The organism is Pseudomonas sp. Mb7 (genome assembly GCF_054790525.1).
On sequence record NZ_CP186501.1, the window covers coordinates 2,515,845 to 2,631,187 of the forward strand.

Below are 115,343 nucleotides of genomic sequence, written 5' to 3' on the forward strand. Positions count from 1 at the left end.
CATCGGAGCCATCCAGCGCGATGGTTTCGCTCAGATCGTTGGCGGCGATGCATTCCGCCACCCTCAGCGAGCCTGCAATCGGCACCGTCAGGCTGCGCGTGTACAACACCGCCAGGGCCAAGGAAGCACCGATGGCAATGATAATGAACACACTGACGATCCACAGCGTGTGTTCGTAGACATTGTCGGCCTGCTTGCCCGCTTCATAAGCTTCGATCTCATTGAGAGCAATCAGCTTCTTGAGCGCGACCTGCACGCCGTCCGAGGCGGCACGCATCTGATTCTTTGACAGCGCAATGGCCGCTTCAAGCTGCCCGTTCGCCACGGTTTCAAGGTATTGGTCCTGCGCCTGATCATTGACCTGTTGTGCTTTGGCGAACGCCTCGAAGGCCTCACGTCCGGCGTCAGTTGCCAGCAGATCAATGAGTGCGCGCTGATGATTTTTGATGAGCTGACGCGATTGCTGAATGTCCATCAGGGCCTGAGCCTTGCGCTCAGGGGTTTCAATAGGGTTGCGCAGGCGGGCGTTATTGCCCTTGATTTCGATGAGTTCACGATCCAGTTGTCCGAGCAGCTTGATACTCGGCACGATGGTCGTCTCGACATAGGTCTCCGCCTTATTGAGCAAGTCGACTTGCTGCAAGGCGATCAATCCGATCGCGATAATCATGAGACAGAACAAGCCAAAACACAGCGCCGAACGCGGCGCGAGATTGAGTTTACGAAGCAGCATGATGCCTTACCTTAGAGTGTATTCAAGACAATGGGGCAAACGAGCGGGCAGCAAAGCAGGCGCTGAGCAATAGCACCTCAAAGCACAAGTGGATTACCGCGCGAAGGCGCAACAGCTAGCGGTTTGCACCTGAAGGAAGCGTGGATTCGGATGAGGCCGGCTCCGCCAGTTCCTTGAGCGTCGGGTCGGCCAGCATCAGAAAGTCCGCCAATCGCGGCAGATTGATTTTCGAGACCAGACGCATCCAGCGTTGCGGATGCGGGTTGAAGACGGTCTTCGACCACTGATGATCATCACTGGGGTTGAAAATCAGCAGGTGACGAATCAGCGGGTTTTCCCCAAAAAAATCGAGCGGATCCATCGCCATCTCGTTGAGCAACTCAGCATTGACGACGACCAGGCTGAGCCGTTGGGGGCAGTAATACGTCAGTACTCTCAGGTCACGATAAGTACAGACGTTCACTACGCTGAGACAGCCCAGCTTGTTGAACTGTTGTTCAATCGACAGACCTCTACGCACGTCGTTATCGGCGATCAGGATCCGCAAGGATCGACTTCGGTTATTTTCAAGAAACATCGGACACCTTTGGCAGCTCCATTCTTCCTTTCAAGAAAATAACCAAGGGGCCAACCTGGCCGATATGAGACTTGTCTCAAAATGACCACAGGGATCGCTGAGCGAAAACCACACCTTGATGACAAGCCCGCGCTAGCGAGGCCCGGCCTGGTTCAAAGTCTTTGGAGGGAGGGATTTTGCAACGGTGGCGAGCGGCGCAATGCCAGAAGCGCGGGACGGTCGTATACGAACCAGACAATTCTCATTATTAACGCCCCTTGTTGTCAGTAACCTTGAAACAAGGGGCGCAAACTCATTCTTCTCAGTCCATCAAGGCAGCGTCAGCGTCACGACGTAATTGCCAGTCGTTATCTGATGGCCCTTGTTGTCCGTGAGCAGCAAACGCTGGTCGTAATATTTTTCCTGCTCGTGGGTATCGGCAATCATCTTCACGAACACTTGCTGGCGCGGCTCACCCCGCCCTGCCGCACTGACGTTGGTCACCGAGAACATCTGACCAGTGCTCGCCTGCGGACAATCAAGCAGCTCGACAGAAGCAGAAGCACGGCTGGCGCCACTCGCCATGCAACTTGTCTCGACGATCTGTCCGCTGAAGCGAATCACTCCGCTGACAGGCGCAGACTGGGCCGCGCTGACGGTGTCAAAACTCAGCAGGCAGAGACAGGCAATCAATAAAGGACGTCGAATGATCATCGCGAAACTCCATGGTTATTAACCAAGGTATCGCCCGTTGCAAAATGATCTTTAACGTCCCCCTTCAATGCAAGGCCAGTCAGCAGAGCCCTGCGCCAATACGGTTACAGCTCGACCCGTTTGATTTTCTTGATCAGATCAGCCTGTGCATGCTCCAGCTTCAACGCGCTGCGATTGATATCCAGTGGATCGATGACCGGCGCTTCGCACTCGGCCTCAAGGTCGTTACACGCCTCGATGACCTGATGCTCGGCGACAATGCGCGCCGCGCCCTTGATCCGATGTGCCAGGTCAGCCAACAACCCGGGATCGCTTTCGGGTATCAGCGAATGCAGCTCCTCCAGATCCTTCTCACAACTCGACAGCGCCTCGCGCAGCAGTTCTTTCATCATGTCGAGATCGCCTCCGGTGAGCTCGGTCAGACGCTCGCGAATCGACCCCAGCTCCTTGATACCCGCCGCAGGCGGGCTTTCAACTGGCTCGGTTTCGACGTCCTTTTCCCAGCCGGCAAGCAGGGTCGACAAGGTGCTGAGGCTGATCGGTTTGAACAGACAGTCGTCCATCCCCGCCTCTCGGCATTTCACTTTTTCTTCCGGCTGCGCGTTGGCTGTGAAGCCCAGCACGATACACCGCGCTCCACCACTGTCGCGTTCGTCCTGGCGAATAGTGCGGGCCAGTTCGTAGCCGTTCATGACCGGCATGTTGCAGTCCGTGATCACAATGTCGAACGGCTCCGAACGCCACAATGCCAATGCCTGCGCTCCATCGGCAGCATCACGCACCGCCTGGCCAAGAAAGCTGAGCTGCTGCGTCAGCAGCAGACGGTTGGCGCTCTGGTCATCCACTACCAGAATCCGCAGCGTCGGCACTGGCTTGTCCTGGACAACCGAAACAGGCAGCACCTTGCCGCCGAGCGGACTGAGGATATTGAAGAACAGCGACACTTCCAGGCAGGTGCCTTTGCCCAGCGTACTGGTGATGTTCAGTCGCCCGCCCATCAACTCGCACAACGAACGTGAAATCGCCAATCCCAGACCGGTGCCGCCCCGGTTCGAGGGGCCGTGATTGGCTTGCGAAAACGGCTGGAACAGGTTCTGCAGATCAGCGCTGGAAATGCCGATGCCGGTATCCTCGACTTTGAGGTCGACCTGCAAACGTTCGTCAGCAAGGCGTTGGCCGCGAATCGAGACGCTGACATGCCCGGTATCGGTAAACTTGATGGCATTGCCGACCAGATTCGAGAGCACCTGCTGGAAGCGCATCGGATCAACCAGTACGTCACAGCCGACTGTGGCGTCGATATCGAGCTTCAATACCAGACTCTTCTGCCTGGCCAAGCCGTCGAACACCCGCGCCACGGACTCCACAAGTTCGCGCAGGTTGGCACGTTTGGGCGAAAGACTGACATGCCCAGACTCGATGCGAACCACATCGAGGATATCGCCGATCAGCTCCAGCAGGCCTTTCGCCGAGTCGTAGGCGACTTCAATCGCCGGTCGATCGAAGTGGCCCTGCTCGGCGCGCTTGAGGGTGAGTTCGAGCATGCCGATCACGGCACTCATCGGCGTACGGATCTCGTGGCTCATGGTCGCGAGGAACGTGGTTTTGGCGCGGCTTGACTCATCGGCCAGCTCTTTCGCCGAACGCAACTCCTCGATCAGTTCGCGGCGTTCGCTGATGTCGATCCAGCCGCAGATCACGCCTCTGACTTCCCCCGTCGTGTCGTGATAAGGCTGGATCCAGTGATAAATGATCAGCCGCGTTTCACCAACATGCAGCGTGCGATCCACCTCGTAAGGTTCGTCCCGCTCGATGACGCGCAGATAGTCATCGTGAAATTGCAACGCTTCCTGGCGATTGCGCTTGCCGCTTTCGAGCACGGTCTTGCCGATCACGTCTTTTTCCAACAGGCCAAACGTCTGCAGATAATTGTTATTGCAGGTGACAAGCCGACCTTCCCGATCGCGTACGTAAATGGGATGCGGCGTGCCGTTGATCAGCGCCCCCATGAACTTCAGCTGATCGCCGAGCAAGCGCTCTGCCCTACTGCGCTCGCGGATCTGCCGGCGAATATAGAAATTCCACGCCAGCGATCCGAGGATAATCAAGAAGGCACCAGCGCTGATTTGATAGATCAACACCTTGTAATCGCGCCACGACAGTCCCGAGAACGCGGCAATGGGACGCCAACGGTTGAGAATCACGTCCAGCTCATCGGGTGGAATGCTCAGCAGAGCCTTGTTCAGAATGCTGACCAGTTCGGTATCGGCGCGCCGGGCGGCGAAGGCGAGGAAACCCTTGTTCATGCCGACGATGTTGGAGATGCGCAAACTGTCACTGTAGATGTGAGCGATGTAGTAGCGCGCACCGTGCAACGTGGTAATCATCGCATCCGCTCGCCCATCCTTCACGTCAGCCAGCGCACCCAGCACTGTCTCGCTGTCGACAATTTCAATGTCGGGATAATCCTTGAGCAACTCACGCTCCGCGGAGCTTTCGGGGACGGCGACGCGCTTGCCGCGTAGCTCCTGCAGGCTTGAAGGCGCGCCTGCATCCTTGGCGGTGACGATCACAAAGGGACTGGCGAGGAATGGGTGAGTGAAACGCATACCGACTTCACGGGAGACGGTTGGCGTCAGCAACGAGATATCAGCGCTGCCATCAAGCAGGCGCGTGCTCAAGCTGGAAAAACTGTCGGTGCGCTCTACATCGATCTGCAAACCAGTGCGCCGCTGAATCAGTTCCAGCAGATCGGCGCCGATTCCGCCAAAGTTGCCATCGCCATCAAAGAACGCAAATGGCGCTTGGTCGTCATTGATCACGAACCGCGCGACCGGGTGCAGCTCAAGCCAGCGTGCTTCGCCGGGTGTCAGATCGATACGTTTGGGTGTCAGTGCCCCGCCGCCACCGGACCAGCGCTTGGTGATTTCGGCTATCTTGCCCTCACCAATCGACTCAATGACCGAGTCGATCAGACGCAACAATTGATCATTCCCTCGGCGCAGGGCAAAGCTGAAACCGTTGGTTTGCGTTTTGACGAAAGAGTGCAGGCGCACATAGTTGAAGTAGTTGAGGTTGATCAGATAGTTGCTGGACACCGTGTCGCCCAGAAACAGATCGACTTTGCCAAAGGCCAGCGCAGCCAGTGCCAACTCGTTCGATGGGAAAAGTACGAACTCGGCGTTGGGATACAACCCATGCAACTGACTGGATGGCAGGTAATCGTCGGCAACCGCAATACGCAAACCGGCCAGATTGGCCGGCATCGGTCGACGATCATCGCCGCGCATGAACATTGCCGGCACGTCTTCGACATAAGGGTTACTGAGCGTGACGAGGCCGTCGATCAACTCGAAACTGTTGGAGCTGCCCAACATATCGATGTCGCCGCGTTCAAGCGCCGCCATGGCGTCGCGACGGTCGGGATATGCCTTGACGGTAACTTCGACATGCAGGGCCTGACCGATAATGCAGGCAATGTCGGCGGCAATCCCCTCATAACGCGTACCGCTGGCGGTCATGACATAAGGCGGAAAATCCGGAAGCGCCGATCCCAATACGAGGCTGCGTTTCTGCCGTAGCCAACTCCAGTCTTCATTGCCCAGATCGACCTGCACTTCCTTGCAGTCTGATCGACCGAACACCTGCAGAGTGCGCGGCTCTGCTGCCCACAACGACCCGCTACCGACTACGAAAAGCACACTGACGAGCAAAACACCGCGCAACAGATGAAACATAAGCGTGTTATCCCTGGTTATCGGCTGTCAGGCTGTGCTGCAACTTGAACAGCTCTGCATCACCACGAATGCCAAGCTTTTTGAAAGCGGCCTGTTTTTGCCCACTGATGGTTTTGCGACTGCGCGAGAACTTCAAAGCGATCTGCGTCACCCCCATACCCTCGAGGCAGCAGCGCAAGACTTCTTTCTCTTTCGGCGAGAGCAAAGGATTGCTCAGGAAATCGTCGCTGTGCGCCACACCGTCATCATTGGCACCAGCAGGCTCATCGACCGACACAGGCAGCACATCAAGTTCGAAGGCCATTGCCGGCGACAGGTACAACTGGCCGGACGCTGCGCAGCGGATGCCAGTGATCAGGTCATCGACTGGCTGGGACTTGCCGAAGAATCCGCTGACACCCGCTCCGATCGCCATGTTCACTACCGCCGGGCGCTCTTCGGAGGATGAGACGAGGATGCGCATGCCCGGATATTGCTTGCGCAGCAGGCGAATCAGATTAAGCCCGTCCAGCTCGCCATCGTGCAGCTTGTAGTCGAGTATCAGCAGGTCGATTTCGGTCTCGCGCAATCCAGCGAGCAACTGCGCACTGCTCGCGTACACGCCCACGACACTGAATTCGGCTTCGCGCGTCAGCCGCGATTTCATCGCCAGACGTATGAGCGAGTGATCATCAAGGATGGCAACGCGTAACGGATTCACGACTGACCAATGCATGAGCAACTCCATGATGAGGAGGGTTGAAGGATCATCAGCACTTGGCAACCGCAGCAGATCCCGGGCATCACCGAAGCATTCAGGTGCATCTGATTGATTTCTCGGCACATGATGATTGTTTTGAGGACGTGAAGAAATAGGGCTTTGTCCCAAAAGTCAGACCGCGCGCACTCATCAAAGGTCGGACGTGCCTATTGCGCGGCGCCAGGACGACTTTTGACCCTCGAAACGCCAATCGACCAGGTGCGCCCAATTCATGGGTCGGGCATAGAAGAAACCCTGCCCCCACTGGCAACCGAGTCGAGCCAGGTGATGGACCTGATCTGCGGTTTCAATGCCTTCTGCGACCACTCGCATGTCCAGCTCGCGCGCCAAGGCCAGTGCACCGTGGATAACCGCACTGTAGCGAGCCTGCTGGAAATTCTGCACGAAGCCGGCGTCGAGTTTGATTTCGTTGAACGGCATCTGACACAGTCGCTCCAGCGAAGAATAGCCGACACCGAAATCATCAATCGCCAAGCTAAAGCCGAGCATGCGCAGACGCACCATGTTTTCCATGCTGATCTCGGGCATCTGCAGCAGACCGGTTTCCGTCAGCTCGAATATCAGCCCGGCTGGCGAGGCGCCGTGAATGCGCAACAGCGCCTTGATCCGGTCGACAAGATTCGGGTTGGCCATCTGCGTGACGTCGAGATTGAAGGCGAGCTTGAACGGCTTGCCGTGGGACTGCACGAAACGCTGCAGACTCAGTCCTTGCGTGAGCAGGCTGAAAAACATTTCGTCGAGCAGCCCGCAACGCTCGATCGTGGGCAAGAACATGCCCGGTGAAAGTAACCCGCGACTGGGGCTTTGCCAGCGCACCAGCACCTCGGCGCCATCCACTTCACCACTGCGCAGATGAAACTTGGGCTGGAAGTACGCGCGAAATTCCTGCCGACGTATCGCTTCAAGCACTTCGTTCTCCGAAGGCTGATCGAGATGACTTTCCGCCACTTTGACATCGACCTGGCTGTGCGGCCGATAGCGCGCCAGCAATGGCGCCAGCACATCGACCATCAACGGCTTTGCAACACTGCCGAGCAATTCCAGGCCCTGCAACGTGACAATTCGATCAACCGTGCGCAACAAGTCTTCAGGCAACGAACTGCAGATGATCACTGCGCGAATCAATCCGGCCTCTCTCGCCAGGCGCAAAAAGGTCAAACCATCCATCCCGGCCATGCTCAGGTCACACAACGCAACGTCCACACCCCCTGCCTGGGAGATCACAGCCAGCGCATCTTTGCCATCAGCCGCCTGAAAGATATTTTTGTAACCCAGACTATTAAGCGCGCTGACCGCAGCCGTGCGCTGGAAGGCGTGATCTTCCAATACCAATATTCGAAGCGTGCTCACAAACCGGGAACCTCTTTCTATCAGCCATTAATAGCAAAACATCTGAATTATCTTTCAAGCAGAAAGACCGCTCACAAACTTTGCACTGACTAAGAATTTCTGCATCCGCAAACAGTAACCGAACAGAACCCGTGCGACTTTGAGAATTGTCTCATTTAGCCTGCCGTAAAATTGACTGAAGATATAAATACTCACTTCCGATATTGCCGCCTTGTTCGCACTTGTCACGCTTTAAGACAAATCTCAAAGACCCATCGCTATCACCGACCTAACATGGCCTGGCATTTCAATGCAGCACTTCACAATAACTTCGGATATAAACATGAAAAAGTTCGCTTTCGCAGTACTCACTCTTTCCGTACTGGCTGCCTCCACTGGTGCACTGGCTGAAGAAGAAGCCGCTAAAGCCGTCAAGGGCGGCAGCGGTCAAATCAGCTTCACCGGCGTCATCAACAACGATGCGTGCTCGGTAGATGGCGCTTCGGGTAACGACAAGATGATTGCCGTGGACATGGGCAGCGTATCGATCAAAGACATGGGCACCGATTCTGCCCCGGGTGCTGGTCGCGTGGCTGCCAACGATTTCAACCTGAAAGTGAACTGCAACGCCGGCACCAAGGTGTCGATGCTGTTCAAACCAACCGTCAACGGCGGTTCGGGCCTGGTTGATGGCAAGAAAGTTCTCAAGCTGCAAGGTACTGATGCGGCCAAAGGCGTAGGTATCGCGCTGCTGGACAGCAACGGCCAGTTGATCGACCTGAGTTCCGAAGCCACAGCCAAAGTTCAGACCAGCCTGACTGGCGACGGCACCACTGGCGGCGACGGCACCCTGTCGTTCGCAGCCGCTTACGTCACCACCGGCGACAAGGCCACCGCTACTGCAGGTACCGGTAACGCCACTCTGCCGTTCGTTCTCGAATACGAATAAGCAGCGCGCAATACCTGGACGGGGCCGCTGTGCCTCGTCCTTCCCGACCAGATCAATCGGTGAAAACTATGTTAAGTCGCTATTTTCCGCTGTGTCTGGGGCTTGCCGGGGTGTTGATGACGCACTCGGCATTCGCCAGCATCTCCTTGAGTTCCACCCGGGTCATCTTCGATGGCGCGCACAAAGAGGCAAACGTCACCGTGCGCAACGGCGGGCAAACCATCCTGGCGCAATCGTGGCTGGATGCCGGCGACACCGCTGGCAGCGCGCCGCCATTTGCGGTGACTCCACCGCTGGCCCGACTCGAACCCAATCAACAGCAACTGTTGAGGATTCTCTATGAGGGCCGGGGCATGCCTGCAGACAAAGAGTCGGTGGTGTGGCTGAACGTGCAGGAAATCCCTCAGGCCAGTGCTGCCGATGTCAACACCCTGCAACTGGCGGTGCGTCAGCGCATCAAGGTTTTTTTTCGCCCGAACGGACTGACCGGTGACGCCGCGCAAGCGCCGGTGCAACTTGTATGGCAATTGGTCACGCAAGCTGGCAAGTCGGTACTGAAAGTAAAAAACCAGAGTAATTACCATGTGTCGCTGGCCGACCTGAAAGTCGCTGCAGGAAAAAAAGCAGAGTTGGTGATTGATTCGACAATGATCGTTCCGGGCGAAGTTCGTTCATTCAACTTGAAAGAGTTGCCACCTGGATCTCCGCGCCTGACGTTTTCAGCCATTAACGATTACGGCGCACAACAACGATTCGATGCACCACTCAGCGCTACCGAAAGTCATGCCGAGCGCGTGAAAGATGCATCCGCCCAGTAACTTCCCCGCCCCACCCCGCCAATTCACAAGCTATTTACGAGTTCCGGACTCCGGTTGAAGCAATACGGACTGATAAGGCAAATTGCATGTTTTCCTCCCAACACCACACATCTTCAAGTTGTGTAAAGCATCACGTTGCGCGCCATAAAAACAAAACGGCGTTGGGCTGCCTGCATCCATTGTGCTTTGCCATCAATATGGCCATCTGTGGATTCGCCATGGGTGCCGAAGCCCCCGCCGCGGTAGCGGGTGAAGCGTTCAATACCTTGTTTCTGGAAGGTTCATCGGCGGTCGATCTGCAACCCTTGTTGAATGCCAACAGCGTTCTGCCGGGCCGATATCGCGTTGACGTGTTCAGCAACGGCACGCTGGTCGGTCGTCGCGACGTTGATTTCGCGGCCAACCCGCTCAACGGCAAAGTCGAGCCACGTATCACCCTGGAATTGTTACAGCAGCTGGGCGTAGACATGCGCAAACTGCGTGAGCAAGGCCTGGTTGACGAGCAACGGCCGGCCGATCACTACGATCTTGCGTCGATGATCGAGCAAGCCAGTATCAGTTTTGACGCCAACCGCCTGCGCCTCAATATCAGCGTGCCGCAGGTCGCGATGGCACGTGGCATGCGCGGCTATGTGGACCCAGAGCTTTGGGACGATGGCGTGGCCGCCGGGTTCATCAACTATCAGTTGAGCAGCACCCGCAGCAAAACCGATTACTCGACGCAAATCTCCAATAATCTGGGGCTGCGCAACGGCATCAACTTCGGTGCCTGGCGTTTGCGCAACGAGTCCAATCTGAGCAGTGCCACCGGCCGGCCCAATCGGTTTGTCAGCAACCGCACGTTCATCCAGCGCGACCTCACGGCGATCAAGGGGCAACTGAGTGCGGGGGAAATATTCTCCGATTCGGATCTGTTCGACAGCGTGCGCTATCAAGGCGTCAAGGTGGCCTCTGATGAGGGCATGCGCGCAGACAGCGAGCGCGGCTATGCGCCAATCATTCGTGGCGTGGCTGAAACCAATGCGAAGATCGAGGTCCGCCAGGATAACTACATTCTTTACACCACCAACGTACCGCCGGGGCCGTTCGAGATCAGTGATATCTATCCATCGGGCTCCAATGGTGATCTGGAGATCACCGTTGTCGAAGCGGATGGTCGGCGCAAGGTCACCCGGCAGGCGTTCTCCGCCTTGCCGACGATGGTGCGTGAGGGTCAATTGAAGTACAGCCTGTCGAGCGGCAAATTCAACAACAACAGCGAAGGCTACGACAAGCCAGCCTTCCTGGGCGGTACTTTCGCCTACGGCTTGACCAGCAACCTGACGGGCATTGCCGGCATTCAGGCCAGCAACGGTTTCAAAGCGCTTTCAGTCGGTGCGGCGAAGAACACGTCGATTGGCGCTATGTCGCTGGACCTCACGCAATCGTCCAGCAAGGCATTCGGTAAAACGACCCAGGGCAGCAGCGTACGCGCGCTCTATGCAAAGACCTTCACCGGCACCGATACCAGCTTCACCCTCGCCGCCTATCGTTATTCGACCGAGGGTTACCGCACGCTGACCGACCACGTTCAGGACACCAGCACCGGCGCTACGCGGCGCGCAGGTAACGCCAAAACCCGTACCGACCTCACGATCAACCAGACCCTGGGTGAAGCGCGCCAGTACGGCTCGCTGTACTTGAATGCCAGTGATCAGCGCTATTGGGATCGCGGTGGTTCGCGCAGCTTTTCTGCCGGTTACAACAATAATTGGCGCGACCTGAACTACAACATCAGTTTGAGTAAAACCGAAGAGTTCGGCGCACGCGGTGACACCACTCACGACACCCAACTGAGCGTTTCGATCTCATTCCCGCTCGGATCGACACCTCGCGCGCCTCGCGCCTATATTTCCAGCAATCATCAGAATACCGGCACCAGTACGCAAGCCGGGATCAATGGTTATCTGACTGAAGACAGTGACACCTACTATTCCGTACAGACCGGCCGCAGTGTGCAAGGTGATCGCTCCGGCTCACTCAGCCTGAGTACCCGGACAGCGATGGGCGATCTGGGATTGGGCTACAGCCGAGGTAGCGGTTATGAATCACAAAACCTGAGCGCGGCCGGATCGATCGTGGCTCACGCGGGGGGAATCAACATGGGCCAGACCGTCGGCGAAACATTCGCAATGGTGGAAGTGCCTGGCATGTCAGGGGTAGAAGTCAGCAGCTACTCCGGCGTGAAAACCGGCCTCAACGGCTATGCCGTCCTTCCAAACGCACAGCCCTATCGCGTGAATTGGGTGACGCTGGACACACGAAATCTCGGCGGTGACATAGAGCTGGACAACGCCACCCAACAACTCGTACCGAGACGAGGTTCAGTAGTGCTTGCGCGCTTCGAAGGCAGCAAAGGGAGACGGATCCAGTTCGAACTCTACGATGCCGAGGGCAAACCCCTCCCATTCGGAGCCGTATTGATGGACGCCGAAGGTAAACAACTGGCACTTTCCGACCCCACCGGCAAGGCGTTAGCGCTTGTTACCAAAGATCAAGGCATCATCACAATCAAGTGGCAGGGCAAGAGTTGCCCCGCCCCCTACAAGCTTCCAGAAAGGCTAAAGGATTTGAACTATGAGCATTACCGGCTTTCTTGCTCTACCAGCGTAGACACATCGAAATAACACGTTCAATTCTTCAATCTTCAACATCAAGGCTCTGATTTATTCAGAGCCTTGTCGTTTCTGCGCGTCTAGCCATGGCGCATAAAAACAAGACAATTCCTATATCCACACGCAGAAGACTCATTACCATAAAAGGCGTAGTGAGCACTCACGCGCAACCGTGTGAGATCAATAGCCCCACCGCCCTATAGGCGAGAAAGCCAAGAGAATTAGCCATGCCAAAAATCAGTGCAATGAGCGTAACCATCTATAAGAAAAAACCAGAGAACAACCAACACATAAAATCAGATTCGCAAAATCATCTAGCACTTACGAAGAAAACCACAAGCGACGACAAGATTAGAATTGAGTCCAGCGAAGAAGGTGTTAATACGGTCAAACAGCCTATTAGTGCAGTCGAGCTCATAAAAAAACAAATTGCCGAGATACAGCAACAACTTGCAACTCGCAGAGCAGAGCTGGCTAAAACCGAAAGAATGAATATGCCAGAAGAAGAGAAGGCTCAAAGAACAATCGAGATTCAAAATCAGATTTCTGTATGCGCTGGCAACCTCCACGCGCTGCAGGCAACATTGATCCAAATGACACTCAGCGTTGACACACACGCTTGAAATCCCCGCCGATGGCCGCACAGGCACGGGCCAACGCCTCATGGCGCGTCGCAAAGCGACGCGCCGAAGGTATGTGTCCCGAGCCTACCGATCAGCAACTGCCGGGCGGGATGCCTTCCTTGTTAAAATCTTTAAGGCGCTTTTGCTCTTCCTCTGTGGAATGCGCCGGCGTCGATTGATCCGGTACTTCTTCCTCTGGAAATTGTGCTGTTTCTTCAGTCATTGCTTTGCCCTCGTTCTGGTTACTCATTCGGCATCGGCCGAGGGCTGGCAGTTCCAAAACTTCGCACCTTCTCCCTCTCGGCGAGCAAGTGCTCTTAAGTCTCTGGATAGCGCAACCTCACCCCATTCGAGCTTCGTTGCAAAGCTGGTTACGACCAAAAACCCTTGTGCGGCTCAGCCGCCTCCCCCTCCAGCATCGGCCCCAACACACTGACCTTGCGCTGCCCCTTGGCGAACACCTCGCGGCATGGCAGCGAGAACGTCGGGTTCTCCGGATGGTCACCGGTCAATCCCAGTAACGCATGCTCCGACAAGGCATAAACCACCCGCCCGATCCCGGTCCAATACACCGCGCCGGCGCACATGCAGCAAGGTTCGGCGCTGGTGTACAGCGTGCACAGTTCCAGCTCTTGCGGCGACAGCAGTTTTGCCGCTGCGGCGGCCGCCACCAACTCGGCATGCTGAGTCGGATCGCCTTGCGGCGGCATCGAGTTGTTCCCCGCTTCGACAATCACCTTGCCGTTGCGATCCGCCACCAATGCCGCGAACGGATGGCGACCGCGTTGTTTCGATGCCTCGGACAAGGCGATGGTCTGGCGCAGCAAGGTCAGATCAAGCTCGCTGACGCCGGCCGGAATGAGCTGAGTGAATTGATTCATGGGTAACTCCTGGGCAGTGGAAAACAAAAGTCAGTCGGCCAGTTCAGCGCCGATGGTTTCGGTCGATTTTTTATCGTTGTTGAGCAGGATGTTGAGGACAATGGCGGTGATCGCGCCGAGGAAAATCCCGCTGTCGAGTACCAGTTTCAGCGTTGGCCCAACGTGTTCGAACAGCACCGGAAAGGACATTGGCAGCACTCCGACACTTACCGATACGGCGACGATGATGCCGTTGCGAGTGCCCTCGAATTGCACCCGTGACAGTTCCTGAATCCCCGCCACCGTGGTCATGCCGAACATCACGATCGCGCAGCCACCGAGCACTGGCGTCGGCACTGCGGCGATCAACGCGCCGAGTTTCGGGAACAAACCCATCAGCACCATGATTGACCCGGCGGCGGCCACGACGAAGCGGCTTTTCACATTCGAAAGCGCGATCAAACCGGTGTTTTGAGTGAAAGCGTTGTAGGGAAAACTGTTGAACAAGCCACCCAGCATGGTCGACAAACCGTCGGCGCGAAACGCGTTGCCGAGGGTCTGTTGCGTGGTCGGTTTGCCGGTCAATTTGCCGATCGCCAGGCAGTTGCCGGTGGTCTCGGCCATGATCACCAGCATCGCCAGGGTCATGATCAGAATCGGCACCGGCGCGAATTCCGGGGCGCCGAAGGCCATCGGCGCACTCAGCTCAAACCACGCCGCTTCGCTGACCCGACCGAAGTGAGTCATGCCGCAAGCCGCTGCGATCAGGCTGCCGACGAACAGACCAATCAGCACGCTGAGGTTGCCAATGAAACCCTTGAATTTGGCGTAGATCAGCAACGTCACGCTGACTGTGACCAGGCCCAGCAACAAGTTCGCGGAATTACCAAAATCCGCCGAGTCGGGATTGCCGCCGCCCAGCCAGATCGCCGCCGCCGGCATCAGCGAGATGCCGATGATGGTGATCAGACTGCCAATCACTACCGGCGGAAAAAACCGCAGCAAGCGGCTGAACACCGGTGCCAACGCAATGGTGATAAAGCCCGCCGCGATCACCGCACCGAAAATCTGACTGAGGCCGAATTCCTTGCCGATCATGATCATCGGCGCCAGGGCTATGAACGAGCAGCCCTGAATCAGCGGCAGCCGCGCGCCGAACTTCCAGAAGCCAAGGGTTTGAATCAACGTCGCCACCCCCGAGGTCAACAGGTTGGCGTTAATCAGTAAAACGATCTGCGCCGAGGTCAGCCCCATCGCACTGCCGAGAATCAGCGGCACTGCCACCGCTCCCGCGTACATCACCAGCACATGCTGCAAGCCAAACGTGAACAACTGTCGCAGTGGCAAAACCTCGTCCACCGGATGAATGCGTTGTGTAGTCATTTCACACGCTCCTGAAGGTGCGGCATCTGTTGAGATCGCGGGCATGCTCAGGGGCGCTTGAAAGTCAGATCCGCCCCGGAGATCGTTTGACGCGGGGCCATAGTTGAACGTTTATTACGATGAAACAAATTAGCAACCATCGTTTTTTTCGATGGCACAATCACGCATTCGTTAGCCGCTCCAAACCTTTATTTTCGACCCGGAAGTTCACCGCTTGCGCTTCTCACTCGATCAACTGTTGATGTTCGTCCAAGTGGTCAAAAGCGGATCGTTCTCCGCAGCCGGGCGCCAACTGGGCAAGACCCAATCGACCATCAGCGCGGCTATTGCCAACCTCGAAACCGACCTTGGCGTCGACCTGTTCGACCGCAGCAACCGCAGCCCTGCCCTCACCGCCAGCGGCCATAAATTGCTGGTGCAGGCCGAAGCCGTGCTCGAACGCTGCATGACCTTCGAAGCCCACGCCGATTGCCTGTCGGACAACGTCGAAACCAGCCTGACGCTCGCCATTGAAACGCCGTACGGCCCGATCATGCCGGTGCTCAAAGCCTTCGAAGCCGCGTTCCCCTTCGTCGACCTGATCATCCGCCATCCGGTGTATGGCGACGTCAGCGAACTGGTCAGCAGCGGCGAAGCGGTACTCGGCGTGGCGTTTTCGCAGCCCGGCTACCCTAAGGAACTGGCGTTCCAGCAACTGGGCAAACTGATCATGCTGCACGTCTGCCATCCCGATCATCCACTGGCGCAACTCGATGACGTCACCTTCGACGACCTGCACGTCCATCGCCGCCTGGCCTTCAGCGCCCACGCAAGCAAACTGCCGAGCAGCGAATACCTGCGCTCGACCCAGTTGTGGCAAGCGGAAAGCTATCTGGCGTTATTGGAAATGGTCCGCGCCGGGCTCGGCTGGGCCACCCTGCCCCGTCAGCTTGTTCAGCGCGAACTGGCCAATGGTGAGCTGGTGGAACTGCAGCTCTCGGCGTATCCGCATACGGACTGGCAGATCGGTGTGGATTTGTTGTGGGCGCGGCAGCGACCGCTGGGCAAGGCCGAGCGGTGGCTGAAGGAGAAATTGCAGGGCAACAAGGTGTATGAACTGGACCGCAACGGACAGATCACCACACTTTGATGGGGGGACAAAGAGGCCCGCCAGAGCGGGCCTCGATTGCAGGCTTTTTAACTACGCCAGTTGGATTGCTTCAGTCTGAGCCTTTTGCTCAGGGCGGATCTTGAACCAGATGGAATACATCGCCGGCAGGAACACCAGCGTCATGATGGTACCGACGAATGTGCCGCCGATCAGGGTGTAGGCCAGCGTGCCCCAGAACACCGAGTGTGTCAGGGGAATAAACGCCAGGATGGCCGCCAGCGCCGTCAGCAGTACCGGCCGCGCACGTTGCACCGTGGCTTCGACCACGGCATGGAACGGGTCCAGTCCTTCCAGCGTGTTGTGATGGATCTGCCCGATCAGAATCAGCGTATTGCGCATCAGGATTCCCGACAGCGCAATCAACCCGACCAGCGCATTGATGCCAAACGGCTGATTGAAGATCAGCAGCGTCGGCACCACGCCAATCAAGCCTAATGGCGAGGTGAGGAAGACCATGATCATCGCCGCGATCGAACGCACCTGCACCATGATGATCAGCAACGTCATGGCGATCATGATCGGCAGCAGGGGCAAGATTGCCTTGCCCGCTTTGCCGGACTCCTCGATGGCACCCGCCTGCTCGATCCGGTAACCGGAAGGCAGTGTTTCGATGATCGGCTGCAACTGCTTGAGGATCGCACTCGAAACATCCGGTGGCTGCAAGCCTTCGGCAATGTCGCCACGCACAGTGATCGTCGGTGTGCGATCACGGCGGCGCAGAATCGGGTCCTCCATGCGCACATCGACCTCGCCAATCTGCGATAACGGGATGCGTTGTCCCGACACGCCGACCAAAGTGAAACCCTTGATCTGCGCCGGGTCGAGCCTGATATTGCCCGCCGCACGCCCGACGACCTGCACAGAACGAATATCCTCGCGCACCGCCGTGATCGGCACTCCGCTCAGCAGAAACTGCAGTTGCTGGGCGACCGCATTGGAGGTCAGCCCCACTGCCTGCAGACGGTCCTGATCGAGACTGAAATGCAAGGTCGGGGTCAGCGGTCCCCAGTCGGTGTTCACCGTTCTCATCATCGGGCTGTCTTGCAGCACGCTCCGGACCTGCTCGGCGATATCGCGCAGCTTCGCCGGATCAGGGCCCATCACCCGGTAGGCAACCGGAAACGGAGAATAAGGACCGAACACAATTTGCGTGGCCCTGACACGGGCTTCCGGCGCGAGCCCCTCGGCAACCGCTTCGCGCAGCCGGAACTTGAGGGTTTCGCGTGCTTCCTGACTGTCCGTCAGCACCACGATTTTCGCAAACGAAGGGTCGGGTAATTCTGGCGCCATCGCCAGGAAGAAACGCGGCGCACCCTGGCCGATATAGGCCGTGACGATTTTGGCCTCATCCTGCTTTTGCAACCAGGCTTCGACCTTGGCGGCCGTGGTGCTGGTCTGCTCGATCGAAGTGCCGTAGGGCATTTGCACCTCGATCATCACCTCGGGGCGGTCAGAGGTCGGGAAGAACTGTTTCTTCACCAGCCCCATGCCTGGCACGGCGACAAAAAACAGCGTGACCACCGTGCCTGCTACTAACCATTTGCGGGCGATCACCGCGGTCAGCAGCCGGCGGAAGCGGTTGTAATTCGGCGTGTTATAGATCGCCGCGTGGCCACCTTCGACCTTCTTGATGTCCGGCAACAATTTCACGCCCAGATACGGGGTGAACGCCACCGCGACGACCCAGGAAGCGATCAATGCGATGCCGACGATCCAGAACATGTTGCTGGTGTACTCGCCGGCAGTGGACTGGGCAAAACCGTTCGGCAAAAAGCCGATTGCCGTCACCAGCGTACCGGACAGCATCGGCGCTGCCGTATGGCTCCAGGCATAGGCGGATGCCTTGATGCGGTCGTAGCCCTCCTCCATTTTCACCACCATCATTTCAATGGCGATGATCGCGTCATCGACCAACAGCCCGAGCGCAAGGATCAATGAGCCGAGGGTGATGCGATCGAAATTCTTGCCGGTGGCGGCCATCACCACGAACACGATCGCCAGGGTCAACGGCACAGCCGCGGCGACCACCACCCCTACTCGCCAGCCCATACTCAGAAAACAAACGAGCATGACCACCAGCAGCGCGACAAAAAACTTCACCATGAACTCGCCGACCGCCGAGTCGATATTGACTGCCTGGTCGGTGACTTTGGCGAGTGTCATGCCCAATGGCATTTCCGCATTGATCCGCGCGGTCTCCGCATCCAGCGCCTTGCCCAGATCCAGACCGTTCCAGCCCTCGCGCATCACCACGCCCAGCAGCAGCGCGTCTTCACCGTTATTGCGTACAACAAAGGTCGCCGGATCTTCGTAACCGCGTTCAACCGTCGCCACATCAGAGAGCTTGAGTGTGCGCCCCTGCACGAAGACCGGTGTGTCGCGAATTTTCTGCACCTTGTCGAAGGCACCGTCGAGACGCAGAAAAACCTGCGGACCATTGGTTTCGATGGAGCCGGCGGGCGTCAGCACGTTCTGACTGTTCAGCGCGGCGAAGATGTCCTGCGGCGACAAGCCGAGAGTCGCCAAGCGGTCATGGGAAAACGAAACGTAGATGCGCTCGGCTTGCTCACCGATGATATTGACCTTCTTCACCCCCGGCACATGCAGCAGACGCTGGCGCATGGCTTCGGCATCACGCACCAGCAAGCGCTGTGGCTCGCCTTTGGCTTTCAAGGCGAACAGTGCGAAGGTCACGTCGGAAAACTCATCGTTGACCATCGGCCCGATCACACCGGCCGGCAACCTGATGGCTTCATCGTCGAGTTTCTTGCGCGCTTGATAGAACTCTTCCTGCACTTGCGACGGCGGCGTGCTATCGAGCAACGACACCATCGTGAACGCCAGTCCAGGGCGAGTGTAGGTTTCCGAGCGGTCGTACCACTTGAGTTCTTGCAGGCGTTTCTCAAGAGGTTCGGCGACCTGATCCTGCATCTCCTGCGCCGTCGCGCCGGGCCACGCGGTGATGACGGTCAACTGTTTGACCGTAAACGGTGGATCTTCCGCACGTCCCAACTTAAAGAACGACAACGTCCCCGCAACGGCAATCAGAAAAATCAGGCACACCGTGATCGCCCGCTCGCGCACGGCGATGGCCGAAAGGTTGAATCGCCCCTGGCTCATGGACGGCTCCCGGCAACGCTGGCTGCGCTCTGCTGCGGCAATCGCACCTCTTCGCCATCGCGCAGCAGATGGGCGCCCAACGCTACAACCTTGTCACCGGCAGTAAGGTCGCCAGCGATGCGCGCCGAATCATCGCTCACCCCCAGCACCTGAACCGCTCGCCAGGTCACAGTTGCCGGTGTTCCGGCAATCACCCACACACCGGGGCCTTTGCCCGGGTCGTAAACGGCGGCGATGGGGACTTGTAACGCTTGAGTCTGGGTGGCGCCCTCGGCAATGCTGAGGGTCACGGTCGCACCGATTGGCGCATTGGCCAGCGGCCCCTCAAGCACATAGCGCGCTTCGAACGTGCGCGTTGTACGGTCTGCCGAGTCCGAAAGCAGCCGCAGTTTTGCCGTGACAGCCGCTGAATTCATGCCGTAGAGGCTGGCTTGCGCGGTGGAGCCGGCGGCCGGACGCAGGGTTTCGGGCAGATGCACGATGGCTTCGCGCTGACCTGCACGGGCCAGTCGAACCACCGGTTGTCCCGGACTGACGACTTGTCCCGGTTCAGCGAGTGTTTCCACCACCACGCCGTCCGCATCAGCGACCAGCAGCGCATAACCCGAGGTATTGCGCGCTACATCGGCTTGCGCTTGCGCGGCGTTGAGCTGCGCTTTTGCCGTCTCTGCGGCGGCTCTGAACTGATCGTAGGCTGATGCCGAAATAGCGCCAACGCCGACCAGTTTGCGATAGCGAGCCTCATCGTCGGCTGTCTGTTTGGCGCTGGCGCGAGCAGCTATGACCGCCGCCTGCTGCGCCCGCGCTTGCAGCCCGAGGTCGACCGGGTCGAGACGCATCAGCGGCTGCCCTCGCTTAACGGCCTGCCCTGTATCAACCAGGCGTTCCAGCACTTTGCCCGATACGCGAAAACCCAGGTCGCCCTGAACGCGCGCCGCGACCACTCCGGTGAAAGAACGAGCGACTTCGGGTGACGCCTGAACAGCAGCGGATCTGACCAGCGGCGCCTGTGTGCGAGGATCCGCAACGCTGAAAGACTCGCCACAGGCGCTCAGGGCAAGAGGCAACAAGCATGCGGCAATGGGGAAAGGTCGGAGCCGGCGCATAGGTTCCCTTACTGAGGAATAGGATGATCATCATATTCTCAGCCTTGTGACCAATAACGTCAATGGTCACAACCTGCATCCTGACCACCTGCAGTATCGAACTACGAATCGGCTGACGGGCCTGACTAAAAACGGTAGCTCACCGAAGTCCCCAGCCCGCTCGCACTGTTCTTGTATCTGGCACTGTAGGCACCTCTCGATGCCGAGGTGTCGTTGACCTCGACGCTCTCCTCCCAAAGGTAGGAATAAGCCAGGTCGATCGTGACATTTTCCACGGGCGTCCAGCCGGCCCCGAAGCTGAGCACCTTGCGGTCGCCCGTCGGAATGCGCGGCCCCCGATTGGTGTTGTTAGCCGGTGACTGATCAACCGAGAAACCGGCGCGCAGCACCCACTGGTTATTCAATTGATAGGCTGCACCGATCGCGTGAGCCCAAGTGTCATGCCAGTTCTGCTCTTCGCTGATCTTGCCCAATTGGCCGCTCAGCAATGGCGGCAAACCACTGTTCTCGATCGTCAGCTCCTTGAAGCGGCTCCAGCGCGTCCAGGTACTGCCCACATAAAGCGTCCAGTCGTTATTGATTTGATGCGTGACCGAAAAGTCCACCGACTCCGGCGTGTCCACGTCCAGCGACGCGTCATAGTTGCGACCGCTGACGCCCAGCACGCTGAAGATGCCATCGGTGACCTTGGTTTTCGCATCCAGGTGGTAACTGACCTTGGAATGGTAGGTCAGGCCCAGGCGGGTCTGGTCTGTCGCCTGCACCAGCACACCGGCGTTGAAGCCCAGCGCGGTGTCATCGCCGGTGCTTTTGAGCTTGCCGTCATTACGCCCCGGGCTCAGTGGATTGGGAACCATGCCCGATATCTCGCCGCTGATACGGTTAATGGTCGGACCGAAGCCGATCGAAACTTTTTCGTTAAAGGCGTAGCTGATGGTCGGCTGGAAAGTCAGCGTGGTGACTTCACTCTTGTTGGCGTAATAGCGTCCGGCAAAACCACTGCCGTAGTCGGTGATCAACCCGAACGGTACATAAAATCCGACGCCGAATGCCCAGTGGTCATCAATGGGTTTGACGTAATACCCCATCGGCACGGTGGTCGTGGGCACCATGTCGCCGTCTTCCTTGCCACCGAACGTACTGCGCGTCCGGCTGATATCCGACTTGGCGAACAGTGTCGCCGCGCCCACGCTGACCTGCTCCCGTTTAAGCCGCGCCATGCCCGCCGGGTTGCCATAAATCGTACTGGCGTCTTCGGCTGATGAAGAGCGCCCGGCAAAACCGGATCCCATCCCGCTGATGCTTTGTTCGTTGAGTGCAAAGCCACCGGCTAGCACATTGGAAGACGCAAGCACGACGGCCAGGCCCACGGGACTCTTGAGCATTGTTTTTTTCATTATCGGGACTCTATGGAGATCACTGGAATAGAACATTGAGCACTACAGCGACGCCATATTATCCATGTGACCATTTCAGTCAATGGTCACGTTGAGCTAAATTCAATGCCCTCCCGGTACTCAGTACCGGGAACAGGAAACTTGATAAGGGGGGATGTCGCCTTGACTCGAATCGCCTGAAAACTTTGCTCAGCGATGGGTCAAGGCATGAGGCTGCGCAGGATGAGGTTGGTGGTCAGCGTGGGCGCTTGTTCGATCAGATCCAGATTGTGTTGCAACAGCAGCGGGTTGACGAAAGGTCGCAGCGCCAGATTGATCGCCTCGACGGTCTCGTCCAGCGGGGTCTTGCGCTCGAACTCCCCCGCTTCTCGCCCCTGACGCACGATGGCGAGGATAAAGCCCTTGATCTGCGCTTCGTACACCTGGGCGCTGTTCCAGCGCTCCGAAGCGGAAAACGCCGCGATGTCGTAGAGCTTGCGATCGTTGAAGAACAGATCCACACCTGTGGCGATCACGGTTTTCACCAACCTGCGCAAGCGCTCGGTGGCTGAAACCGCTTCGGTATTCACCGCTTGTTCGACGGCTGCAGCGATTTGGCCCAGACAGTTGGAGCAAATGGCCTCGCCAATCGCTTGCTTGGAATCAAAGAATTTATAGATGTAGGCCTTGGAAAAACCGATGGCCTTGGCCAGGTCGGAAACCGTGGTTTTACCGTAGCCGTATTGGCTGAAGTGCTCGTTGGCCGCGGCGACAATCTGGTCGCGAATGTCGTGTTCGGCGGGGCCGCGAGTGCTCGGCGAGGAGGCAGTTAGGGATGGCTGATTCATGGGGGCAGCTTACTCACCCTATGAATGACTGACAACTCGCCGAGCATTGTTGAACGTGTTACACCACGGCGGCTTCAATCGTCCTGGAACGCCACGCAAACCCCAACACCATCAGCAACCCCAGGCCCGCCATTGCCGCGCCGGCCAGGGAGATCGCCGGATAACCCAGGCCGCTGCTGATCACCGCGCCGCCCAGCGCCGCGCCAATCGCGTTGCCGAAGTTGAAGGCGCCGATGTTCACCGCCGAGGCCAGATTGGGCGCGTCCTTCGCCGCTTCCATGACGCGCATCTGCAGCGGCGGCACCAGGGCGAAGCTGGCAATACCCCAGATCAGAATGGCCACGGCGGCCGGCAGCGGCCAACGCATCAGTACGGTGAACGCCAACAAGACCAGAATCAGCACGCTCAGCGAGACGATCAGGGTGCGATCGATCGAACGGTCAGCGGCCTTGCCGCCCCACATGTTACCCAGCGTCAAACCGACACCGTAAAGCATCAGCATGGCGGTGATGTAAGCGGTCGACGCATGGGTTTCGCTGCTGAGGATCGGCGCGATGTAGGTGAAGACGGTGAACATCGCGCTCGAGCCGACGACGGTCAGGGCCAGCGCGGCCAGCACCGGGCCGCGCCCCAACACTCGAATTTCTGCCATGACACCGACGCTTTGCGGCGCCCGCACGTTGGGCAAGGCGAACCACAACGCGGCCATGGTCACCACGCCCAGGCCGGTAATACCCCAGAAAGCCGTGCGCCAGCCGAACAGTTCACCAAACCAGGCAGCCAGCGGCACACCGCCGATGGTCGCCAGTGTCAGGCCCATGAACATCGCCGCAACCGCCCCGGCACGTTTTTCCGGGGCGACCAGGGTGGCGGCGACGACGGAGCCAACGCCAAAAAAGGCACCGTGGTTCAGTGAGGTCACGACCCTGGCAACCATGAGGCTGTAGTAATCGGTGGCCAGAGCTGACATCAGATTACCCAAGGTGAAAATCGCCATGAGCCCAATCAGCAGATAGCGCCGGGGAATCTTGCCGGTGGTCAGGGTCATCAGCGGTGCGCCGAGCAATACGCCCAGCGCATAAGCACTGACCAGCAAACCGGCAGCGGGAATGGAAACGCCCAGATCCGCAGCGATACCCGGCAACATGCCCATGGGGGCGAATTCTGTGACGCCGATGCCGAAGGCACCGATGGCGAGTGCAACAAGTGGTGGATTGATACGCATGGAAAGCTCCTCATCTATGCTGCCAATGCTACGATCGCGCCCTTTCAGGCGGTAGATAGCGTTTTTGGCAATCACCTTTGCGTAGGAGGCACAAGTGGATTTCAACGGCAGGTCAGGTGAAATGAGCGTATTCACCACCGTCGCGCAGGAAGGCAGCCTGTCGGCCGCCGCGCGTGCACTGGGCCTGACACCCTCGGCCGTCAGCCGGATCATTGCGCGCACCGAGCAACGGCTTGGCACTCGCCTGCTGTTGCGCACCACCCGAGCGATCACCTTCACCGCCGAGGGCGAAGCGTTCCTGCGCGGCGCCCGGCGGATCCTCGCCGACATGGACGAAGTCGAGGAAGCCATCGCCGATCAGGGCGTGCCCAAGGGGCGACTGCGGGTCAGTGCCGCCCTTGGCCATGGACGGCTGGCCATCGTTCCCTTGGTCGCAGCCTTCAGCGCCCGTTACCCGAACATCGTCGTTGACCTCAACCTCGGCGACGAAGTGGTCGACATTCTTGGCGGGCAAGCCGACGTCGCGGTGCGCTTCGGCCATCTGCCCGACAGCCCGCTGACCGCACGCAGGATCGGCACCACCGGCCAGGTCGTGGTGGCATCGCCGGAGTATCTGCAGCGCCACGGCATCCCGCAGGAACCGGAAGACCTGCTCCAGCACAACTGCCTGCGCTTCAATTTCAAGCGTGCCGAACCCAACTGGCCATTTATCCGCGATGGCAAAGCGTTCTCCCTGAAGGTCAGCGGCAACATCGAATGCAGCAGTGGTGAAGCGCTGGCACAATTCGCGCGAGTGGGTGCCGGCATTGCCCGTATCGGAGAGTTCAGCGTGAGCGAGGATCTGCAGCGCGGCGACCTGATTGCGCTGTTGCAAGACTGGAACCCGGGGGATCAGGAGCCGATTCATGCGGTGTTCGTCGGTGGCGCGGCGATGCCGGCACGGGTGCGATTGTTCGTCGACTTTTTGCGGGAACATCACCGGATGTCAGCGCAGGTATAAGCTGATATTTGCGCAGCCGCATTGCGGATAATTCGGCGCGTGCGAATGACATTCCAAACAACAAGGTGCGGAGCAAGGAAGTCACCCCTTGAGTACATTTCGAAAGTATCTTTGCCTGGACTTGTTACTTTGGATCTACCTCGGCTGCTGGAATACCACGCTACCGCTGATCATCGTGCAGCGAGGAAGCCTGCTGGAGCTGGCCGCCTACGAAACAGCGCTCGCACTCGCGGCGATCATTTCGATGTTGTGTCTGGCGCCGCGTGTTGAATCAATGCGCCGCAGCACGGCGCTCAAGGCAGGCTGTTTTGCGATCTTGATGGCCAGCGTATTGCGCTACTTTTTTGCCGCAAACTGGTATTCGCTTGATGCGCTGATAGTGATCGATGTAATCGCTGCATCAGCATTTGGAATGATCCAGCCTCTGTTGGGTATCTATCCTGCGGAAACCGTTGATAAACATCGGACGGACGCTGCATTTCGCGTCCGACGCATCGTTGTTACTGTTGGCCGGGTTGCTGGGCCTTTGTTGGCGGGTATGGTAATTACGGTTTCCTCACTGGAAGTCTCGCTGCTATTTGTGTCGATAGTAGGATTCGTCATTGTGGTTTTAGGCATGGTGTTACCCGTCAGCGAATCCCCTGCCCTGCAACCCCGAAAATCATCAACCGATCTTGTTAATGACATGCTTTTGGGGCTTAAACTCAAATGCGTTCTACCGCCAGAACAATTTTTGACCTTTTCCGGATTACTGCTTGGTCTGGCCGTTACCGCGACCATACCGATGCTGGTGCCAGCGCTCATACACACTCGCGGTCTAGCTGAAGGTAGCGTTGGCCTGTTCAATGCGATATTCGCGGGCGGAGCCGTTGCAGGTTTGTTCTTTTTAAGCCCGCTGATTAGCAAAAAGGAAAATCAGCGCAACAAGTATCTTGGATGTTGGGCCCTATTAACGTTTGCACTCTGTGCAGCGACACAAGCCGACGAGATCTGGCAGTTGAGTACTTGCCTGTTTTTCGTCGGGGCAGCGAGTGCTTGCATTGCTATGGTCGGAATGGACAAGAGGCTCATGTCGATCCCCTCCGGCGTACGCGTGCGACTGATGGCATCCACATTAGTGATCAGTCAGCTAGGGGGCTCGGTGTCATTCATGATGACGGGCGCCATCGTGTCCAGATCCGGCGCAACCAGTTTGATGTGGCTTTATCTCGGGGTATTTCTGGTTATCGCCATATATTCCATGCGATCAAAAAAGATATGGCACTTCCTCGAAGATGACGCTGAGTCAGAGCTGTATTACGCAAAAAACCATCCGAAACTGGCGGCAGTCATGAGTCGATGAAATGTCTCCTGAGAATGTGCCCGACATGCCGGGACGACGCGATCACCCATATTGGAGAGGTACATTCATGGATCAGAAAAATGGCCAACGTGCCAACGCCGACTGGGTCATCCGCAGTGTTCAACCTGGAGGCATCGAGCGTATCGAAGCGTGGTTCGGCAGCCACGGCTACGATCCTCATCGACACGACACCTACTCGATCGGCCGTACGTTGGCGGGCGTCCAGAGCTTTCACTACGCAGGCTCGATGCGCCACAGTCTCCCCGGCAATACGCTGGTGCTTCACCCCGACGAACTCCACGATGGCATGGCCGGTACGGACGCAGGCTTTCGTTATCGGATGGCCTACGTTGATCCGGCATTAATCCAGAACGTTTTGGGCGGAGAACCCCTGCCTTTTATCGCAGGGGGACTTTCGAGCGATCCGCGTCTGTTCCGTGCCAGCGAAGCATTCGTGCAAGCGGTGGATCATCCACTGGAAACACTGGAGGAACAGGACGCGCTGTATGACCTGGCGATGGCGTTGCGTGCGGTCGGCGGCAAGCCGCGCGGGCGCAAGCGTCTGGATTATCGCGCAGCCGAGCGCGCCAGAGCATTCATCCTGGAACATCTGCACACATGCATTTCGCTGGAGATGCTGGAACATGCCAGTGGGCGCGAACGCTGGAGCCTGTCACGCGACTTCAGAACACTTTACGGTACGAGCCCTTACCGATTTGTCACCCTGCGCCGTCTGGATCGGTTCCGCGCATTGGTGCTTGAAGGTTTCGCCCTGGTGGATGCGTCCCTCATCGCGGGTTTCCACGATCAAAGTCATATGACGCGACACTTCACCCGCTGCTACGGAGTTCCGCCCATGCGCTGGCTGGAACGATTGCGGGCCGCACGCTGACTTGCAGGATCGTACAAGAGCGCCCTGCTCCATGCTCTATAGGATGACGACTTCGACCACAGAGGATCTGTCATGTCAAAGCTCCGTCATCAACAATCATCAGTTCCTGTAAACCTGGCACGTAAAGCTTCGCTCATCGAACAGCAATGGAGCCCCAGGGTTGTTGCAGAGATGAATGACTACCAGTTCAAGGTTGTGCGAATCGAAGGCGAATTCATCTGGCACTCACATCCTGAGACCGACGAAGCATTTCTTGTCCTGGAAGGCACCTTGCGCATCGACCTGCCGGATAGCTGCGTCTATGTGAATCCGGGTGAACTGTATGTAGTTCCCCGTGGTGTTGAACATCGGACGGCTGCTGAAGGTGAAACAAAACTGATGATGATCGAGCCACGAGGTATTTTGAATACCGGGCATGAAGATGGCGAAAGAACGGCTTTGAACGACGTCTGGATATAATCCAGCGTCATCCTGTGTAATGTCTGAGCTGAGTTGGAAATAGTTGACCTTGACCGGTAGCTATCGGCCAATAGCAGACGTTCGTGAACGACCGGTTTCGACCCAAAACGGACATTCATTGCAGGCAACTATCGGCCGATGCTTGTCTATCGCGAAGTATTTACTCTGGCGTCATGAGCCAACTAAGGTTTAGCTTTAACAGTTGCATTTTAAACTTATTGAGGTGCGACAACCTCACATCCCCGTAGAGAACTCAGGAGGATGTTTGATTGCAGTTCGCATCGTACGCAAGGCGTCATTGTATTGGCAAAGAACATGCAAAACCCAATCGGCACGTGCGCGGATGCGCATATCATTTTCATCTGAAGGGCACTCACTATTAAACATTGATTCAACGTTTCTTATAATTAGTTGCTCAGGCAAATACAGGATCCGGCTATTTTTATAGCTTGAAGCACGTAACTCTGTAATTGGGTAGGCTCCCCCAAGTCCAGCCGAAACGCCAACTAGAAGCGCGGGCTTATGTCCTAGTTCGCTGGACCCTGCGTACAAAAAGAAGTTCTTCAGGGCCGGGCAAGCCATGCCATTCCATTCCGGGCTGATCACGATCAATGCTGTTGCTTTTTTGAGGGTAGATTGCTGGACACTCCAGGCTTTCTGAGTGTCTTCTTCTGGCCACAGCGGTAGCGGACTCGACGCCAGATCTATTAGTTCGCTTGAGTCACAAAGCTCAAGTGCTTCTAACCGCTCGCGCAGATAATGCGCAACTTTGATTGATTGACTGTTGAATCTATTCGATCCAGACAGCAGAACGATATGGCGACTCATTGTGCGACCTTCTGTTCAGCTTCACTTACCTTGGGTGCCGTGCGATGGGAGCGAACGATTGGCCAGAACAATTCTTCTTTCCAGGTTATCGGTGACAAGTGTTCGATACCGTATGCTGGCGGACGCCTACGGGTAATTTTGGCTGTTCCGAACAACACATCCCATAAAAATAACAGGTTACCGAAATTACCTTTGTAGTGAGTCACGCCATCCTCTGCAGTCAAACCGTGATGCGCAGAATGAGTGGATGGAGTGGAAATGGTTCGCTCAAGAACCCAGATGATCGGCCGTAAAGCGCGAATGCGATAGAGTTTGTCGTCCCACGCAACATTGCTGTGTGCGGCGAAGATCACAGTCATTTTTATAATCAAATAAACATAATAAACGGGTGCGAGCCCCAGATAAATCAACACGCCAGATAGCCAGATGCCCGGCATCAAGAGATAGTAGAAACTATTGTTGCGGTAGACGATGCGAATGCTCATATAGGGCGCGGAATGATGTGCGCGATGCAATGCATAAAGAGCAGGAATACGATGCGTCAGGCGATGCCACCAATATTGGGTCATGTCATCCAGCAGTAGAAACAACGCAAATCCTGCGATCCATGGAATAGAGGTCAGTGCGCCCTTCATTTCCGGGATGGCGTGATTTAATATCAGACCACTTAGCCACATGACTAAAGGAAATGTGACCATCACTAATATACCGGAGCCGACGACTTCAATGAGTACGTCACGTTTACTACCTGACGACTGACGAAGCGAGGAACAGGCAAGTTCCAGTAAAATGAAGGAGAGGAAAATCCCGGCTACTATCACTGCGGGGTTATTGACGAGCATTGTTGTATTCATGGCACTCTCGATTTAGGCCCTTGCGGGCAATGCCCTTTCATTAGAAACCTGCGAGCAAGTCCTCCCAATGCGCGAAATGGACAAAATTGAGCTAGAACCGGCCAACCGCGCCCCCCAACGCTTTCATCGCGGCAGGCTGGGCCAGGTATTGGAGCGCTTCCTTGATAGCCAGGTTGCCCGGAAGAGTACGGATTACAACCTGATCGAACTGGATCAACTGTGGCGCGAAGCGGCACGTATCGATCCGGCGATCGGATTAAAATTGTTCGCGCTATTCACACCCCAGGACTGGCATGTCTTGGCTTATCTTTGCCTGTACAGTCCAGATATTTTGTCAGCCATGCACCTTTGGGCCCGGTACGCACCTCTTGCCTCGGACACAGACAATGTCAGGTTGGTTAATGACGAAAACGGCGTCGGAGTCGAATTGAACGTTGATGCGCCAGGAGAGTTGGCGCGGTATGTCGTCGAACACTACGGGGTGATGTCCATAGCGCAGTTACGACGAGGTACAGGACACAATGTGCAGCCGATTTTGGCAAAGTTCACTCATTCGCGTCCGTCGTATTACAAGCAATACACCGAATGGTTTGGTGATCGTGTTGAGTTTGATTGCTCGATCAACTGCTTCTATTTTCATGCTCGAAGCTTAAGCCTGCCAATGCAAACCCGTCATCACGCGATGTTGGAATTATTAACGCAGGAGCTGGATCGACGGATTGCCGCGCATCGGAATTTCAGCGGTTGGTCAGCCAAGGTTGCTGAAGGAGCGCGACGATCTCTAGCGAGACGTGAAACTCCCAATCTGGACAATCTGGCGAAGTCGCTGCACCAGACGCCAAGGACCTTGCGCAGACGGCTGGAGGAGCAAGGTACAACCTTCAGACAATTGCTCGATCAGATTCGCGCAGAATTGGAAATGCATCTTGAATTGCAGGGAGAGTCATTAACGGAGATTGCAGCTCAACTAGGTTACAGCGATTTGACGGCGTATCTACACGCCCGAAGCCGATGGCGTGACATGAAATAAGGTGGCAGCCCGAATTTTTCGTAACGGCAGTGCGACCTCAAAAATTCGCCTCATCACGCGCGAGTGATTTTCGTGCAGTTTCAACCCTGCGCCAAGCGGGCATCAAACTTCGTATTGTTCACCCCCTCCACCTCTCAACATCGGCATGATTCAAGCCAGAGATTCCAACTTGTCGTCACAGACGGCAGAGCGCCTGAGCTCCAGGATCGTGCGTTCATGCACTGCGCCCCACTCTCGCATCGCACTCACCAATGGCGCGAGTGAGTCACCTAACGCTGTAAGCGAATACTCAACTTTGGGTGGCACCTCGCGATAGATTTCGCGATGAATCACCCCGTCAGTCTCCAGTTCTCTGAGCTGAAGTGTGAGCATCCTCTGCGTGATATCTGGAATTAGCCGACGCAGCTCGTTGAAGCGCTTCGTGCCCGACATCAGGTGAAAAAGTATGAGCGATTTCCATTTTCCACCAATGACATCAACAGTGAAGGCGACGGGACACGCGAAAGCCTCAATCTCATCCTGAGGGTTACATTTTTTCACTGTTATCACCTTGGTATAAAAAGTGTGCCTACCGCACAAAATTGTGCGTACTTACGTCGATGTGCTGCAAAAGTTAGCATGATTCCATGTTCACCACGATGGAATCTGCCAGATGAGTTTGTTGTTATCACCCTATGAAATTAAGGGCCTCACCCTGAAAAACCGGGTCGTCATGTCCCCTATGTGCATGCACATGGCGGCGGATGATGGCTTCGTGACCGACTGGCACCGCGTTCATTACGGCGCTCGTGCCCTGGGTCAGGCAGCACTGATTTTTCCCGAAACGCTGGCCATTCAGGCTGACGGTCGTATTGGAGCCGGTGACCTTGGCATCTGGAGCGATGAGCACGTTGTTGGCTTGAAGGCGCTAACAGAATTGCTTCACGGTTTTGGTGCAAAAGCCGGCGCTCAGATCGGCCATGCGGGGCGCAATGCTGACCTGCCCGGTCTGATTCACATCGCGCCATCGGCGATTCCATTTACGCAAACCAGCCCTGTTCCTCGCGAACTCGCGGCTGATGAGATTCCGGCTCTGGTAAAGCTTTACGGCGATGCCGCACGTCGCGCCAGCGAAGCGGGCTTCGATGTGCTTGAGATCCATGCCGCGCACGGCTACTTGTTAAGTGAGTTTCTCTCGCCGCTGGCTAACACCCGCGACGACGAGTATGGCGGTGATGCCAAGCGTCGTTATCGCTTCCTGCGCGAGGTACTGGAAGAGGTTAAAACTCATTGGGGGGATCGCCCTCTATTCGTTCGCATCTCCAGCTCTGATTACGCCGAAGGCGGAAACACGCCCGAATCGTTTCTCGAATATGGTCGCTGGATGAAAGCGCAGGGCGTTGACTTGATCGACTGCAGCTCCGGCGGGATCAAGATGGTCAAGGTCGAGACCTACCCGGGTTACCAGGTGCCGGCCGCTGAATTACTGCGTAAGGAATTGCATATTGCGACAGGCGCTGTGGGGGTGATCCAGAGTGGGCGTCAGGCGGAAGAAATCTTGCAGAACGGCCGAGCTGATCTGGTGTTTGTCGGGCGGCAAATGCTCCGAGATCCATTCTGGGTTCGCACCGCTGCAGATGATCTTAAGGAAATCATCGAGATTCCTACCGCCTACACACGTTATGGATCTGTCTGGCTTGATACCAAAGCCTGATGCTTTCTTGCACTAATCAGATCAGCTAATAACAGCAATGCGATGAAGCAGGAGCAAAACCATGAGCAAGCCTACTTACGTGGAAGAATACCAAGCCATCACCGAGGTGCTTAACAAATACATTGAGGGCTGCAAGCAGGCCAAAAGCAGCATCATGAAGCCCGCTTTCAGTGAGCAAGCAACCATGTTCAGTGTCGATGGTGACGGTAAGCTGGCGGGCGGCGCAATTTCAATCCTGTTCAACGGGATCGACAAGGGTTTCCGCCCTTCTCCTGACGCACCAGCAGCTATCGTCCGCGTCGAAGTCGTCGGTACGGCGGCTAGTGCTCGCATCGACGCCAACGACATGTCAGGCATCTCTTTCACCGACTTTTTTCATCTGCTGAAAGTTGATGGCAAGTGGACTGTGATTAGCAAGATTTTTCAAACTCATGTAGGGCCTTGATGGAATGGTCGTCCGACGGCCCCTGCTTATCGTTGACATCGGAATCTGAGCCTAGCCCGGCTCAGACTCTGGTGGCGAATAAGCTGCGATGAGCGAGAAAAAAGGCGCCAAATTGGCGCCTCAACGTTATCAAGCGACTTTGATCACAACCTTCCCAAACGCTCCCCTCGCGAGATGTTCGTAAGCTTCTCGTGCTTTCTCGAACGGATAAACCTGATCGATCACGGGACGGATTTCGTGCTCGTTGAGGAACGCGTTCATCCGGTCGAATGATGAACGCGGCGCCACGGCGATTCCGCGAATGGTCGTCTGGCGGAAAATAAGTGGCATCAGATTGAGCTCAACGGTTTGTCCAGTGAGAAAGCCGATCTGTGCAATGCGCCCCGATGCTTTGGTTGCTGCGACCGATTGATTGATGCCGCTGCCACCGGCCACATCGAGTAGCAGATCCACGCCCTTGCCGTCGGTTAATTTCAGCACTTCGTCCGCCCACTTCGGGGTGGTTCTGTAGTTGATGCCAGCCACGGCTCCCAGTCCCGTCACAGTTTGCAGATTCTGGTCGCTGCTCGACGTTGCAATGACCTTCGCACCAAGTGCACTAGCAATCTGCACGGCAAATATCGATACACCTCCAGTGCCCTGAACCAATACGGTTTGGCCCGGCTGGATTTGTCCAAAGTCCACCAGCGAATACCAGGCTGTGAGCGCAGCAATGGGCAGTGTTGCCGCCTCTTCGTCGCTCATGTTGTCGGGGGCACCGACGGCACTGTCTTCATGGATGATCATGTATTCGGCCAGACCGCCGGGCAACGGCGAACCGAAGCAGTAATCGGGTTCGTTCGGCCCTGGCTCGCCATCCAGCCAACGGGAGTAAAGGTGGGAGTTGACGCGATCACCGACTTTAAAGCGCGTGACGTTGTCACCAATCGCAACTACCGTGCCGGCAGCATCGCTCACTGGAATCAGCGGCTTGGGCACCATGTGCGGTTCATAAATGCCGTCGACGATAGCCTTGTCGCGAAAGTTGAGCGAGACAGCGCCGACCTTCACCAGTAACTCGCCAGCCTTGGGTTGCGGGGTCGCAACCTCTCCCAATTGCAGGTTGTCGAGTCCGAAATCTTTCAATAACCAAGCTTTCATTGCCAGTCTCCAATTACACATCAATGGCCACGAACCAGAGCCGGTTCCGCCTTGGGTGCATTTTTCGCTGCTGAAGGCGCGCAATAAATGCGTGGAAAAAGACATGATTGTTCTATTCTTGGATAACAATCATGTTCAACCTTTGATTCATTCGGGTTCATAGGAAAGCGTCATGGAATTGCTTCAATCGATGCGCCTGTTCGCCAGGCTTGCCGAACTTGGCAGCTTTACCAAAGCTGCCGAATCGCTAGACATCGGGCGACCTCAGGTCACTCGATATATCCAGGAGCTGGAAACGTCATTGGGCGTGCGCTTGTTCCAGCGCACCACGAGAAAGGTCGCACTCACCGCCGAGGGCGAGAGATTCTATGAACGGGTACAGGAAATTCTGGCGGGTATTGCTGCTGCGACCTCAATGTTCGATCGATCAGGAGCAACGCTCACAGGCCGGCTGCGCGTCGATATCCCGAGCGCCTTCGCGCAGATGAAATTCATCAATAGCCTTAAAGAATTCACCGTCTGCTACCCCAGTATCAACATGGTTCTGGGCGTGACTGATCGGGCCGTCGACTTGATCGGCGAAGGCGTCGACTGTGCGTTGCGTATCGGCGATCTACCTGATTCGACGTTGATCGCTCGCCCTGTCGCGATGGCGACGATGGTGACGTGTGCCGCGCCCGGGTATTTGAACGAACATGGCGAACCCAAGACACTTGACGATCTGGCCTCCCATCGAGGCGTCAACTTCTTGTCCGGTCAGAGCAACAGAACATTGCCCTGGCATTTTTCGGTAAAAGGTCGGGATCGATCCTTTGTGCCTGACGCCGGCATCACCGTCACCGAGTCGAATGCGTACGTTCAGTGTGGCGTGTCTGGCTTCGGAATAATTCAGGCGCCCGGGATCGCCGTGGCCGAGCATTTGGAAAGTCGCGGTTTGGTGGAGATTCTAAAACCCTATCGGCCAGCCCCTCGCCCGGTGTCGTTGCTATACCCGAGCCGGACTCATCTGGCGCCCCAGGTTCAAGCTTTTATTGAGTGGCTGCAAGAGCGCTTTCCGTACCTTCATTCTGACTGGCTGGAACTCTAGCGATCAAGCTGTGTAAACGGTGGTTACAGGGCGGAACCGGTCCTTTGCAAACGTCCGTTCCTGCCCAATTCACATAACCCCCTTATGTAACCCGAAAACACGCCGATACCGTGCTGCAGCACGGAAGCACCGCAGCAGCACTTACTTCATGGACGGCAGGAACCCGAACAATGTTGGAATACCTCTGGCGCAGCATCCATTCCCCGGACTACTTGCCCAACGTACTGGACTGGATGCTCCATATTCTCCTCAGCCCGTTCATGGTGATCATGTGCCTGATGGTCGGCGCGCTGGCCGGTAAATGGTGGAGAGCACTGCCCTACGGCAGTCTGACTTGCTATGTGGTCTTTCTGAGCCGGTCTTCTTTCTATCGGTGGGAAAGCATTTTCCCCATAGCCGGCCTGCCTGCGCTCGCCATAGATGGCGCACTGCTTGCGCTCCTCGGCTTCTATTTGAAAGGCGTACTAGGAACCCGCTCTGAAGCAAAACCCGAAGGTCATTGGCTGCGCAGGCTTTATCAAGGCCTTAAGGCCGTCATGCTGACAATCATGGTGATGTTCTGGGGAGTCGTCGTGCTGTTTGTCGTGGTCTTCACTGTCTCAGTCGCGACCCAACCGTCATTGATGCACTGAGCAGCCTTCCGCTGGCCAGGGTCTGTACGAAAAAGTGCCCGGTGGTTAGCGTTCAAATCGTCCAGACGCTGGATGCATTCTTTTACTCGCAGCCCCTACAGAGTGATGCCATTCGCGCCAATGCGAACGCTGAACGCCTCGTATTTGCCTAAGGCCTGTCGCCTGAGTAGAATGCGATTAATTATCAATCATGTACTTTCCGGGGATTCGATGCGCAGCGATGAAACGCTAGGTACTGCAGATCTAGGGCTGCTCTATCGCACCCACCACTCGTGGTTACACGGCTGGCTGATCCGACGCATTGGATGTCGCGATAACGCAGCAGATTTGGCGCAGGACACCTTCGTACGCCTGCTTAAATCCCGTCAGACCAGCCCCTTGCGCGAACCCCGTGCCTATTTGAGCAGTATCGCCCGTGGACTGATGATTGATCAGTATCGTCGTCGCGAACTCGAGCGTGCCTACCTGGAAAGCGTCACGTTGCTGCCTCAACACGAGGTTCCCTCGGAAGAAAGCCGGCTGCTGATTCTTGATGCGCTGGAGCGCATAGACCGCATGCTCAGCATGCTTAAACCAAGGGTTCGTCAGGCGTTTTTATTTGCCCGACTCGACGGTCTGACATGCGCGCAAATAGCCGAAAAGCTCGGTGTTTCCCGGGCGACGATTGAGCGCGACCTGGCCACGGCCCTGCAACACTGCTATCACTTGCGTTATGTCGAGGCCTGAGCCGCAGGCGCTGGATCCGGCCATTGTTGAACAGGCGATCCAATGGCTGGTGCGCCTGCGCTTCAATCAAGCCGATGAACAAACACAGCACTCTTTTGAGCACTGGCTGCAGCAGCGCCCAGAGCATGTGTTGGCGTGGCAGCGTGTGGAAACGCTTGGGGATGAATTTACCGGCGTACCCGCTCAACTGGCGCGACAAACCCTTGATGGCAGCCATCAGGGAATGCGGCGGCGGCACAGCCTGAAGCTACTGGGTATATTGGCCACCGTTGGCACGGCAGCCTGGCTCGGCCGGGACTACACACCCGTACCCGCCATGCTTGCACAGCAGCGCAGCAGCACCGGCGAGCAACGACGCTTCCAACTCGATGATGGCAGCCTTATCCAGCTCAATAGCGATAGCGCCGTCGACAGCGATTTCGACGCCAAGCGACGCCTGATCATCCTGCGACGGGGTGAAATCATCGTGAATGTCGGCGCCGATCAACACTCGCCGCAAGCGCGACCGTTCTGGGTGCAATCACGTGACGGGATCATGCGCGCCCAGAGTTCCCGCTTTCTGGCACGCGAGCTTGACGAAGGCACTCTGGTCGCAGCTCAGGAAGGATCAGTCACAGTGTTCCCCGGCGCCAGTCAAAGTCCTGCAAGCCGCAGCGTTCAGGCAGGCAATCAACTGCTGTTTACCTCAAGCAGCGCCCGAACGTTCAGCGACAACGGCCTCGATTTGTGGAGCTGGGGTGACGGAGTGATCAGTGCGCGCCATATGCGCCTCAAGGATTTCATCGTGGAGTTGTCGCGTTATCGCCCCGGGGTATTGCGCTGCGCCGAAGAGGTCGCGGATCGCCGCGTTTCCGGCACCTTCCAGCTCGGCGACAACGATCAGGTTCTGGCACTGATCGCGCAGTCACTGCGCTTGCACATTGATTACCGAACCCGTTACTGGGTAACCGTGACCGCTGCTACCTGAGTCCATCAATTTTTTGTGCCGCGTGAAAAATAATGAGGTGGTTTCTCATTATCGTTCGACCTCTAAGGAAGGCCGGAATACAGGCCAGTCTGTCGATGTCCTTTCTTGGAGCGAGAAAATGAGTTCGTCCCCGGTTTCACAGCGCCATCCATTAAATCGTGCCTTGCAGGGTGCGATGCTGGGTTTGATCGTCAGCAGCTACGCATTGCCATCACTGGCGCAAACGTCGAGCGCTGACCACAGCAATCAAGTCAAGCAGTGGAATATCGCGGCGGGCCCACTGGCGCCGGCGCTTGATCGCTTTGCGCGCGAGGCCGGCATCAGTCTTTCCTTCGACGCGTCGAGTGTTGCGAACCGCACCACCGCTGGCGTGAATGGCTCGCTCGATACGTCGGCAGCGCTGTCATCGTTGCTGCAGGGGAGCCAATTGCAGATCGAACAGCAAGGCCCGAATGCTTACTTGCTGATCCCTCAAGCCAAAACCGCCGGCCCGCTGGAACTCGACGCAACGGATGTAGAGGACTACCGCCTTGCCCCCCTCATCATCAATGCCAAGGTCAGGGTCAGTGCCGACGACGACGCCAACTCGGTGGTCGCCAAGGAACTCTGGGTTGGCGGAAAAGTGGCAACCAGCATTCTCAACACACCGGCATCGGTATCAGTTGTTACCAACAAGGAAATGGAGCAACGCAGCGTCAGCACCACGGAAGAGGCGCTGCAATACACGCCCGGCGTGATCACTGACTTCTACGGTACGGATGACCGCAATGACTATTTCCAGATCCGCGGCTTCCAGGCCACCACTTACCGTGACGGCTTGACCCTGAGTTCGATGCGCGGCGTACGCGAAGATCCATTCGCTTATGAGCGCATCGAGATTCTGCGCGGCGCCAACTCCACCCTGTTTGGCCCGGCGGACCCTGGGGGCTCGGTAAACTTCGTGAGCAAACAGCCGCGCTTCGAGCAGTTTGGCCAAGGCTATGTGACCTACGGATCGTTTGATCATGTCGAGACAGGTATCGACGTGGGGGATGCGCTGAACGACGAGAAAACCCTGGCTGGCCGCTTTACTGCCAAGGGCCAAAACAGCGACCGCGAGTACGATCACTCGCAGGACGATAACCAGTTGTTTATGGGTGGCCTGACCTGGGCACCGACGGATTACACGTCGGCGACGATGATTCTGGACTACCTGAAAACCGAAAGTTCGCCCAACAGTGGCGGTTATCCGCTGGACAAGGAATACGACCGCAGCAAGTTTTATGGCGAGCCCAGCTACAACTTTCACGATGTCGAGCGCACCAGTCTCAGCGGTAACGTCACCCATGACTTCGACAACGGCTTCGTGCTGCGCAGCAATCTGCGTTACAGCAAGCTGACCGATGATTTTGGCTACGTTTACCTCAGCGACAGCGCCGCACGTGTCGGTACCACCGTTGACCGCTATCAGTTTGGAACGGACACCGAAGCCGACCAGTTCAACGGCAATCTGATGCTGCAATACGATGCCCGCTTCGAGAACATCGACAGCAGCAGCCTGGTGGGTGTGGAGTACCTTGATTCGACCACCAAGGAAAGCTCGGTCTACGCCCCGACGACCTCGATTGACATTGCCAACCCCGTGTTTACTGGCGTCTCACGCTCAATCGCGCCATATGCCGTCAACAAGCGAGACGCGACCACCAAGGCCGTATTCCTTCAGCAGAACCTGTCGTTCTACGAGCGTTTCATCGTCACCGGCGGTGTGCGCAACGACTCGATGGACCTGACCAGCAAAGGTTTGCAATCCACAGAGAAAGACACTTTCTCCGAAACCTCCTACCGAGGTGCGTTGACCTATATCGTCAACGACGAGGTGTCCACTTATATCAGCATGGTGGAATCGGTCTCGCCGCCGCAGGTTGGCGTCACCCCGCAGACGGGCCGGCAGTACGAAGTGGGCGTGAAGTATGCGCCGATGGGGATGGACGCACTGTTCTCCGCAGCCGTTTATGACCTGACCCAGGAAAACGTCACCATCGCTGTGGTGCTGCCGAGCGGCATCATTGAGCAACAGACCGTGGGCGAGTCGCGGGCGCGTGGCCTCGACCTGGAGGCGAAAGCGCAGGTGACGCAGAACCTCAGCCTGATCGGTGGTTATTCCTATATGGAGTCCGAAGTACTGCGCGGTTCGTTATACGACGGCAGTTCGCTGAAGGGTAATGAGTTCTCCACGGCACCCAAGCATTCCGCTTCGCTCTGGAGCTATTACGACGTGCCCGCGACTGATGTCAGCGTTGGCTTGGGGGCGCGCTACGTCGGTTCTTATTACTTCGATGCCGCCAACTCCGACAAAAGCGATGGCACCACGCTGTTCGACGCCGCCTTCAACTACAAGATCGCCAAAGGCACCGACCTTGCGGTGAACCTCAGCAACCTGTTCGATGAGCAGCACGTGGTCGGTTCCGGCACGGCGAACTTCTACAACCCGGGTCGCGAGATTACCGCCAAAGTGAGTTACAAGTGGTAAGCAGGCGTGTAGGCCTTTTTCCCATATAGAAAGCAGTGCCCGCTTAACCGCGGGCACTGTCAATTCTAGCGATCGAAGATTCGGTCAAGTCTGGCTTTATTGGGTCAACGAACTGCGCCAGTACAGATGCTGAAAACTGACGTTCCACACTCGCCCAATTTCAGATGGGCATCAAGCTCCCGCCGGCGCATTCGCCTCGACAAGATGAACCTCCGTGGCATTGCGCCCCGCCACCCAGGCCAGCACTGACGCGACAACCAACACCGCAGCACTGAGCTCGAATGTGGCTTTGTATCCGCTCAGGTCAAAAGCCAGACCACCAATGATCGCGCCTCCGGCGATCGCCAGTTGCACAATGGCCACGAGCAAGCCGCCTCCGGCTTCCGCATCATCCGGCAGCGTCTGCGCCAGCCATGTCCACCAGCCGACCGGCGCGGCGGTAGCAACCAGTCCCCAGAGTCCGAGCAATACGGCGGTGAGTACCGGTGATTTGCCGAAGCTGACCAACGCCAGCGCGATGGCCGCCATGATCAGCGGGATGATGGTCAGCGTGCGATAGAGGCCGCGCCCCATGAACCGTTCGATCAAAAAAGTGCCGATAAAACCGGCCAGTCCCAACCCCAGTAGCATCAAGGACAACGTTGAAACACTGACGCCCGTTACGCCTTCAAGAAAGGGACGCAGGTAGGTGAACAGCATGAACTGGCCCATGAAAAAGACGCTGACGGCGACCATGCCCAAGGCCACTGGCAATTGCTTCATCAGCCGCAAGACGTTGCCGCTACCGGCCTGGCGTTCGGCCTTAAAGGACGGCAGGCTGATCAGCAGCCACACGGCGGCCAGCACTGCTACCGGAACCACACAGAAGAATGCGCCACGCCAGCCAATCAGCGAGCCAAGAAAGCTGCCCGCCGGAGCGGCGATTACGGTGGCCAGCGCGTTACCGCCATTGACGATGGCCAGCGCTCGCGAAACCTGTTCAGGCTTCACCAGACGCATTGCAGTCGCCGCCGATAGTGACCAGAAACCCCCAATCGCTATCCCGATCAACGCACGCCCAACCATGAATGACGGATAACCCGGCGCGACCGCGACGACCGTACCGGAGACGATCATCAGCAAGGTCAGGCCCAGCAGCAATTTCTTGCGTTCGATGCGCGCGGCGACCGAGGCAATCAGCAGGCTGGTGATCAGGGCAAAGGCACCGGACACGGAAATGCCCTGCCCGGCCTGGCCTTCGGTGATATGCAGGTCGGCTGCAATCGGCGTCAGCAGGCTGACCGGCATGAATTCTGAAGCGACCAAAGCGAATGCGGCCAGCGACATGGCCAGCACAGCGCTCCAGCCGCCGGTTCTTTTAGAAGGATCTGTAGAAGGAAACGTCATGGGAACTACCTGTGGTGCGAAAAACCTGTGGATGTGATGCGCAGGGACAAGCAGCTTGAAACCCATTCGGGCACTGCCCCTGTAACAGATAGACACATTCTCCCGGTCAATCCGGCCCTTCCCTAGCGCATTCCTCTTGAATGCTTGCCTGATCCTCTGGCGATGCAGGGTGATGGATAGGAAACGTCTCGCGCGCGGATTAGAGTTCGGTCAACAGGAGTGACCCGACATGATCCCTACCCCTCTGCCCCAGGAATCGCCTTTGGCGTTGAACATTGACCCGCGTGTGAGCGCGCCGGGTGACTTCGCCACGGCCATACCCGGCTTGTCGCTGTTTCGTCGCGACCAGCCGGCGCCCCCCGTTGTGTGCATGATCGAACCGAGTCTGATTCTCGTCGGTCGCGGCGAAAAGCGCTTGTGGGTCGGTGGCGAGGGTTACAGCTACGACCCTTCGCGGTTTCTGGTGACCTCACTGGACCTGCCCGCCAACTCCGAAGTGATGCTCGCCAGTCCAGCACAGCCCTGTGTCGGCCTGGTGCTGAAACTGGATGTCAGCATGCTCGCCGAGGTCATCACCAAGAGCGGCTTGCCGGCCAAGCGGCAGCCAGCAACGGGCACGGGCGCCGCGATTGGCAGCCTGTCGTCTGCGCTGGAGGGCGCTCTCGATCGGCTGCTGGCATTACTGGATGAACCCGAGGCGATCCCGGTGCTGGCGCCGCTGATTCTGCGCGAAATCCACTATCGGCTGCTGCACACCGACCAAGGCGCACGGCTGCGGCAGATCACGGCCGTCGATGGTCAGGGTTATCGCATCGCCAAAGCGATTGACTGGCTCAAGGTCAACTACACCGATGCCCTGCGCATCGACGATCTCGCCGCGCGGGTGCAGATGAGCGCGCCGACCTTTCACCATCATTTCCGTCAGCTCACTGGAATGAGCCCGCTGCAGTACCAGAAATGGCTGCGGCTCAACGAAGCGCGGCGGCTGATGCTGGTCGAGCGCCTCGACGTTTCGCGGGCGGCGTTTGCGGTTGGCTATGAAAGTCCTTCGCAGTTCAGCCGCGAATATGGCCGGCTGTTCGGCACCGCGCCGAGTCGAGACATCGCCCTGTTGCGCGGGCAGCCATTCGAGGCGGAAGCCCTCGGCTCAGTAGCGAATTGAACGAAAAACGCTGATGCGCCTCGCTGCGTGTCACCGCTCATAACAATGCACGTCAACCGATGATCAGCGGGTGAATCATGGAACTACGAATCAACCAGAAGACCTATCAGGTCGATGCCGACGCCGATACACCCTTGCTGTGGGTGATTCGCGATGATCTGGGCATGACCGGGACCAAGTACGGCTGCGGACTGGCGCAATGCGGCGCCTGTTCGGTGCTGGTGGATGGCAATGTGGTGCGCTCGTGCGTCACGCCGGTGGCCGGTGTGGTCGGCCGCGAGGTCACCACCATTGAGGCGATCGAAAGCGATGACGTGGGCAAACGGGTGGTGTCGACTTGGGTCGATCTGCAGGTCGCGCAGTGCGGCTACTGCCAGTCCGGGCAAGTGATGGCCGCCACCGCGCTGCTCAAACAGAACCCCAAGCCGAGTGATGCGCAGATCGAGGCGGCGATGGTCAATCTGTGCCGCTGTGGCACTTACAACGCGATTCATGCCGCCATGCATGAGCTGGCCGGCAAGGGAGACGCGTGATGAACGTTCGAATCGACCCTTCACTGCAAGCCTCAGCACTGGATCTGCACGAACCGATCAATGTTTCGCGCAGGCGTTTTCTCACCGGTACGGCCGTCGGCGCGCTGGTCCTCGGTTTCGGTCTGCCGCTCGGTACAACACGCGTGCAAGCTGCCGTTGCAGCGGCGACTGCCGAACGCGGCACGCAGGTGCCGGCGTTTCTCGAAATCCGCCCGGACAACCGCGTGCGTCTGCTCTGCCCGTTCATGGAAGGCGGACAAGGCACTTTCACGGCAATGGCGCAGATTGTCGGTGAAGAACTGGATGCCGACCCGGCGACCTTCCTGGTCGAAGCGGCGCCGCCCGGCGAAGCCTATGTGGTGTTGGAAAACGGCATGCGCATCACCGGCGGCAGCATGTCGGTGCGCATGAGTTACCCGGTGATGCGCCGCCTCGGCGCCCTTGCCCGCGCCATGTTATTGCAGGCGGGTGCGCAGCAACTTGGCGTGCCGGTGAGTGAATTGACCACCGAGCCTGGCAAAGTCGTGCATGCCAAGTCGGGCCGCTCGCTGGCCTACGGTGAACTGGCTGAGCGGGCGATGGATCTGCCGGTTCCCGATCCGGCTTCGGTGCAACTGCGTGATCCGAGCCAGTTCCGCTGGATCGGCAAACCGGTGAAGCGCCTCGATGCGTATGACAAGTCCACCGGCAAGGCGCTGTACAGCATCGATCTGAAAGTCGACAACATGCTCCACGCTGCCGTGCAACACGCCCCGCGTCTGGGCATGACCGTGGGCAACCTGCGCAACGAAGAGCAGGTCAAGGCAATGAAAGGCGTGCATTCCGTGCATCGTCTGCCGGGTGCCGTGGCGGTAGTCGCCGAGCGCTGGTGGCACGCCAAACGTGCGGTCGAGGCGATCCAGGTCGACTGGCAAGAGCCAACGGCCGACAGCAAAGTGCGGCCGATGCCCGCCGACTTTTCCAGCGATGCCTGGTTCAAGCGCCTCGCTGAAGATAAAGGCCCGGGCAAAGATGATGAAAACGAAGGCGACGTGGCTGCGATTCTCAAGGAAACCAAGACCCGGATCGACGCCACTTACCACAACCAATACCTGAACCACGGACAGTTGGAGCCGCCGTCGGCACTGGCGCGATTCAACCCGGACGGTTCGCTGGAAGTCTGGTTGCCGAATCAGGCGCCGGACATGTTCCGTGCGGACATCGCCAAACGCACGGGCCTCGATATTTCGCGCATCACCTTGCATTCGCCGCTGCTGGGCGGGTTCTTTGGCCGGCATTTCCTCTACGATTCGGCCAGTCCCTATCCGCAGGCGATCGCGCTGTCCAAGGCAGTTGGCCGTCCGGTCAAACTGATCTGGAGTCGCGAAGAAGAGTTCCTGCGTGACGTGCTTCGTCCCGTTGCCGCAGTGAATTTCCGTGCCGCACTGGACAGCGACGGCTGGCCGCTGGCAATCGAAGCGATCAGTGCCACCGAAGGCCCGACCGAAGCCCTCGCCGGCAAGCAGGGTGAGAAGCTCGATCCGACGGCACTTGAAGGCTTGTCGGGCAAGTCCTACGCGATCCCCAACAAGCGCATCGCGCAGATCTACGTCAAAGGCCCGGCCATGCTCGGTTACTGGCGTTCGGTGGGCAATTCGCTCAACGACTTCTTCTATGAATCGTTCCTCGACGAACTGGCCGACAAGGGCGGCAAAGACCCGTTCGATTTGCGCCTGCATCTGTTACGCGACAACAAACGCCTGACCACTCTGCTGCAAGCAGTGGGTGAACTGTCCGGTGGCTGGAAGCGCGGGCCGTTTACCGCCGAGGACGGCAGCAAACGTGCGCGCGGCGTGGCCATGGCTTCGCCGTTCGGTACGGAGACGGCGGTGATCGCCGAGGTGTCCATCGAGAACGGCCAAGTCAAGGTGCACGATATCTGGCAAGCGATTGACCCGGGCAGCATCGTCAACCCGGCGATTGTCGAAGCGCAGGTCAATGGCGCCGTGGCGCTGGGGCTGTCGCAAACCCTGGTGGAAGAAGCCGTGTGGATTGATGGCAAACCCCGAGCGCGCAATTACGACTTGTACCCGATCCTGCCGCCTGCGCGGATGGCCCGGGTCCACGTGCGTGTGGTCGAGAGTGGAGAAAAAATGGGTGGCATCGGTGAACCGCCGCTGCCTGCGGTCGCGCCCGCCGTCGCTAACGCGGTGGCGACCCTAACCGGTCAGCGGGTGCGTAGCCTGCCCTTGAGCCGACACACCTTCACTTGATCAGCGCCGGAGCGTCCATGAATAACAGCCGATTCGCAAGAACCGCTGGCTGGCTGGCAGTGCCGTGCCTGGTCGCGGCAGGCCTGCTGGCCTGGTATGTCACCCGCGAGCCTGTCTCGCGCCTGGAAACCCATCAGATCGCCGTGGCCGACATCGATCCGGCACTGGTCGCCCATGGCGAATACGTCGCCCGGCTCAGCGATTGCGTGGCCTGCCACAGCGTGCCAGGGGGCGCGCCATTCGCTGGCGGCCTGGAAATGGCCACACCGCTGGGCTCAATCCATGCGACCAATATCACTCCGGACACGGAAACCGGCATCGGCCACTACAGCCTGGCGGACTTCGACCGAGCGGTGCGCCACGGCGTGGCGCCCGACAGTCGCCGTCTGTACCCGGCGATGCCCTACCCGTCCTACGCCAAGCTCAGTGATGACGATGTGCGTGCGCTGTATGCGTTCTTCATGAAAGGCGTGGCGCCGGTGAAACAGGCGAACATCCCCAGTGCGATTCCGTTTCCACTGAACCTGCGCTGGCCGATTGCGCTGTGGAATGGCGTGTTTGTCGACGCCGAGCCTTATGCGGCGAAACCTTCGCAGGATGAACAGTGGAACCGTGGCGCTTACCTCGTTCAAGGCGCCGGGCATTGCGGTAGTTGCCACACGCCGCGCGGTTTGGCGTTCAACGAAAAGGCACTGGATGAGGCCGGTAAGCCATACCTCGCTGGCGCTTTGCTCGATGGCTGGTACGCACCGAGCCTGCGTGATGATCACAACACCGGGCTGGGCCGCTGGAGCGAACCGGAGATCGTCCAGTTCCTCAAGACCGGTCGCAACAAACATGCGGTGGTCTACGGCTCGATGACCGAAGCATTCAACAACTCCACGCAGTTCATGACCGATGACGATCTGACCGCGATTGCCCACTACCTGAAGTCCTTGCCTGGCGACCGCCAGCGCGATGGCGAGCCTTGGCAGTATCAAGCGGTTTCGGCGGCGGAGCGTCTGGACTCGCCCGGTGCTCATACCTACGTGACGCGCTGTGCTTCCTGCCATGGTCTGGACGGCAAGGGCCAGTCCGAATGGATGCCGCCGCTGGCCGGCGCGACTTCTGCACTGGCCAAGGAAAGCGCCTCGGCGATCAACATCACCCTCAATGGCTCGCAGCGTGTCGTCGCGGCTGGCGTGCCGGATGCCTATCGCATGCCGGCCTTCCGTGAACAGCTGTCGGATCAGCAGATCGCCGAAGTGCTGACCTTCATGCGCAGCACCTGGGGCAATCAAAGCACTGCGGTTGATGCGCAGACGGTGGGCAAACTGCGTGAACACACCGATCCGGCCAGCAGCAGCCCGATCATTCTGCAGATGCGCTAAGAGGAGACACTGATGGAAAGCATCGACTTGCTGGTCCTGCGCACAGCGCGGGACTGGCTTGCCGCTGGCGAGCGTGTATTGCTCGCCACGGTGGCGCGCACCTGGGGTTCTTCACCGCGTCCGACCGGTTCGATGATGGCTTTGCGTGACGATGGTCGCGTGGTGGGCAGTGTGTCCGGCGGCTGCATCGAGGACGATCTGATCCATCGCTATACCACGGCCCATGGCGGCAGCGCTTTTAGCGACAGCGCGCCGCAAGTGGTGCGCTATGGCGTCAGCGCCGATGAAGCGCATCGCTTTGGCTTGCCGTGCGGTGGCACGCTTGAACTGATCCTTGAGTTCAACCCGGCGTGGCAGTCTCTTGATCAGTTGATGAGGCAACTGGACGCCGGGCAACTGGTTCGCCGTCGTCTGGCGTTGGAGTCTGGTCAGGTCACACTTGAATCTACCGCAACGCCGGAACAGTTCAGCTTCGATGGCGTGCAGATGCTCAACACCTTGGGGCCGGGCTATCGAATGCTGATGATCGGTGCCGGCGCGCTGGCCGAGTATCTGGCGACCATGGCCTTGTTCAACGGTTTCAAGGTGGCGGTGTGCGATCCGCGTCCCGAGTACATCGAGACTTGGGCGGTAGACGGTGTGGAGCGCATTGTCGGCATGCCGGACGACGTGGTCCGCGACTTCGCGGTCGATCTGCGCACCTGCATCGTCGCCTTGAGTCATGACCCCAAACTCGACGATCTGGCCTTGCTCGAAGCGCTGCACGGCCCGGCGTTCTATATCGGCGCCATCGGCTCGCGGCGCAACAGCCAGCTGCGTCGCGAACGCCTGATCGAGCATTTTGGCGAGACCGAGGCGTCGCTTGCGCGTCTACACGGGCCGATCGGCCTCTACATCGGCAGCAAGACGCCTGCGGAAATCGCCGTCAGCGTGATGGCCGAGATTCTTGCGGCGAAGAATGGCGCCCAGCTGCCGCAAGCGTTCTCCATCGTCAGGGCCAAAGCGCTCGCTGAATGAGCCGCGCTGCTACTCTGCGACGGCGTTATCGGCAGGCAACGAAGCGAGCATTTCTGCGCGGCATACCTCAAGAATCTCGTCTGCCAGCGCGGAATCATCCGGGCAGGCACGCGACAGGATAATCGCGCCGACGGCCCGCGACAGCAGGTCAATCATCTTCTTGCGCCCCTCACCCGCCTCGGCATCCGGCCCGCTCGGGTATTTCTCGCCCAGGGTTTGCAGGGTGTGCTCAATGCCCTCGGCAAACGTCGCTTTCACCTCATCCGACTGACGCGCCGCGTCGCCGCCCAACGCGGCCATGGTGCAACCGTCGCCGCGTCCGTCGCGATGTTCTCTGTTCACATAGACGTTGATGAAACCCGGAACATCCAGCGCTTGGGCGGCTGTCAGCGATTTGGCCAGACTGCACGCCGAGGCTTCGGCCATCAGGTCGGCCTTCGACCCGAAATGTTTATAGAAACCACCATGGGTAAAACCGGCGGCCGCCATGAGGTCCGCCACGCCGACGCCGTCAAAGCCGCGCTCACGGAACAGCTCTGAGGCGGTTTCAACGATGTGTTCTCGATTGGCCTGCGCCTGGGCCTTGGTCACTCTCACGTGCAATACCTCGTGTTTCCGGGGAAATCCTGCGTCCGATGATACATAGATGTTGGCCATAATCAAAACCGTTGACAGTTTAGATTTAGATCATCATCCTAATTGCTCGCACCATCGATCTTCATCAACGGGCACGGAACAACCTCAATCGCCGCTGGCTGAATCGAGCATCAGCGCAAGCTGAGCGCGTTCTGCTTCTCACACCCTCAAAGAGAGATAAACCATGAGCACTCGCCCTACTGTTCTGATCACTGGCGCCTCCACCGGCATCGGCGCGGTCTACGCCGAACGCTTTGCGCAACGCGGCCACGATCTGGTGCTGGTCGCCCGCGATCAGGCGCGCCTGGATGCACTGGCTGCGCGCTTGCGCAGCGAGCATGACGTCGCCGTCGATGTGATCCCGGCGGACCTGATCCAACCCGGCGATCTGACCACTGTTGAAAACCGCCTGCGCGACGATGCCCGTATCGGCGTCCTCGTCAATAACGCCGGCGCGGCGCTGTCCGGCCATTTCGTCGAGCAAAGCACCGACAAAGTGGCGCAACTGGTCGCCCTCAACACCACCGCACTGGTGCGGCTTGCCAGCGCCATCGCTCCACGCCTGGCCAAGGCCGGTGACGGTGCGATCATCAACATCGGTTCGGTAGTTGGCCTCGCACCGGAGTTCGGCATGACGGTCTACGGCGCGACCAAGGCGTTTGTATTGTTCCTGTCCCAAGGACTGAGCCTGGAACTGTCGCCTCAGGGTGTCTACGTGCAGGCCGTGTTGCCGGCCGCCACACGCACGGAAATCTGGGATCGCTCCGGCGTCGACATCAACACCTTGAGCGAAATCATGGAGGTGGGTGATCTGGTGGATGCTGCGCTCGTCGGCTTCGATCGTCGCGAACCGGTGACCATTCCGCCGCTGCACGAAGCAGAGCGCTGGGATGCCTTGCAGGGCGCACGGCTGGGCCTGATCGGGCAAATCCGCCAATCTGAGGTTGCCCAGCGCTACCAGACGCCAGAGTGATCCTCAGCTAGCGAGCATGCGCGGCAGATTAGATGCAGTCACAAGGCGCTGCATCGAATCCGCAACGCACCGACTACCCTCCGTACACCGACAAGAGCCGCACCTCGATGAAAGCTTTTTTGATTGATCGCTATGGCAAACACCCCGGGCGCATCGGCGAAGCGCCGTTCCCGGCAGTGGGTTCTCACGACGTCTTGATCGAGGTCCATGCCAGCAGCGTCAACGTGCTGGACTCGAAGATCAGCACCGGCGAATTCAAGTTGATCCTCCCCTACGCGTTTCCATTGATTCTGGGCAACGATCTGGCAGGCGTGGTGACTGAAGTCGGCACGCAAGTGACACGCTTCAAACCGGGAGACGAGGTGTACGCTCGCCCACCCGAAGCACGAATCGGCACCTTCGCTGAGTTGATCGCCGTGAACGAAAATGCGATTGCCCTCAAACCGGCCAATACCGACATGGCACAGGCTGCTTCCCTGCCCTTGGTGGCACTGACCGCCTGGCAAGTGCTGGTCGAAACCGCCCAGCTGGAAAAAGGCCAGAAAGTACTGATTCACGCCGGCTCCGGCGGCGTCGGCACCGTTGCCATTCAGCTTGCCAAACACCTCGGTGCCTTTGTCGCCACAACCACTAGCACCGCGAATGTCGAATGGGTCAAGGCGCTAGGGGCTGACGTGGTGATCGATTACAAACAGCAGAACTTCGAAAGTGTCTTGCACGGCTACGACGTGGTGTTGAACAGCCTCGGTTCTGATGTCCTGGAGAAGTCAATCAAGGTGCTCAAGCCCGGTGGCCAGCTGATTTCCATCTCTGGGCCACCCACCGCGCAATTCGCACAGGAGCAAGGTTTGTCCTGGCCCTTGCAGCAGGTCATGCGCCTGTTGAGCCTCGGCATTCGGCGCAAGGCACGCAAGCAGGACGTCAATTACGCATTCGTGTTCATGCGCGCCAACGGCGCCCAACTGCAGCAGATCAGCGCACTGGTCGAGGCCGGCATCATCAAACCGGTGATTGATCGAACGTTCCCCTTTGAATCTACAGCAGAGGCGTTGAAATACGTCGAGCAGGGACGCGCCAAGGGCAAGGTCGTTGTTTCGATCAAATGACGATTCCGGCTATTGCTGAGTCATCTATGGAAATCCGCTCACGGCGTTCTTCGACAGGTCATAGAACCCCTCCCGGCAAGAAGGGTCTGCTCTCTTATAACCTCTCAGGAATACCCCCATGTCCGCGCAACGCAACCTCGTCCTCCTCGCTCGGGGAGGCTATGCCGCCCGAGGAATGCTTTATCTGATCATCGGTATCTTTGCGTTGCTGGCAGCCCAGGATTCGACTAAACCGAAGGACAGCCACAAGAGTCTGGAAGCCTTGTTAGGCCAGCCATTCGGCTATTTTCTGGTTGGACTTGTCGTGGCGGGACTGCTCGCATTTGCCGCCTGGCGTGTCCTGCAGGCAACGCGTGATGTCGATCATCACGGCACAAAACTCAAAGGTCTGGTGATCCGCACAGGGTTGTTTGTGGGAGGTCTGGTCAACGGTGCTCTGGCGTTCTTTGCATTGGGCCTGCTCATCAGCGGGATTAAAAGCTCGGGCAATTCCGCAGGACAAACCAAAGACTGGCTGGCGAATCTTCTGTCCTGGGAACATTCGAACTGGCTGGTGTACCTGATCGCCCTCGTGCCGCTCGGTGTAGGCATTGCTCACATCATCAAGGGCTGGAAAGCGTCGTTCGAGAAGTATTTCGAGGCCGACGAAGAGGTCATGCGCTACGTCCGCCCGGTCTCGCGGTTTGGCCTGATCGCGCGCGGCGTCGTGTTTATCGAGATCGCATTGCTCCTGGCAATCAGCGGCTCTACCTATCGGGCCATGGATCCCCCGGGTATGAAGGAAGCGCTCGATGCGCTGCAGAATCTACCCGCTGGCTGGCTGATCTTGATGGTAATAGCCCTGGGGCTGATGGCGTTCTCGGTCTACAGTCTGTCGGAAGCTTGCTGGCGCAAGATCAATATGGATGTGCCAGGCGTATCGAGCACATAGCGTGTAACGTCTTTGCCGGTGATCACTCGGGCGCTGCATCGATGAGCGAACCTTTCCCCCGAAAACAGCGTCCGAGCTAAAGCGTTAACGCTTACCGCTCGCCACGAGGTTTCCGTTTGAAAGCTGCCATCGTCAGAAAATACCGATTGATCATCAAAACGCTGGGCTACGTCGGCTGGGCCTTGTTCTGGCTGTTGCTCTGGGACATCGCTGTCACTGTCGACTTCATGTTGTTTCTCAACACCAAGCTGAATTTACCCCTCATGCCCCTGACTTTATTGGGTTCGGCGTTGATTGTGTTGATCAGTTTCCGCAACAGCAGCGCCTACAACCGCTGGTGGGAAGCACGGACGCTGTGGGGTTCGATGATCAACAATTCGCGCAGTTTCGCCCGGCAGGTGCTGACGTTGCTGGATGACGCTGACAACGAGGTCAATCCGGTCAAGTCGACTCTATTACGCCGCCACGTCGCCTATGTGAATTGCCTCGCAGCGCATTTGCAAGGCCAGCCTTGCCCTGAGGAAGTCCGCGCGTTCATTCCCGCCGAGGAGTTCGCCCGCAGCGGCACCACCAATAACTTTGCCAACGACATCCTCACTGGCTCGGCGACTTTGCTCGCTCGGGAATACAAGGCCGGGCGCCTCGACAGCATTCGCCTGGCGCGGCTGGAATCGACGCTGGTGGACTTGTCCAACAGCCAGGGTGGCATGGAGCGGATTGCGAATACGCCGCTGCCCTACCCTTATGTGTATTTTCCGCGGCTGTTTATTTCGCTGTTCTGCCTGATCGTACCGATCGGACTAGTGGAATCCCTGGGCTGGTTCACGCCGCTGGCGTCGACCGTGGTGGGCTTTATGCTGCTGGCCATCGAGCGCATCGGCACCGATCTGCAAAGTCCGTTTCGCCACAGCGAGCATCAGATTCAGATGGAAGCGCTGTGCGAAACCATCGAAAAGAACCTGCAGTCGATGCAGCGTGACTCCCTGGGTGACGTGCGCAGGCTTGCAGAGAACGCTTGAGGTGCAGCAATCGGGAACCGTCAGGATGTCTGACGGTTTCCAAATCAATCAGAACGCCGCACAACATCGCTTGGTTGTGCCCCGCGCTCCTGCTTCTGCCGTAGCGCTCACTGTCATCCCCCCCTTCCCGCTCCTCGCGCCACCTCACATTTTGCGATGTGAGGTTTTCGCATCTGCATAAAAAAGATTGCCGATTCATTGTCAGGTGATTTTTTTCAGCCTATCTTCAATAAAACCTATACAAAGCACTTCATTGCGTACAACTCTTTCGCTAGGGATTGGCCTCACGCACAGCACTGCCGCGAGCACCTTGAATGAACCCACTATTAGCCAGCCATTACCGTGAAATTCTCGTCGGCGTCGGTGAGAACCCCGAGCGCGAAGGTCTGTTGGACACACCCCAGCGCGCCGCCAAAGCGATGCAGTATCTGTGCAATGGCTACACGATGAGCCTGGAAGACGTCACCAACGGTGCCCTGTTCGAGTCGCAGAGCGATGAAATGGTGATCGTCAGCGACATCGAGCTGTATTCCTTGTGCGAGCACCACATGCTGCCCTTTATCGGCAAGGCACATGTCGCGTACATCCCCACCGGCCGGGTCCTGGGGCTGTCGAAGGTCGCGCGGGTGGTAGACATGTTCGCGCGGCGCCTGCAGATCCAGGAAAACCTCACGCGGCAGATTGCCGACGCCATTCAGCAGATCACCGATGCCGCCGGTGTGGCGGTGGTCATTGAAGCGCGGCACATGTGCATGATGATGCGCGGCGTTGAGAAGCAGAATTCGGTCATGACCTCCTCCGTGATGCTGGGGGCTTTCCGGGATAGTTCGACGACACGGCAGGAATTTCTGCAACTGATCGGGCGGCGATAAAGCTATACAGAGGACAGTCACTGTACAAGCCGACAGTTCGAATCTCACCCTCTTCACTCGTGCGTTTCAGGGAGTTAGGCAATGACCCGATTTCTGCTGTTACTGACACTGACACTGACACTGGCACTCAGCGTCGCAAGCTGCGGCAGCGTGGATGTTGCCCGTTATGCCGACCAACAACCGGCCTTGGACCTGCAGCGCTTTTTCAGCCAGCCCGTCAAAGCCTGGGGGATGTTTCAGAAGCGCAGCGGTGAGGTGGCCAAGCGTTTTGAGGTCAACATCGTCAGCCGGCGTGAGGGCAACAACCTGATTCTCGACGAGCGCTTCCTGTACAGCGACGGCACCCGCCAACGCCGCGTCTGGACCCTCACGCCTGAAGGCCAGGGGCGTTGGAGCGGTCGCGCGGCTGACGTGGTGGGTGTCGCCGAGGGCCAGGTCGCGGGCAACACGTTGCACTGGCGTTATCGCCTGAACCTGCCGGTCGATGACTCGACCTACGAAATGAGCATGGACGACTGGATGTACTTGATGGACGAGGACACGTTGATTAACCGCACCAGCATGTCCAAATTCGGCGTAGAGGTCGGACAGGTGACATTGTTCTTCCGTCGCCAGGGTGCCGGAGTCAGCGAATGAACCGCGCATTGACCCTGGCCTCGCTCGGCGACGGTTATCGCGCGCTGGTGATCGGCGCCAGTGGCGCCCTCGGCACAGCCTTTTGCCAACGGCTGAAACAGGATCCGCGCTGTGCCGACGTTCGTGCGCTGGGGCGCCGTACGCTCCCCGCGCTCGACCTTGAACGGCCCGAAACGATTGCCAGTGCCGCCACCGAACTGGCAGGCGAAGCGCCGTATCAACTGATCATCCACGCGGCCGGTCTGCTCCATCGCGAAGGGATCAAACCGGAAAAAAGCTTCAGCGCAATCGATCCGGATGCGCTGCAAACCGTGTTTCAAGTGAACACGCTGGGACCGGCATTGGTGTTGCGCCATTTCCTGCCACTGCTCGATCCTCGGGGAGCGATGGCGATGCTTTCGGCCAAGGTCGGGAGCATTGGCGACAACCGATTGGGCGGCTGGTACGCCTACCGCGCCTCCAAGGCTGCGCTGAACATGCTGATCAAGACCGCCGCCATCGAACTGGCACGCACGCGCCCGCAGAGTCGCTTGCTCAGTCTGCACCCGGGCACGGTGGTGTCGGGGTTGTCGCAACCTTTTCGCGGCGCCTCCAGCGCCCGTCCGGCAGACGTTGCCGCTGAACAGTTACTGACTTTGATTGACCAGTTGACGCCGGCCGACAGCGGCCATTTCTTTGCCTACGATGGAGAACGCCTACCCTGGTAGGCAAGGAGTGAAGCATGAACCTGCAAGCCCTCACCGAACGTGCGGCCAACAGTGAAATACGTGAACTGGAGCTGCTGTCGCTCGAAGGTGGTTTTTATCTGGCGCGGATCCGCCTGGATCACGGCCAGTTCACCCTGCTGGATGACGCGGCCAAGCCGATGCACCTGCGTTCGATCACCCACCTGCGGGACTTGCTACAGACCGTGCCGGCCTTTCCCTGCGTACTGGTGCAGCAATGCGTGCACGACGAAATGTGCGGGCGCGATTCAGGGCCTGTCGAAGAGCTGCGCATTCCGTTTTCGCTCACTACGCCCGTATGAGTCGAACCACGCACATCAACTGGTAACGAGCGGGGCCGCCCCATTTGTCGCGTACCCGCTAAGCTGGTTTTAGGGCCGTGCGTCAGTTGAACGTTGTTGGCTGACTGAAAACAGCAAAATAGAAATGCTGTCATAACCATGATTTTTTCTGACAAAACGGCGTCTTTTGCAGGTTTTCAAAAGCTCTGCTGAAGCCTGTTAGAGCGCCATTTGCGGCCCAAGCGGGTTATCAAAAATCCAACAACGCTTTATTACTGAATTAGTGATTTAACTAGGTAGTTACCTAACTATATAATGCCCTCCTCATTTCAACGGGACATTCAACGTGAAGCAGAGTCAACGCCTCTCGGGCATATCAAAATTCATTCTGGTCGGGCTGGGCGTCGTCATCGCCCTGCTCGGCTTGGCGCTGGCTGCGGGCGGCGTGAAGTTGGTCAGCCTGGGAGGCTCGTGGTACTTCCTGGTGGGTGGCTTGGTCATGGCCGTTTCCGGTCTGCTGATCGCGCGCTACAAGCCAGCCGGTGCCTGGTTGTTTGCCGCGTTTCTGGTTGGAACAGCGATTTGGGCAGTGAGCGATGCCGGGCTGGTGTTCTGGCCGGTGTTCTCGCGCCTGTTCATGTTCAGCGTGATCGGCCTGGTCGTGACGCTGGTTTATCCTCTGCTCAAGCGTGCCAACGGCAGTGTTGCAGGTCGCGGCGCTTACGCCGTGGCTGCGGTGCTGGCGGTCGGCGTGGCCGTGGCGGCTGGCAACATGTTCGTCGCGCACCCGACCGTTGCCGCCACCGGCACTGGCCCGGGCCTGACCCCGGTCGAGCCGGACAAGGCGCAAAAGGACTGGGCGCACTACGGTAATACCGAAGGTGGCAGCCGCTTCGCCGCGCTGGATCAGATCAATCGCGCCAACGTCGACAAACTGAAAGTCGCGTGGACCTACCACACCGGTGACGTCGCCGAGAGCGATGGCAATGGCGCTGAAGACCAGCTCACTCCGCTGCAGGTTGGCAACAAGGTGTTCATTTGCACCCCGCACAACAACCTGATCGCCCTTGATGCCGACACCGGTAAAGAGCTGTGGAAGAACGCGATCAACGCCCAGTCGAAAGTTTGGCAGCGTTGCCGTGGCATGGCCTACTTCGACGCCAGCGCTGCCATTGCTCAGCCAGCCAATTCGAAAATCATCGAAGCCAAACCAGCGCCGGCCGCCAACTGCCAGCGCCGTCTGCTGACCAACACCATCGATGCCCGTTTGATCGCGGTTGATGCTGACACTGGCGAGTTCTGCCAGGGTTTCGGCAACAATGGCCAGGTCGATCTGAAGGCCGGTCTGGGTGATGTCCCGGACAGCTACTATCAGTTGTCTTCCGCTCCGCTGATGGCCGGCACCACCGTGGTGGTTGGCGGTCGCGTGGCTGACAACGTGCAGACCGACATGCCCGGCGGCGTGATCCGTGGCTTTGACGTGATGACTGGCGCCATGCGCTGGGCCTTCGACCCGGGCAACCCGCAGGATAAAAAGGCGCCGGCAGACGGCAGCACCTATGTGCGCAGCACGCCGAACAGCTGGGCACCGATGTCCTACGACCCGGCGACCAACACCGTGTTCCTGCCGATGGGCAGCTCGTCTACCGACATTTATGGTGTCGAGCGCAGCAAACTCGATCACACCTACGGCGCTTCGATCCTCGCGCTGGACGCCACCAGCGGTGAAGAGCGTTGGGTGTTCCAGACCGTGCACAACGATCTGTGGGACTTCGACCTGCCGATGCAGCCAAGCCTGATCGACTTCACCAAGGACGGCAAAACCGTACCAGCAGTGGTCATCGGCACCAAGGCCGGGCAGATCTACGTGCTCGACCGCGCCACCGGCAAACCGCTGACCGACGTTAAAGAAGTACCAGTCAAAGCGGCAAACATCCCGAACGAACCGTACTCGCCAACCCAGCCGAAATCGCTGGGCATGCCGCAAATCGGCGCACAGCACCTCACCGAATCGGACATGTGGGGCGCTACTCCGTACGATCAGTTGCTCTGCCGTATCGATTTCAAAGGCATGCGCTACGACGGCCTGTACACCGCGCCGGGCACCGATAAATCGCTGAGTTTCCCGGGTTCGCTGGGCGGCATGAACTGGGGCAGCATCTCCACTGACCCGGTACACGGCTTTATCTTCGTCAACGACATGCGTCTGGGCCTGTGGATTCAGATGATCCCGTCGCAGAACAAAGGCCAGGCTGCTGGTGGCGGCGAAGCGCTGAACACGGGTATGGGCGCCGTGCCATTGAAAGGCACGCCATACGCGGTGAACAAAAACCGCTTCCTGTCGGTAGCCGGCATTCCGTGCCAAGCACCACCGTTTGGCACACTGACGGCGATCGACATGAAAACCCAGAAAGTCGCCTGGCAGGTTCCGGTCGGTACCGTTGAAGACACCGGTCCACTGGGCATCCGCATGCACCTGCCGATCAAGATTGGTCTGCCAACCCTCGGCGGCACCCTGTCGACCCAAGGTGGTTTGATCTTCATCGCCGGCACCCAGGACTTCTACCTGCGCGCGTTCAACAGCGGCAACGGTGAAGAAGTCTGGAAAGCACGTCTGCCAGTCGGCAGCCAAGGTGGCCCGATGACCTATGTTTCGCCGAAAACCGGCAAGCAATACATCGTCATCACCGCCGGTGGTGCCCGCCAGTCGACCGATCGCGGCGACTACGTGATGGCTTACGCCCTGCCGTAAACCACGGTGTTCACGTAAAGCGCGGCACCTTCGGGTGCCGCGCTGCTTTCCCCCTATTGCTCATGTTTTTTGCAGGAAGATTTACATGCTATCGGCTGTTGGTTTTTCCCGTTCCGACCTGTTCAAAGGCCTGTTGCTGGGCCTGACGTGCACCACCGCCCTCCCCGCGTTGGCCGACAACGATTCCGATCTGTTGACCCGCAGCACCCTCACCGGCGACTGGGGTGGCTTGCGTCACCAGATGGATGAACAGGGCATCAAGTTCACTGGCGACTACAGCGGCGAAATGGCTTACAACGCCGATGGTGGTTTGCATCGCTCGGCGCGTTACTCGCAGAACATCAAGCTCGGCGTGCAGTTCGACCTGAGCAAACTGTACGGCGTCGACAATGCCGGCAAGGTCCAGTTGACCATCAACGACCGCCGCGGCAACAGCGCCTCCGAAGACCTCGTCGGCAACCGACTGCCGATCCAGGAAAACTACGGTGGCCTGTACACGCGCCTGACCGAACTGAGTTACGAGCGCACGCTGTTCACTCCAGCACTCAATGTGAAACTCGGCTACATGGCCATGGGCAACGACCTCGGCGGCCTCGACAGCGGCATTCTGTGCAACTTCATGAACGCCGGTTTCTGCGGCCATCCGCTGAACATGTCCGGCGGCAGCGGCTGGACCAACTACCCCAATGCGCGCCTCGGTGTGCGGGTGAAATACGACCTGTCGTCCTCGTGGCAACTGCGCGTGGCCGCGTTCAACGTCGATCCGGAAAGCAACGGCAACTCCAGCCGTGCCTGGCACCTCGGGCCAAAACACACCACCGGCACCGTGGTGCCGATCGAGCTGGTTTACAAACACGCGGGCGAGCTGCCTGGCGAATACAAGCTCGGCTACTACTACGACAGCTCCGACGTAAAACGCATCGGCAGCGACAAAGAAGTGTCCGGTCGCGGCGGTCATTATCTGCTGGTCGATCAGGCGGTCTGGAACTCGCCAACTTCCGAAGGCCGCAGCCTGCATGCCTTCGGCCAATACTCGGCGGCCAGCGAAGCGGCGTCGCCGTTCAGCAAGTGGTATGGCACCGGGGTGGTTTTGTACAAACCGTTCGAAGGTCGCCCGCGTGACACCGTCGCCCTGGGTTACGGACGCGCCGTGCCGAACCCGCGCAGCCGTGACGTGCTGCAGGACGCCGCATTGAACAACGGCACGGCGTTGCCGAACCTGGACAGCGCCGAGCAACTGATCGAACTCGGCTACGGTTATCAGGCCACGCCTTGGCTGACCCTGCGCCCAAATGTGCAGTACATCATCGAGCCGGGCGCGTTTTCCGGGCAGGACATCGACAATGCACTGGTGTTTGGTTTGCAGATGAAAGCAGCGCTCTGAGGCCCCGAAAAGCAGACAATAAAAAACCCGGCTCGAATTGCCGGGTTTTTTCTTGCCTTCTAGATCACTTTTTCTTTTTGGCCGGCTTATCAGCCTTCTTCGAATCCTTGGCCTTCTCAGGTTTGCTGTCGGCTTTTTTCGCCGACTTCTTCGGCTCGGCGTCTTTTTTCTTGTCCTTCTTGTCGGAAGATTTTGAAAGCGCTGAGGCTGCCGCTGATTTCTTCTCAGGTGATGACTTTTTGTCTTTCAAGTCCTTGCTGGCTTTCGAAGCGTCACCTTTGTCTTTGCTTTTCTTTTCGTCTTTAGCCACGTTGACCACCTCTCGGAGTGTGCCGTTATTGACACATCGCCTGTGCGATTGACCACAAGCTAATCATTAGGCGAGCGGCTCCGACAGCGGTTCAGATTATTTTCAAGCGTTGAAACAGGCCAAATGAAGGCAGCGCCGGCTATCGCCCACGCCACCTTCAGCAACACCTCGTGAATCAGGCCTTGTTGCCCGCCGCCTCCAGCGCCTTTTCAGCGTTGAAGCCATCGAAGTTTTCGAACACGCCCATAAAGCCTGGCACGGTCACCTCGCGCGCCCAGTCGCGCTGCAGTTCGCAGTACATCTGTACCCGGCTGATGAGCTTCGCCCCCGCCTGTTCCATTCGGCGCAACGCCGCCTCGTGCGCAGCGAGCGACGTGCCGCCCACCGCATCGACCGGCACGTAAACTTCATAGCCTTCCTGAATGGCGTCGAGCACCGGGAAGGTCAGGCAGGCTTCGGTCCACAGCGCGGTCATGATCAGTTTCTTGCGCCCGAGCGCTTTGACTGCCTGCTTGAACCCGGTGTCCTCCCAACTGTTGATCGACGTGCGGTCATAGGTTGGCAGATGGCCGAGCACCGCTTGCAACTCTTGAATCGGCGGTTTGTTGCGGCCGGTCGCGACATTGACGGTCGAGTGGATGATCGGCAGGTTGTAGTTGAGCGCCGCCTTCGCAACGCTGGTGATATTGAAGACCAGTTCATCCCGTGGCATCGAGCGGATCGAGGACACCTGAACCGGTTGATAGTCGATGATGATCAACGCTGAATTGTCGGGCGTCAGCAGTTGATCGGTGTGCGGGTTACGGATGGGTTCGCTTGCCATTTGCAGGTCCTTTTGTATGGGTAACGCACGCGGGTGAAACGGCCGGAGCCCGTGCGGCTAAGGGTTCCAGAATGCACGCGAGTGACGCCGTGCCTGGAAAACCCATTGTGCTGTTCCCCTGTTCGCGGCAGTAGTAGCATCCCGAGGCGAACTGTGTCGCGCCAAGGGGAACGCGGGAATGGATATCGAAGAACTGCAAACCTTCGTCGAAGTGGCCGATGCCGGGGGCATTTCACAGGCAGCGCTGCGGCTCGGGGTTTCGAAATCAATCGTCAGCCGCCGTCTGGCCTGGCTTGAAGCAGAACTGGGCGTGCAACTGCTGGCACGCTCGACGCGCGGGGCATCACTCACCGAGGCCGGCGCGACGTTCCGCGATTACGCCGCCCGAGTCTGCAGCGAAATCGACATCGCCAAGGAAACCATCCTGCCCGCCGGCGCCCTGCGCGGTCGCTTGCGCGTAGCAGTGCCGTTGTCGTTCGGGCCGACACACTTCGCCCCGGTGCTGGCGGAAATGGCTCGCCGTCATCCTCAGTTGCACATGCAGACCTGCTACAGCGATCGCTTCGTTGACCTGATTACCGAGGGCTATGATTGCGCCATTCGCGTGGGTTATCTGCAGGACTCCAACTTGATCGCGAGGCGTATCGGCCCGGTCTACACCAAGCTCGTCGCAAGCCCCGACTACATCAAAGCGCACGGCGCCCCGGAAACCCCGGACGAACTGCACGCTCATCAGGCGCTCATGCAAGGCACCGAAGCCTGGCAATTCATGGCGGCTGACAAGGTCATCACGGTTCGCCCGCAAGGACGCTTCAAGGCTGACAACGGCACGGCCCTCGCCGCAGCCGCAGCTGCCGGCCTCGGCGTCGCCTACTTGCCCGATTGCCTCACCCACGAACACATTGCCTCGGGTGCACTCGTGCCGATCATGACCAACCATCCACCGCCCCCGGCCGGCGCCTACCTCCTCCGCGCGCCGGGCCCGCATCCCGCGCGCAAGATCCGCGTGCTCACTGATCTGCTGATCGAGTACTTCGGCGAATCGCCGCACCTCGCCGTGCAGCCGCTGTCACAGCACGATGAAGTGTCGGCGTTTGGCTGAGGAAAGCTGAAGCCATGAAAGGAGAATTGAGGTGCCGCAACGCCTGCAACAGTCAACGCGTCGGACTGCATTTATTGCAGACACCACGGCGCTGATCCTGTTTTTCACCACCACCGGCATCCTCAATGAACGTTTGATTGCCGGCATGACGTGGGATCAGGTTCTGCACGCGCGCCTGTTGGGAGCCGCCCTGATGATTCCGGTCGCGAGACCTTACGGTATCTGGCGCGATTGGTTAATGAAGCGCGCCAGTCAGGCTCGGGTGTCGAGGTTGTTATGGGACAGCATCGCGCTGGTCAGTTTTCAGGTGCCGATCTATGCCGCGATCATTGCCTTCAGTGGTGCATCGGGCGAAGGTCTGGTGCGCGGCACACTGGGTGCGGCCGTGATGATGCTGGCTCTGGGGCGACCCTATGGAGCGTTTCTTAATCGGGTGCGGAAGCTGTTTGGTTTGCCGCCGGGTGGGGACAAGCCGATGTCGTTGAAGGGTTGAGTGGCTGGGGAAAAATTCAGGGAAGACCCCATTCAGAAAAACGTGATCTGTTCTTTAATCCCGCTCTACTGGCCAGTTTCAGCAGTTCATGCTCTTGCTCCGGTTTCATAAAAGTGGTCAACGCAATAGGCTCTTCCCTTGAGTACAGGTTGCTGGCAGTCCTTCGCCAGACAAGCAGATGTACCCAGACCGCCATGATTCTCGACGATGCGTAGCTTTATCAAAGATTCCATTTCAGCTGATTCCCAGCCCTCGGGCGAGTCCAGTTTGCGGGCGTACAGGGTTTGATATTTATCCCACTCATCCGCTCGCCAAAACTGCCCGCACCCGGGACATTGCAATAGTTTGATCCAGTCCCCCGTTGCCAGGCAGCGCATTCCTGCGACAAACGCCGTGTAACGCTGACTGATATCTACCAGGTTGTCTTGACCGTTGCAGGTGCATTGCATGGTTCCACTCCAAATCTTCTTGCTTCTACTCGTTCCACCGTTAACGTCTGCCTCTGCCCCACAGCAGCTGTGCCGGCGCTGGCACCGTTAACTACATTTGGGCGGCGCCAGTATTCCGCTTGAGACGCTCGAGGTCCCTATTGATCAGCACCTTATGGACTACGCCCACCGGCAACATATAGATGCGCCCAAAGACGTTATGCGTTACGACAGACGATGTGATTGTGAACACATGATCTGTTATCGACAGGCAGATCATGACATCCAGATGTCGGTCTCTTACGCTCAGAACGAGCACGTCGGGGGCACTATGCTCGACCAGAAAAAAATCCAGCTTTTCGCCAGCCTGTATTGCCTCTCGACGGGCGCCAGAGAAACCGCCGATGCGCTTCACGCCAACTAACGAGGAAATCGCATCCCTCGTTCGAAACGCCAGTCGCATGACCAGCCCCGGCTTGGCCCGCATGCAGTTCCAGGCATCAAGAGTGGTTATTTCAACAGGCAGCAGCACCGATCGGCTGTGATAGTAATCAAGATCAGGCAACGCCCTCAGGGTGTGAGCAGGTGAAGGGGTGGTCATACATGATTCCTTTCAATGGGCCGATTTGTTACTCGGCATCACTTTCCTTGCGTCTCTGCGCAACGACTGTGGAGATCATCGACAAACTCCGCGCCCAACCCGCCACACAGTTGCGGCTGATGCTGCATTGCATGCACGGCTTCGAACATCTCTTTAGGGAACTCGATCCCGCTGCTGCGATCTTCATTCAGCGGCGCAATCGGTTCCTTGCCCGGATCAATTGGGGGCAGACCCTCAGTATCTGAGGGCCTCTGCCCCAGTGCTTATGCGCCATCTGCAGGACTGGCCCACTGCCCGATAAAGTCGCCAATTCTGCGCTCAATATCACTCTCAACGGTCCGCAGCCGCAGAATGGGAATGCCACTTCTAGCCAGAATCTCGTTTTTCATGGCGTCCCGAGCTGCCTGTACGGGGTGGTCGTGATACCCGCCATCGACTTCGATCACCCCTATCGGTTGCTTGCCCACTTTGAAATAGATCACGAAATCGCAACTGGCGCGCCGCATGAACGCTCGCTGCGGCTCTGTCCAGCTGAGGCCAACCGGCGATGCAAGCTTATCCAGCTGGATCTGTGTGTGGTACTTCAATGCCTGGCACGCCGGGGCGGACAGCGCTTCGCGCAGCAACTGTGCCACGATCTGCTCGGACCTGTAGCGTGAATCCTCGGGCCGCAAGCGGGCGTCCAGGCGTGCCAGAGACTGGTCGTACTCGCGGTACAGCAAGTCGAATGCCGACACCACGGGCGCGCGCACGATCTGCTCGTCTTGCGCGTAATAACTGATGTAGCGAATCAGCGCGGCGATGTGCCCATTGTTGTCCGTGAACACCTCGTCGCCGGTCACCAGGGTGAAGCGATGTTTGGCCCGCGAAACGGCCACGTTGATCATGCGGGGGTCGTCGACGAAATCCAGGCGTGTACGCGCCTGGTTGTAGCGTTTCTTGTCGAGCACCGTGGAAAACACGATCTCGTCGCATTCGCGCCCCTGAAACTTGTGCACGGTGTCCTTGACGAAATCCGCCGGCAAGTGCGTGCCGGACAGGTTGACTTGTGCCCTGTACGGGGCAATGTAACCGCGGCCTTCGCCGTCTATTCCGACGGGTTGCCCCTCCTCCTCAAGCACCTTCAACAGGGAGTCCAGTTCCCGAAGGTTGGTGTTCTGCCTGGCGTGGTTGCCCTTGGCGGTCACCACCAGGCGCAGGGGTTCTTCGCCGTTGTCCTCGGTCATCGGCACCAGTGCGTTGTCGTAGAACTGCTGGTTGCAGAACTGGATGATCCTGGGGTGGCAGCGGTAATGTTCTTTCAGCAGGGTTCTGGGCAGCGCGTCCTGGAACACGGCAATGCATGAATCCAGCAAGCTGTAGCGCTCGCAATCGTAGGCCTCGGCGGGCGGTTGAAGCCCAAGTTTCACGGGGATATGCGGCAACTGGCGGTTGTCACCCACGACAATCAGGTTCTTGGCGCAGCCCAGCGGCAAGATACCCGGCACGATGTCCTGCAAAGAGGCTTCGTCGATGATCACGTAGTCGAGGACCGCTCCCGGCGCGATCGAATTGACGATGGAGTGCGTGCCGCTGCCCAGGATTGGGAAGCGCTGCATAAAGGCATCGAAACGCTCACGGTAGGTTTTGACATCAAAGCTGTCCGACGGCATTACCTGAAGTTGCATATGGCGCTTGAGATGCTGCATCGAAGCGGTTGTGAGTTCGTTGAGCAGCGCCGTGAAATTCGCGCGTGCCAATGCTTCGCGACACTCGCGCAGCTGCGCTTCTTTGTCCCGCAGCGACTGGTCGTAATAATGCATTTGCAGTGCATGGAAAACGGCGATCCGCGCCTCGCCGTCGGCAAATGGCCTGGTGCGAAAGATCCTGAATTTGAACAGTAGCTCGATACGGTCTTTGAGATGAATGCGCTGCTCGCCGAGGTAAGCCAGGTAGGCCATGAGGTCCGCCGTCTTGCGCGGTGTCAGGCCGTACTTGTCGAGCGAGGCTGTGACCGGCACAGCGCTTTCTGCCTGCCACTGCTGCAGGTAGCGTCGCTCGATGACCAACTCGTCCAGCTCGATTTGCAGTTGCGCCGCCCTGTTGTGGTTTTGGAGATGCTGTTTCAAGCGGGCCAGCAAGGCCTGGATCTCATCCAGGGAAAGTGCCGGCTCCGGCACACTTGACGGCCACGCAGGCAGGTCGGAGAAGAAGGCCTTGCGTTTGTCCTGGTTGCCAAGCTTCGCGACCAAGTGGCCCAGGCCGTATTTCTCCAGTTTTTCGTAGACGTTTTCCACAGCAGCATTGTTGTTGGACAACACCGCGACCGTCTGCCCACGTAGCAGAATATTGGCGAGGACGTTGAGGATTGTCTGGGTCTTGCCGGTCCCTGGCGGGCCTTCGATTACGCTGACTTGCGCGCTGAACGCCCGCTCGACGGCCTGAAGCTGACTCTCGTTCAGCCCGAATGGATAGATGAGCCCCTGCCCCGGCGCCAGAGTGCCGTTGCGCCCGGTACAGTAGGCTTGCAAGGCTGTGCCAGCGATGGCCGGCAGTTTTTCGAGCTGGCGCACCACATTGTCGGCAATTTCACGATCATTCTGCGACTTGGCGTGATGCTGTCGCGCGTTCGCCACGGTAGTGAGATAGCGGAAGACCGGCGTGTCCTTCATCGGTGTCGGAGCGGAAAAGCCGATGCCGTCCATCTTGTAGACATAGGGCTTTTTACTGTCCGGGTAGTGCACAACGGCATAGCGCTCACCGTAAATCGTAGCGCTGGCGATGGGCTTGGTGCTGCCGCGCTGGTGCAGCAAGGCATTGCTCAACTCGCGGGTGGGCGAAACCAGGCAATCACTGAGCGGGCGGGTGTATTTTTTCCTGGAGGGGTAGTGACAGGTCAGCTCCAGCAATGCGTCTTTGTCGCTCCAGCGAATCGCCCAGTCGCTGATCTTTGCGGTTTTGTCCTCACCATCCATCTGAATCGAAGCCATATTCCTCGTCCCTATACGCATGACATCCGGCTTCGCTTCGCGCCGGACGCTACCTCTCCAAGAGGTGACATATTGCCATCATTGCCTACAAGGTCGATAGCCCGGCCGTTAACGCCCCCGCAGCGCCGGACGCAGTGACGAGTCGCCGAGCAGATGCAGGGTTTCTTCAAGGACGTCGACGTCGGCGATGAGGCTGGCGAAATCCCAGTAGCGGTTGAACGTATCGGATGTGCGGTGGTAGGTGTTCGAGTCATAGAAATCATGCCGCTTCATGCCTTCCTCGATGCCTCCTTTGAGCAAATCGTCGCCAGTGCTCACCTGCACCGTGGGGATATCAATTTTGGCGAAACTTGCCTGATCGGAGCGAAAAAAATATCCCGCCGAAGGCTCTTCATCGAGGCTGATTTTGCGCCCGAGGGTGTGGGCAGCGCTGACAAACACTTCGGGCAAATCGGACTGATCGCCGTCCACCAGAAACAGGTCACGGGTTCTGCCAATCGGTACGAAACCATCGACATTGAGCGCCGCCACCACATCCAGCCCCGTCTCGCGGATCAACTGTGCGACCCGTGCGGAACCGTGCATGCCGACCTCCTCGGCAGACGTCCAGGCAAAGAGCACCGTGCGCCGCAGCGGCGCCGTGGCGGCCAGACGCCTGGCCAGCTCAAGCAAGACCGCCACACCGATCGCGTTATCGACAGCGCCGGGGTAATAGCCTCTGCCGTCGGCGGTTTTGCCGAGGTGATCCAGGTGCGCGCAGAACAGGACACACTGGCGGGGAAACAGTCGGCCCTTTTTCATCGCCAGCACATTCCGGCAATGCCGAATGACAATGTCGCAATCGAGCCGCAGTTGCAGGTGTGCATCGAGCCGGCACGGGCGTCCCGCCATTGGCCTGGGGGCAGCGATGAATGCATCAAGGTCAACACCGCCGTCGGCTAACAATCGCCGGGCAAACCGTTCACTGCAGAACCCTTCGAAATCCAGCCGACTGCGCACAGCGTGCGGAAGAAAGCGAAACGGCCGGCGCATTTCGTCCTGCACAAGGTGAAACGCGCTGCCGAACAGTTCATCGGTGTGGACGATAATGACGCCCGCCGCACCCTGGCGGGCCGCTTCCTCGTACTTGTATTCCCAGCGCCCGTAGTAACTCATGCGCTGGCCGAGGAACAGTTCGCCTCCCGGGCTGTTGCGTCCAGGATCATTGGGTAACACCACGACCACTTTGCCGACGACATCCAGTCCGGCGTAATCGTCCCAGTCGAACTGCGCAGCGACAATGCCATAGCCGACAAAGACCAAAGGCGCGTGGTCGAGCCAAACCCTGGTTTGCTGTGAGCGAATCAGCAGTTCATCGTCCTGTTCGAGGTCGTAGCGGGTATCACCCTGAATAATCGTCCGACAACTTTCGGCGCCGGATCGCGCCGTGGCGCAACCGAGAGGTACTGACTGGAACAGGCCCCGGCGGCCCTGCCAGGGCGTCAACCCCTGCGCCCGTACTTTTCGCGCAATCCACAGGGAGGCTCGCCACGCACCGGGCTCCCCTGCCCCGCGCCCGGCAAACCGGGCACCGGCCAGGGTTCGACAGGTGTCGGCGAGCGCTGCCGCATGCAGCTTGTTTTTCAGGTAACCGCGAAACACCGGGGCACGAGAGTTTTTTTGCCTGGTTTTTTTCAGGAGCGCTCGTCGCATGTCGGCTCCTCTTCCTCCGTCCACTTGAACAGTCGTGCGGCGTTGTCAAAGAACACTTGCCGGTGATACTGCTCGTCGATGGCACTGGCGCACGCGGCCACGTAGCCAGGGTAGTCGACGCTGGGCCAGCCCGATCCAAAGAGGAACCGCTCCGGTTTGCCGGTGTAATCGAGCATCCAGCGGATCGGTTCGACCATCAATCGGCCAAGCGTGGCTTGCGAAACGTCGCTTAGCGATCCTTCGATGATCGAACTGAGTTCGAGCCAGACATTGTGGTTTTTCGCCGCCAGCACAGCGGCATCGGTAAACCACGGGTTACCGCTGTGAACCAGAACGAAGTTCACGTCCGGGTGGTCCACGATGACCTCGTCCAGGCTGAGTGGGTGGGCGTACTTGAGCTTGGAGCGATGCCAGCCTGTGTCGCCACTGTGGAACAGCACAGGAACATCAAACTCACGCGCCAGAGCGTACAGCGGCATGAGCCTGGGATCGTCAGCATGCACATGCATAAATCCCAGATTGATTTTGATGGCCCCATAGATACCGCGCGCCAGTCCCTGCGCCAGCGACGCTGGCGACCACTCAGGCTGAGCGATGACCGCACACCTGGCCACGCCCAGCGCCTGCAACTGCCCGGCATCGCAACCGGGGTTATGCGAATCCGTTACGGATGCGCGGATGTCGAAGCGCGCTTGCAGCGCCTTGAATGCTTGCAGACTGTCCGTTCGCGCAAATTCGGTATGCACGTGCGCGTCGAAAACAGGCCCGGAATAACGACTCATCGAAGACTTCCCTGTGTAGACGATCCTCATTGCCGCGCATCCAGTTGCGCGGTTTCTCAAGCGCTAGCTGCTGGCACTGCTGTAAGAGCGCAGCGCAAACAGCCAGAACACCCGTGACAGACAAACAAACGCGACGGCAAAAAGCAGCGCGCCCATGACTTCCTGCCAGCCGACCATGCCCATCGCCGCCGCAACCGGGACATTGGAAACGAAATACACCGGGACCAGAAACGTCAGGACCATGCGGATCGTCTGCGGAAACGCCGTGACCGGAAACCGCGCGATCTCCATGAGCGTGTAGCTGATGATCCAGACATCACCGATCTTCACAAACCAGATCGACAAGGTGCAGGTAATCAGGAACAACGAGTAGAAAATCGCCACCCCTGCCGCCATCAACCCCAGAAACGCCGCGAGATTGCCCAGCCCTAGCGCACCTTCGCTGTGCATCGCATACACAACGACCGCGAGCCCGATCAATACGCGGGGCAGTTCCCAAAGGCTGATTTTCGAGCATGACACCAGAAACTGGCTGTCGACCGGGCGCACCAGCATGTAGTCCAGATCCCCGGTGCGCACTTGCTCCGACAGCGCATGCAGGCTCGGAAACAGCCAGACCTCAAGCAAACCTTCCAGCACCAGAGCCACGCCGAACAGCGCCAGTACCTGATGCAGGTTCCAGCCGCCCAGACTTCCGACTTCGCTGAACATGGCATCAAGGAAGTACAGCGCCAGGAGCATCCCGACCACCGTGTTCAGGGCATTGGTGACGGCATTGATACGAAACTCCAGTTCCGCAAGCATCGAATGCCTGATCAGCGCCAGCAGCACTTTCAACGGTCGCAGGTTCATATGCCGGCCCCCGAAAAACGCTTCAACCCTTGGCGCCACAGCCCCCGACGCAGCCCCACCAGCAGCACCACCCAGAACAGTTGCACCGCAAACCCCTGCAGCAGATCGCCGTCGGCGGCCTTGCCGATCAGCACCTTGACCGGAAAATCCAGTGAGGCGGAAAACGGCAGCAGCGCCACCAGATGACGGGTCGCTTCGGGAAACAGGTCAACCGGAATCAGCATGCCGCCCAGCACCGTGTACATCGACCAGACCATTGCATCCAGCGCCAGCGAATTGGCCATCCAGAACGCAAGCAGGCCGACGCAGTAATAGATATGGAAAATAATGATCCAGGCCAGCACCAGCGAGACGAGGAACAACGGTAATCGCCAGGCGACAACTGCCAGGTCGATGGCAAACAACGAGGCGCCGACACAGAACACGGTGATGACGATCGGTGCGCGCACCACCATCTGCCCCAAATGCTCTGCCACGTGAAACCAGAAAGGTGCGACCGGTTTCAGCAGTCGACCGGACAGCGTGCCTTGGCGGATTTCGTCGTTCAGAACGAAGATGACCCATACGGCAGTCAGCTGTCTGACCAGATAGATGCCGAGGAAATACGCCACGAAATCACTGGGCGCATAACCGCCGATGACCTTGTCCCGTGACAGCTCCCACCAGATCATCATCATGAACAACGGTGCGACGCCGCTGATCAACCAGACAAACAACTGCGCCCGGTAGACCACGGTCACCAGCACGCTTGTGCGCAGCAGGCGTCCGGCAATGCCGGGCCACGAAGCCAGCGCAACCATTACGCGTGCTCCTTTGGCAGCAGCAGGCGCGGAAACGCCTGCTCCAGGGAGGGCGTCTGGATCGAGATGTCTGTCACCGGAAAGTTCGCCAGCAGTTGCCCCACGGTGTCGGCGAATTGCTCTTCAGGCACCAACAACTCGGCACTATCACTGTCCAGGCTGAGCAGAGTGCCGTAAACGCTCAGTTCGTCACTGCCCACTTGCGAGGAAAAGCGCAGGCTGACCTGGCGTTCATTGACGTGCGCCTTGACCAGTGCCTGACGTGCGCCATCGAACACCACGCGTCCCTGGTCCAGCACAATGACGCGGTTGGCCAATGCCTCGATGTCCGCCATGTAATGTGAGGTGAGAATAATCGTGGCGCCGGACTCGCGATTGTACTCAAGGAGGAATTTGCGGATGGCGACCTGCATCTCCAGATCGAGGCCGATGGTCGGCTCGTCGAGAAACAGGATACTCGGGCGATGCAGCAGTGACAGGATGAGCTCGCATTTCATCCGCTCGCCCAGCGACAGCTTCCTGACTGGACGCCGAATGATGTCACCGGCCGACAGCAACTGGCACAGCTCATCGATCCGGCGCCTGCATTCGACAGGCGCAATATCGTACAGCGCACCATGAAGATGGAAGGACTCCAGCGCCGGCAGATCCCATGTCAGTTGCTGCTTTTGCCCCATCACCAGGGCGATTGACTTGAGGAACTCCGCGCGCCGCTTGAACGGGTCATGGCCCAATACCGAAAGATGGCCGCCGCTCGGTCGCACGATACCCGAGAGCATTTTCAGCGTGGTGGTCTTGCCCGCGCCATTACCGCCGAGAAAACCAACCACTTCACCCGCGTCTATCGAGAAGGAAACATCCGTAACAGCCGGCACGTACGTCTTCTCGCGACGAAAGTAACGCAACAGGCTGCGCGACTGGTCGTCACGGGCCCGGTAAACCTCGTAAACCTTGCTGATACCACACAGCTCGATTGCTTTTGACATACCTATCCTTGAAATCCCGCATCCTTCACTTCAGTCAACACGCCAGCATGTAACGGTGGCGATCCCTGTATGTTGGCGTACTCAGCCACGGCGAGCCAGCAGTTGATCGTGATGGGCTTGCACAGACAAACCGTCGTCGATCACCAGGCAAACCGCTGGCGCCAGACTCGATCGGGCCAACAGGCCGAGGCCGAGTACTTCTTGCAGTTTGAAACCGGCCGCCTGCAGCAACGCCTTCGTCCGATCGACGTCGACCGTGATCAGGTGCACCAGACACGGCGCCGCCATCAGAGCGGTCGACGCGTTGCCGGGTAACGCCTGACGCTCAAGAAAGGCCAGACGCTGCTGACCGATCATCAAGCGTCCCGGCTCCATTGCGATGCTGACCCGGTCATCCAGGTGTGTGAAGTAATGGTGTTGTTCCTGCTTCGGCCGGGCACAGAGCAATGACACTCCGCCGAGCGCAAACAAACCGTTATCCGAGACTTGAGTGGCAAGGTCGCCACCGATGCCGCGCACGTACTCGATGAGCGACACACTGACATCGCCCGTATCACCGGCGGGTAAGTCGGCGATCAGCCAGGCCGGCGCCGTCTCGCCCGCCGGAGCCTTGGCCGACAGGGCCAGGGCTGCGCGCTGCGAGGGCAAAAGGCACGCCAGATGTGCCATCAGATCCGTTGAACACAGCCAGATTGAACAGCCTCGATCGCTCCCCGGCGCATTGCCCGTGCAGAACTCCAGATACCCGCCGCTCAACCGGAAGAATGCGCTGACGCGGCCATCATCGTGACGCACTTGTCGCGTATGCGCCATGAAGCCTGCGCGGGTGAACTGACCGATGACCTCATCGAACAGGCCTTGCGACACGGGGTAGACGACGTGATCCAGATGGGAAATCACCGGCGCCTTCCCCGCAAAGCACATCGCTCACCCGCTACACCTGGCGACTGCCGCAATGGTTTTTTGCGCTGCGTCACGCAGCTACGCCTGTCGAGGCTTTTGTGCCTCGGGTGCAGAGCGTTACGCCATGCTCGTGCACACCACCACGTTTTTCCTCCTGGCTGACGGCTTGCAGGCCAGCCGCTTCGAAAGCTTCGAGGAATCGGCTTCGTGACCAGCGTGTCAGCTTGACCTCCAGCTCTTGCTCCCATCCCTGCGACTCTTCGCTTTCTTCGTAATAGTCCACCATGACAATCAGCTCGCCACCGGGCGCCAGCAGGCCGGCGGCTTTTTCGATAGCGGCGGTGACGTCTTCGAAGTAATAGAACACCTCCATGGAAAAAATCAGCTCAAACTGCATGCCCGCCGGTGGGCGCCAGTTCATGAAACTCTCGACATCGATGTCGACATTGTTGCAATCCTCGACTCTGGTTCTGCACATGCGCGCCATTTCCTGACTGAGCTCCACAGCCCGGCAATAGCCGTTGGCAAACTTCGAGCGAGCCATATACTCCAGGGCATATCCGTTGCCCGGACCGATCTCCAGGTAGCGACCTGTAGACGATTCAAGCGCGGACAATACCGGCTCGACCCGTGCCCAATGCTCGCGCGCCATGTCCACCGCGCCATCCTCGATGGCCCATTCGTCGAAGAGCGTCTCGACTTGCAGTTCGTGACTCATCCACCACTCCTGTTTACTGCCGGGGTTCGATCCACGCTAGCGGATCCATTGATAAAAATGCACAGCGTTACGGTGCGAGCCAATCACCAGGTGCCCATCATCAGTGAGCAACGGAGAGGAATGAAATCCCGTGTCGTGCTCCAGTTGCCACAAGGTTTGTCCGCTATGTTGCGCCAGGCAGTGCAAACGCTCGTCGGTGCCGACGAACAACGCGTCGCCGCTTGGCAGCACGGTAAAGGGTGTGTAGCGGAACTCGCAGGCGAGATTGACCCGCCACAACATTTTCAGGCTGTGCAGATCAATGCCGTACACGTGACCGTCATTGCTGCCGACGTACGCCACACCTTCCGGTGACAGACTCGGACACGAGACCACGAAACCGTCGGTGTGAAATTGCCGCAGCACCGTACCGTCGGCAGCATCGAAGACAATGATCTTGCCGTCGACTTCGGTGCCGATGATCCCGCGCCCCGAGGCGTGATCGATCGCAGCAGTGCCTTCAAACCGGCTGGTTTCGGTAATTCTCCAGCGCTCCTCGCCTTCGGGGCTGAAGCACATCAGCACATTGTCTGTGCCGACGATGACATTGCCGTTCCCGTCCAGTGCCGGCGAGCTATAGAGGTCATCCTCAACCTGCTCGTCGAAGGACTGCTTCCACAGCAACGTGCCCGAAACGTGGTCGACGGCGTAGAGCGTATGGTCGTAGCTGCCGGCGTAGACGATATGTCTGGCGGAGTCGATGGTCGGGCTGGCGTGAAACGGCCCTTGCGCCTGAAACGTCCACAGGCATTCGCCGTCACAGGTTATGCGACGTAGCAGATGGTCCTCGCAGCCCACGACGAAACTGCCGTCCGCCGACACGGCGGGCGAGCTATAGACCGGTCCCTGAGTCGCAAACCGCCACTGCGGCTCGCCGTCACTCAAGCGTACGCACTGCAAGCTGTTGTCCCAGCAGCCGAATAGAATCCGGTCATCAGCGATCCTGCCGGGAATGCTCCATACCCTCTCGTCGCAGGAAACCGTGCGTTGAAAAGCAGGAGGAGCCTGCCAGTTCTTGTGCGAGGTTTCGCGCCAGGGTCTGTGGCTGCGCAGCGCCTGGTTGTTTTTGTACCAAGTGCTTTGCAGGTGCTGCGCATATGCCGTTCCGGGTCCGTTCAGCATGAGGTGTGCCTGGCACTTTCGATACCGCCGCCGTACTTCTCGGAGATTTCGACTTTGTAACCGTTAGGATCAATAAAATAAACGGAACGTGAAGAATGGTATTGAACTTCATAGTCCGGCAGCAACTTTACGCCGTGATCGCGAAGTTGCGTCAGCACCCGATCGAAGTCTTCTACTAAAATCCCGAAGTGGGTAATTTCCAGTCCGTCGTTTTTTACGCCGCGGCCTTCTGCATATTCATGCATGCATAAGTAAAGTGTTTCATTGGCACCGATCGTCATCCAGCGGGTAAATGCGCGAATGCCCACTTCCTTGACTTCGAAGCCAAACACGCGCGCATAAAAATCGCGACTCTCTTCAATGTCGGCGACGTCCAGTTGAATATGATCCACAGCAACTATCTTGATCTTGTCGAGTGCAGCGCTCATTGGACTAACCCTCGATATTCGTCGGGCAATATACCGTCAGCTTGCCAACGGTCGATGCAGGACCTGAAGAAAGGTAATTGTTCTGGAAGGTGCTGTAAGGCGACCTCATAACCGGCGACGCCTGCGGATATATTGGTCGTGTCCAGCGACAAGGTGTCTTTGAATGCCGCCAGTGCCTGATCGAAGTTACCCATTTGCTGATGACAGGCACCGATCATGTACTGCGAATACGTCACGCGTGGAAAACCGATATCGTAAGCTTGCTGATAACGTTGCAACGCACGCTGCCACTGCTGATCCTTGACTTCGATTTCGGCAGCCTCGTGATAGGAAATGCTCCAGTGAGGATCGTAGGCGATCAACTCGTCGGCCACCTGGCGTGCGCTCTCGATGTCGCGGGCGACATAGAGCATTTCCTTGAGCTTGGATTCGTAAACAGTCTTGCGCGCTTCCCTTGCCGGAATACTCGCGCCTTTTTCTCCACGGATGACCGCATTGGCATATTCTTCGGCCAGCAGCATGTATTGTCGCGTGGTTGCCACATCGCCCCGGGCTGCCGGCACCATGGCCAGTCCGCGATAGAACGATGACAGCGAAACCAGATCCACCGGCGCGTCGCTCGAAGCAATCTGCCGGGCGGCCTTTTCGCCAGCGTCGATGAACCATTTATTCAATTCATCATCGATGGAATCGCCTTTCAGTTTCCAGACAATCGCCTGCGAGCAAACGTCCAGAACCCTGGACGGTGGCATACGTTGAGCCTGTAGCAATGCCTTGAGCGCAGTGAAGTCTTGCTGATGCGAAGTGGTCATTTCAAGACGGTTCTGAATGGCAAACCGGGTCAGATGAAATGTCACACGCTGGTCGGGAAACAGTGCCTCGTAAGGTATTTTGGTCAATACCTGATTGGCGTAACGGTACCTGCAACTGGCGGCCAGACACTGTGCAAGGCTCAATTTCTGCACCGGCGGGGCCCATTCCAGCATGTCGGCCAACCACTTGACCTTGGTCACCGGGCCATCCATCGGGTAAGAAAAAAACTCCAGTTCGTCGACACCGATTGCGTGGCGCTGCGCCACTTCAATCAGCGTTGAGGGCTCAAGCAGTTGAGGCACCCGGTAAGGCACCTCATCGAAGTTCTGCTCCGCCAGCCCCGCACACACGGAGCGCGACCAATTCGTCGGATGGGCGCCTGAGTCATCATAGAAAAACACGGCGCGCGAAAAAGCATCGTCCAATTTGCTGTGCATATCACTTTCCCTAATGACATGTAGAAACTGCGCTGTCGAGATTAAATACGGCCGAAACAATGCTTCGGCCGTACCTCACAAGACACCGGTATCTTGTGTACAGCGGACAATCAGAGGATGAACAGTGCCGAAAGGATTCGGTTCTGTACGCTATTGAACTTAATCATGTTGAAGCTCCTTTTTAAAAGTATGCATGGCATATCCATGCGATTCCGTTACTTCGTTCACGACCGAATCTTTCAATGCGGCCGAAATGGAAGTTACTGCTTCTCAGAGGATGAACAGCGCCGACAGCATCCGATTTTGTACGCTTTGATATTTGATCATTTCACTGTCTCCATGTGATTTAAAGTTTGCTGCAAATTGCAGCGACGTAAGATTTAGCTGTCATCCGAAGATACGTCAAGAAAGTTCGTGAAAGGCACGCGCCAGGGCCAAACGAACCTTCTAGTTAGTTCCGTTGGCGCTTTTCGACGTGTATCAATGGTTTAAATGAAAAATAACCCGATCATGTTTTTTGCGATGCGCGACGGTGCACAGAAAGTTACCCGCCGTCGCGCCTCGCAATTTCGGCACCTTCAGCGTTAAAAGGTACAGCAGAAACAAATTGCAACAGTCCGTGGTGAATTGACGCACCTACAAACCTCAACTAGTTTAAACAACCGTCACCGGTGGTAACTGGATGTATCCGCCGTGGGACAGCGCATTCGAATGGAGTTCGACCGGCCGACACCCGCCTCGTCAGCCGTATGATCAGGAGCGATCAACCATGAAGTCCCTTAATCTGGGAATCCTCGCGCACGTCGATGCCGGCAAGACCAGCCTTACCGAACGGATCCTGTTCGATGCCGGTGCGCGTTTGCGCCTGGGCAGTGTGGATTCGGGCAACACCTGCACCGACAGCCTGCTGCTGGAACGGGAGCGTGGCATCACGATCAAATCCGCCGTGGCCTCGTTCGAGCTCAACCACCTGCTGATCAATCTGCTGGACACCCCCGGGCACCCGGATTTCATTGCCGAGGTGGAGCGTACGCTCGCCTTGCTCGACCTCGCCGTCGTCGTGGTGTCGGCCGTCGAGGGGGTTCAGGCGCAAACCCGGGTACTGGTCAACGCCCTGCAACGAATGGCGATACCTCATGTTTTCTTCATCAACAAGGTTGATCGTAAAGGCGCCGATTTCCTGCGCACCCTGGAGGCTCTCCAGGCTCAGCTCAAGAGTCACCCGTTGGCCTTGTGCACTGTGCGAGACGCCGGCACGGCACAGGCCACGGTCGAACGCATTGATCAGGCGTCAGCCGAGGTCACGTCACAGTGGCTGGACGTGCTGTGCGAACACGATGAGACGTTGTTGCACGACTACGTGACGGCGGCGCAAACAATCGACGGTTCGCGCCTTGAACAAGTGGTGCGCGAGCAACTGGGCAGAGGCCTGGTCAATCCGGTGTTTGCCGGGTCCGCCATTACCGGTGTTGGCGTCGCACAGATGATCGAGACGCTCACGCGGTTGGCCCCGGCCAGATGTCACGATGCCGAGGCACCTGTGCTTGCCTCGGTATTCAAGATCGACCGGGGCTGGGGTGGGCACCGGCGTTTTCATGTCTGTGTCCAGGCCGGCACGCTGCACGTACGCCAATCGATCGAGACGCCGCAAGGCACCAGCCGGATCACCGCCATTCAGGTCTCCGAAAGCGGCGGTCTGCAACCGGCAACGCTTGCCCGCGCAGGCCAGATCGCTTGCGTCACCGGGCTTGAAGGCGTGCGCATCGGCGATCGGATCGGCGCGTGCAGAGAACGCAACACAGCCGCGCGTACCTTTACCCCGCCGGCGATCGAAACCCATGTTTCAGCCGCTTTGCCAGCGCAGACCAAAGCCCTCTGGGAAGCATTGAGCCTGCTGGCCGAACAGGATCCACTGATCGATTTGCGCCGAAACCCGGCGGGGCTAATGTTCGTTTCGCTGTACGGCGAGGTGCAAAAGGAAATCATCCAGGCCACGCTGCAAGAGGAGTACGCCATCGAGGCGGTCTTCGAGGAAAGCTCGGCGATCTGCGTTGAAACCTTGCAAGCGTCTGGTCAGGCCCAGGAATCAATCGATGAACCCGACAACCCGTTTCTCGCCACCGTCGGTATTCGTGTCAGTCCAGGGACGGCAGGATCGGGGCTCACATTCATTCGTCAAGCCCATGCCGGGCTGATGCCGACGAGCTTCTACAAAGCGATTGAAGAATCGGTCTTCGAGAGTCTCAAGGAAGGCCCGTGCGGCTGGATGGTTCACGATTGCGAGGTGATATTGACCACCGTCGACTATGCATCGCCCTCAAGCACTGCGGCTGATTTTCGACACCTCACACCGCTGGTACTGGCTGCAGCGATCAGCCGCGCCGGCACCGCGGTCTGCGAGCCGCGCAGCCAGTTCAGCATCGAAGTGCCGGCGGCCTTGAGCAGCGCGGTGCATGGTTTGCTGGCCAAGGCCGGGGCCACAATCCATGGCACCACGCTGGACGCAGAGACCGCGCGGATCGAAGGCTCGATCGTCACCACGCGAATCTACAAGTTGCAGCACCAGATACCCGATGTCACCAGCGGCCTTGGTTTTATGGAAAGCCAATTGGCCACGTATACGCCAGTCACGGGCACTGCGCCTCGCCGGGAGCGCACCTTGGCCAACCCTTACAATCGCCAGGATTACCTGCGGCAAGTCAGACTGGGCTTGCGCACCGGACGGCCGGCAAGCAGTGCTTGATGGCTATTGAACCGGCGGCTGGCTGATCTGATTGAGATGACTGACATCGGCGGCCGGCAGGTGCAGTTGTGGCGCCGCCATGATCTCGCGCAATTGCTCGACAGTACTGGCCCCCACCACGGGTGCCACCACCGCAGGTTGCGCCAGCAACCAGGCAAGTGCGACTTGCGTACAGGTGCTGTCGCAGTCCCGTGCAATCCGACGCAGTGATTCAAGGATCTGCCAGTTGCGCTCGTTGAAGTAATCTCTCTGTACACCCGGCGCGCGCGGAGAATCCGGCAATCCTGCCTGCGGGTGGTACAGGCCAGACAAAAAGCCCTTGGCGAGCGGGTTATACGGCAAGAGTCCGACGCCCTCTTCCACGCACAATGGCTGCAGTTCGGATTCGACACGACACCGTTCGAGCAGGTTGTAGCGTTCTTGAACACTGACGTAGCCGACCAGTGCGTTGCGCTCGCTGATCGCCAGTGATTTCATCAGGCGCCAGGCCTTGAAGTTGGAGCAACCGACGTAACGCACCATGCCCCGCTGCACCAGATGTTCGAAGGCGCGCAGGGTTTCTTCGACCGGAATATCATCGTAGTCATCATGGGCCTGATACAAATCGATGCAGTCGACTTGCAATCGCTCCAGCGAACCCTCCACAGCCTTGACGATGTGCCGCCAGGAAAGCCCCTCGTCATTCGGCCCAGGCCCCATGCGCCCGGACACCTTCGTTGCCAGCAATACCTCATTACGCCTGGCCGTGGTTTTCAACCAGCGTCCGACGAACGCCTCGGAAGCCTTGCCACCGACACCGTCGCCCAGAACCGGGTAGACATCCGCGGTGTCGATCAGGTTACCGCCCGCTTCGACATAGGCATCGAACAAGCGGCGTGAGGTAGGCTCGTCGACCCACCAGTTGCATTGTGCGGTTCCCATCGCAATCGCGGAAACCTTGAGTCCCGAGCGTCCCAGTCGTCTGTAGTTCATGATAGATATCGCCGTCCCTGTTACGAAGCTTCCATGATGTCGCGGGGCAGTATAGTGGAGTCTCGGCACCTGCCCCCTTCAAGGCTGACTGCTTTGCAGGTGTCACAAATACCACCGGTACTCCCGCGCACTGATCTCCTGCATGAATGCCAAATGATCCTGGCGTTTATTCTCGCAATATACATCCACAAACTCTGCGCCCAAGCCCTCACGCAACTGCGGCTGATGCTGCATCGCACGCACGGCTTCTAACATTTCCTTGGGAAAATCGATCCCGCTGTTGCGGTCTTCATTCAGCGGTGTGATCGGTTCTTTAGCCGATTCCAGCCCGTGTTCAAGCCCCACCAGAATCGCCGCCAGCACCAGATACGGATTGGCATCCGCCCCCGCCAAGCGATATTCAACCCGCAGGTTCTTTGCGTCCGATTCCGGAATCCGCAAACACGCATCACGATCCTCAAAACCCCAACTGGCTTTGGTCGCGGTGTTCACCGTGCCGCCCAATCGGCGCATTGAGTTCTGGTTCGGCGCGAAGATCGGCATGCTGTGCGGCAGCAATTCCAGACACCCCGCGACTGCATGGCGTAGCGGCTGCTGCTCATTGGCCGCCAACAGATTATTGCCGACTGCGTCGTACAAACTGACATGCACATGCATGCCGCTGCCCGGATGCTGCAAGTACGGCTTGGCCATGAAACTGGCGCGATAACCATGCTTGAGCGCCACACCTCGAGTGCTGCGGCAGAATAACGCCGCCCAATCCGCCGCACGCAAACCGTCGTCGAGATGGCCGAAATTGATTTCAAACTGTCCAGGGCCGAGTTCAGCGGTAATCACCGTGGCGTCGATGCCCTGCGCCCGCGTCGCTTCGACCATTTCATCCAACACCGGCGCGAAGCGTGAGAGCCGCTCGATGTGCAGGTTCGGTTGATCATCGGCGTCGTCGGTCAGGTCGTCGCGGGGGAATTGTGGCAGACCGTCGCGCAGCTTTTTATCGAACAGGTAGAACTCCAGCTCAAAGGCCACCACCGGGTGAATGCCTTTGCGCGCCAGGCGCTTAAGCACCTGTGCGAGCACTTCACGGGGTTCGAATTCGATCGGCTTTTCAGTGTCGTCGGAAGTGATCAGCATCTGCCCCAGCGGCTGCGCTTCCCATGTCACCGGTTTCAGTGTGCCCGGCACCAGACGGCGCACCGCATCCGGATCGCCGTCGTTGAAGCAGTAATCGCCAATCGGGAACAAACCACCCTGCACGCCCAACAGTACGCAATTCTGCGGCAGCTTCAGTACGCTGCCGGCGGCGACTTTTTCGAGCATGTCGATTGGATAACGCTTGCCATAGAAGTGCCCGGGAATGTCCAGGCAAATCAGATCGACATAACGCACCTCGGGGTAGCGTTGGCGAAAGGCACGCACTTCGGCGAGCAGGTCAGCGCAGACAGCGTCCATCGTGTTCATCCTTTGTTGTGATCAGGTGTAGACCCAGAGCACGCGGGCCAGCTGCTCGGAGAGGTTGCCGTAGCGGCAGCGGGTATGGCTGTCGAACTGGAAGCTGTCGCCGGCCTTCAGCGTGATCGGTTCTTCGTCGTTGCCCAGCCATAAGGTCAGCTCGCCTTCGAGGACATAACCGCCCTGCTCCGAGCTGTCGGTCAGATGGCGATCACCGCTGCTCGCGCCGGCTTCCAGATGGCTTTCGAGCATGGAGAACGAGGCGCGGATCTGCGGCGACACCAGAATGTCGGTGATGCCATTGGCGTAATACAGCGTGCGACGCTCGTCCGGGCGCGTCACCCACGGCAATTCCTTGGGTTTGGGCAGGCTGTAGAAATACGTGGTCGGCACGCCGAAGGTTTCGCTGATTGCAGTCAGGTCCGCCACGGTAGGCCGCGACAAACCGCGCTCGACCTGCGACAGGAAGCCCACCGAACGACCGATCTTGTCGGCCAGTTCCTTCAGGGTCCACTTCTTGTGCTTGCGCAGGTCGTGGATGAGGATCGCCAGCGCGGCGATTTCTTCTTGCTTGTTCATGGCCGCGATTCCAAAAAAAGTCTCATCAAATACTGTCGCGCAGTCGATACCAGGCCTTGCCGATGGCTTCCAGCGGTGCAGCGAAATGTTTGCCACCGGGAAAACGGCCATTGCTCAAGCCCTGGTACAGCGCCAATTCATCACTATCGCCGAGGATCGCATTGGACACCGCACGTGCGGCAGCCAATGTCGGCAGGACGCCGTGCCCCGAGTAGCCTTGCAGCCAATAACGGTTACCCTCGCCGCCAACGTCCGGCGTGCGGTTGATCGTCAGGTCGATATGCCCGCCCCAGGCAAACTCGATGCCGACACCCTGGAGCTGCGGGAACACTCGCTCAAGAAACGGCCGCGTCGCCGCCGCGATGTCCTTGGGCATGCCGCCCAGGTAAGTGCAGCCGCCGCCGAACAACAAGCGGTTATCCGGCGTGCGGCGGAAGTAATCGAGGACGAACTGGTTGTCGGTCACGCAGACATTGCGCGGCAACAGCGCCTTGGCCTGCTCAGGCGTCAGCGGTGCGGTGGCGACCTGATAAGTGCCCACCGGCAGAATGCAACTGGACAGTTGCGGGTCGAGTTCATCGAGATAAGCGTTGCACGCCAGCACCAGCACATCGGCGCGCACCGAGCCGCGCGCGGTGTTGACCCGGAAACCGTCGCCCTCCTCCTGATAACTCAACGCCTTGCTTTGCTCGTGGATACGCCCGCCGGCCCGCTCGATGGCGGCCGCCAGGCCAAGCGCCAGTTTCAGCGGATTGAGGTGTGCGCCTTGCGGGTCGTACAGCGCGGCCTGATAGCGATCAGTGGCCACCCATTCGGGCAATTGATCACGAGGAATGAACTGCAAGGCATCGTGGCCCCACTTATGGCTGGCCTCGTGTTGCCATTCGCTGAGCAAGCTGACCCGCCGTGGCATCACCGACGTCCACAAATGCCCGGGGCGATAGTCGCAATCGAAACCATGGCGGCCGGGCAATTCGCGCAATTCGTCGGCAGCCCAGCGCATGCCATCCCAAAGCCGTCTGGCCCGCTCGTAACCGAGAGCGGCTTCCAGCGGCGGCATATCGCACGACCAGCCGAGAATCGCCTGCCCGCCATTACGCCCCGAGGCCGCCCACGCCACGCGACTGGCCTCCAGCACGATCACGCGTTTGCCCGCCAAGGCCAGACGCAGCGCGGCGTGCAGGCCACTGAAACCGGCGCCGATGATCATCACGTCGGCGTCATGTTCGCTTTCCAGCGCCGGCCGATGGCGCAGAATATCGGCGCAACTGTGGGCGTAATAGCTGTCGACGTGCTGGCTGGATTGCTGAAACATTCACGACCCCATGAAATTTGTTTCTTGTAATTTCATGAAAATCTACAGAAGAAATTTCACACAGGCAACTCGACCTTCGCGATCAACCCTCCGCTCTTGCGATTGCTCAGCGTCAATTCACCGCCCTGCTCACGGACGATGGCTCGCGCTGCGGAAAGACCCAGACCCACACCGCCGGTGTCACGATTGCGCGAAGTCTCCAGCCGAAAGAACGGATCGAAGACCTGCTCCAACGCCACCTCGGGAATGCCGGGGCCTTCGTCGCTGATCTCGATGCGAATCGAATACTCGTCACGCTTCAACGCAATGACCGGACGCTGCGCATACTTCAGCGCATTCTCCAACAGATTGACGACCACCCGTTTGATCCCCAGTGGCCGGCCTTCATACACCAGATGCGCCGGGCCGCCGAAGTCGACATTGATCTGCTGATCGCGGTAATCATCGACGATGGTTTGCAGCAGCTCCGACAGATCGAACGCCGTGGTCTGCTCGCGGTGGGTGTCTTCGCGGAAGAACGCGAGCGCGGCGTTGATCATCGACTGCATCTCTTCAACGTCGCGAATCAGTTTGCCCTGATGATCGAGATCTTCCATAAATTCGCTGCGCAAGCGCATGCGCGTCAGCGGCGCACGTAAATCATGGGAGATCGACGCCAGCATGTGCGTGCGCTCGGCGATGAAATGCTGGATCTGCGCCTGCATGGTGTTGAAGGCAATGATCGCCTGACGAATTTCGTCGGGGCCTTCGAGCTTGATCGGCGGTGCGCGCAGGTCGGTGCCAAATCTTCTGGCGGCACGCGTGAAGCGCTGCAACGGATTGGCCAGTTGCCGGGTGGCGACCCAGGCGACGAGCAATGTGGCAATCAGTCCCAACGCGATGACGATCACGATACGCACGCCAAATTCCAGACCCCAACTGCGCTCCGGCGGGATAAATGACAACCAACTGCCATCGACCAATTGCACGACGGCGGCGTAATGCGCCTGGGCACTGCCGTTCGGCCAGTCGCCTGGGCTGAACACCTCGATTTTTCGATCATTGCCCAGCAGTTGCTGCAGCACCGGCACCCTGCTCGCTGGCAGGCGAAGGCCGTCATTGGGCAGATCGAAGTCCGCGCGCTGCGCTTTCCACGACACTTGCAGCATGGCGCTGCTCGCCGCAGCGGCCAGTTGCGGGCGCAGGTTGGCCGGGGCTGCCTCGATCACCCGGGATGTCGCGGCAATTTGCTCGAGCAGGCCGGTGCGTTCAATCGGTGGCCGCGCCCAGATCCCGGCGACTTGCACGAACAGTGCATTCAACGCCAGCGACGCGACCATTGCCGCAATGATCGTCAGGGCGATGCGCCGGCGCAGGGTGTCGCCACGCCACAGTCGGCGAATCACGAGCGGCTGACCTTGGCGGTGAACAGATAACCGCCGTTGCGCACGGTACGGATCAGGTCCGGGCGCTTGCTGTCCGGCTCGATCTTGCGCCGCAGGCGGCTGACTTGCACATCGATACTGCGATCAAAAGCGTCGTGACCATGGCCGTGGGTCAGGTCGATCAACTGCTCGCGGGTGAGTATGCGCTGTGGATGATCGAGGAACACCACGAGCAAATCGAACTCGCCGCCGGACAGCGGAATCATCACGTTTTCCGGTGAGCGCAGTTCACGACAGGTGATGTCCAGATGCCAACCGGCGAAGGCGATCACCGGGCGGGAAGGCTCGACCGGGTTGCGCTGTTCAGCGGCGCGACGCTGCAAGGCACGTACGCGAGCGAGCAGTTCTTGTGGGGCGAACGGCTTGGTCAGATAGTCGTCCGCGCCCAGTTCCAGCCCGACAATGCGATCACTCAGTTCGGCCATGGCGGTGAGCATGATGATCGGAATGCCCAACTGCGCGCGCACCTTCTGGCACAGGCTCAGGCCACTTTCGCCGGGCATCATCACATCAAGAATGATCGTGTCCGGCCGGTTCAGTGCGATCGCCGCCCACATAGCCTCGCCGTGCGGCGCCACGCCGACTTCATAGGCGTGCTGCACGAAGAACTTCTTCAGCAGCGCGAGAATTTCCACGTCGTCGTCGACGAACAGCAGTCTGCTCACAGTTACAGAATCCATGCACCAAAAAAAGCCAATCTAAAGCCATTTCGGCGCCCGGGTCATTTATTTCAATCGAGCAACATTTCTACGCAGCAGACATCAAGCGGACATTCTCTGGCAAAACCTCGCGGGCATTCTGCGGCCATTCCAATCCAAGGGGGTTCGCATGAAGCTATTGAACGACAACCATTGCGCCGAGGGGCACAACAGCAATCGTCCCTTGATCCTCAGCCAGCGCACCGCCGCGCTCGGCCCCGACACGCCGATTGTGTTTCAGGAGTCGTGCCTGAGCGTTTCCAGCGATCAGAGCCGCATCGTCCTGCGCCGCTACTTCGAGCAGTTCAGCCCGACCAATGCGCACTGGGTCGAATACGTCCACAGCATTGCTGCCGCCGACCTGATCCAATGGATCATGAGCCACGGCCAGTTGCACATCGAATGTTCCGACAGCATCGCCACGCAACCTCACAAGGAAACCCGTTAATGACCCGCACGCATTCGCTGTCGCTGGCCCTCGCCACCACCCTGAGCCTGTCCGCCTGCAGCAGTAACAAGGTCGAACACAGCGGTTTTCTGCATGACTACAGCGTCTTGGCCGAGCGCCAGTCGCCGTCCGGCCAGCCTGTCCTGGCGTGGGTCAGCCCGGCACTCGCCCGGGGCCGATATACCCAGGTTTACCTGGCGCCAAGCCAGTTTTACCCAAGTGCCGAGCCGACGTCGCGGATTCCGCTGAGCACGCTGTCCGGGGTCACTGACTACTACGATGCGGCGCTGCGACTGGAATTAGGCAAGGTGATGCATCTGGTCAACCAACCGGGGCCGAACACGTTGGTGGTGCGCCCCGCCATCACCCAAGTGGCGACCAGCACTCAGGGTTTGCGCTTTTATGAGTGGCTGCCGGTCACCCTCGTCGCTGCCGGTGTGAGCACGGCGACCGGCATCCGCGATCAGGACAGCCAAGTCACCACCGAGGTGTCGTTCGAGGACGGTTCGACCGGCGAGGTGATTGCCGAAGTGGTGCGCAAAGGCACCGGTGTGCCGCTGGAGAACGACAAGCAGGTGTTGACCGCCGATGATGTCAAGGTTGTGCTGGATGGCTGGGCCAGCGACCTGCGGCAATCGTATACGGCCATCCGCCGGTAAACACATATCCCCTGTAGGAGCTGCCGAAGGCTGCGATCTTATTGGGACGCGGAGCGTCCCCGGCTGCATTCCCACGCAGAGCGTGGGAACGATCAATCGCAGCCTTCGGCAGCTCCTACACAGGTGTGCAAGGAAAAAAAGCGCCGAGCAGTGAATTATTTCGTGTCCTCATGTATCTGAGCCAAAGAGTACGCGCCATCAAAAAGATGGCATCTACGCGGCACGATGGATCAGCAAAGAGAAGACCCGGATGAAATCACGCAAGAAAACCGTCAAGCCGATCGGCCTGAACGACATCACCATTGTCGACGACGCCAAGATGCGCAAAGCGATTACCGCTGCCGCCCTGGGCAATGCCATGGAATGGTTCGACTTTGGTGTCTACGGCTTCGTCGCCTATGTGCTCGGCAAAGTGTTCTTCCCCGGCGCCGACCCCGGCACCCAGATGATCGCCGCGCTGGCGACGTTCTCGGTGCCCTTCCTGATCCGGCCGCTGGGCGGCTTGTTCTTCGGCGCCTTGGGCGACAAGTACGGGCGACAGAAAGTCCTCGCCGCGACCATTGTGATCATGTCGCTGAGCACCTTCGCCATTGGCCTCATCCCCTCCTATGCCTCGATTGGCATCTGGGCGCCGATCCTGCTGTTGCTGGCGAAAATGGCCCAAGGCTTCTCAGTGGGCGGTGAATACACCGGTGCGTCGATCTTCGTCGCCGAATACGCGCCGGACCGCAAGCGTGGCTTCCTCGGCAGTTGGCTGGATTTCGGCTCGATTGCCGGTTTCGTCCTCGGTGCCGGCGTGGTGGTGTTGATTTCCACTACGCTCGGCGAAGCGAAGTTCGAGGAATGGGGCTGGCGTCTGCCGTTCTTCCTCGCCTTGCCGCTGGGCATGATCGGCCTCTACTTACGTCACGCCCTGGAAGAAACCCCGGCGTTCCAGCAGCACGTCGAAAAGCTTGAGCAAGGCGATCGCGAAGGCCTCGCCGGTGGCCCGAAAGTCTCGTTCAAAGAGGTCGCGACCAAACACTGGCGCAGCCTGATGACCTGCATCGGCGTGGTGGCGGTGACCAACGTCACCTACTACATGCTGCTCACCTATATGCCGAGTTACCTCTCGCACAATCTGCACTACAGCGAAAACCGTGGCGTGTTGATCATCATCGCGATCATGGTCGGCATGCTCTTCGTACAACCGGCGATTGGCTTCATCAGCGACAAGATCGGCCGCAAGCCTTTCATCGTGGTTGGCAGCATCGGTTTGTTCATTCTGGCGATTCCGGCGTTCATGCTGATCAACAGCGGCAAGATTGGTTTGATCTTCGCCGGCCTGCTGATGCTGGCCGTGCTGCTGAACTTCTTTATCGGTGTCATGGCCTCCACCCTGCCGGCAATGTTTCCCACGCACATTCGCTACAGCGCGCTGGCGGCAGCTTTCAACGTCTCGGTATTGATTGCCGGCCTGACTCCGACCGTGGTCGCGTGGCTGGTCGAGAGCACCAATAATCTGTACATGCCGGCGTATTACCTGATGGTCATCGCCGTGATCGGTCTGGCCACCGGGGTGACCATGAAGGAAACCGCGAACAAGCCATTGCGCGGTGCCGCGCCGGCAGCCTCGGACCTTGAGGAAGCCAAGGAACTGCTGCAAGAGCACCACGACAACATCGAGCAGAAGATCGAAGACATCGACGCCGAAATCGCCGCGCTGGAAGCCAAGCGCAAGGAACTGGTGCAGCAGCATCCGCGAATTAACTGAGTCGTTTTATTCACTCATCCAAATCGCCCGGTCAGCCAAATCGGCTGACCGCGGCATCGATGAACTGGCGCACTTTCGCGGTCTTCTGCCGATGCGCCGTGTACAGCAGATGCATCGCTCTGCTCGGCGCCTCAAACCCCTCCAACAACCTCACCAACTCGCCTCTGCGCAATGCCGGTTCAAGAAAGTCGGCAGGCCCCAGCACAATCCCGAAACCATCCACCGCCGCTGACAACAACGCCTTGCTCTCGTTGACGTGCAAGCGACTGCTCACCGGCACGCGCTCGACCTGCGCACCGTTGAAAAACGACCACTCGTGATCGGCAGGCCGTGACCAATAGGCATAACCCAGGCACTCATGTTGTTGCAGATCGGCGGGCACTTGCGGCGTGCCGTGTTCTGCCAGATAGCGTGGCGCCGCGCAGACAATCAAGCGATACGCGGCCAAGGGCCTGGCGGTGAGGCTAGCCGTGGCCAACGGGCCGATCCGGAAAGCCACCTCAACCCCCTCCTCCACCAGATCCACCGCACGGTCTGTCAGGTGCAGATCAATTTCCACTTCAGGGAATTCGCGCAAGAACGCGGTCATGAACGGCATCAGGCTGTACGAACCGAAGGTTACCGGCGCGCTGATCCTGAGCTTGCCGCGCGGCGTGTCATTCATGATTTGCGCCAGCGAATCAGCGGTCTCTGCCTCAGTGACGATGTGCTTGCAGCGCTCGTAGTAGGCCTGGCCCAGTTCGGTCAGGCTCTGCCGGCGCGTGGTGCGATTGAGCAACCGCGCACCCAGCCGCTGTTCAAGGGCGGCCACGTGTTTGGCAACCATTTGCGCCGACATGTCGAGGCGTTGCGCGGCACTGGCGTAGGAGCCCGCTTCGGCCGCCATCACGAAAGCCGCCATGCTGGTCAGCCGATCCATTCGAAACTCCTGTTAGCGAAAGTAAGTAACAGAGTGCAATTTATCTGCATCTGGTCATGAATCATCATAGTGGCTCCCCACCTGACAGAGGAACACACCATGCGAATTGGAATCGTTGGAGCCGGATTCATTGGGCGCGCCGTCGCGCAAATCGCCCTCGCCGCCGGGCACGAAGTAATGCTCAGTAACTCACGCGGCCCGAAGACCATGAGCAGCGTGCTCGCCGGCATCACCGGCTGCCAGATCGGCACGGCCGAACAGGCCACACAGTTTGCCGACGTGGTGTTGCTGGCCATCCCCTACGAACACATCCCGAGCCTGCCGCCAGCCTGGTTCGAAGGGAGAATCGTGCTCGACGCCAACAACTATTACCCCGATCGCGACGGACACATCGCCGTACTCGACACCTTCCAGACCACCACCAGCCGTTTGCTCGCCGAGCATCTGCAGGGCGCCACCGTGGTCAAGGTGTTCAATGCCATCCTCGCCGCGGACTTGCTCACCGATGCCCGCCCGCACGGCTCCAGCGAGCGGCGCGCCCTGCCCGTCGCCGCAGATGACGCTGACGCCAAGGCGTTGGTCGTGGGTTTGCTGGACGAACTCGGCTTCGATGCGGTCGACGCCGGAGGCCTCGATGAGAGCTGGCGATTCGAGCGGGCGAAACCGGCTTACTGCGCGCCGCTGGACAAGTCCGGGCTGGAGATAGCCCTGGCTGCTGCCGAGCGCGAGGTCGAGTTACCCTTGGGCAGTTGGCGGCGCTGATAAAGCCTGAACAGCGTCCAGCCAGTCGTGCTCCGGGTGCAACAGCGTCAAATGTCGAACCAGCCACACGCGTTCCTGCACCGACATCCGCAGTAAAGCCATGGCGAAATCGCTGCGGTCTTTGGCGCGCGTGTGCTTGGCTTTGAACAAGAGAACGGCAGCAGGTCGCAGATACGGAATGCCGGCCGTGCTGCGCATCACCATGTCGGCGCGTGAACAGACAATCGACGGATCGCGTTTATAAAACCAGGTGTCCGGCGTGCCTGGTTCGATCATCACATCCACGCGCCAGGCCTGTGCGGCGCGGTCGTATCCCCAGACCTGAAAAATGTCTGCGGCGGGCAAGCAAATCGCTGACAAAACCTGGAACGTACCGTCCTTCACCGCGTAGAAGTCGAGATCGCTCAGCGCCTGACGAAAACACGCAAAATCCGCCCGCAACACCGTGAACTCCAGATCATTGTGAGTCCGGGTTTGCCGCCCGTGCCACAAGTCCAGCGCCCAGCCGCCGACCACACACCACGGGTAGTTTACCGCGCTCAGACGTCGGGCCAATTCGTCAGGTGTCCAGGGTTGCCATTGCTCTTGATCGGGCACCAGCGGCCGGGCTGTCGTCATGTCTCAGGCTCGTTGTTCTATTGATGGATAACGGGAGTGCGCCATTCGAACCGCTTTCACCACCCGGCTCAAGATTTTTATCAGCTAGCCTTGAAACGGATCGCACGTCATTCAAGGAGCCGTCATGTTCAAGTTCATCAAGACCACCGTGATCGGCGGGCTGCTGTTCATCCTGCCGCTGGTGCTGATTGTCGTGCTGATCGAAAAAGCCATCCACCTGCTGCGCGGGCCGGTGGAGAAGTTGTTGCCGATGTTCAAAGGCTATGACGTGGCGGGCGTGACGCTGGTGAGTGTGGCGACGTTGCTGGGCCTGATCGTCCTGTGTTTTCTCGCCGGGCTGCTGGCACGCACGTCTGCGGCGGCGCGGGCGCTGGAGGCCACGGAAAACAAGCTGCTCAGCAACCTGCCCGGTTACCAGTTGTTCAAGGACACCACGGCGCGGTTTGCCGGGCTGGAAAACGAGGACGGTTCCAAGGTCGGCCTGATTGCCGAGGGCGAAGGCTTTCGCCTGTGCCTGATCGTTGAGAGCGTGGATGACTGGCTGACGATTTTCATGCCGGACGGTGGCCCGGCGGGCAGCACTGCCGGTGAAGTGCGACTGGTGCCTGCCGCACACGTCATCGTTACTGAGCTGTCGTGGCTGACCCTGGCCACCGGGTTACGCCGAGGCGGCCGTGGCATGTTGGCGCAGATGCAAGCGTGGGTGCCGAAAGCCTGATCAAGGCGCATTGACCACCACATACGTCACATCACTGCCCTGATACTGCGGCTGGTACCAGGTCGAGCCGCATTGCATGTAGGTGACGTTGTACTGAATCACCTGCACGCAACTGCTGGGCATTTGCGCCGGGGTAAAGATTGCCCCTACCACCGCCGCAGTGGCCGCGACGGTTGCCGTTACCGCCACTGCGGCCGCCACCGGATGGTAGTGATCGTCGTAGCCATAACGGCCATGGCCGTCGACATCAATATCGACATCGCGGCTGTTGTCGATGTTGACGTTTCGGTTGCCGTTGTTGACGTTTCGGTTGCCGTTGTTGACGTTCGTACGGTTACCAACGTTGTTGCCGGCATTGACCCGGTTACCCGAATTGACCCGATTGCCCGAATTGACCCGGTTACCGGCACTGACATTGTTGGTGCGCTGCGGCGCATTGATCCGCTGCGCCCGTTGCGCATTCGGCGCCGGCGCGCGGTTGACGTTGGCGCGGGCATGCCCCTGGGCGCGTTGCCCCCGGGCATCGGCTTCGACGACATAACCGGCGGTCAGCAGCGTGGCGGCGGCCAGCGACAACAACAAACTCCACGTCATCGACTTGTTCATGTCACTGCCCTCCCTGATCGCTGGCTTTTTTAAACGCAATCGCCACATCGCCTTTGCCCGGTTTGAAGGTGAACTGCGTGTCCGGAATGGTCGGCTTGAGGTTCCACTGATACACCGCGCTGTACTCGGGGAAGCTCTTATCGTCGGTGGTGGTGATCACCAGCTTGCACGGCAAGGGTTTGTCGGAGCGGGTCAGCCACAATTGCCAGTCGATGCCCTCTTGGCGAAACGCCAAATGATCGCAGAGCTGGCCTTTGATGACCGACGGGCCCACGTACAACGCGGCTTTCAAGGCATCGATCTGCGCCTGATCACTGCCGAACAGAAACAGGTCCTCCATCGGCACCTGCACACCGTAGAAATTCTCGACCTTGTGCAGGGTTTCCGCCACCGTGGCCGGGGCGTCGACGGTGGTGTAGTACTTCAGGTACGGCGAATACTGGGTGAGTTTTTTGCCGTTATAGAAAAACTCGCGGGTGCGCACATCGCCTTCGCTTTTCGCATACAGGCGATCATGGCCGACCACTTTCAGGGTGTTGGCGGACTCGGTCTTGATCTTCTGCCCGGACTCCAGAACCGTGTCGCGCGAGACTTGGGCGTCGACCTGGAATTTCGGCAGGCTGCGCAGGTAATCGCCCATATCGATGAGCTTGTCGACCACTTGCGGGTTGATCAACGGCGCATCATCGGTGGCCGCGTGAGGGGGCGCCGCCGGCGGGTCTTCGGCGCGGACTCCCGGCGCGAGAACCAGTGTGAACATCAGGCAGACAATACTGGCTGGGGCTTTCATCGGTTCCGCTCCTGTCCCTGCGTGGGCGTTGCGCCCGAAGGGCGACTGACTGACCAGCCTAGACGTCCGCTAAGGTGTACGCCAATGCGTCAGCGAGAGGGATGAGTGTCACGGTAGATTTTCTTTGCGCTGGCTCTCCAGAAGCTCGGTGATATCGGCCGGTTGATAGACCCAGCCGATGAACAATTCATAGCCAACCGCCAGAATCACCGGCCCGGTGAACAAACCAATAATGCCGCTGGTGACCATGCCCCCGAGCGCGCCGATCAGGACTACTGGCATCGGCACCGCGACGCCGCGTCCCAGCAGCATCGGCTTGAGCACGTTGTCGGCAAGCCCGGCAATCGCCATCCACACCGCAAAGATAATCGTGCTGGCGCTGACCCCGTCCACGGCGAAGACATAAATCACGATGGGCAGCGTGATCAGCAACACCGGCAATTGGGTGATGCCCAGCAGCAGCACCATCAAGGCGAGAACACCGGCCGCCGGTACGCCCATGACCACCAGTGCCACGCCGACCAGCAGCATCTGAATAAAGGCGATGCCGACCACACCCTGTGCCACGGCGCGGATGGTTGCCGTGCACAGTTGGGCAATCTGCGGGCCGCGCACCGGCCCGGAAATGCGTGTGGTGACTGCAACCGCTGTGCGGTGGCCGCGCTCGCCGTGGTGCATGATCAACCCGGCAACGATCAAGGCAATCACAAACACCACGATGCCTGCGCCGACGCCGGCGGCTTGATGCAACACCACTTTGCTCCAGTCCTTGAGGTGTGGCGCCAGTTCCTGAAACACCCAGCTCAGATCCTGTGACGCATGCATCCAGATGCCATACAGCGGCGCGCCAATCAACGGCCAGCCTTCAACACTGGCCGGTGGCGGCGGTATCTCGAACTGCCCCGCTTCGAACGTGTGCATGCTGCCCTTGATCGAATCGGCGATCGAAGCACCCAGCAGGCTCAACGGCAGCATCAGAATCACCAGGCCCAGCAGCACCAGAATGATTGCCGCCCAACCGTAGCGATTACCGAGTTTGGCGCCCAGAGCCTGATTCAGCGGATACAGCGTGACGGCCAGGATCAGCGCCCACAGCATGACATTGAGAAACGGATGGAAAATGTCGTAGCAGAACAGCACCAGAACGGTGATCAGGCCCGCTCGAATGAGCACGTCGAGCAATGCTCTGGAACTCTGAAACGTTATCAGCGGTTTGTCTTCCATGTCGGCGCTCCTGGATTGGGCCAGCGTTGAACCGCTGTGAGCCTAGTCCACTTCCAGCACATCGTCTTTTAGCCTTAGCGCTCCAGCATGCCGTGACACAACAGATTCAGAACCCCGCGCATGTGCAAGGCGTGCGCGGGGCGATCCGGCACCTCCTGCGTGGCGAGGCGAATGAACGCCATATTCGCGTATTGGTTGAACAGCGTCGCCACCACGTCGAGATCGATCGATTCGCGCACTTTGCCAGCCTGCTGAAAATGCAGAAGCAGCGCTTTGGTCTCTTCGATCACGGCGGCATTCCACGGGCTCATCGCCTCACCCAACTCACCGGTCAGCAGGAACGGCGCCAATTCTCGCCATAACGAAGCCGGCATCGCTTGTAGCTGGTAATCGGTCATCAGCCCTTCGAACTCGCACAGCGCTTCCAGCGGATCACTGGCATCGTCGAGATTCGCCCGCGCCTCGCGCATGGCTTGCTCGTCGGGTTGCTTGAGCAAGGCCAGCAGAATCTCCTGCTTGCCGCCGAAATAGTTGACCACGGTGGGGGCGGAAACCCCCGCCTGCACGGCGATCTGGTCCAGCGTGGTAGCCGCAAAACCGTTGCGCTTGAACAACTCGAGCGCCGCCTCGGCAATCACCTGCCGGCGCTGTTCCTTCTGCCGTTCTCTGAGTCCGCTCATGTTGCCTCTGATGATCCTTGCCAATGGCCCTCAGCCTACGGAGATCTTTTTTCACCGACAAATATTTTCTTTACAAAAATATTTTTAGATGACAAAACTTTCTCCATGCAGCGCTGCAACGAGCTCACTCACTTGCCCTTTGCTCTGGAGATCCGCCATGTCCGCCGAACTCGATTCGACCCGCAGTACCCGCGATTACCAAGCCTCTGACGCCGCTCACCACATCCACGCGTTCGTTGATCAGAAGGCGCTCAACGAGGAAGGTCCGCGGGTGATGGTCAGCGGTGATCGGCTGGCGTTGTGGGATAACGACGGCAAGCGTTATCTGGATGGCATGTCCGGCCTGTGGTGCACCAACCTCGGCTATGGGCGCAAGGATCTCGCGGCCGCCGCGACCGCACAGCTGGAACAACTGCCCTACTACAACATGTTCTTCCACACCACTCACCCCGCGGTGATCGAGCTGTCCGAACTGCTCTTCAGTCTGTTGCCCAAGCACTACAGCCACGCGATCTATACCAACTCCGGCTCCGAAGCCAACGAAGTGCTGATCCGCACCGTGCGCAAGTTCTGGCAGGTGATGGGCCAGCCCGAGAAGAAAATCATGATCGGCCGCTGGAACGGCTACCACGGCTCGACCCTGGCCGCGACGGCGTTGGGCGGGATGAAATTCATGCATGAAATGGGCGGGACCATTCCCGATGTCGCGCACATTGATGAGCCGTACTGGTTCGCCCATGAAGGCAACCTCAGCCCGGAAGCATTCGGCCTGCAAGCGGCGCGGCAACTGGAAGACAAGATTCTTGAGCTAGGCGCCGACAAGGTCGCCGCGTTCGTCGCAGAACCGTTTCAGGGTGCGGGTGGGATGATCATTCCGCCGGCGACGTACTGGCCGGAGATTCAGCGCATCTGCCGTAAATATGACGTGCTGCTGTGCGCTGACGAGGTGATTGGTGGTTTTGGTCGCACCGGTGAATGGTTCGCCCATCAGGCATTTGGTTTTGAGCCCGACACATTATCGATCGCCAAGGGCCTGAACTCGGGTTACATCCCTATGGGTGGCTTGATTCTGTCGCGGCGCATGGCTGAAGCATTGGTCGAGAAAGGTGGCGTATTTGCCCACGGCCTGACCTATTCCGGGCACCCGGTCGCGGCCGCGGTGGCGATTGCCAACCTCAAGGCGTTGCGTGATGAAGGTGTGGTCACCCAGGTGAAAACCGACACCGGGCCGTATCTGCAGAATTGCCTGCGCGAAGTGTTTGGCAATCACCCTTTGGTGGGTGAGATTCAGGGCGTTGGTTTGGTGGCGGCGTTGCAGTTTGCTGAGGACAAGGCCAGCCGCAAGCGCTTTGCCAATGAAAACGACATCGCCTGGCGTTGCCGCACGATTGGCTTTGAGGAGGGATTGATCATTCGCTCGACATTGGGACGGATGATCATGGCCCCAGCGCTGGTGGCCACGCGCACGGAGCTGGATGAGTTGATCGACAAGACGCGGATTGCGGTGGATCGGACGGCGCGGGAGTACGGGGTGCTGTGATCGACTGCGGTCATACCTGCCGTCTGTGAACACCATAAAATCCCTGTGGGAGCTGGCTTGCCAGCGATGGCGATAGTTCAGACACATCATTATCGAATGGGCTGGCCCCATCGCTGGCAAGCCAGCTCCCACAGGGAATGGTGTAAGCCTGAAAGGGAAAATCGGTTGGAGATCAATCCCGCCGATTACTCCGCGCGCCGCTTGGTGTTAAATAGGCGCCAGTCTTAACCTTGTCGCTTATAGCTGTGCAACGAGAACCGATATGAACACCCACTCCAGGAAAAACACCCAAATTCAAACAGCGGTGAGCGCATGATCGAAGTCACCGAAGTTTCCATTGCCCAACTGCGCGCCGCGCTCGAGTCCGGCCAAACCACCGCAGTCGAACTGGTACAGGCATATCTCGCACGCATCGATGCCTACGATGGCGCCGACACCCCAACGGCGCTGAATGCCGTGGTCGTGCGTAACCCTGAAGCGTTGAACGAAGCCCGGGCGTCCGATGCCCGTCGTGCCGAAGGCAAAACCCTCGGCCCGCTCGACGGCATCCCCTACACCGCCAAAGACAGCTATCTGGTCAAAGGCCTCACGGCAGCGTCCGGCAGCCCGGCCTTCGCCGATCTGGTCGCTTATCGCGACGCCTTCACCATTGAACGTCTGCGCGCGGCCGGGGCGATTTGCCTGGGCAAAACCAACATGCCGCCGATGGCCAATGGCGGCATGCAACGTGGCGTCTACGGTCGCGCCGAAAGTCCTTACAACGCCAATTACCTCACCGCGCCGTTTGCCTCCGGTTCGTCGAACGGTGCCGGTACCGCCACTGCCGCGAGTTTTGCCGCGTTTGGTCTGGCTGAAGAAACCTGGTCGAGCGGGCGTGGCCCGGCGTCGAACAATGGTTTGTGCGCCTACACGCCGTCACGCGGGGTGATCTCGGTACGCGGCAACTGGCCGTTGACCCCGACCATGGACGTCGTCGTGCCTTACGCACGCACCATGGCCGACCTGCTCGAAGTCCTCGACATCGTCGTCGCCGAAGACCCGGACACCCGTGGCGACCTCTGGCGTCTGCAACCGTGGGTGCCGATCCCGAACGTCAGCGAAGTGCGCCCCGCCGCCTACGCCGATCTGGCCGCCAACAGCCAAGCGCTGGCCGGCAAGCGTTTCGCCGTGCCGCGCATGTTTATCAATGCCGACCCTGAGGCTGGCACCAGCGAAGCCCCGGGCATCGGAGGCCCGACCGGCCAACGCATCAACACCCGCGCCTCGGTGATCGACTTGTGGAAGCAGGCGCGTCAGGCCCTCGAAGCGGCCGGTGCCGAAGTCATCGAAACCGATTTCCCGCTGGTCTCCAACTGCGAAGGCGATCGCCCCGGCGCGCCAACCGTGTTCACTCGGGGGCTGGTCTCCAAAGAGTTCCTGCACCATGAACTGTGGGACCTGACCGCGTGGGCGTTCGACGACTTCCTGCAAGCCAACGGCGATCCGAAACTCAATCGTCTGGTCGACGTCGACGGGCCGAAAATCTTCCCGCACGACCCGGGCACCCTGCCCAACCGTGAAGGCGATCTGGCTGCCGGCATGGATGAGTACGTGCGCATGGCCGAGCGCGGCATCACCCCGTGGAATGAAATCAGCACCGTGCCTGACGGCCTGCGCGGCCTGGAGCAAACCCGACGCATCGACCTCGAAGACTGGATGGACACGCTTGGCCTCGACGCCGTGCTGTTCCCGACTGTTGCCGACGTCGGCCCGGCGGACGCGGACGTCAACCCGGAGTCGGCTGACATCGCCTGGAGCAATGGCATCTGGGTGGCCAACGGCAACCTGGCGATCCGTCACCTCGGCGTGCCGACCGTCACCGTGCCGATGGGCGTGATGGCCGACATCGGCATGCCGGTGGGCTTAACCTTCGCCGGCCGCGCCTACGACGACTCGAACCTGCTGCGTTTCGCCGCCGCGTTTGAATCAACCGGCAGCAAACGCCAGATCCCGCCACGCACGCCGCCGCTGGCGTAAACGCGGTTAAAACTGTAGGAGTGAGCCTGCTCGCGATAGCGATGTGTCAGCTTGGATAAACTTGGCTGACACACTGCCATCGCTGGCAAGCCAGCTCCCACAGATTTCCGCTCCCGCCACAAAACCCTCATTCAACCCAAAACCCTGTAGGAGTGAGCCTGCTCGCGATAGCGGTCTGTCAGTTAAATTTATCGAGACTGACACACCGCTATCGCGAGCAGGCTCACTCCTACAGGGGGTTGTGTGATGCCGTTCATTGAGCACATCCGCTCAATCCCCTGCCCTACATTCCCGCGATCATCCCAGCCATCTTAATTGCCGCTGGCCACCGACCATGATCGACCGCGCCTCTTCACGCCTCACCCTCCTCGCGCTGCTCTGCGGTCTGAACTCAACCGCCCAAGCCAGCGGTTTTTTCGACGATGCCAAAAGCGAAGTGCTCACCCGTAACTTCTACTTGAGCAACGACTACCGCTCCCCCTCACCCTCCGGCAAAAACTACAAACAAGAATGGGCTCAAGGCCTTATCGGCACTTTCTCATCCGGTTTCACCGCCGGAACGGTCGGTTTCGGCATCGATGCCCACGCCTTCGCCGGGCTGAAACTCGACGGTGGCAGAGGCCATTCCGGGACCGGTCTGCTGCCGGTCGACAGCGATGGCCGCAGCGAAAACGATTACTCCAGCGCAGGCGGTGCGCTCAAGCTGAAAGCCTCGCGCACCACCCTCGCCTTCGGTGAAATGACCGTGGAAACCCCGGTGTTCGACACCTCCGACAAACGCCTGCAACCGGAGTACGCCACAGGCTTCCTGCTCAACAGCGCCGAGCTCGACCACATCAATCTGGTGGCCGGGCATTTCACCGCGTTCAAGAATCAGGACAGCTCATCCGGCAAAGGCGATTTCTACGGCTACGGCGCCAATACCGAGGCCGGCGCGATCAGTTTTCTCGGCGCCGATCTGTTCACCGACAGCCCAGTGGGCGGCGCGCTGTATGCCTCCGACCTGAGCGACACCTGGCATCAGTACTACGGCAATCTGCACTTCAAGCAGTCCGGCGTGCTGCTCGACGCCAACCTCTACCACACCCGCGACACCGGCCGAGCGCTGGCCGGCGCCATCGACAACACCGCGTTCAGCCTCTCCGGCAAATACGCCTTCGGCCCGCACGCGGTGATGCTCGGCTGGCAAAAGATCAATGGCGACACACCGTTCGATTTCGTCGGCGGCGACTCGATCTACCTCGCCAACTCGATCAAATACGCCGATTTCAACGGCGCCAACGAACGCTCCTGGCAAGCGCGCTACGACCTCGACCTCGGCGCCTTCGGCATCCCCGGCCTGAAGTTCATGACCCGCTATGTTTCCGGTAGCCACATCGACGGCACCCACGCGCCCAAGGGTGGCGCGTACAACCCGTTCGATCCTGACAGCGGCAGTTACCAGCCGCAGCAAGGTGACGGCGGCAAACACTGGGAGCGCGATATCGATTTGAAATACGTCGTGCAATCGGGCGCGGCGAAGGATCTGTCGGTGCAGGTGTCGCATGTTTCACACCGGGCCAACGAGGCGCAGGCCGGTGATGACATTGACCGTATCTACGTGGTGATCCAGTACCCACTGGGTTTCTAACCCACCGCCCATCCCGAATTGAAACACTTTCCCCTGTAGGAGTGAGCCTGCTCGCGATAGCGTCTTTTCAGCAACATTCATGCTGACTGATACACCGTTATCGCGAGCAGGCTCACTCCTACAGGTTTCTGCGTCGATCACCAGGCTGTGTTTACACCGCCGAACCTGTGGGAGCGAGCCTGCTCGCGAAGGGGCCAGTGAAGTCAGCGCAAATCGCCTTTTAAACTCAGGCGTTTAAAAGACACCTTCAGACACGCCTTTCAGGCTACAAATTCTTGCGCCATTGCCTACGGCTACGCCAGAATCCGCCGGCTTGTGCGCCTTGGGAGCGGGTTCTATTGTGGTGCCGTCGCTGATTATCAGTGATCGGGTTTAGCAGCCCAGGTTATCTCTAGACGCACAAAGTCCGTTGCCGTCATGGCGGCTTTGCGTGGGGCACTTCGGTGCGCCGGGTTCTAGAGTCCTGGTCTGCTAACCCGCGTACAGCCGCCACCTCCTTCGTTAGCAGCGAACGGTGGCAGCTTCATTACTCTAGAGGCTTTACCGATGATCAAACCAACGCCCAACCCGCCCGAAACCGACCTCGCGTCCCCCTACGAATCCTTCGATTCAAAAAAACTCAACGACGCCGCCGAACGCGCGCTCGATCATTACCTCTGCCCACCCGGCTCCACCCCGCCGCCCCGTAAAACCCGCCGGATGTACGCCGTCACCGCAGACTTCAAAAACGAGGAACTACTGGCTGATGCCAGCGAAACACTCGCCTCCGCCAGAACCATCGCCCATGACTTCGCCCACCTCATACCGGCGTCGCAGCGACGGACGCTGTTGGGGATTGCGCAATTGATCATGCTTGGGGAGCTGGCGGTGAATCGAGTGATGGATAATCTGGAGTTGCCGGGCTGATCAGTACCCCGGCAATCCTGTGGCGAGGGCGATCGCTCTCGCTACAGGGCTAAACAGGGTCAGGCAACGTTCTGCGCTTTTTGCTTTTGCGCACATTCGACCACCCTCCGGAGGTCCGCCCATGGCAACCGTACGAAAAACCATCACTGTGACTGATCAGCGAGACCACTGGACCAAAGCTCAGATCGAAGCCGGTCATTACACCAACGGCAGTGAACACATTCGCGAACTGATCCGCCGTGAACAGGAGCGAAGCGTCGAGCTGGAAACCATCCTAGCTGCTCTTCGTAAAGGTGAGTCCAGTGGAACACCACGCCCCTTCGATCCCGAGGCATTCAAAAAGAGAATGTCGAAAGTGCATCGTTATCAGGGATAGATCACGTTTTCCGTTCAGAACTTCGCCCGACTTTTTGCCTTTTAAACTTGAGTGTTTAAAAGACACCTCCAGACACGCCTTAGAGGCTACAAATTCTTGCGCCATTGCCTACAGCTACGCCAGAATCCGCCGGCTTGTGCGCCTAGGGGGCGGGTTCTATTGTGGTGCCGTCGCTGACGAATCAGCGATCGGGTTTCGCAGCCCGGATCAATCAAGGCGCACAACGCTCCCAATCGTTGCTATCAGGATTTATGCAACGGTGCTTCATGGCGGCTGTGCGCGGGATACCTTCGGGTATGCCGGGTTCCTTGATTCCCGGTCTGCGAACCTGCGTACAGCTGCCACCTCTCTTCGTTTCGCAGCGAAATGTGGCGGCTCCAGCAATCAAGGAGCTTCACCATGATAAAACCAACACCCAACCCACCCGAAACAGACCTCGCGTCCCCCTACGAATCCCTCGATTCAAAAAAGCTCAACGACGCCGCCGAACGCGCGCTCGATCACTACCTCTGCCCACCCGGCTCTACCCCACCACCACGCAAAACCCGCCGGATGTACGCCGTCACCGCAGACTTCAAAAACGAGGAACTACTGGCTGATGCCAGCGAAACACTCGCCTCAGCCAGAACCATCGCCCATGACTTCGCCCGCCTCATACCCGCGTCGCAACGACGGACGCTGTTGGGGATTGCGCAATTGATCATGCTCGGTGAGCTGGCGGTGAATCGGGTGATGGATAATCTGGAGTTGCCGTAGTAGCGGGGATACAGATCGTTCCCACGCTCTGAGTGGGAATGCCTCAACGGACGCTCCGCGTTCGGCTTTGGAAGGGACGCAGAGCGTCCCGGGCTGCATTCCCACGCGGAGCGTGGGAACGATCAATCTACGGCAGCCGTTCTTTGGCTTGTTGGAAACTGGCGGAAGGCAGCCGGAGTCGAACCTGCCCGGGAACGGATGCCGTCCCCAACCGGGTTTGAAGCCCGGCCGCGCCACCGGGCGCGATTGCCTTCCTTGAACTCATTGTGCGCAGGCGTTGGCCAGCGCGTTGTCGGGGCGGATCTGGCGGGATTCGCCGATGCGTCGGGTCAGGCCGACGCGGTCGAAATATTCGAGGTACTGAATACAGCGTTTGCGTCCCAAGCCTAGCGCATCGCGGAAGGTTGTCACCTGGATCTGCGGATTTTCCTTGGCCAGTTTTAACAACACGTCAGCCATTTGGCGCAGTTGCGCGTCACTCAAAAACAGATCGCGTACGACTTGATGCATCAGACCCAAGCGCGCCAGTTTGCGCAGCAGCAGGCGCACGACGGCGTCGTCCTGGCCGAGCATTTTCGCGATGTCGCGCACCCACGGCGGGTCGAATTTGGCGTTTTCAAACAGCGGTTGCAGTTGTTGCCAGAGGGTTTCGTCTTCGGCGTTCAGGCGCACCTGATGCTCAGGCAGGTGCAGCCATGGGCCGCTCGTTTGGATCGATCCGGCCGCCAGCAATTCATCCAGCAAACTTACAAACGTCGAACGCTCCAGCGCCAGACCGCTGAAGCGGCGCAGGCGATCGCGGTCGGGGCCCATCTGGTCGGGCTCCTGTTCATGAAACTGTGTGAGTTGTTCCAGCAGGGTGAATTTCAACTGCGCCCAGCGCTGCACGTTGAACAGTACCGGGCCCTGGCGGGTGTCGATCAGGCGGACGTTTTCCGCTAACGACCACGACGCGCGCGGGCGATTGAACTGGCGCTCCAGCCTTTGCGGATCGAGGCCGCCGGCGCTGTAGTTGAGCAGCACGGGCAAGACATGTTCGAATTCGCCGCCGGAGGCCAAGGTGCGTAGTTGCTCCAGACGTTCAGGGCTGCGCCGTTGTCGCGCCGGGGCGAACGGGTCGAGGACCTGACCGCCACCCAAGGTGCGTTGCGCGCTCTGGTCGCGCAGGATCAGGCGATCGCCCTTCACCGCATGCACCGGCGCATTGATCAGCAGTTGCGCGAACATGCGCTCGCCGGGACTCAGCCGCGGGCCTTCAAGTAAAGCCACCCTAGCGATGACGTCCTGCGTACCGAGGTGCACATGTACCGGGTGAAAGTGTTCGAACGTGCGATCGCCGGGCAGCAGTTTAAAGTCGAAGTCGACCCGTTGTGTTGGCGCGTGCAGCCATTCGCTCAGCAGCCACTGGCCGCGATGGATCTGCGCAAGTTCGAGGCGTTCGCCGGTCAGGTTCAACGCCACCCGCTGGCCGGCAACAGCAAGTTCGGCGGGTTGATTCTGTGCATGCAAGCCGCGAACCCTGACCGATTTTCCGGATGGCCCGAGGGTGAGCTTGTCGCCGACGGCAACTGTGCCCGACAACGCCGTCCCGGTAACCACAATCCCCGCACCGGCGACGCTGAACGCGCGGTCGATGGCCAGGCGAAAACCACCTTCGCGGCTGCGCTCCAGTACTTCACGTTGCGTCTGCAATAACGTCTCGCGCAGTTCATCAACGCCCTGCCCGGTCACGCTCGACACAAGCACGATCGGCGCTTCAGCAAATGGCCCGGCCTCAAGCAAATCCAGCAGCTGCCGCTGAACCTCCTCCACCCTGCCCGCCTCGACCCGGTCGCATTTGCTGATCGCCACCACGGCGCGCGGGATGCCGAGCAATTCGACAATTGCCAGATGCTCGCGGGTCTGCGGCATCACGCCGTCATCTGCGGCGATCACCAGCAAGACCAGATCGATGCCCTGCGCACCGGCGAGCATGTTGTGGGTGAATTTCTCGTGACCGGGCACGTCGATAAACCCGGTCAGCCCCGCGCCGGGTTCCAGTTCAGCGTAGAGATAACCGAGGTCGATGGTCATGCCGCGTGCACGTTCCTGCGGGCGGCGGTCGCCGGTTTGCCCGGTCAGCGCTTGTAACAGCGAAGTCTTGCCGTGGTCGATGTGCCCTGCCGTGCCGACGATCACGACTCGACCTGCAACTGTGACAATTGCGCGAGCCACGCTGGTTCATCGTCGAGCTGACGCAGATCCAGCCACAGGGCATCGTCGTCAATCCGCCCAAGCACGGGGATCGGCAAGGCGCGCAACGCCGCTTCCAGATTCAGCAGGCAACGCCCGCGCAAACGCTTGGAGACTTGCGGGCGCATGCACAACGCCGCGCTCGGCAAACGCGCCACCGGTTGGCTACCGCTGCCGATCATGCCCAAGGCCTCGACTGCGCTAACCTGCCAAACCGCCCCCAAGATTTCAGCCATCAAGGGCTGCAAGCGTGAGGCCTGCGCAAAGATATCTGCCTGCGGCCGGGTGAGCAGACGCAAGCTCGGCAGACGCTCAGCGAGGCGATCGGGATCGCGATACAACCCCAGCACCGCCTCCAGCGCCGCCAAGGTCAATTTGTCCACCCGCAGCGCGCGTTTCAGCGGGTTCTTCTTGATCTTTGCGATCAGCTCTTTACGCCCGACGATCAACCCGGCCTGCGGGCCGCCAAGCAACTTGTCGCCACTGAAAGTGACGATATCGGCGCCATCCAGCAGCGCCTGACGCACCGTCGGCTCTGCCGGCAACCCCCAACGAGTCAGATCCAACAGACTGCCGCTGCCCAGATCCTCCAGCAACGGCAAGCCATGTCGATGCGCCAAGTCGGCCAGCTCAGCCGTCGGCACCCGAGCGGTAAAACCTTCGATGCTGTAGTTGCTCGCATGCACACGCATGATCAAACCGCTGCGTGGGCTGATCGCCGCTTCATAGTCACGAGCATGGGTGCGATTGGTCGTGCCCACTTCGTGCAGGCGCACGCCAGCGCGGGCCATGATGTCGGGAATGCGGAAGGCGCCGCCGATTTCGATCAGCTCGCCACGGGAAATGATGCCTTCCTTGCGCGCGCCCAGACTGTTCAGCGTCAGCAGCACGGCGGCGGCATTGTTGTTGACCACCGTGACGGCTTCGGCGCCGGTCAGTTCGCGGATCAGGCCTTCGATCAGGTCATCGCGATCGCCGCGTTTGCCACTGGCCAGATCGAATTCCAGATTGAGCGGATAACGCGCAGCCATTTGCACCGCATCGATGGCTTCGTCCGGCAACAAGGCGCGGCCGAGGTTGGTGTGCAGGACGGTGCCGGTGAGGTTGAAGACTCGGCGTACGTTGCTGCGTTGTTGCTGGGCCAAGCGTTCCCCGACACGGCCGGCGAGTACTTCGGGGCTGATTTCGACGGCTGATAATTGCCCGTTCAACACGCTGGGCCGCAGTTCATCGAGCAATTGCCGCAAACTCGCCAGCAACCACTCACGCCCGTGACGCTCAAGCAAAGGCACACATGCCGGGTGACGCAACAAACCATCAATGGAAGGTAACCGCAGGGACATCAGCCACTCCTGGAGACAGTTCACTGCGCCCCGCAGTGAAAAACAAGAGTGTAGACGTTGTAGTCATTCGTCTCCGGGGGCCAGTAATAGATTAGGCGCCAAGCGCTGATAACCGTCCTGCGCCAGGCGCATGTCCAGCAACAAACTGCCGAGATCCGCCGACAACGCCTCAGCATCGGCATCGTTTTCCAGATACACCAGTTTCAGATAACTGTTACAACCCGGACAGACCTCCGCCCTTAACGGCGCCTGATTGGCGGCGTGGCGATCATCCTCAAGGCTCAGATAATCAAGGCCCTTGCTCGACTCGCAATACACACACTTGACCCGCACCACATGCCATTCACAGGTACACAGCGAGCAGACCAGATAACGCAAACCGTTGTGCTTGCCGCGATGGCGGATCACCCCGGCCATCGCCGGTGAACCGCAGGCCGGGCATTGGCTGAGGCTGTCGCCGGGTTTGAGTTTCAGGTCCGGCGCGCTGAGCAGCCAGTGACTCCACGCCACTTGCAGCGCCGCGCCAAGAAACGGCACCAGTTGCGCCGGCACCATTGAGTATTGGCCACTGACCAACGCCACGGCCCATGCACGTAACTGGCCGGGACTGGCGACCCGCAACGTTGTCAGCGCCTCAATGACGGCGGGCTGTTCATCAGGTTCATAACGCTGCAGCAAAGCTTCGAGATAAGCCTGCCAGCCCTCTTCGCGCACCAAGGTATCAGCCGCAAACGGCGGCAAACCATGTTGCTGACAAGCCTCGATCCGTTGCTGATCAAACGGAGCCGTCAGCGGCGGATCGTCAAACACCTGCTGCTGCACCCGGCACAATCCGGCAATCAGCCGCAGATACTCGGCCAGCGCATGCCCCTCGGCCAGTTGCTCCAGTCGATCAGCCCGCAGCGCAAACAGATTCGAAGGCGGTAGATACAGAAACGGCGGCGAACTGGCCGCCGCTTCGATTTCCCCGGGTTCCAGAATGGTTGGCAAAAGTCAGCCCTTTTTGGTGATCGGTCGCTCCGGCGCGTCTGGTTGACGCTCATCGCGGCTGATGTCGCGATACCACAGTTCATGGTGTTTCTTCGCCCAGGCGCGACTGACCCAGCCATGCATCATCGCGTCCACCGAACCCTTGATCCACAGCCCGGCGTAGATGTGAATGATGATGCTCAGCACCAGAATGAACCCGGCCAGCGCATGCAGGAGCATCGCCCAGCGAATCACGGTGATGCCGAAATACGCACTGAACCAGGCGCGCCAGATCACCAGCCCGGTGAACAGCAAACCGAGCATGCACAGCAGTAAAGTCCAGAAAAGCAGCTTTTGCCCGGCGTTATATTTACCCACCGGCGGCACGCTTTCCTCGTCGTTGACCATCACCCGATTGATCCGTCGCAGCCACCGCCGGTCATTGGCGATGAAGAAATTGCTGCGCCAGAAGCTGAACACCAAGCCAAGGAACAACACGAACATGGCGATGCCCATGTACGGGTGCAGAATTCGCGTCCACGGCCCGCCGCCGAACAGATTGCTCAGCCAGAACAGCGACGGATGAAACAACGCCAGCCCGGACAGCCCGGCCATGAAAAACAGGATCGCCACCAGCCAGTGATTGGTGCGCTGGTTGGCGGTGTAACGCAGGATCGTCTTGTTGCTCATGGCCGGTCCTCCCCGCGTGGATCGAAGGTGTGCACCGCCGGATCGACGACATGCACCGAGGTGTCGGGTGGCGCCGGATGCTCATCCTCTTCAACCCGGTTCGGGCCGATGCGCACGTAATGGAAGAACCCGGCCAACACCGCCGCGCCCATGGCCAGCAGGCCCAGAGGTTTGCTGATGCCTTTCCACAAGCCCACCAACGGACTGATTGCCGGATCCTGCGGCAGGTTGGCGTAGATGGTTGGCGTGTCGGCGTGGTGCAACACGTACATCACGTGCGTACCGCCAACACCTGCCGGGTCATACAGACCTGCATTCTCGAAGCCACGGCTTTTCAGGTCGACGATGCGTTCGGCAGCGTGTTCCTTCATGTCTTCCTTGGTGCCGAAGACGATGGCGCCGGTCGGGCAGGTTTTCACGCAGGCCGGTTCCAGCCCTACCGCCACGCGATCCGAACACAAGGTGCACTTGTAGGCCTTGTGATCCTTCTGCGAAATACGCGGAATGTTGAACGGGCAACCGGTGATGCAATAACCGCAACCGATGCAGTGATCCTGATCGAAATCGACGATGCCGTTGGCGTACTTGATGATCGCGCCGGGGCTTGGGCACGCCGCCAGACAACCGGGCTCGGCGCAGTGCATGCAGCCGTCCTTGCGGATCAACCATTCGAGATTGCCGGCGTCGGTTTCGTGCTCGGTGAAGCGCATCAACGTCCAGGTTTCCGCGCTCAGGTCTTGCGGGTTGTCGTAGGTGCCGTGGTTGTGACCGACCTCGTCGCGCAGCTCGTTCCATTCCGAGCAGGCGACCTGGCAGGCTTTGCAGCCGATGCATTTGGTGGTGTCGATCAGCTTGGCCACCGCCTCCTGATTCCTCACCGACGGCGGCACCGTGGTGGTGGCCGAGCGGGCAATGATGTCTTGGCTGGCCATCTATAGTTTCTCCACGTTGACCAGGAATGACTTGGATTCCGGGGTCTGGGTGTTGCCATCGCCGAGGAACGGCACCAGGGTGTTGGTCAGGTAACCGTGACGCGTCAGGCCGGTGAAACCCCAGTGCAGCGGGATGCCGATCTGATGCACGACCTGGCCGTTGACCTGTAGCGGCCGGATCCTTTTTGTCACCACCGCCACCGCCTCGATAAAGCCGCGTTTGCAACTGACCCGCACCCGATCTCCGGCAGCAATGCCCTTCTCTTTCGCCAGCACTTCGCCGATTTCCACGAACTGCTCGGGTTGGGCAATTGCGTTCAACTTGCAGTGCTTGCTCCAGAAGTGGAAATGCTCGGTGAGCCGGTAACTGGTACCGGCGTACGGGAAGTCCTTGGCCTCGCCGAGGGTTTCCCAGACCGAATCGAAGATCCGCGCCGCCGGGTTGCTGGTGGCTTTCTTGTTCTGCGGGTGCAGCGGGTTGATGCCGATCGGCGTTTCGAACGGCTCGTAGTGCTCGGGGAATGGCCCCTCGTTCATCTTGTCGACGGCGAAGAACCGCGCCACGCCTTCGGGGTTCATGATGAACGGGTTCATCCCGGCTTCCGGCGGTACATCGGCCTTGTAGTCCGGCACATCGGTGCCGCCCCAGGCCTTGCCATTCCACCAGACCAGACGCTTTTTCGGGTCCCACGGCTTGCCAGCGACATCCGCCGAAGCACGGTTGTAGAGAATCCGCCGGTTGGCCGGCCAGGCCCACGCCCAGCCCAGATGCTGGTGCATGCCGAACGGATCGCTGTTGTCGCGGCGGGCCATCTGGTTGCCGGCCTCGGTCCAGCTGCCGGCGAAGATCCAGCAACCGGACGCGGTGCTGCCGTCATCCTTGAGCAAACCAAACCCGGCCAGTTGCGAGCCGGCCTTGACCGCGACGCCAGTGGCATCGGTGAAATCAGCCACGGCGCTGCCGTTGATTTCCTTGGCCAGTTCTTCCGGCGAAGGCTCGTCGGGGATCTTGTATGGCCACGTCAGTTTCAGCAGTGGATCAGGGAATTTGCCGCCCTCGGCCTGATAGCGCTTGCGCAAGCGCAGGAACAATTCGCTCATGATGCGAATGTCGGTCTGCGCTTCGCCCGGGCCGTCGGCGCCTTTCCAGTGCCATTGCAGCCAGCGGCTGCTGTTGACCAGCGAGCCGTCCTCTTCGGCAAAACAGGTGGTCGGCAGGCGAATGACTTCGGTCTGGATCTCCGCGCTTTTCACATCGTTGTACGGCCCGACGTTGTGCCAGAACTCAGAGGTTTCGGTGGCCAGCGGATCCATCACCACCAGCCATTTCAGCTTGGCCAGTGCGCCCATCACGCGGTTCTTGTCCGGCAGCGCAGCGATCGGGTTGAAGCCTTGGCAGAAGTAGCCGTTGACCTTGCCCTGGCTCATCAGGTCGAACATCTTCAGGACGTCGTAGTTGGGGATGTCGAGCTTCGGCAAATGGTCGTAGCACCAATTGTTTTCGACGGTGGCGTTGGCGCCGTACCACGACTTCATCAGGCTGACGTGGAATTTGCTGTAGTTCTGCCAGTACGACAGTTGTCCCGGCCGCAGTGGCACTTGCGTGCGTTTATGGATGAAGGCGTTGTAGTCCTGCTCGCTGTCCTGACCCAAGGTCAGATAGCCCGGCAGTGCATTGGAGAGCAAGCCAAGATCGGTCAGGCCCTGAATGTTCGAGTGACCGCGCAAAGCGTTGACGCCGCCACCGGGCATGCCGACGTTGCCCAGCAGCAGTTGCACCATCGCCGCGCTGCGAATGATCTGCGCGCCGATCGAGTGTTGGGTCCAGCCGAGGGCGTAGAGAATCGTCATGGTCTTGCCCGGGGTCGAGCAAGTGGCGATCTCTTCCCAGATTTTCTGCATCGCATCGACCGGCATCCCGCAGATCTGGCTGGCGAGGTCGATGTTGTAGCGGCTGTAATGCTGCTTCATCAATTGATAGACGCAGCGCGGGTCTTGCAGGGTCGGGTCGACTTTGGCGAAGCCGTCCTCGCCCAGTTCGTAACCCCAGCCGGATTTGTCGGTATAGCTGCGCTTGGCGACGTCGTAGCCGCTGAAGATGCCGTCTTCGAAGCCGTAGCCTGCTTTGACGATGAACGAGACGTCGGTGTAATTGCGCACGTATTCGTGCTGGATTTTGTCCTCGGTCAGCAGGTAATTGATCAGGCCGCCCATGAAGGCGATGTCGGTGCCGGTGCGGATCGGCGCGTAGTAGTCGGCCACCGAAGCGGTCCGGGTAAAACGCGGATCGACCACGATCAGCCGCGCAGCGTTGTGCGCTTTGGCCTCGGTCACCCATTTGAAGCCGCACGGGTGCGCTTCTGCTGCGTTGCCACCCATCACCAGGATCAGATTCGCGTTGGCGATATCGGTCCAGGTATTGGTCATGGCTCCACGGCCGTACGTCGGGGCAAGACTTGCCACCGTCGGGCCGTGTCAGACACGCGCCTGGTTATCGAACCCCAGCATGCCGAGACTGCGAATCACCTTCTGGGTGATGTAACCGGCTTCGTTGGACGCCGCCGATGCGGCGAGAAAACCGGTGCTCAGCCAGCGATTCACCGTTTGCCCGTTGGCATTTTTCTCGATGAAGTTGGCGTCGCGGTCGGCTTTCATCAGGTCGACGATGCGGTCGAGCGCTTCGTCCCAACTGATCCGCGTCCATTCACTGCTGCCCGGCTTGCGCGTTTGCGGGTAGAGCAAGCGGCCGGGGCTGTGAATGAAGTCGAGCAGGCCTGCGCCTTTCGGGCAGAGGGTGCCGCGGTTGACCGGGTGGTCTGCGTCGCCCTCAATGTGAATGATGCTTTGCGCGACATTCTTCGCGGCATCGCCCTGGCTGTACATGATCAACCCGCAACCGACCGAGCAATACGGGCAGGTGTTGCGGGTTTCATGGGTGTGGGCAAGCTTGAAGTGGCGTACCTGCTCGGCGAAGGCTGGCGTCGGGGCCATGCCCAACGCGCCCAGGCTAGAGCCTGCAAGGCCGATACCGGCGACCTTGAAGAACTGACGACGGCTGAGATCCATCGTGCACTCCTGATCAGGTGGAACCCGGTACTGGTGCCGGGTTTTATCTGGACAATCACGGTTGCGGCAAACGTCTGCCGACTTTTTCACTGTAGACAATGACCACACGATCTGTGTGAAAACCGACCGTCGGCCGTTTGTCGGCACTCCTACTAACAACCGCAAACCCTGTGGGAGCTGGCTTGCCAGCGATGACGTCGGCTCCTCCAACAATGATGGTGACTGACCCACCGCTATCGCTGGCAAGCCAGCTCCCACAGGGTTTGAGTGTGTTTCCAAAGGGACAAGGGTTTATCATGCCCCGCAGGACCATTCCGCCTTCACGAGACCGCGCATGACTTTCGATTTTGATCAGGTATTCGACCGCCACAACACCGGCAGCACCAAGTGGAGCCGCTATTCGGCCGACGTGTTGCCGATGTGGGTCGCTGATATGGATTTCGCCGCGCCGCCGGTGGTGATCGAGGCGCTGCAACAACGCTTGCTGCATCCGCTGGTGGGTTACAGCGTGGCGCAGGACAACCTGCGTGAAGCCATCGTCGCCGACCTCTGGAACAAATACGCCTGGCAGGTCAAACCGCAGGAGCTGATTTTCCTGCCGGGCGTCGAATCGGGCTTCAACATGGCCTTGAAAGCGCTGGTGCAGCCACAGCAGAACGTCGTGGTGCAAGTGCCCAACTACCCGCCACTGCGCCATGCGCCGGGGAATTGGGGGTTGAACAAGGTTGAACTGGAGTTCGTCGCGCAGGCTGACGGCACTTACTTGACACCCTTGGACGTATTGCGTGAATCGCTGAACGGCGGTGGCGCGCTGTTGCTCAGCAACCCGCACAACCCGATTGGCAAGGTGTTTGGCCGTGAAGAGCTGCAAGCGGTGGCGGACATTTGTACAGCGCAGGACGCGTGGATCATCTCCGACGAAATCCACGCCGAGCTGTGCTTCGACGGTCGCGTGCACATTCCGACCGCGTCGCTGAGCGCGGAGATCGCCGAGCGCACCATCACTCTGATGTCGGCGAGCAAGGCGTACAACATCGCCGGCCTCAAGACGTCGTTCATGATCATTCAGAACGCTGCCCTGCGCGAACGCGTCAATCACGCCCGTTGCGGCATGGTCGACAGCGTCAACCCGCTGGGCATGGAAGCCACCCGCGTGGCTTACAGCGAAGGCGGGCCGTGGCTGGCCGAGCTGAAAACCTACCTGCAAGCCAATCGCGACTGGCTGGTAGAAGCGGTGCGCAAGCGCTTGCCGGGCGTGACCATCAATGTGCCGCAGGGCACCTATCTGGCGTGGCTGGATTGCTCGGCGCTGGACCTGGACAACCCGCAGCAGTTCTTCCTTGAGCAGGGCAAGGTGGGCCTCAGCGCCGGTCTGGACTTCGGCGATCAACACCAGCAGTTCGTCCGTCTGAACTTCGGCTGCCCGCGTTCATTGCTGGAAGAAGGTATCGCCCGCATGGAGCGCGCCCTGACACAACGCATTATCTGAGAACACCACATCCCCCTGTAGGAGTGAGCCTGCTCGCGATAGCGGTATTTCAGTCAACAATGATGTTGAATGTCAGGATGCTATCGCGAGCAGGCTCACTCCTACAGGGGATGTATGTTCACGCAAAATCATCGTTGGAAATCCGATCGAACTCACGGCAAACACCCCGGGTCAACCGCCCATACCTGCCCTGAGACCTCGGAGACCCGCGATGACCGACTATCCAAAACCCCCCTTCCCCGCACAAGCCCAGACCGTTCCCGGTTCGCAACGCAAGATGGAACCCTATCCCGATTGCGGCGAGCAAAGCTATGTCGGCTCCGGACGACTAGCCGGCAAGATCGCTCTGATTACTGGCGCTGACAGCGGTATCGGCCGCGCCGTGGCCATTGCTTTCGCCCGTGAAGGCGCTGACGTGGCGGTCGCCTATCTGAATGAACACGAGGACGCCCAGGAAACCGCGCGCTGGGTCGAGCAGGCCGGGCGCCAGTGCCTGCTGTTGCCGGGCGATATCGCGCAAAAGGCCCATTGCCAGGCCTTGGTCGACAAGACCGTGGAACGCTTCGGCCGAATCGATGTGCTGGTCAACAACGCCGCGTTCCAGATGACCCACGAAACCTTCGAAGAAATCCCCGACGAGGAATGGGTGATGACCTTCGACGTCAACATCACCGCGATCTTCCGCTTGTGTCAGGCCGCGATAAAACACATGCGCGCCGGTTCGTCGATCATCAACACCAGCTCGATCAACTCGGACATGCCCAAACCCACCCTGCTCGCCTACGCCACCACCAAAGGCGCGATCGCCAATTTCACCGGCGGTCTGGCGCAGATGCTCGGGCCGAAGGAAATCCGCGTGAACTGCGTGGCACCGGGGCCAATCTGGACGCCGCTGATCGTCTCGACCATGCCCGATGAAGAAGTGCAGAACTTCGGCGGCAACACCCCGCTCGGCCGCCCCGGCCAACCGGTGGAAGTGGCGCCGATCTACGTGTTGCTGGCCTCGGACGAAGCCAGTTATATCACCGGCCAGCGCTATGGCGTGACCGGTGGTAAACCGATGTTGTGATGACGCCTTCGCCAACGCCTACAGTAAAACTGAAGGCCCATTGAACACGGTGCGATTGCCGTCACATCAAACATTTGAGGGCGGCAGATCATGAGTTTTATCGTGTGGGTCGCCGTACTCGGCGCCGTGCTGCTGACCCTGGCACTGACGTCGTCATACCTGCGCTGGATGCCGGTGACCACCTCGGCGGTTTGTTTGCTGTTGGGAATTGGCATAGGCCCCAGTGGCCTTGATCTGCTGAAACTATCCCTGGAAGACGCCTCGCTGTGGATGGAGCACCTGACAGAAGTCGCGGTGCTGTTTTCTCTGTTCGTCTGCGGCCTGAAATTGCGCCTGCCGCTGCGCGACAAGCGTTGGCGAATCGCCTTCGGCCTCGCCGGCCCCGTAATGGTGCTGACCATCGCCGGGGTGTGCCTGCTGCTGCATTTTGCTTTGCGCTTGCCGTGGGGGCCGTCGTTGTTGATCGGCGCGATGCTGGCGCCCACCGACCCGGTGCTGGCGGCGTTGGTGCAGGTCAATGATGCGCGGGATGTCGACAGCGTGCGTTTCGGCCTGTCGGGTGAGGCCGGGTTGAATGACGGGGTAGCCTTTCCGTTTGTGATTCTCGGCTTGTTGTTGATTCACGGTGATGGCTCTGCCGCCGAGTGGCAGGGCTGGGTCTTGCGCAGTTTGTTGTGGGCGGTGCCCGCAGGTCTGCTCACCGGTTACTGGATGGGCCGAGGTATCGGCCGCGTGACCCTGTCGCTGCGTATTCACAATGACGACAGCACGCTCAGCCCGAACGACTATCTAGCGTTGTCGTTGATTGCCCTGGCGTATGTCGTTGCCGAAGCGATTGGCGGCTATGGTTTTCTGTCGGTGTTCGCTGCCGGGTTGGGCCTGCGTCAGGTCGAAGTCAAATCCACCGGCGCCGGGCAACCGCCCGCCGAGCACTTGGTGCAGCCGGTGGTCGGTCATCAGAACGTCGAACCGCAGCACGCGGTGCACGGCGACACCGAACGGCTGGAAAGCAGCCAGGTCGCCGCCGGGATCATGATGGGCGACATGCTGTCGTTCGGCAGTCTGGTCGAGCGCGCCATGGAAGTATTTCTGGTGACCCTGCTCGGCGTGGTGCTGGTGGCGCACTGGGACTGGCGGGCGTTGCTGGTGGGCGGCGTGCTGTTCTACCTGATCCGCCCGGCCTGCGTCGCGCTGATGCCTTGGGGCGCACTGCTCAAAGGAAGGCAACGGCTGTTGATCGGCTGGTTTGGCATTCGCGGTATCGGCAGCCTGTTCTATCTGTTTTATGCCTTGAACCACGGGCTGACCGACACGGTGGCCAGCCTGTGTACCGATCTGACCTTGTCGGTGGTGGCGCTGAGCATCTTGCTCCATGGCATCAGCACGCAACCGATCCTCGCCCGTTACGAACAGCGCAAAAAACAAAAAAACTGATTTTTGATTTGCGAATTTATTCGGCGAATTGATCGAATTTTTTTCTATAAAAAAATGGATCCCTGATTAATGGCCGGCAGTCACAAGCATAACCCCTCGCCGGATATGTCCGGCGGGGCCCGGCAGGTTCGGTTCCCCTGCGGCGCTACGCCTATGAAACGGAATCCTTGAAGATTAAGGTCACGGTCATGAAAGAATGCTCGACTCCTGCGCAAATCAAGGCTTGCAGAGCACTGGCTCTGGAACGCAATCGTCAATTGTTTGATAACGCCCACACCCTCAACCGCGCAGCCAATGCGCTGCTCGACGTGGCCGATCTGGACATTGAACAGTTTGAGCGATACCGCGCGCTGCGCAAGAAAGCCGATTCGATGTTTGAAGATGCCATCGACCATTTGTGCGTCTTGAACGAAGACTTCCCGCCGATCCCGATGTCCTCGCAGAACTCGTCGGCATTGCGTCGAGAGCTTGAAACTGTGGAATGAGCCAGAACAGCCCCTCACCCTAGCCCTCTCCCAAAGGGAGAGGGAACTGACCGAGGTGAATGGTCGAGGTACGCCGACCTGAGATACCGAGTCGAACGCAGATTCTGACCACGATATTGAGATACCGAGTCGAACGCAGATTTTGAGTACAACGAAGATCTGCTCCCTTCCCCCTCGCCCCCTTTGGGGGAGAGGGTTGGGGTGAGGGGGATCGGTCTGAATAGCACCACAAAATCCACGCGAATAAAAAAGCCCGGCGAAATAAACCGGGCTTTTCCCTACCTGCCAATCACCCGCCCGGATTGGTCACCTGAATAAACACCGCATAACTCCCCAGCAACACCCAGAACGTCGCAAAGATCCACGGCGTACGCACCGAAAACAGCAGCGACTTGCGATAGCCCTTGTGGCTCGACTCCATCTCGCTGAACAGCGGCGATTCGTCATACGCCAGGCCCATCAGCGGCTCGCTGTGCAGCAAGTGGCTCTGCTTGAAATGCCAGTGATCGATGATGTCGTACGCCGCGCGAATCCCCGGCCAGGCATTCAGCGAGCTGAGCAGCCCGAGCAGTGCCAGAAACGGTGGCACCACCAGCGTGAACAACTTGCCCCACTCCGGGTTGAGGTTGGCCATGCACGAGGCAAAGGCAATCACCAGAAACGACTGCGCCGCCAGATAAGCGTCGGTACGGTTGGCGAGGATGCTGGTTTCGTACTGGATCTCCCGCCGATAGAAATCCAGCCGTTCCTTGGGTGAGCCAAACATCTTGGCGTCATGTTCGGTCAGGGTTTCTTCAGCGGTGGGCTCAGTCAGTATGCGAGACAAAAGATGCACGCTCCGGGGTGGGGAAAACGTTTAGAAGTCCCCGTTGGCGCCCAAGTTCAGACGGATTGACCGACGCCTTGTTTCATCGATTGGGCAATGATTGCCACCAGATTCATCTGCGTAAACGGCTTGGGCAATCGTGGCAGTTGCGCGGCAAAGCCTTCCAGGCGTTCGGCGTAGCCGGTGGCCAGGATGATCGGCAGATCCGGTTTGAGCACGCGCACGGCATGGGCCAGTTGCGCGCCGCTCATTTTCGGCATGGCCATGTCGGTGATCATCAGGTCGATGACCTCGCCCTGATCGAACAACGCCAGCGCTTGCGCACCGGACGTCGCACTGACCACCCGAT

105 protein-coding genes, 1 tRNA gene and 1 pseudogene (2 of these 107 cut by a window edge) are annotated in these 115,343 nt (G+C 58.9%); 50 read left to right on the forward strand and 57 right to left on the reverse strand.

Annotation, left to right across the window (positions count from 1 at the left end; genetic code table 11):
• From ACOYXH_RS11515 to ACOYXH_RS11540, 6 genes are all read right to left on the reverse strand, one after another.
• Positions 1-733 carry the 5' end (the start) of a methyl-accepting chemotaxis protein gene (locus ACOYXH_RS11515; protein WP_095048988.1) on the reverse strand. 896 nt of this gene lie to the left of the window's left edge, so only the first 733 of its 1,629 coding nucleotides appear in the window; the start codon lies at positions 731-733; its stop codon lies beyond the left edge, outside the window.
• 115 nt (positions 734-848) lie between these two features.
• Positions 849-1,310 (reverse strand): hypothetical protein, encoded by a 462-nt coding sequence (locus tag ACOYXH_RS11520; protein ID WP_460410712.1) that lies wholly within the window; start codon positions 1,308-1,310, stop codon positions 849-851.
• Positions 1,311-1,619: 309 nt separating this feature from the next.
• Positions 1,620-2,003: a hypothetical protein gene (locus ACOYXH_RS11525; protein WP_093431571.1), complete on the reverse strand. Its 384-nt coding sequence runs from the start codon at positions 2,001-2,003 to the stop codon at positions 1,620-1,622.
• Between the two features lie 104 nt (positions 2,004-2,107).
• Positions 2,108-5,740 (reverse strand): transporter substrate-binding domain-containing protein, encoded by a 3,633-nt coding sequence (locus tag ACOYXH_RS11530; protein WP_460410713.1) that lies wholly within the window; start codon positions 5,738-5,740, stop codon positions 2,108-2,110.
• Positions 5,741-5,747: 7 nt separating this feature from the next.
• Positions 5,748-6,455: a response regulator transcription factor gene (locus ACOYXH_RS11535; protein ID WP_169841933.1), complete on the reverse strand. Its 708-nt coding sequence runs from the start codon at positions 6,453-6,455 to the stop codon at positions 5,748-5,750.
• Positions 6,456-6,629: 174 nt separating this feature from the next.
• A complete protein-coding gene (locus tag ACOYXH_RS11540; RefSeq protein WP_095048990.1) occupies positions 6,630-7,850 on the reverse strand; it encodes an EAL domain-containing response regulator in 1,221 nt (406 codons plus the stop codon).
• 322 nt (positions 7,851-8,172) lie between these two features.
• Here ACOYXH_RS11540 and ACOYXH_RS11545 point away from each other — a divergent pair, with 322 nt between their 5' ends.
• From ACOYXH_RS11545 to ACOYXH_RS11560, 4 genes are all read left to right on the forward strand, one after another.
• A complete protein-coding gene (locus tag ACOYXH_RS11545; RefSeq protein WP_093431558.1) occupies positions 8,173-8,778 on the forward strand; it encodes a fimbrial protein in 606 nt (201 codons plus the stop codon).
• 68 nt (positions 8,779-8,846) lie between these two features.
• Positions 8,847-9,596, forward strand: a complete 750-nt coding sequence (locus ACOYXH_RS11550) for a fimbrial biogenesis chaperone (RefSeq protein WP_095048991.1) — start codon at positions 8,847-8,849, stop codon at positions 9,594-9,596.
• A 197-nt stretch (positions 9,597-9,793) separates the two neighbouring features.
• Positions 9,794-12,262, forward strand: a complete 2,469-nt coding sequence (locus tag ACOYXH_RS11555) for a fimbria/pilus outer membrane usher protein (protein WP_460410872.1) — start codon at positions 9,794-9,796, stop codon at positions 12,260-12,262.
• A gap of 215 nt (positions 12,263-12,477) precedes the next feature.
• Entirely contained in the window at positions 12,478-12,873 is a 396-nt protein-coding gene (locus ACOYXH_RS11560; protein WP_077572908.1) for a hypothetical protein, read from the forward strand.
• A gap of 91 nt (positions 12,874-12,964) precedes the next feature.
• Here ACOYXH_RS11560 and ACOYXH_RS11565 read toward each other — a convergent pair whose 3' ends face one another.
• The 3 genes from ACOYXH_RS11565 to ACOYXH_RS11575 all read right to left on the reverse strand — a co-directional run bounded on the left by ACOYXH_RS11565 (position 12,965) and on the right by ACOYXH_RS11575 (position 15,116).
• Positions 12,965-13,096: a hypothetical protein gene (locus ACOYXH_RS11565; RefSeq protein ID WP_086936038.1), complete on the reverse strand. Its 132-nt coding sequence runs from the start codon at positions 13,094-13,096 to the stop codon at positions 12,965-12,967.
• Between the two features lie 148 nt (positions 13,097-13,244).
• Entirely contained in the window at positions 13,245-13,754 is a 510-nt protein-coding gene (locus ACOYXH_RS11570; protein ID WP_077572909.1) for a nucleoside deaminase, read from the reverse strand.
• Positions 13,755-13,784: 30 nt separating this feature from the next.
• Positions 13,785-15,116, reverse strand: a complete 1,332-nt coding sequence (locus ACOYXH_RS11575; RefSeq protein WP_460410714.1) for a nucleobase:cation symporter-2 family protein — start codon at positions 15,114-15,116, stop codon at positions 13,785-13,787.
• 214 nt (positions 15,117-15,330) lie between these two features.
• On the opposite strand from ACOYXH_RS11575, the gene ACOYXH_RS11580 reads away from it, so the two are divergent.
• Positions 15,331-16,245: a LysR family transcriptional regulator gene (locus ACOYXH_RS11580; protein ID WP_460410715.1), complete on the forward strand. Its 915-nt coding sequence runs from the start codon at positions 15,331-15,333 to the stop codon at positions 16,243-16,245.
• 51 nt (positions 16,246-16,296) lie between these two features.
• Here ACOYXH_RS11580 and ACOYXH_RS11585 read toward each other — a convergent pair whose 3' ends face one another.
• The 5 genes from ACOYXH_RS11585 to ACOYXH_RS11605 form a co-directional block, all read right to left on the reverse strand.
• On the reverse strand, positions 16,297-19,386 hold the full coding sequence (locus ACOYXH_RS11585; protein ID WP_460410716.1) for an efflux RND transporter permease subunit: 3,090 nt from the start codon (positions 19,384-19,386) through the stop codon (positions 16,297-16,299).
• A complete protein-coding gene (locus tag ACOYXH_RS11590; RefSeq protein ID WP_460410717.1) occupies positions 19,383-20,492 on the reverse strand; it encodes an efflux RND transporter periplasmic adaptor subunit in 1,110 nt (369 codons plus the stop codon). The genes ACOYXH_RS11585 and ACOYXH_RS11590 overlap by 4 nt, the downstream gene beginning before the upstream one ends.
• 125 nt (positions 20,493-20,617) lie before the next feature.
• Entirely contained in the window at positions 20,618-21,889 is a 1,272-nt protein-coding gene (locus ACOYXH_RS11595) for an OmpP1/FadL family transporter (RefSeq protein ID WP_460410718.1), read from the reverse strand.
• Between the two features lie 200 nt (positions 21,890-22,089).
• Positions 22,090-22,716, reverse strand: coding sequence for a TetR/AcrR family transcriptional regulator (locus ACOYXH_RS11600; RefSeq protein ID WP_320412974.1), 627 nt, complete (start codon positions 22,714-22,716; stop codon positions 22,090-22,092).
• Positions 22,717-22,774: 58 nt separating this feature from the next.
• Positions 22,775-23,941: an MFS transporter gene (locus ACOYXH_RS11605; protein ID WP_460410719.1), complete on the reverse strand. Its 1,167-nt coding sequence runs from the start codon at positions 23,939-23,941 to the stop codon at positions 22,775-22,777.
• A 94-nt stretch (positions 23,942-24,035) separates the two neighbouring features.
• On the opposite strand from ACOYXH_RS11605, the gene ACOYXH_RS11610 reads away from it, so the two are divergent.
• The 4 genes from ACOYXH_RS11610 (at position 24,036) to ACOYXH_RS11625 (ending at position 27,634) form a co-directional block, all read left to right on the forward strand.
• A complete protein-coding gene (locus ACOYXH_RS11610) occupies positions 24,036-24,941 on the forward strand; it encodes a LysR family transcriptional regulator (RefSeq protein ID WP_460064607.1) in 906 nt (301 codons plus the stop codon).
• 88 nt (positions 24,942-25,029) lie between these two features.
• Positions 25,030-26,283, forward strand: a complete 1,254-nt coding sequence (locus tag ACOYXH_RS11615) for an MFS transporter (RefSeq protein WP_460064609.1) — start codon at positions 25,030-25,032, stop codon at positions 26,281-26,283.
• 67 nt (positions 26,284-26,350) lie between these two features.
• Positions 26,351-27,175: an AraC family transcriptional regulator gene (locus tag ACOYXH_RS11620; RefSeq protein ID WP_460064611.1), complete on the forward strand. Its 825-nt coding sequence runs from the start codon at positions 26,351-26,353 to the stop codon at positions 27,173-27,175.
• Between the two features lie 72 nt (positions 27,176-27,247).
• The gene (locus ACOYXH_RS11625; RefSeq protein ID WP_095118935.1) at positions 27,248-27,634 is read left to right on the forward strand and encodes a cupin domain-containing protein; all 387 of its coding nucleotides are present in this window, start codon (positions 27,248-27,250) and stop codon (positions 27,632-27,634) included.
• Between the two features lie 234 nt (positions 27,635-27,868).
• Here ACOYXH_RS11625 and ACOYXH_RS11630 read toward each other — a convergent pair whose 3' ends face one another.
• Positions 27,869-28,462 carry an NADPH-dependent FMN reductase gene (locus ACOYXH_RS11630; RefSeq protein WP_460410720.1) on the reverse strand — a complete coding sequence of 198 codons (594 nt, stop codon included), beginning with the start codon at positions 28,460-28,462 and terminating at the stop codon, positions 27,869-27,871.
• Positions 28,459-29,316: a sterol desaturase family protein gene (locus ACOYXH_RS11635; protein WP_460410721.1), complete on the reverse strand. Its 858-nt coding sequence runs from the start codon at positions 29,314-29,316 to the stop codon at positions 28,459-28,461. The genes ACOYXH_RS11630 and ACOYXH_RS11635 overlap by 4 nt, the downstream gene beginning before the upstream one ends.
• Positions 29,317-29,383: 67 nt before the next feature.
• Between ACOYXH_RS11635 and ACOYXH_RS11640 the strand changes: the two genes are divergently transcribed.
• On the forward strand, positions 29,384-30,346 hold the full coding sequence (locus ACOYXH_RS11640; protein ID WP_460410722.1) for an AraC family transcriptional regulator ligand-binding domain-containing protein: 963 nt from the start codon (positions 29,384-29,386) through the stop codon (positions 30,344-30,346).
• Positions 30,347-30,496: 150 nt separating this feature from the next.
• On the opposite strand, the gene ACOYXH_RS11645 is transcribed toward ACOYXH_RS11640, so the two are convergent.
• Positions 30,497-30,886 carry a winged helix-turn-helix transcriptional regulator gene (locus tag ACOYXH_RS11645; RefSeq protein ID WP_093431515.1) on the reverse strand — a complete coding sequence of 130 codons (390 nt, stop codon included), beginning with the start codon at positions 30,884-30,886 and terminating at the stop codon, positions 30,497-30,499.
• Positions 30,887-30,998: 112 nt separating this feature from the next.
• Here ACOYXH_RS11645 and namA point away from each other — a divergent pair, with 112 nt between their 5' ends.
• Positions 30,999-32,039: an NADPH dehydrogenase NamA gene (gene namA, locus ACOYXH_RS11650; RefSeq protein ID WP_095126005.1), complete on the forward strand. Its 1,041-nt coding sequence runs from the start codon at positions 30,999-31,001 to the stop codon at positions 32,037-32,039.
• A 61-nt stretch (positions 32,040-32,100) separates the two neighbouring features.
• Complete coding sequence (locus ACOYXH_RS11655) at positions 32,101-32,484, forward strand: nuclear transport factor 2 family protein (RefSeq protein WP_258708238.1); 384 nt, start codon at positions 32,101-32,103, stop codon at positions 32,482-32,484.
• 129 nt (positions 32,485-32,613) lie between these two features.
• Here ACOYXH_RS11655 and ACOYXH_RS11660 read toward each other — a convergent pair whose 3' ends face one another.
• On the reverse strand, positions 32,614-33,624 hold the full coding sequence (locus ACOYXH_RS11660) for a zinc-dependent alcohol dehydrogenase family protein (RefSeq protein ID WP_095126007.1): 1,011 nt from the start codon (positions 33,622-33,624) through the stop codon (positions 32,614-32,616).
• Between the two features lie 172 nt (positions 33,625-33,796).
• Here ACOYXH_RS11660 and ACOYXH_RS11665 point away from each other — a divergent pair, with 172 nt between their 5' ends.
• From ACOYXH_RS11665 to ACOYXH_RS11685, 5 genes are all read left to right on the forward strand, one after another.
• Positions 33,797-34,711, forward strand: coding sequence for a LysR family transcriptional regulator (locus tag ACOYXH_RS11665; protein WP_095126008.1), 915 nt, complete (start codon positions 33,797-33,799; stop codon positions 34,709-34,711).
• 170 nt (positions 34,712-34,881) lie between these two features.
• Entirely contained in the window at positions 34,882-35,343 is a 462-nt protein-coding gene (locus tag ACOYXH_RS11670) for a hypothetical protein (RefSeq protein WP_460410723.1), read from the forward strand.
• Between the two features lie 210 nt (positions 35,344-35,553).
• Positions 35,554-36,069 (forward strand): sigma-70 family RNA polymerase sigma factor, encoded by a 516-nt coding sequence (locus ACOYXH_RS11675; protein WP_150729239.1) that lies wholly within the window; start codon positions 35,554-35,556, stop codon positions 36,067-36,069.
• The gene (locus ACOYXH_RS11680) at positions 36,056-37,036 is read left to right on the forward strand and encodes a FecR domain-containing protein (protein WP_460064622.1); all 981 of its coding nucleotides are present in this window, start codon (positions 36,056-36,058) and stop codon (positions 37,034-37,036) included. The genes ACOYXH_RS11675 and ACOYXH_RS11680 overlap by 14 nt, the downstream gene beginning before the upstream one ends.
• Positions 37,037-37,154: 118 nt before the next feature.
• Positions 37,155-39,545 (forward strand): TonB-dependent siderophore receptor, encoded by a 2,391-nt coding sequence (locus tag ACOYXH_RS11685; protein ID WP_220556211.1) that lies wholly within the window; start codon positions 37,155-37,157, stop codon positions 39,543-39,545.
• 171 nt (positions 39,546-39,716) lie between these two features.
• On the opposite strand, the gene ACOYXH_RS11690 is transcribed toward ACOYXH_RS11685, so the two are convergent.
• A complete protein-coding gene (locus ACOYXH_RS11690) occupies positions 39,717-40,931 on the reverse strand; it encodes an MFS transporter (protein WP_320412981.1) in 1,215 nt (404 codons plus the stop codon).
• A 229-nt stretch (positions 40,932-41,160) separates the two neighbouring features.
• Here ACOYXH_RS11690 and ACOYXH_RS11695 point away from each other — a divergent pair, with 229 nt between their 5' ends.
• The 5 genes from ACOYXH_RS11695 (at position 41,161) to ACOYXH_RS11715 (ending at position 47,265) form a co-directional block, all read left to right on the forward strand.
• Positions 41,161-42,093, forward strand: a complete 933-nt coding sequence (locus tag ACOYXH_RS11695) for an AraC family transcriptional regulator (protein WP_460410724.1) — start codon at positions 41,161-41,163, stop codon at positions 42,091-42,093.
• Positions 42,094-42,170: 77 nt separating this feature from the next.
• Positions 42,171-42,626 carry a (2Fe-2S)-binding protein gene (locus ACOYXH_RS11700; RefSeq protein ID WP_038361490.1) on the forward strand — a complete coding sequence of 152 codons (456 nt, stop codon included), beginning with the start codon at positions 42,171-42,173 and terminating at the stop codon, positions 42,624-42,626.
• Complete coding sequence (locus tag ACOYXH_RS11705; RefSeq protein WP_460410725.1) at positions 42,626-44,878, forward strand: xanthine dehydrogenase family protein molybdopterin-binding subunit; 2,253 nt, start codon at positions 42,626-42,628, stop codon at positions 44,876-44,878. Before ACOYXH_RS11700 ends, ACOYXH_RS11705 begins: the two co-directional genes overlap by 1 nt.
• Positions 44,879-44,895: 17 nt before the next feature.
• A complete protein-coding gene (locus ACOYXH_RS11710) occupies positions 44,896-46,248 on the forward strand; it encodes a c-type cytochrome (protein WP_320412983.1) in 1,353 nt (450 codons plus the stop codon).
• A gap of 12 nt (positions 46,249-46,260) precedes the next feature.
• Entirely contained in the window at positions 46,261-47,265 is a 1,005-nt protein-coding gene (locus ACOYXH_RS11715; protein WP_460410726.1) for an XdhC family protein, read from the forward strand.
• Positions 47,266-47,274: 9 nt separating this feature from the next.
• On the opposite strand, the gene ACOYXH_RS11720 is transcribed toward ACOYXH_RS11715, so the two are convergent.
• Complete coding sequence (locus ACOYXH_RS11720) at positions 47,275-47,862, reverse strand: TetR family transcriptional regulator (protein ID WP_460064631.1); 588 nt, start codon at positions 47,860-47,862, stop codon at positions 47,275-47,277.
• A 223-nt stretch (positions 47,863-48,085) separates the two neighbouring features.
• Between ACOYXH_RS11720 and ACOYXH_RS11725 the strand changes: the two genes are divergently transcribed.
• From ACOYXH_RS11725 to ACOYXH_RS11770, 10 genes are all read left to right on the forward strand, one after another.
• On the forward strand, positions 48,086-48,874 hold the full coding sequence (locus ACOYXH_RS11725; RefSeq protein ID WP_460410727.1) for an SDR family NAD(P)-dependent oxidoreductase: 789 nt from the start codon (positions 48,086-48,088) through the stop codon (positions 48,872-48,874).
• Between the two features lie 107 nt (positions 48,875-48,981).
• Positions 48,982-49,980, forward strand: a complete 999-nt coding sequence (locus tag ACOYXH_RS11730; protein ID WP_108224572.1) for an NADP-dependent oxidoreductase — start codon at positions 48,982-48,984, stop codon at positions 49,978-49,980.
• A gap of 118 nt (positions 49,981-50,098) precedes the next feature.
• The gene (locus tag ACOYXH_RS11735) at positions 50,099-50,911 is read left to right on the forward strand and encodes a DUF1206 domain-containing protein (protein WP_095049019.1); all 813 of its coding nucleotides are present in this window, start codon (positions 50,099-50,101) and stop codon (positions 50,909-50,911) included.
• A gap of 116 nt (positions 50,912-51,027) precedes the next feature.
• Positions 51,028-51,930 (forward strand): bestrophin family protein, encoded by a 903-nt coding sequence (locus tag ACOYXH_RS11740; protein ID WP_095049020.1) that lies wholly within the window; start codon positions 51,028-51,030, stop codon positions 51,928-51,930.
• 314 nt (positions 51,931-52,244) lie between these two features.
• Complete coding sequence (gene folE / locus ACOYXH_RS11745) at positions 52,245-52,802, forward strand: GTP cyclohydrolase I FolE (protein ID WP_034154114.1); 558 nt, start codon at positions 52,245-52,247, stop codon at positions 52,800-52,802.
• Between the two features lie 81 nt (positions 52,803-52,883).
• Positions 52,884-53,438, forward strand: coding sequence for a DUF3833 domain-containing protein (locus tag ACOYXH_RS11750; RefSeq protein ID WP_460410728.1), 555 nt, complete (start codon positions 52,884-52,886; stop codon positions 53,436-53,438).
• A complete protein-coding gene (locus ACOYXH_RS11755; protein WP_095126017.1) occupies positions 53,435-54,145 on the forward strand; it encodes an SDR family NAD(P)-dependent oxidoreductase in 711 nt (236 codons plus the stop codon). The genes ACOYXH_RS11750 and ACOYXH_RS11755 overlap by 4 nt, the downstream gene beginning before the upstream one ends.
• Before the next feature lie 14 nt (positions 54,146-54,159).
• Entirely contained in the window at positions 54,160-54,465 is a 306-nt protein-coding gene (locus tag ACOYXH_RS11760) for a DUF6482 family protein (protein ID WP_034154117.1), read from the forward strand.
• Positions 54,466-54,790: 325 nt separating this feature from the next.
• Positions 54,791-57,196: a glucose/quinate/shikimate family membrane-bound PQQ-dependent dehydrogenase gene (locus ACOYXH_RS11765; protein ID WP_220556216.1), complete on the forward strand. Its 2,406-nt coding sequence runs from the start codon at positions 54,791-54,793 to the stop codon at positions 57,194-57,196.
• Between the two features lie 85 nt (positions 57,197-57,281).
• A complete protein-coding gene (locus tag ACOYXH_RS11770; RefSeq protein WP_460410730.1) occupies positions 57,282-58,580 on the forward strand; it encodes a carbohydrate porin in 1,299 nt (432 codons plus the stop codon).
• A gap of 64 nt (positions 58,581-58,644) precedes the next feature.
• Here the strand turns inward: ACOYXH_RS11770 and ACOYXH_RS11775 are convergent, their stop codons facing one another.
• On the reverse strand, positions 58,645-58,890 hold the full coding sequence (locus ACOYXH_RS11775; protein WP_095049097.1) for a hypothetical protein: 246 nt from the start codon (positions 58,888-58,890) through the stop codon (positions 58,645-58,647).
• Positions 58,891-59,065: 175 nt separating this feature from the next.
• Positions 59,066-59,713, reverse strand: coding sequence for a hydrolase (locus ACOYXH_RS11780; protein WP_093431462.1), 648 nt, complete (start codon positions 59,711-59,713; stop codon positions 59,066-59,068).
• Between the two features lie 178 nt (positions 59,714-59,891).
• Here ACOYXH_RS11780 and ACOYXH_RS11785 point away from each other — a divergent pair, with 178 nt between their 5' ends.
• Together ACOYXH_RS11785 and alaE are read left to right on the forward strand one after the other, a co-directional pair.
• Positions 59,892-60,815 (forward strand): LysR family transcriptional regulator, encoded by a 924-nt coding sequence (locus ACOYXH_RS11785; RefSeq protein WP_460410732.1) that lies wholly within the window; start codon positions 59,892-59,894, stop codon positions 60,813-60,815.
• 31 nt (positions 60,816-60,846) lie between these two features.
• On the forward strand, positions 60,847-61,308 hold the full coding sequence (alaE, locus tag ACOYXH_RS11790) for an L-alanine exporter AlaE (RefSeq protein ID WP_220556220.1): 462 nt from the start codon (positions 60,847-60,849) through the stop codon (positions 61,306-61,308).
• An 86-nt stretch (positions 61,309-61,394) separates the two neighbouring features.
• On the opposite strand, the gene ACOYXH_RS11795 is transcribed toward alaE, so the two are convergent.
• The 14 genes and pseudogenes from ACOYXH_RS11795 to ACOYXH_RS11860 all read right to left on the reverse strand — a co-directional run bounded on the left by ACOYXH_RS11795 (position 61,395) and on the right by ACOYXH_RS11860 (position 74,878).
• On the reverse strand, positions 61,395-61,757 hold the full coding sequence (locus tag ACOYXH_RS11795; protein ID WP_095126021.1) for a metal-binding protein: 363 nt from the start codon (positions 61,755-61,757) through the stop codon (positions 61,395-61,397).
• Between the two features lie 91 nt (positions 61,758-61,848).
• A complete protein-coding gene (locus tag ACOYXH_RS11800; protein ID WP_449122829.1) occupies positions 61,849-62,337 on the reverse strand; it encodes a DUF2867 domain-containing protein in 489 nt (162 codons plus the stop codon).
• A 77-nt stretch (positions 62,338-62,414) separates the two neighbouring features.
• Positions 62,415-62,549: pseudogene (locus tag ACOYXH_RS11805) on the reverse strand (glutamine synthetase); the annotation flags it as partial.
• Positions 62,550-62,600: 51 nt separating this feature from the next.
• On the reverse strand, positions 62,601-65,306 hold the full coding sequence (locus ACOYXH_RS11810; RefSeq protein ID WP_460410733.1) for an AAA domain-containing protein: 2,706 nt from the start codon (positions 65,304-65,306) through the stop codon (positions 62,601-62,603).
• A gap of 108 nt (positions 65,307-65,414) precedes the next feature.
• Positions 65,415-66,998, reverse strand: coding sequence for a M20/M25/M40 family metallo-hydrolase (locus ACOYXH_RS11815; RefSeq protein ID WP_095049030.1), 1,584 nt, complete (start codon positions 66,996-66,998; stop codon positions 65,415-65,417).
• Positions 66,980-67,780 (reverse strand): amidohydrolase family protein, encoded by an 801-nt coding sequence (locus ACOYXH_RS11820; protein WP_176471316.1) that lies wholly within the window; start codon positions 67,778-67,780, stop codon positions 66,980-66,982. Before ACOYXH_RS11820 ends, ACOYXH_RS11815 begins: the two co-directional genes overlap by 19 nt.
• Positions 67,781-67,843: 63 nt before the next feature.
• The gene (locus ACOYXH_RS11825; RefSeq protein WP_095049032.1) at positions 67,844-68,632 is read right to left on the reverse strand and encodes an ABC transporter permease; all 789 of its coding nucleotides are present in this window, start codon (positions 68,630-68,632) and stop codon (positions 67,844-67,846) included.
• The gene (locus ACOYXH_RS11830) at positions 68,629-69,432 is read right to left on the reverse strand and encodes an ABC transporter permease (protein ID WP_460410734.1); all 804 of its coding nucleotides are present in this window, start codon (positions 69,430-69,432) and stop codon (positions 68,629-68,631) included. The genes ACOYXH_RS11825 and ACOYXH_RS11830 overlap by 4 nt, the downstream gene beginning before the upstream one ends.
• Entirely contained in the window at positions 69,432-70,418 is a 987-nt protein-coding gene (locus ACOYXH_RS11835; RefSeq protein WP_095049034.1) for an ABC transporter ATP-binding protein, read from the reverse strand. Before ACOYXH_RS11835 ends, ACOYXH_RS11830 begins: the two co-directional genes overlap by 1 nt.
• 81 nt (positions 70,419-70,499) lie before the next feature.
• Positions 70,500-71,318 (reverse strand): hypothetical protein, encoded by an 819-nt coding sequence (locus ACOYXH_RS11840; protein ID WP_141231859.1) that lies wholly within the window; start codon positions 71,316-71,318, stop codon positions 70,500-70,502.
• Positions 71,319-71,391: 73 nt separating this feature from the next.
• Positions 71,392-72,039 carry a class I SAM-dependent methyltransferase gene (locus ACOYXH_RS11845; protein WP_095049036.1) on the reverse strand — a complete coding sequence of 216 codons (648 nt, stop codon included), beginning with the start codon at positions 72,037-72,039 and terminating at the stop codon, positions 71,392-71,394.
• 36 nt (positions 72,040-72,075) lie between these two features.
• Positions 72,076-73,200, reverse strand: coding sequence for a PQQ-binding-like beta-propeller repeat protein (locus ACOYXH_RS11850; RefSeq protein WP_095126028.1), 1,125 nt, complete (start codon positions 73,198-73,200; stop codon positions 72,076-72,078).
• A complete protein-coding gene (locus ACOYXH_RS11855; protein WP_095049038.1) occupies positions 73,194-73,628 on the reverse strand; it encodes a VOC family protein in 435 nt (144 codons plus the stop codon). Before ACOYXH_RS11855 ends, ACOYXH_RS11850 begins: the two co-directional genes overlap by 7 nt.
• Positions 73,625-74,878, reverse strand: coding sequence for a tetratricopeptide repeat protein (locus ACOYXH_RS11860; protein WP_460410735.1), 1,254 nt, complete (start codon positions 74,876-74,878; stop codon positions 73,625-73,627). Before ACOYXH_RS11860 ends, ACOYXH_RS11855 begins: the two co-directional genes overlap by 4 nt.
• 769 nt (positions 74,879-75,647) lie before the next feature.
• On the opposite strand from ACOYXH_RS11860, the gene ACOYXH_RS11865 reads away from it, so the two are divergent.
• Positions 75,648-77,621: a GTP-binding protein gene (locus ACOYXH_RS11865; protein ID WP_095126029.1), complete on the forward strand. Its 1,974-nt coding sequence runs from the start codon at positions 75,648-75,650 to the stop codon at positions 77,619-77,621.
• Between the two features lie 3 nt (positions 77,622-77,624).
• Here the strand turns inward: ACOYXH_RS11865 and ACOYXH_RS11870 are convergent, their stop codons facing one another.
• The 6 genes from ACOYXH_RS11870 to ACOYXH_RS11895 form a co-directional block, all read right to left on the reverse strand.
• Positions 77,625-78,593 (reverse strand): aldo/keto reductase, encoded by a 969-nt coding sequence (locus ACOYXH_RS11870; protein ID WP_095126030.1) that lies wholly within the window; start codon positions 78,591-78,593, stop codon positions 77,625-77,627.
• Between the two features lie 102 nt (positions 78,594-78,695).
• Entirely contained in the window at positions 78,696-80,042 is a 1,347-nt protein-coding gene (locus tag ACOYXH_RS11875) for a glutamine synthetase family protein (RefSeq protein ID WP_460064651.1), read from the reverse strand.
• Positions 80,043-80,063: 21 nt separating this feature from the next.
• Positions 80,064-80,621, reverse strand: coding sequence for a helix-turn-helix domain-containing protein (locus ACOYXH_RS11880; protein WP_258708253.1), 558 nt, complete (start codon positions 80,619-80,621; stop codon positions 80,064-80,066).
• A gap of 25 nt (positions 80,622-80,646) precedes the next feature.
• Positions 80,647-81,936, reverse strand: a complete 1,290-nt coding sequence (locus tag ACOYXH_RS11885; RefSeq protein ID WP_460064653.1) for an NAD(P)/FAD-dependent oxidoreductase — start codon at positions 81,934-81,936, stop codon at positions 80,647-80,649.
• A gap of 56 nt (positions 81,937-81,992) precedes the next feature.
• The gene (locus ACOYXH_RS11890; RefSeq protein WP_095049045.1) at positions 81,993-83,321 is read right to left on the reverse strand and encodes an ATP-binding protein; all 1,329 of its coding nucleotides are present in this window, start codon (positions 83,319-83,321) and stop codon (positions 81,993-81,995) included.
• Positions 83,318-84,040, reverse strand: coding sequence for a response regulator (locus tag ACOYXH_RS11895; RefSeq protein ID WP_460064655.1), 723 nt, complete (start codon positions 84,038-84,040; stop codon positions 83,318-83,320). The genes ACOYXH_RS11890 and ACOYXH_RS11895 overlap by 4 nt, the downstream gene beginning before the upstream one ends.
• A gap of 148 nt (positions 84,041-84,188) precedes the next feature.
• Between ACOYXH_RS11895 and ACOYXH_RS11900 the strand changes: the two genes are divergently transcribed.
• The 3 genes from ACOYXH_RS11900 (at position 84,189) to proP (ending at position 86,918) form a co-directional block, all read left to right on the forward strand.
• Positions 84,189-84,506, forward strand: coding sequence for a hypothetical protein (locus ACOYXH_RS11900; protein WP_093431433.1), 318 nt, complete (start codon positions 84,189-84,191; stop codon positions 84,504-84,506).
• The gene (locus tag ACOYXH_RS11905; RefSeq protein ID WP_460410736.1) at positions 84,506-85,165 is read left to right on the forward strand and encodes a DUF3313 domain-containing protein; all 660 of its coding nucleotides are present in this window, start codon (positions 84,506-84,508) and stop codon (positions 85,163-85,165) included. The genes ACOYXH_RS11900 and ACOYXH_RS11905 overlap by 1 nt, the downstream gene beginning before the upstream one ends.
• Positions 85,166-85,415: 250 nt before the next feature.
• Entirely contained in the window at positions 85,416-86,918 is a 1,503-nt protein-coding gene (gene proP, locus ACOYXH_RS11910; RefSeq protein ID WP_093431427.1) for a glycine betaine/L-proline transporter ProP, read from the forward strand.
• 31 nt (positions 86,919-86,949) lie between these two features.
• Here proP and ACOYXH_RS11915 read toward each other — a convergent pair whose 3' ends face one another.
• The gene (locus tag ACOYXH_RS11915; protein WP_460410737.1) at positions 86,950-87,837 is read right to left on the reverse strand and encodes a LysR family transcriptional regulator; all 888 of its coding nucleotides are present in this window, start codon (positions 87,835-87,837) and stop codon (positions 86,950-86,952) included.
• Between the two features lie 99 nt (positions 87,838-87,936).
• Between ACOYXH_RS11915 and ACOYXH_RS11920 the strand changes: the two genes are divergently transcribed.
• Positions 87,937-88,599 carry an NADPH-dependent F420 reductase gene (locus ACOYXH_RS11920; RefSeq protein WP_095126034.1) on the forward strand — a complete coding sequence of 221 codons (663 nt, stop codon included), beginning with the start codon at positions 87,937-87,939 and terminating at the stop codon, positions 88,597-88,599.
• Here the strand turns inward: ACOYXH_RS11920 and ACOYXH_RS11925 are convergent.
• On the reverse strand, positions 88,573-89,217 hold the full coding sequence (locus tag ACOYXH_RS11925; protein WP_460410738.1) for a nucleotidyltransferase domain-containing protein: 645 nt from the start codon (positions 89,215-89,217) through the stop codon (positions 88,573-88,575). The two genes, ACOYXH_RS11920 and ACOYXH_RS11925, sit on opposite strands and share 27 nt — an antisense overlap.
• 124 nt (positions 89,218-89,341) lie before the next feature.
• Between ACOYXH_RS11925 and ACOYXH_RS11930 the strand changes: the two genes are divergently transcribed.
• Entirely contained in the window at positions 89,342-89,935 is a 594-nt protein-coding gene (locus tag ACOYXH_RS11930) for a DUF502 domain-containing protein (RefSeq protein WP_116256093.1), read from the forward strand.
• Here ACOYXH_RS11930 and ACOYXH_RS11935 read toward each other — a convergent pair whose 3' ends face one another.
• The 4 genes from ACOYXH_RS11935 to ACOYXH_RS11950 form a co-directional block, all read right to left on the reverse strand.
• Positions 89,936-90,541: a hypothetical protein gene (locus ACOYXH_RS11935; RefSeq protein WP_460410739.1), complete on the reverse strand. Its 606-nt coding sequence runs from the start codon at positions 90,539-90,541 to the stop codon at positions 89,936-89,938.
• A gap of 1 nt (position 90,542) precedes the next feature.
• A complete protein-coding gene (locus ACOYXH_RS11940) occupies positions 90,543-91,331 on the reverse strand; it encodes a DUF2092 domain-containing protein (RefSeq protein WP_258708259.1) in 789 nt (262 codons plus the stop codon).
• Between the two features lie 108 nt (positions 91,332-91,439).
• A complete protein-coding gene (locus tag ACOYXH_RS11945) occupies positions 91,440-92,555 on the reverse strand; it encodes an AI-2E family transporter (protein ID WP_095049054.1) in 1,116 nt (371 codons plus the stop codon).
• Positions 92,556-92,629: 74 nt separating this feature from the next.
• Positions 92,630-93,235, reverse strand: a complete 606-nt coding sequence (locus tag ACOYXH_RS11950) for a TetR/AcrR family transcriptional regulator (RefSeq protein WP_460064663.1) — start codon at positions 93,233-93,235, stop codon at positions 92,630-92,632.
• 157 nt (positions 93,236-93,392) lie between these two features.
• Here ACOYXH_RS11950 and ACOYXH_RS11955 point away from each other — a divergent pair, with 157 nt between their 5' ends.
• The 6 genes from ACOYXH_RS11955 (at position 93,393) to ACOYXH_RS11980 (ending at position 100,459) form a co-directional block, all read left to right on the forward strand.
• Positions 93,393-94,775 carry an aspartate aminotransferase family protein gene (locus ACOYXH_RS11955; protein WP_460410740.1) on the forward strand — a complete coding sequence of 461 codons (1,383 nt, stop codon included), beginning with the start codon at positions 93,393-93,395 and terminating at the stop codon, positions 94,773-94,775.
• A gap of 312 nt (positions 94,776-95,087) precedes the next feature.
• The gene (locus ACOYXH_RS11960; RefSeq protein ID WP_460410741.1) at positions 95,088-96,791 is read left to right on the forward strand and encodes an amidase; all 1,704 of its coding nucleotides are present in this window, start codon (positions 95,088-95,090) and stop codon (positions 96,789-96,791) included.
• A 334-nt stretch (positions 96,792-97,125) separates the two neighbouring features.
• Complete coding sequence (locus tag ACOYXH_RS11965; RefSeq protein WP_460410742.1) at positions 97,126-98,421, forward strand: OprD family porin; 1,296 nt, start codon at positions 97,126-97,128, stop codon at positions 98,419-98,421.
• A 546-nt stretch (positions 98,422-98,967) separates the two neighbouring features.
• Positions 98,968-99,327 carry a DUF6124 family protein gene (locus tag ACOYXH_RS11970; RefSeq protein ID WP_460410743.1) on the forward strand — a complete coding sequence of 120 codons (360 nt, stop codon included), beginning with the start codon at positions 98,968-98,970 and terminating at the stop codon, positions 99,325-99,327.
• Positions 99,328-99,448: 121 nt separating this feature from the next.
• The gene (locus ACOYXH_RS11975; protein ID WP_460410744.1) at positions 99,449-99,703 is read left to right on the forward strand and encodes a type II toxin-antitoxin system ParD family antitoxin; all 255 of its coding nucleotides are present in this window, start codon (positions 99,449-99,451) and stop codon (positions 99,701-99,703) included.
• Positions 99,704-100,102: 399 nt separating this feature from the next.
• A complete protein-coding gene (locus ACOYXH_RS11980; protein ID WP_460410745.1) occupies positions 100,103-100,459 on the forward strand; it encodes a DUF6124 family protein in 357 nt (118 codons plus the stop codon).
• A 159-nt stretch (positions 100,460-100,618) separates the two neighbouring features.
• Here the strand turns inward: ACOYXH_RS11980 and ACOYXH_RS11985 are convergent.
• The 7 genes from ACOYXH_RS11985 to fdnG form a co-directional block, all read right to left on the reverse strand.
• Positions 100,619-100,714 (reverse strand) — tRNA-Sec (locus ACOYXH_RS11985).
• 6 nt (positions 100,715-100,720) lie between these two features.
• Entirely contained in the window at positions 100,721-102,637 is a 1,917-nt protein-coding gene (gene selB / locus ACOYXH_RS11990) for a selenocysteine-specific translation elongation factor (protein WP_460411547.1), read from the reverse strand.
• Complete coding sequence (selA, locus tag ACOYXH_RS11995; RefSeq protein ID WP_460410873.1) at positions 102,634-104,037, reverse strand: L-seryl-tRNA(Sec) selenium transferase; 1,404 nt, start codon at positions 104,035-104,037, stop codon at positions 102,634-102,636. The genes selB and selA overlap by 4 nt, the downstream gene beginning before the upstream one ends.
• Positions 104,038-104,097: 60 nt before the next feature.
• Positions 104,098-105,024, reverse strand: a complete 927-nt coding sequence (gene fdhE / locus ACOYXH_RS12000) for a formate dehydrogenase accessory protein FdhE (protein ID WP_160057990.1) — start codon at positions 105,022-105,024, stop codon at positions 104,098-104,100.
• Between the two features lie 3 nt (positions 105,025-105,027).
• Positions 105,028-105,693, reverse strand: a complete 666-nt coding sequence (locus ACOYXH_RS12005) for a formate dehydrogenase subunit gamma (RefSeq protein ID WP_460410746.1) — start codon at positions 105,691-105,693, stop codon at positions 105,028-105,030.
• Positions 105,690-106,625: a formate dehydrogenase subunit beta gene (gene fdxH, locus ACOYXH_RS12010; RefSeq protein WP_460410747.1), complete on the reverse strand. Its 936-nt coding sequence runs from the start codon at positions 106,623-106,625 to the stop codon at positions 105,690-105,692. The genes ACOYXH_RS12005 and fdxH overlap by 4 nt, the downstream gene beginning before the upstream one ends.
• Positions 106,626-109,691: a formate dehydrogenase-N subunit alpha gene (gene fdnG, locus ACOYXH_RS12015; RefSeq protein ID WP_460410748.1), complete on the reverse strand. Its 3,066-nt coding sequence runs from the start codon at positions 109,689-109,691 to the stop codon at positions 106,626-106,628.
• 334 nt (positions 109,692-110,025) lie between these two features.
• Here fdnG and ACOYXH_RS12020 point away from each other — a divergent pair, with 334 nt between their 5' ends.
• The 4 genes from ACOYXH_RS12020 to ACOYXH_RS12035 all read left to right on the forward strand — a co-directional run bounded on the left by ACOYXH_RS12020 (position 110,026) and on the right by ACOYXH_RS12035 (position 114,168).
• Positions 110,026-111,180, forward strand: a complete 1,155-nt coding sequence (locus ACOYXH_RS12020; RefSeq protein WP_258708266.1) for a MalY/PatB family protein — start codon at positions 110,026-110,028, stop codon at positions 111,178-111,180.
• A gap of 211 nt (positions 111,181-111,391) precedes the next feature.
• The gene (locus ACOYXH_RS12025) at positions 111,392-112,249 is read left to right on the forward strand and encodes a glucose 1-dehydrogenase (RefSeq protein WP_460064676.1); all 858 of its coding nucleotides are present in this window, start codon (positions 111,392-111,394) and stop codon (positions 112,247-112,249) included.
• 90 nt (positions 112,250-112,339) lie between these two features.
• A complete protein-coding gene (locus tag ACOYXH_RS12030) occupies positions 112,340-113,683 on the forward strand; it encodes a cation:proton antiporter (RefSeq protein WP_460064678.1) in 1,344 nt (447 codons plus the stop codon).
• A gap of 188 nt (positions 113,684-113,871) precedes the next feature.
• Positions 113,872-114,168 carry a hypothetical protein gene (locus ACOYXH_RS12035; protein ID WP_095049070.1) on the forward strand — a complete coding sequence of 99 codons (297 nt, stop codon included), beginning with the start codon at positions 113,872-113,874 and terminating at the stop codon, positions 114,166-114,168.
• A 289-nt stretch (positions 114,169-114,457) separates the two neighbouring features.
• Here ACOYXH_RS12035 and ACOYXH_RS12040 read toward each other — a convergent pair whose 3' ends face one another.
• Both ACOYXH_RS12040 and ACOYXH_RS12045 read right to left on the reverse strand, forming a co-directional pair.
• The gene (locus tag ACOYXH_RS12040) at positions 114,458-114,994 is read right to left on the reverse strand and encodes a hypothetical protein (RefSeq protein WP_016983364.1); all 537 of its coding nucleotides are present in this window, start codon (positions 114,992-114,994) and stop codon (positions 114,458-114,460) included.
• Positions 114,995-115,050: 56 nt separating this feature from the next.
• Positions 115,051-115,343, reverse strand: partial view of a hybrid sensor histidine kinase/response regulator gene (locus ACOYXH_RS12045; RefSeq protein ID WP_460064682.1) — the 3' end only. 1,648 nt of this gene lie beyond the right edge of the window; 293 of the gene's 1,941 nt are visible here — the last part of the coding sequence; the start codon falls outside the window, past its right edge; its stop codon occupies positions 115,051-115,053.

What these genes read in the sequence shown, in the direction of transcription:
- ACOYXH_RS11520 (WP_460410712.1), bottom strand. Translation starts at nt 1,310, where the DNA reads ATGTTTCTTGAAAATAACCGAAGTCGATCCTTGCGGATCCTGATCGCC.
- ACOYXH_RS11525 (WP_093431571.1), bottom strand. Translation starts at nt 2,003, where the DNA reads ATGATCATTCGACGTCCTTTATTGATTGCCTGTCTCTGCCTGCTGAGT.
- ACOYXH_RS11530 (WP_460410713.1), bottom strand. Translation starts at nt 5,740, where the DNA reads ATGTTTCATCTGTTGCGCGGTGTTTTGCTCGTCAGTGTGCTTTTCGTA.
- ACOYXH_RS11535 (WP_169841933.1), bottom strand. Translation starts at nt 6,455, where the DNA reads ATGCATTGGTCAGTCGTGAATCCGTTACGCGTTGCCATCCTTGATGAT.
- ACOYXH_RS11545 (WP_093431558.1), top strand. Translation starts at nt 8,173, where the DNA reads ATGAAAAAGTTCGCTTTCGCAGTACTCACTCTTTCCGTACTGGCTGCC.
- ACOYXH_RS11550 (WP_095048991.1), top strand. Translation starts at nt 8,847, where the DNA reads ATGTTAAGTCGCTATTTTCCGCTGTGTCTGGGGCTTGCCGGGGTGTTG.
- ACOYXH_RS11555 (WP_460410872.1), top strand. Translation starts at nt 9,794, where the DNA reads ATGGCCATCTGTGGATTCGCCATGGGTGCCGAAGCCCCCGCCGCGGTA.
- ACOYXH_RS11560 (WP_077572908.1), top strand. Translation starts at nt 12,478, where the DNA reads ATGCCAAAAATCAGTGCAATGAGCGTAACCATCTATAAGAAAAAACCA.
- ACOYXH_RS11565 (WP_086936038.1), bottom strand. Translation starts at nt 13,096, where the DNA reads ATGACTGAAGAAACAGCACAATTTCCAGAGGAAGAAGTACCGGATCAA.
- ACOYXH_RS11570 (WP_077572909.1), bottom strand. Translation starts at nt 13,754, where the DNA reads ATGAATCAATTCACTCAGCTCATTCCGGCCGGCGTCAGCGAGCTTGAT.
- ACOYXH_RS11575 (WP_460410714.1), bottom strand. Translation starts at nt 15,116, where the DNA reads ATGACTACACAACGCATTCATCCGGTGGACGAGGTTTTGCCACTGCGA.
- ACOYXH_RS11585 (WP_460410716.1), bottom strand. Translation starts at nt 19,386, where the DNA reads ATGAGCCAGGGGCGATTCAACCTTTCGGCCATCGCCGTGCGCGAGCGG.
- ACOYXH_RS11590 (WP_460410717.1), bottom strand. Translation starts at nt 20,492, where the DNA reads ATGCGCCGGCTCCGACCTTTCCCCATTGCCGCATGCTTGTTGCCTCTT.
- ACOYXH_RS11595 (WP_460410718.1), bottom strand. Translation starts at nt 21,889, where the DNA reads ATGAAAAAAACAATGCTCAAGAGTCCCGTGGGCCTGGCCGTCGTGCTT.
- ACOYXH_RS11600 (WP_320412974.1), bottom strand. Translation starts at nt 22,716, where the DNA reads ATGAATCAGCCATCCCTAACTGCCTCCTCGCCGAGCACTCGCGGCCCC.
- ACOYXH_RS11605 (WP_460410719.1), bottom strand. Translation starts at nt 23,941, where the DNA reads ATGCGTATCAATCCACCACTTGTTGCACTCGCCATCGGTGCCTTCGGC.
- ACOYXH_RS11620 (WP_460064611.1), top strand. Translation starts at nt 26,351, where the DNA reads ATGGATCAGAAAAATGGCCAACGTGCCAACGCCGACTGGGTCATCCGC.
- ACOYXH_RS11625 (WP_095118935.1), top strand. Translation starts at nt 27,248, where the DNA reads ATGTCAAAGCTCCGTCATCAACAATCATCAGTTCCTGTAAACCTGGCA.
- ACOYXH_RS11630 (WP_460410720.1), bottom strand. Translation starts at nt 28,462, where the DNA reads ATGAGTCGCCATATCGTTCTGCTGTCTGGATCGAATAGATTCAACAGT.
- ACOYXH_RS11635 (WP_460410721.1), bottom strand. Translation starts at nt 29,316, where the DNA reads ATGAATACAACAATGCTCGTCAATAACCCCGCAGTGATAGTAGCCGGG.
- ACOYXH_RS11640 (WP_460410722.1), top strand. Translation starts at nt 29,384, where the DNA reads ATGCGCGAAATGGACAAAATTGAGCTAGAACCGGCCAACCGCGCCCCC.
- namA (WP_095126005.1), top strand. Translation starts at nt 30,999, where the DNA reads ATGAGTTTGTTGTTATCACCCTATGAAATTAAGGGCCTCACCCTGAAA.
- ACOYXH_RS11655 (WP_258708238.1), top strand. Translation starts at nt 32,101, where the DNA reads ATGAGCAAGCCTACTTACGTGGAAGAATACCAAGCCATCACCGAGGTG.
- ACOYXH_RS11660 (WP_095126007.1), bottom strand. Translation starts at nt 33,624, where the DNA reads ATGAAAGCTTGGTTATTGAAAGATTTCGGACTCGACAACCTGCAATTG.
- ACOYXH_RS11665 (WP_095126008.1), top strand. Translation starts at nt 33,797, where the DNA reads ATGGAATTGCTTCAATCGATGCGCCTGTTCGCCAGGCTTGCCGAACTT.
- ACOYXH_RS11670 (WP_460410723.1), top strand. Translation starts at nt 34,882, where the DNA reads ATGTTGGAATACCTCTGGCGCAGCATCCATTCCCCGGACTACTTGCCC.
- ACOYXH_RS11675 (WP_150729239.1), top strand. Translation starts at nt 35,554, where the DNA reads ATGCGCAGCGATGAAACGCTAGGTACTGCAGATCTAGGGCTGCTCTAT.
- ACOYXH_RS11680 (WP_460064622.1), top strand. Translation starts at nt 36,056, where the DNA reads ATGTCGAGGCCTGAGCCGCAGGCGCTGGATCCGGCCATTGTTGAACAG.
- ACOYXH_RS11685 (WP_220556211.1), top strand. Translation starts at nt 37,155, where the DNA reads ATGAGTTCGTCCCCGGTTTCACAGCGCCATCCATTAAATCGTGCCTTG.
- ACOYXH_RS11690 (WP_320412981.1), bottom strand. Translation starts at nt 40,931, where the DNA reads ATGACGTTTCCTTCTACAGATCCTTCTAAAAGAACCGGCGGCTGGAGC.
- ACOYXH_RS11695 (WP_460410724.1), top strand. Translation starts at nt 41,161, where the DNA reads ATGATCCCTACCCCTCTGCCCCAGGAATCGCCTTTGGCGTTGAACATT.
- ACOYXH_RS11700 (WP_038361490.1), top strand. Translation starts at nt 42,171, where the DNA reads ATGGAACTACGAATCAACCAGAAGACCTATCAGGTCGATGCCGACGCC.
- ACOYXH_RS11705 (WP_460410725.1), top strand. Translation starts at nt 42,626, where the DNA reads ATGAACGTTCGAATCGACCCTTCACTGCAAGCCTCAGCACTGGATCTG.
- ACOYXH_RS11710 (WP_320412983.1), top strand. Translation starts at nt 44,896, where the DNA reads ATGAATAACAGCCGATTCGCAAGAACCGCTGGCTGGCTGGCAGTGCCG.
- ACOYXH_RS11715 (WP_460410726.1), top strand. Translation starts at nt 46,261, where the DNA reads ATGGAAAGCATCGACTTGCTGGTCCTGCGCACAGCGCGGGACTGGCTT.
- ACOYXH_RS11725 (WP_460410727.1), top strand. Translation starts at nt 48,086, where the DNA reads ATGAGCACTCGCCCTACTGTTCTGATCACTGGCGCCTCCACCGGCATC.
- ACOYXH_RS11730 (WP_108224572.1), top strand. Translation starts at nt 48,982, where the DNA reads ATGAAAGCTTTTTTGATTGATCGCTATGGCAAACACCCCGGGCGCATC.
- ACOYXH_RS11735 (WP_095049019.1), top strand. Translation starts at nt 50,099, where the DNA reads ATGTCCGCGCAACGCAACCTCGTCCTCCTCGCTCGGGGAGGCTATGCC.
- folE (WP_034154114.1), top strand. Translation starts at nt 52,245, where the DNA reads ATGAACCCACTATTAGCCAGCCATTACCGTGAAATTCTCGTCGGCGTC.
- ACOYXH_RS11750 (WP_460410728.1), top strand. Translation starts at nt 52,884, where the DNA reads ATGACCCGATTTCTGCTGTTACTGACACTGACACTGACACTGGCACTC.
- ACOYXH_RS11755 (WP_095126017.1), top strand. Translation starts at nt 53,435, where the DNA reads ATGAACCGCGCATTGACCCTGGCCTCGCTCGGCGACGGTTATCGCGCG.
- ACOYXH_RS11760 (WP_034154117.1), top strand. Translation starts at nt 54,160, where the DNA reads ATGAACCTGCAAGCCCTCACCGAACGTGCGGCCAACAGTGAAATACGT.
- ACOYXH_RS11770 (WP_460410730.1), top strand. Translation starts at nt 57,282, where the DNA reads ATGCTATCGGCTGTTGGTTTTTCCCGTTCCGACCTGTTCAAAGGCCTG.
- ACOYXH_RS11780 (WP_093431462.1), bottom strand. Translation starts at nt 59,713, where the DNA reads ATGGCAAGCGAACCCATCCGTAACCCGCACACCGATCAACTGCTGACG.
- ACOYXH_RS11785 (WP_460410732.1), top strand. Translation starts at nt 59,892, where the DNA reads ATGGATATCGAAGAACTGCAAACCTTCGTCGAAGTGGCCGATGCCGGG.
- ACOYXH_RS11795 (WP_095126021.1), bottom strand. Translation starts at nt 61,757, where the DNA reads ATGCAATGCACCTGCAACGGTCAAGACAACCTGGTAGATATCAGTCAG.
- ACOYXH_RS11800 (WP_449122829.1), bottom strand. Translation starts at nt 62,337, where the DNA reads ATGACCACCCCTTCACCTGCTCACACCCTGAGGGCGTTGCCTGATCTT.
- ACOYXH_RS11810 (WP_460410733.1), bottom strand. Translation starts at nt 65,306, where the DNA reads ATGGCTTCGATTCAGATGGATGGTGAGGACAAAACCGCAAAGATCAGC.
- ACOYXH_RS11815 (WP_095049030.1), bottom strand. Translation starts at nt 66,998, where the DNA reads ATGCGACGAGCGCTCCTGAAAAAAACCAGGCAAAAAAACTCTCGTGCC.
- ACOYXH_RS11820 (WP_176471316.1), bottom strand. Translation starts at nt 67,780, where the DNA reads ATGAGTCGTTATTCCGGGCCTGTTTTCGACGCGCACGTGCATACCGAA.
- ACOYXH_RS11825 (WP_095049032.1), bottom strand. Translation starts at nt 68,632, where the DNA reads ATGAACCTGCGACCGTTGAAAGTGCTGCTGGCGCTGATCAGGCATTCG.
- ACOYXH_RS11830 (WP_460410734.1), bottom strand. Translation starts at nt 69,432, where the DNA reads ATGGTTGCGCTGGCTTCGTGGCCCGGCATTGCCGGACGCCTGCTGCGC.
- ACOYXH_RS11835 (WP_095049034.1), bottom strand. Translation starts at nt 70,418, where the DNA reads ATGTCAAAAGCAATCGAGCTGTGTGGTATCAGCAAGGTTTACGAGGTT.
- ACOYXH_RS11845 (WP_095049036.1), bottom strand. Translation starts at nt 72,039, where the DNA reads ATGAGTCACGAACTGCAAGTCGAGACGCTCTTCGACGAATGGGCCATC.
- ACOYXH_RS11850 (WP_095126028.1), bottom strand. Translation starts at nt 73,200, where the DNA reads ATGCTGAACGGACCCGGAACGGCATATGCGCAGCACCTGCAAAGCACT.
- ACOYXH_RS11855 (WP_095049038.1), bottom strand. Translation starts at nt 73,628, where the DNA reads ATGAGCGCTGCACTCGACAAGATCAAGATAGTTGCTGTGGATCATATT.
- ACOYXH_RS11860 (WP_460410735.1), bottom strand. Translation starts at nt 74,878, where the DNA reads ATGCACAGCAAATTGGACGATGCTTTTTCGCGCGCCGTGTTTTTCTAT.
- ACOYXH_RS11865 (WP_095126029.1), top strand. Translation starts at nt 75,648, where the DNA reads ATGAAGTCCCTTAATCTGGGAATCCTCGCGCACGTCGATGCCGGCAAG.
- ACOYXH_RS11870 (WP_095126030.1), bottom strand. Translation starts at nt 78,593, where the DNA reads ATGAACTACAGACGACTGGGACGCTCGGGACTCAAGGTTTCCGCGATT.
- ACOYXH_RS11875 (WP_460064651.1), bottom strand. Translation starts at nt 80,042, where the DNA reads ATGGACGCTGTCTGCGCTGACCTGCTCGCCGAAGTGCGTGCCTTTCGC.
- ACOYXH_RS11880 (WP_258708253.1), bottom strand. Translation starts at nt 80,621, where the DNA reads ATGAACAAGCAAGAAGAAATCGCCGCGCTGGCGATCCTCATCCACGAC.
- ACOYXH_RS11885 (WP_460064653.1), bottom strand. Translation starts at nt 81,936, where the DNA reads ATGTTTCAGCAATCCAGCCAGCACGTCGACAGCTATTACGCCCACAGT.
- ACOYXH_RS11895 (WP_460064655.1), bottom strand. Translation starts at nt 84,040, where the DNA reads ATGGATTCTGTAACTGTGAGCAGACTGCTGTTCGTCGACGACGACGTG.
- ACOYXH_RS11900 (WP_093431433.1), top strand. Translation starts at nt 84,189, where the DNA reads ATGAAGCTATTGAACGACAACCATTGCGCCGAGGGGCACAACAGCAAT.
- ACOYXH_RS11905 (WP_460410736.1), top strand. Translation starts at nt 84,506, where the DNA reads ATGACCCGCACGCATTCGCTGTCGCTGGCCCTCGCCACCACCCTGAGC.
- proP (WP_093431427.1), top strand. Translation starts at nt 85,416, where the DNA reads ATGAAATCACGCAAGAAAACCGTCAAGCCGATCGGCCTGAACGACATC.
- ACOYXH_RS11915 (WP_460410737.1), bottom strand. Translation starts at nt 87,837, where the DNA reads ATGGATCGGCTGACCAGCATGGCGGCTTTCGTGATGGCGGCCGAAGCG.
- ACOYXH_RS11920 (WP_095126034.1), top strand. Translation starts at nt 87,937, where the DNA reads ATGCGAATTGGAATCGTTGGAGCCGGATTCATTGGGCGCGCCGTCGCG.
- ACOYXH_RS11925 (WP_460410738.1), bottom strand. Translation starts at nt 89,217, where the DNA reads ATGACGACAGCCCGGCCGCTGGTGCCCGATCAAGAGCAATGGCAACCC.
- ACOYXH_RS11930 (WP_116256093.1), top strand. Translation starts at nt 89,342, where the DNA reads ATGTTCAAGTTCATCAAGACCACCGTGATCGGCGGGCTGCTGTTCATC.
- ACOYXH_RS11935 (WP_460410739.1), bottom strand. Translation starts at nt 90,541, where the DNA reads ATGAACAAGTCGATGACGTGGAGTTTGTTGTTGTCGCTGGCCGCCGCC.
- ACOYXH_RS11940 (WP_258708259.1), bottom strand. Translation starts at nt 91,331, where the DNA reads ATGAAAGCCCCAGCCAGTATTGTCTGCCTGATGTTCACACTGGTTCTC.
- ACOYXH_RS11945 (WP_095049054.1), bottom strand. Translation starts at nt 92,555, where the DNA reads ATGGAAGACAAACCGCTGATAACGTTTCAGAGTTCCAGAGCATTGCTC.
- ACOYXH_RS11950 (WP_460064663.1), bottom strand. Translation starts at nt 93,235, where the DNA reads ATGAGCGGACTCAGAGAACGGCAGAAGGAACAGCGCCGGCAGGTGATT.
- ACOYXH_RS11955 (WP_460410740.1), top strand. Translation starts at nt 93,393, where the DNA reads ATGTCCGCCGAACTCGATTCGACCCGCAGTACCCGCGATTACCAAGCC.
- ACOYXH_RS11960 (WP_460410741.1), top strand. Translation starts at nt 95,088, where the DNA reads ATGATCGAAGTCACCGAAGTTTCCATTGCCCAACTGCGCGCCGCGCTC.
- ACOYXH_RS11965 (WP_460410742.1), top strand. Translation starts at nt 97,126, where the DNA reads ATGATCGACCGCGCCTCTTCACGCCTCACCCTCCTCGCGCTGCTCTGC.
- ACOYXH_RS11970 (WP_460410743.1), top strand. Translation starts at nt 98,968, where the DNA reads ATGATCAAACCAACGCCCAACCCGCCCGAAACCGACCTCGCGTCCCCC.
- ACOYXH_RS11975 (WP_460410744.1), top strand. Translation starts at nt 99,449, where the DNA reads ATGGCAACCGTACGAAAAACCATCACTGTGACTGATCAGCGAGACCAC.
- ACOYXH_RS11980 (WP_460410745.1), top strand. Translation starts at nt 100,103, where the DNA reads ATGATAAAACCAACACCCAACCCACCCGAAACAGACCTCGCGTCCCCC.
- ACOYXH_RS12005 (WP_460410746.1), bottom strand. Translation starts at nt 105,693, where the DNA reads ATGAGCAACAAGACGATCCTGCGTTACACCGCCAACCAGCGCACCAAT.
- fdxH (WP_460410747.1), bottom strand. Translation starts at nt 106,625, where the DNA reads ATGGCCAGCCAAGACATCATTGCCCGCTCGGCCACCACCACGGTGCCG.
- ACOYXH_RS12020 (WP_258708266.1), top strand. Translation starts at nt 110,026, where the DNA reads ATGACTTTCGATTTTGATCAGGTATTCGACCGCCACAACACCGGCAGC.
- ACOYXH_RS12025 (WP_460064676.1), top strand. Translation starts at nt 111,392, where the DNA reads ATGACCGACTATCCAAAACCCCCCTTCCCCGCACAAGCCCAGACCGTT.
- ACOYXH_RS12030 (WP_460064678.1), top strand. Translation starts at nt 112,340, where the DNA reads ATGAGTTTTATCGTGTGGGTCGCCGTACTCGGCGCCGTGCTGCTGACC.
- ACOYXH_RS12035 (WP_095049070.1), top strand. Translation starts at nt 113,872, where the DNA reads ATGAAAGAATGCTCGACTCCTGCGCAAATCAAGGCTTGCAGAGCACTG.